General features: G+C 45.4%; 85 protein-coding genes and 1 other RNA gene (1 of these 86 running past the window's edge). 43 read left to right on the forward strand and 43 right to left on the reverse strand.

Annotation, left to right across the window (positions count from 1 at the left end):
• The first annotated feature begins 310 nt into the window (after positions 1 to 310).
• From ACQRBJ_RS02345 to ACQRBJ_RS02385, 9 genes are all read left to right on the forward strand, one after another.
• A complete protein-coding gene (locus tag ACQRBJ_RS02345) occupies positions 311 to 3,637 on the forward strand; it encodes a TonB-dependent receptor (RefSeq protein WP_445302766.1) in 3,327 nt (1,108 codons plus the stop codon).
• Between the two features lie 268 nt (positions 3,638 to 3,905).
• Positions 3,906 to 7,163, forward strand: coding sequence for a TonB-dependent receptor (locus ACQRBJ_RS02350; RefSeq protein ID WP_445302767.1), 3,258 nt, complete (start codon positions 3,906 to 3,908; stop codon positions 7,161 to 7,163).
• A gap of 466 nt (positions 7,164 to 7,629) precedes the next feature.
• Positions 7,630 to 8,199 carry a DUF3575 domain-containing protein gene (locus tag ACQRBJ_RS02355; protein WP_445302834.1) on the forward strand — a complete coding sequence of 190 codons (570 nt, stop codon included), beginning with the start codon at positions 7,630 to 7,632 and terminating at the stop codon, positions 8,197 to 8,199.
• Positions 8,200 to 8,220: 21 nt separating this feature from the next.
• A complete protein-coding gene (locus ACQRBJ_RS02360; protein WP_445302768.1) occupies positions 8,221 to 9,645 on the forward strand; it encodes a DUF3868 domain-containing protein in 1,425 nt (474 codons plus the stop codon).
• 90 nt (positions 9,646 to 9,735) lie between these two features.
• Positions 9,736 to 11,487 carry an Mfa1 family fimbria major subunit gene (locus ACQRBJ_RS02365; RefSeq protein ID WP_445302769.1) on the forward strand — a complete coding sequence of 584 codons (1,752 nt, stop codon included), beginning with the start codon at positions 9,736 to 9,738 and terminating at the stop codon, positions 11,485 to 11,487.
• A 202-nt stretch (positions 11,488 to 11,689) separates the two neighbouring features.
• Positions 11,690 to 12,802: a FimB/Mfa2 family fimbrial subunit gene (locus tag ACQRBJ_RS02370; protein ID WP_445302770.1), complete on the forward strand. Its 1,113-nt coding sequence runs from the start codon at positions 11,690 to 11,692 to the stop codon at positions 12,800 to 12,802.
• Between the two features lie 7 nt (positions 12,803 to 12,809).
• Entirely contained in the window at positions 12,810 to 14,201 is a 1,392-nt protein-coding gene (locus ACQRBJ_RS02375) for a fimbria major subunit (RefSeq protein ID WP_445302771.1), read from the forward strand.
• A 27-nt stretch (positions 14,202 to 14,228) separates the two neighbouring features.
• Positions 14,229 to 15,686, forward strand: coding sequence for a fimbrial protein (locus ACQRBJ_RS02380; RefSeq protein ID WP_445302772.1), 1,458 nt, complete (start codon positions 14,229 to 14,231; stop codon positions 15,684 to 15,686).
• Between the two features lie 993 nt (positions 15,687 to 16,679).
• Positions 16,680 to 23,033, forward strand: coding sequence for a T9SS type A sorting domain-containing protein (locus ACQRBJ_RS02385; protein ID WP_445302773.1), 6,354 nt, complete (start codon positions 16,680 to 16,682; stop codon positions 23,031 to 23,033).
• 241 nt (positions 23,034 to 23,274) lie between these two features.
• On the opposite strand, the gene ACQRBJ_RS02390 is transcribed toward ACQRBJ_RS02385, so the two are convergent.
• The 3 genes from ACQRBJ_RS02390 to ACQRBJ_RS02400 all read right to left on the reverse strand — a co-directional run bounded on the left by ACQRBJ_RS02390 (position 23,275) and on the right by ACQRBJ_RS02400 (position 25,330).
• Complete coding sequence (locus tag ACQRBJ_RS02390) at positions 23,275 to 23,763, reverse strand: DUF6169 family protein (protein WP_264950384.1); 489 nt, start codon at positions 23,761 to 23,763, stop codon at positions 23,275 to 23,277.
• Positions 23,764 to 23,766: 3 nt separating this feature from the next.
• Positions 23,767 to 23,928, reverse strand: a complete 162-nt coding sequence (locus ACQRBJ_RS02395) for a hypothetical protein (RefSeq protein WP_264950383.1) — start codon at positions 23,926 to 23,928, stop codon at positions 23,767 to 23,769.
• Between the two features lie 88 nt (positions 23,929 to 24,016).
• Positions 24,017 to 25,330 (reverse strand): serine hydrolase domain-containing protein, encoded by a 1,314-nt coding sequence (locus ACQRBJ_RS02400; RefSeq protein ID WP_445302774.1) that lies wholly within the window; start codon positions 25,328 to 25,330, stop codon positions 24,017 to 24,019.
• Positions 25,331 to 25,532: 202 nt separating this feature from the next.
• Between ACQRBJ_RS02400 and ACQRBJ_RS02405 the strand changes: the two genes are divergently transcribed.
• Both ACQRBJ_RS02405 and ACQRBJ_RS02410 read left to right on the forward strand, forming a co-directional pair.
• Positions 25,533 to 26,618 carry a metallophosphoesterase gene (locus tag ACQRBJ_RS02405; RefSeq protein ID WP_297158887.1) on the forward strand — a complete coding sequence of 362 codons (1,086 nt, stop codon included), beginning with the start codon at positions 25,533 to 25,535 and terminating at the stop codon, positions 26,616 to 26,618.
• 303 nt (positions 26,619 to 26,921) lie between these two features.
• Positions 26,922 to 27,527 carry an epoxyqueuosine reductase QueH gene (locus ACQRBJ_RS02410; RefSeq protein ID WP_295346844.1) on the forward strand — a complete coding sequence of 202 codons (606 nt, stop codon included), beginning with the start codon at positions 26,922 to 26,924 and terminating at the stop codon, positions 27,525 to 27,527.
• 125 nt (positions 27,528 to 27,652) lie between these two features.
• On the opposite strand, the gene ACQRBJ_RS02415 is transcribed toward ACQRBJ_RS02410, so the two are convergent.
• Entirely contained in the window at positions 27,653 to 29,317 is a 1,665-nt protein-coding gene (locus ACQRBJ_RS02415) for a formate--tetrahydrofolate ligase (RefSeq protein WP_294967952.1), read from the reverse strand.
• 274 nt (positions 29,318 to 29,591) lie between these two features.
• On the reverse strand, positions 29,592 to 31,958 hold the full coding sequence (locus ACQRBJ_RS02420) for a beta-galactosidase (RefSeq protein ID WP_445302775.1): 2,367 nt from the start codon (positions 31,956 to 31,958) through the stop codon (positions 29,592 to 29,594).
• 418 nt (positions 31,959 to 32,376) lie between these two features.
• Between ACQRBJ_RS02420 and pflB the strand changes: the two genes are divergently transcribed.
• From pflB to pflA, 3 genes are all read left to right on the forward strand, one after another.
• Positions 32,377 to 34,623, forward strand: coding sequence for a formate C-acetyltransferase (gene pflB, locus ACQRBJ_RS02425; protein WP_445302835.1), 2,247 nt, complete (start codon positions 32,377 to 32,379; stop codon positions 34,621 to 34,623).
• Positions 34,624 to 34,783: 160 nt separating this feature from the next.
• Complete coding sequence (locus ACQRBJ_RS02430; protein WP_294967957.1) at positions 34,784 to 35,011, forward strand: DUF6722 family protein; 228 nt, start codon at positions 34,784 to 34,786, stop codon at positions 35,009 to 35,011.
• 237 nt (positions 35,012 to 35,248) lie between these two features.
• Positions 35,249 to 35,980 (forward strand): pyruvate formate-lyase-activating protein, encoded by a 732-nt coding sequence (gene pflA, locus ACQRBJ_RS02435; protein WP_294967959.1) that lies wholly within the window; start codon positions 35,249 to 35,251, stop codon positions 35,978 to 35,980.
• On the opposite strand, the gene ACQRBJ_RS02440 is transcribed toward pflA, so the two are convergent.
• The 8 genes from ACQRBJ_RS02440 to ACQRBJ_RS02475 form a co-directional block, all read right to left on the reverse strand.
• Positions 35,977 to 36,360 (reverse strand): response regulator, encoded by a 384-nt coding sequence (locus tag ACQRBJ_RS02440; RefSeq protein ID WP_295346848.1) that lies wholly within the window; start codon positions 36,358 to 36,360, stop codon positions 35,977 to 35,979. The two genes, pflA and ACQRBJ_RS02440, sit on opposite strands and share 4 nt — an antisense overlap.
• A gap of 62 nt (positions 36,361 to 36,422) precedes the next feature.
• Entirely contained in the window at positions 36,423 to 37,682 is a 1,260-nt protein-coding gene (locus ACQRBJ_RS02445; RefSeq protein WP_295346849.1) for a nucleotide sugar dehydrogenase, read from the reverse strand.
• A gap of 41 nt (positions 37,683 to 37,723) precedes the next feature.
• The gene (locus ACQRBJ_RS02450; protein ID WP_294967965.1) at positions 37,724 to 39,040 is read right to left on the reverse strand and encodes a glycosyltransferase family 2 protein; all 1,317 of its coding nucleotides are present in this window, start codon (positions 39,038 to 39,040) and stop codon (positions 37,724 to 37,726) included.
• A gap of 33 nt (positions 39,041 to 39,073) precedes the next feature.
• On the reverse strand, positions 39,074 to 40,681 hold the full coding sequence (locus tag ACQRBJ_RS02455; RefSeq protein WP_445302776.1) for a hypothetical protein: 1,608 nt from the start codon (positions 40,679 to 40,681) through the stop codon (positions 39,074 to 39,076).
• Positions 40,678 to 41,862 (reverse strand): multidrug transporter, encoded by a 1,185-nt coding sequence (locus ACQRBJ_RS02460; RefSeq protein WP_441936133.1) that lies wholly within the window; start codon positions 41,860 to 41,862, stop codon positions 40,678 to 40,680. The genes ACQRBJ_RS02455 and ACQRBJ_RS02460 overlap by 4 nt, the downstream gene beginning before the upstream one ends.
• Entirely contained in the window at positions 41,859 to 43,265 is a 1,407-nt protein-coding gene (locus ACQRBJ_RS02465; protein WP_445302777.1) for a TolC family protein, read from the reverse strand. Before ACQRBJ_RS02465 ends, ACQRBJ_RS02460 begins: the two co-directional genes overlap by 4 nt.
• 124 nt (positions 43,266 to 43,389) lie before the next feature.
• A complete protein-coding gene (locus ACQRBJ_RS02470) occupies positions 43,390 to 45,906 on the reverse strand; it encodes a hypothetical protein (protein ID WP_445302778.1) in 2,517 nt (838 codons plus the stop codon).
• Between the two features lie 160 nt (positions 45,907 to 46,066).
• A complete protein-coding gene (locus ACQRBJ_RS02475) occupies positions 46,067 to 48,484 on the reverse strand; it encodes a hypothetical protein (RefSeq protein ID WP_445302779.1) in 2,418 nt (805 codons plus the stop codon).
• 623 nt (positions 48,485 to 49,107) lie between these two features.
• Here ACQRBJ_RS02475 and ACQRBJ_RS02480 point away from each other — a divergent pair.
• On the forward strand, positions 49,108 to 49,974 hold the full coding sequence (locus ACQRBJ_RS02480; protein WP_445302780.1) for a GIN domain-containing protein: 867 nt from the start codon (positions 49,108 to 49,110) through the stop codon (positions 49,972 to 49,974).
• Between the two features lie 284 nt (positions 49,975 to 50,258).
• On the opposite strand, the gene ACQRBJ_RS02485 is transcribed toward ACQRBJ_RS02480, so the two are convergent.
• The 4 genes from ACQRBJ_RS02485 to pyrB form a co-directional block, all read right to left on the reverse strand.
• Positions 50,259 to 51,056: a DUF5020 family protein gene (locus ACQRBJ_RS02485; RefSeq protein WP_294967980.1), complete on the reverse strand. Its 798-nt coding sequence runs from the start codon at positions 51,054 to 51,056 to the stop codon at positions 50,259 to 50,261.
• 100 nt (positions 51,057 to 51,156) lie between these two features.
• A complete protein-coding gene (glyA, locus tag ACQRBJ_RS02490) occupies positions 51,157 to 52,437 on the reverse strand; it encodes a serine hydroxymethyltransferase (protein ID WP_445302781.1) in 1,281 nt (426 codons plus the stop codon).
• Positions 52,438 to 52,567: 130 nt separating this feature from the next.
• On the reverse strand, positions 52,568 to 53,032 hold the full coding sequence (gene pyrI / locus ACQRBJ_RS02495; protein WP_295346884.1) for an aspartate carbamoyltransferase regulatory subunit: 465 nt from the start codon (positions 53,030 to 53,032) through the stop codon (positions 52,568 to 52,570).
• 30 nt (positions 53,033 to 53,062) lie between these two features.
• Entirely contained in the window at positions 53,063 to 54,010 is a 948-nt protein-coding gene (gene pyrB / locus ACQRBJ_RS02500; RefSeq protein WP_153122139.1) for an aspartate carbamoyltransferase, read from the reverse strand.
• A 116-nt stretch (positions 54,011 to 54,126) separates the two neighbouring features.
• On the opposite strand from pyrB, the gene ACQRBJ_RS02505 reads away from it, so the two are divergent.
• From ACQRBJ_RS02505 to ACQRBJ_RS02520, 4 genes are all read left to right on the forward strand, one after another.
• Entirely contained in the window at positions 54,127 to 56,451 is a 2,325-nt protein-coding gene (locus tag ACQRBJ_RS02505) for a transglycosylase domain-containing protein (protein WP_445302782.1), read from the forward strand.
• 179 nt (positions 56,452 to 56,630) lie between these two features.
• Complete coding sequence (gene pheT / locus ACQRBJ_RS02510) at positions 56,631 to 59,099, forward strand: phenylalanine--tRNA ligase subunit beta (protein ID WP_441936146.1); 2,469 nt, start codon at positions 56,631 to 56,633, stop codon at positions 59,097 to 59,099.
• A 74-nt stretch (positions 59,100 to 59,173) separates the two neighbouring features.
• Positions 59,174 to 59,917, forward strand: a complete 744-nt coding sequence (locus tag ACQRBJ_RS02515) for a YebC/PmpR family DNA-binding transcriptional regulator (protein WP_235390180.1) — start codon at positions 59,174 to 59,176, stop codon at positions 59,915 to 59,917.
• Between the two features lie 173 nt (positions 59,918 to 60,090).
• Positions 60,091 to 60,375: a TIGR03905 family TSCPD domain-containing protein gene (locus tag ACQRBJ_RS02520; RefSeq protein ID WP_295346881.1), complete on the forward strand. Its 285-nt coding sequence runs from the start codon at positions 60,091 to 60,093 to the stop codon at positions 60,373 to 60,375.
• 151 nt (positions 60,376 to 60,526) lie between these two features.
• Here the strand turns inward: ACQRBJ_RS02520 and ACQRBJ_RS02525 are convergent, their stop codons facing one another.
• Entirely contained in the window at positions 60,527 to 60,913 is a 387-nt protein-coding gene (locus tag ACQRBJ_RS02525) for a hypothetical protein (RefSeq protein WP_217760106.1), read from the reverse strand.
• A 101-nt stretch (positions 60,914 to 61,014) separates the two neighbouring features.
• Here ACQRBJ_RS02525 and lepA point away from each other — a divergent pair, with 101 nt between their 5' ends.
• Both lepA and ACQRBJ_RS02535 read left to right on the forward strand, forming a co-directional pair.
• Complete coding sequence (gene lepA / locus ACQRBJ_RS02530; protein WP_294967992.1) at positions 61,015 to 62,808, forward strand: translation elongation factor 4; 1,794 nt, start codon at positions 61,015 to 61,017, stop codon at positions 62,806 to 62,808.
• Positions 62,809 to 62,850: 42 nt separating this feature from the next.
• Positions 62,851 to 63,453, forward strand: a complete 603-nt coding sequence (locus ACQRBJ_RS02535; protein WP_228117608.1) for a Crp/Fnr family transcriptional regulator — start codon at positions 62,851 to 62,853, stop codon at positions 63,451 to 63,453.
• 91 nt (positions 63,454 to 63,544) lie between these two features.
• On the opposite strand, the gene ACQRBJ_RS02540 is transcribed toward ACQRBJ_RS02535, so the two are convergent.
• Genes ACQRBJ_RS02540 through ACQRBJ_RS02550 form a run of 3 tightly spaced genes read right to left on the reverse strand, consistent with a single transcriptional unit; the run spans position 63,545 to position 65,197 of the window.
• Positions 63,545 to 63,967, reverse strand: a complete 423-nt coding sequence (locus tag ACQRBJ_RS02540) for an RNA-binding S4 domain-containing protein (protein WP_153122132.1) — start codon at positions 63,965 to 63,967, stop codon at positions 63,545 to 63,547.
• A gap of 2 nt (positions 63,968 to 63,969) precedes the next feature.
• Complete coding sequence (gene pth, locus ACQRBJ_RS02545) at positions 63,970 to 64,542, reverse strand: aminoacyl-tRNA hydrolase (RefSeq protein ID WP_218415853.1); 573 nt, start codon at positions 64,540 to 64,542, stop codon at positions 63,970 to 63,972.
• A 49-nt stretch (positions 64,543 to 64,591) separates the two neighbouring features.
• Positions 64,592 to 65,197, reverse strand: coding sequence for a 50S ribosomal protein L25/general stress protein Ctc (locus ACQRBJ_RS02550; protein WP_294967998.1), 606 nt, complete (start codon positions 65,195 to 65,197; stop codon positions 64,592 to 64,594).
• A 291-nt stretch (positions 65,198 to 65,488) separates the two neighbouring features.
• On the opposite strand from ACQRBJ_RS02550, the gene nusB reads away from it, so the two are divergent.
• The 5 genes from nusB to ACQRBJ_RS02575 are packed head-to-tail and all read left to right on the forward strand — an operon-like array spanning position 65,489 to position 68,928.
• The gene (gene nusB, locus ACQRBJ_RS02555) at positions 65,489 to 66,475 is read left to right on the forward strand and encodes a transcription antitermination factor NusB (RefSeq protein WP_295346880.1); all 987 of its coding nucleotides are present in this window, start codon (positions 65,489 to 65,491) and stop codon (positions 66,473 to 66,475) included.
• Positions 66,476 to 66,530: 55 nt separating this feature from the next.
• On the forward strand, positions 66,531 to 66,845 hold the full coding sequence (gene yajC / locus ACQRBJ_RS02560; RefSeq protein ID WP_153122128.1) for a preprotein translocase subunit YajC: 315 nt from the start codon (positions 66,531 to 66,533) through the stop codon (positions 66,843 to 66,845).
• Positions 66,838 to 67,818: a CdaR family protein gene (locus tag ACQRBJ_RS02565; RefSeq protein ID WP_294968002.1), complete on the forward strand. Its 981-nt coding sequence runs from the start codon at positions 66,838 to 66,840 to the stop codon at positions 67,816 to 67,818. The genes yajC and ACQRBJ_RS02565 overlap by 8 nt, the downstream gene beginning before the upstream one ends.
• A 47-nt stretch (positions 67,819 to 67,865) precedes the next feature.
• Complete coding sequence (gene coaE / locus ACQRBJ_RS02570) at positions 67,866 to 68,429, forward strand: dephospho-CoA kinase (protein ID WP_445302783.1); 564 nt, start codon at positions 67,866 to 67,868, stop codon at positions 68,427 to 68,429.
• Positions 68,430 to 68,484: 55 nt separating this feature from the next.
• Complete coding sequence (locus ACQRBJ_RS02575) at positions 68,485 to 68,928, forward strand: DUF5606 family protein (RefSeq protein WP_153122125.1); 444 nt, start codon at positions 68,485 to 68,487, stop codon at positions 68,926 to 68,928.
• Between the two features lie 105 nt (positions 68,929 to 69,033).
• Here the strand turns inward: ACQRBJ_RS02575 and ACQRBJ_RS02580 are convergent, their stop codons facing one another.
• The 4 genes from ACQRBJ_RS02580 to ACQRBJ_RS02595 all read right to left on the reverse strand — a co-directional run bounded on the left by ACQRBJ_RS02580 (position 69,034) and on the right by ACQRBJ_RS02595 (position 75,140).
• Entirely contained in the window at positions 69,034 to 70,701 is a 1,668-nt protein-coding gene (locus ACQRBJ_RS02580) for an AMP-binding protein (RefSeq protein ID WP_445302784.1), read from the reverse strand.
• 28 nt (positions 70,702 to 70,729) lie between these two features.
• Positions 70,730 to 72,397 (reverse strand): AMP-binding protein, encoded by a 1,668-nt coding sequence (locus tag ACQRBJ_RS02585; protein ID WP_294968006.1) that lies wholly within the window; start codon positions 72,395 to 72,397, stop codon positions 70,730 to 70,732.
• Between the two features lie 169 nt (positions 72,398 to 72,566).
• Complete coding sequence (locus ACQRBJ_RS02590) at positions 72,567 to 73,814, reverse strand: ABC transporter permease (protein ID WP_445302785.1); 1,248 nt, start codon at positions 73,812 to 73,814, stop codon at positions 72,567 to 72,569.
• Between the two features lie 114 nt (positions 73,815 to 73,928).
• Complete coding sequence (locus ACQRBJ_RS02595) at positions 73,929 to 75,140, reverse strand: pyridoxal phosphate-dependent aminotransferase (protein WP_294702872.1); 1,212 nt, start codon at positions 75,138 to 75,140, stop codon at positions 73,929 to 73,931.
• Positions 75,141 to 75,443: 303 nt separating this feature from the next.
• Between ACQRBJ_RS02595 and ACQRBJ_RS02600 the strand changes: the two genes are divergently transcribed.
• Positions 75,444 to 75,959, forward strand: a complete 516-nt coding sequence (locus ACQRBJ_RS02600; protein WP_445302786.1) for a DUF4494 domain-containing protein — start codon at positions 75,444 to 75,446, stop codon at positions 75,957 to 75,959.
• 86 nt (positions 75,960 to 76,045) lie between these two features.
• The gene (locus ACQRBJ_RS02605; RefSeq protein ID WP_295346877.1) at positions 76,046 to 76,717 is read left to right on the forward strand and encodes a YggS family pyridoxal phosphate-dependent enzyme; all 672 of its coding nucleotides are present in this window, start codon (positions 76,046 to 76,048) and stop codon (positions 76,715 to 76,717) included.
• Between the two features lie 112 nt (positions 76,718 to 76,829).
• Here ACQRBJ_RS02605 and ACQRBJ_RS02610 read toward each other — a convergent pair whose 3' ends face one another.
• From ACQRBJ_RS02610 to ACQRBJ_RS02635, 6 genes are all read right to left on the reverse strand, one after another.
• Positions 76,830 to 78,674 (reverse strand): M6 family metalloprotease domain-containing protein, encoded by a 1,845-nt coding sequence (locus ACQRBJ_RS02610; protein WP_445302787.1) that lies wholly within the window; start codon positions 78,672 to 78,674, stop codon positions 76,830 to 76,832.
• A gap of 70 nt (positions 78,675 to 78,744) precedes the next feature.
• The gene (locus tag ACQRBJ_RS02615) at positions 78,745 to 79,590 is read right to left on the reverse strand and encodes an EFR1 family ferrodoxin (RefSeq protein ID WP_445302788.1); all 846 of its coding nucleotides are present in this window, start codon (positions 79,588 to 79,590) and stop codon (positions 78,745 to 78,747) included.
• A gap of 2 nt (positions 79,591 to 79,592) precedes the next feature.
• Positions 79,593 to 79,982, reverse strand: a complete 390-nt coding sequence (locus ACQRBJ_RS02620; protein ID WP_294968014.1) for a DUF1573 domain-containing protein — start codon at positions 79,980 to 79,982, stop codon at positions 79,593 to 79,595.
• A 140-nt stretch (positions 79,983 to 80,122) separates the two neighbouring features.
• Positions 80,123 to 83,029: an excinuclease ABC subunit UvrA gene (gene uvrA, locus ACQRBJ_RS02625; protein ID WP_445302789.1), complete on the reverse strand. Its 2,907-nt coding sequence runs from the start codon at positions 83,027 to 83,029 to the stop codon at positions 80,123 to 80,125.
• A 40-nt stretch (positions 83,030 to 83,069) separates the two neighbouring features.
• Positions 83,070 to 83,540 (reverse strand): 23S rRNA (pseudouridine(1915)-N(3))-methyltransferase RlmH, encoded by a 471-nt coding sequence (gene rlmH, locus ACQRBJ_RS02630; protein ID WP_217760127.1) that lies wholly within the window; start codon positions 83,538 to 83,540, stop codon positions 83,070 to 83,072.
• 42 nt (positions 83,541 to 83,582) lie between these two features.
• Positions 83,583 to 83,912 (reverse strand): DUF4491 family protein, encoded by a 330-nt coding sequence (locus ACQRBJ_RS02635; protein ID WP_295346874.1) that lies wholly within the window; start codon positions 83,910 to 83,912, stop codon positions 83,583 to 83,585.
• 176 nt (positions 83,913 to 84,088) lie between these two features.
• On the opposite strand from ACQRBJ_RS02635, the gene ACQRBJ_RS02640 reads away from it, so the two are divergent.
• The gene (locus tag ACQRBJ_RS02640) at positions 84,089 to 85,840 is read left to right on the forward strand and encodes a phospho-sugar mutase (RefSeq protein WP_153084021.1); all 1,752 of its coding nucleotides are present in this window, start codon (positions 84,089 to 84,091) and stop codon (positions 85,838 to 85,840) included.
• Positions 85,841 to 85,904: 64 nt separating this feature from the next.
• Here the strand turns inward: ACQRBJ_RS02640 and ACQRBJ_RS02645 are convergent, their stop codons facing one another.
• Positions 85,905 to 87,173: a ComEC/Rec2 family competence protein gene (locus ACQRBJ_RS02645; protein WP_445302790.1), complete on the reverse strand. Its 1,269-nt coding sequence runs from the start codon at positions 87,171 to 87,173 to the stop codon at positions 85,905 to 85,907.
• Between the two features lie 134 nt (positions 87,174 to 87,307).
• Here ACQRBJ_RS02645 and ACQRBJ_RS02650 point away from each other — a divergent pair, with 134 nt between their 5' ends.
• Positions 87,308 to 88,747 carry an amidophosphoribosyltransferase gene (locus ACQRBJ_RS02650; protein WP_294968027.1) on the forward strand — a complete coding sequence of 480 codons (1,440 nt, stop codon included), beginning with the start codon at positions 87,308 to 87,310 and terminating at the stop codon, positions 88,745 to 88,747.
• Between the two features lie 78 nt (positions 88,748 to 88,825).
• On the opposite strand, the gene ACQRBJ_RS02655 is transcribed toward ACQRBJ_RS02650, so the two are convergent.
• From ACQRBJ_RS02655 to proS, 4 genes are all read right to left on the reverse strand, one after another.
• On the reverse strand, positions 88,826 to 89,536 hold the full coding sequence (locus ACQRBJ_RS02655; protein WP_445302836.1) for a carcinine hydrolase/isopenicillin-N N-acyltransferase family protein: 711 nt from the start codon (positions 89,534 to 89,536) through the stop codon (positions 88,826 to 88,828).
• Between the two features lie 849 nt (positions 89,537 to 90,385).
• A complete protein-coding gene (locus ACQRBJ_RS02660; RefSeq protein ID WP_445302791.1) occupies positions 90,386 to 90,781 on the reverse strand; it encodes a hypothetical protein in 396 nt (131 codons plus the stop codon).
• A 147-nt stretch (positions 90,782 to 90,928) separates the two neighbouring features.
• Positions 90,929 to 91,333, reverse strand: a complete 405-nt coding sequence (locus ACQRBJ_RS02665) for a hypothetical protein (RefSeq protein ID WP_218415877.1) — start codon at positions 91,331 to 91,333, stop codon at positions 90,929 to 90,931.
• A gap of 47 nt (positions 91,334 to 91,380) precedes the next feature.
• A complete protein-coding gene (gene proS / locus ACQRBJ_RS02670) occupies positions 91,381 to 92,862 on the reverse strand; it encodes a proline--tRNA ligase (protein WP_445302792.1) in 1,482 nt (493 codons plus the stop codon).
• Between the two features lie 231 nt (positions 92,863 to 93,093).
• Between proS and ACQRBJ_RS02675 the strand changes: the two genes are divergently transcribed.
• The 3 genes from ACQRBJ_RS02675 to ACQRBJ_RS02685 are packed head-to-tail and all read left to right on the forward strand — an operon-like array spanning position 93,094 to position 97,053.
• Positions 93,094 to 93,789 (forward strand): OmpA family protein, encoded by a 696-nt coding sequence (locus ACQRBJ_RS02675; RefSeq protein ID WP_294970857.1) that lies wholly within the window; start codon positions 93,094 to 93,096, stop codon positions 93,787 to 93,789.
• Positions 93,789 to 94,523 (forward strand): monofunctional biosynthetic peptidoglycan transglycosylase, encoded by a 735-nt coding sequence (gene mtgA, locus ACQRBJ_RS02680; RefSeq protein WP_295346179.1) that lies wholly within the window; start codon positions 93,789 to 93,791, stop codon positions 94,521 to 94,523. The genes ACQRBJ_RS02675 and mtgA overlap by 1 nt, the downstream gene beginning before the upstream one ends.
• Before the next feature lie 43 nt (positions 94,524 to 94,566).
• A complete protein-coding gene (locus ACQRBJ_RS02685) occupies positions 94,567 to 97,053 on the forward strand; it encodes an ATP-dependent helicase (protein ID WP_445302793.1) in 2,487 nt (828 codons plus the stop codon).
• 58 nt (positions 97,054 to 97,111) lie between these two features.
• On the opposite strand, the gene ACQRBJ_RS02690 is transcribed toward ACQRBJ_RS02685, so the two are convergent.
• A complete protein-coding gene (locus tag ACQRBJ_RS02690; protein ID WP_293629581.1) occupies positions 97,112 to 98,284 on the reverse strand; it encodes an MFS transporter in 1,173 nt (390 codons plus the stop codon).
• Positions 98,285 to 98,813: 529 nt separating this feature from the next.
• Here ACQRBJ_RS02690 and ACQRBJ_RS02695 point away from each other — a divergent pair.
• The 7 genes from ACQRBJ_RS02695 (at position 98,814) to ACQRBJ_RS02725 (ending at position 107,026) form a co-directional block, all read left to right on the forward strand.
• Positions 98,814 to 98,984 carry a PG1828 family lipoprotein gene (locus ACQRBJ_RS02695; RefSeq protein WP_194256806.1) on the forward strand — a complete coding sequence of 57 codons (171 nt, stop codon included), beginning with the start codon at positions 98,814 to 98,816 and terminating at the stop codon, positions 98,982 to 98,984.
• Positions 98,985 to 99,219: 235 nt separating this feature from the next.
• A complete protein-coding gene (gene mtaB, locus ACQRBJ_RS02700; RefSeq protein WP_217760142.1) occupies positions 99,220 to 100,614 on the forward strand; it encodes a tRNA (N(6)-L-threonylcarbamoyladenosine(37)-C(2))-methylthiotransferase MtaB in 1,395 nt (464 codons plus the stop codon).
• Positions 100,615 to 100,660: 46 nt separating this feature from the next.
• Entirely contained in the window at positions 100,661 to 101,545 is an 885-nt protein-coding gene (locus tag ACQRBJ_RS02705) for a TIGR01212 family radical SAM protein (RefSeq protein WP_445302794.1), read from the forward strand.
• Positions 101,546 to 101,548: 3 nt separating this feature from the next.
• Complete coding sequence (locus tag ACQRBJ_RS02710; protein WP_445302795.1) at positions 101,549 to 102,565, forward strand: glycosyltransferase family 2 protein; 1,017 nt, start codon at positions 101,549 to 101,551, stop codon at positions 102,563 to 102,565.
• A gap of 33 nt (positions 102,566 to 102,598) precedes the next feature.
• Positions 102,599 to 103,861 carry a DUF4861 domain-containing protein gene (locus ACQRBJ_RS02715; protein WP_445302796.1) on the forward strand — a complete coding sequence of 421 codons (1,263 nt, stop codon included), beginning with the start codon at positions 102,599 to 102,601 and terminating at the stop codon, positions 103,859 to 103,861.
• Positions 103,862 to 104,013: 152 nt separating this feature from the next.
• Positions 104,014 to 104,832, forward strand: a complete 819-nt coding sequence (locus ACQRBJ_RS02720) for a gliding motility protein GldB-related protein (RefSeq protein ID WP_294970872.1) — start codon at positions 104,014 to 104,016, stop codon at positions 104,830 to 104,832.
• A 1-nt stretch (position 104,833) separates the two neighbouring features.
• Complete coding sequence (locus tag ACQRBJ_RS02725) at positions 104,834 to 107,026, forward strand: S9 family peptidase (protein ID WP_294970874.1); 2,193 nt, start codon at positions 104,834 to 104,836, stop codon at positions 107,024 to 107,026.
• 77 nt (positions 107,027 to 107,103) lie between these two features.
• Here ACQRBJ_RS02725 and ACQRBJ_RS02730 read toward each other — a convergent pair whose 3' ends face one another.
• The 3 genes from ACQRBJ_RS02730 to ACQRBJ_RS02740 all read right to left on the reverse strand — a co-directional run bounded on the left by ACQRBJ_RS02730 (position 107,104) and on the right by ACQRBJ_RS02740 (position 110,291).
• Complete coding sequence (locus ACQRBJ_RS02730) at positions 107,104 to 107,760, reverse strand: hypothetical protein (RefSeq protein ID WP_295346190.1); 657 nt, start codon at positions 107,758 to 107,760, stop codon at positions 107,104 to 107,106.
• A 48-nt stretch (positions 107,761 to 107,808) separates the two neighbouring features.
• Complete coding sequence (locus tag ACQRBJ_RS02735; RefSeq protein ID WP_264950333.1) at positions 107,809 to 108,669, reverse strand: sigma-70 family RNA polymerase sigma factor; 861 nt, start codon at positions 108,667 to 108,669, stop codon at positions 107,809 to 107,811.
• 158 nt (positions 108,670 to 108,827) lie between these two features.
• On the reverse strand, positions 108,828 to 110,291 hold the full coding sequence (locus ACQRBJ_RS02740; RefSeq protein ID WP_294970879.1) for a trypsin-like peptidase domain-containing protein: 1,464 nt from the start codon (positions 110,289 to 110,291) through the stop codon (positions 108,828 to 108,830).
• A gap of 441 nt (positions 110,292 to 110,732) precedes the next feature.
• Here ACQRBJ_RS02740 and rnpB point away from each other — a divergent pair.
• The 3 genes from rnpB to ACQRBJ_RS02755 all read left to right on the forward strand — a co-directional run bounded on the left by rnpB (position 110,733) and on the right by ACQRBJ_RS02755 (position 112,176).
• Positions 110,733 to 111,173, forward strand: an RNA gene (gene rnpB, locus ACQRBJ_RS02745) — RNase P RNA component class A.
• Between the two features lie 113 nt (positions 111,174 to 111,286).
• Positions 111,287 to 111,724, forward strand: coding sequence for a hypothetical protein (locus ACQRBJ_RS02750; RefSeq protein WP_295346194.1), 438 nt, complete (start codon positions 111,287 to 111,289; stop codon positions 111,722 to 111,724).
• Positions 111,725 to 111,768: 44 nt separating this feature from the next.
• Entirely contained in the window at positions 111,769 to 112,176 is a 408-nt protein-coding gene (locus ACQRBJ_RS02755) for a YkvA family protein (RefSeq protein ID WP_445302797.1), read from the forward strand.
• Positions 112,177 to 112,349: 173 nt separating this feature from the next.
• Here the strand turns inward: ACQRBJ_RS02755 and ACQRBJ_RS02760 are convergent, their stop codons facing one another.
• From ACQRBJ_RS02760 to ACQRBJ_RS02770, 3 genes are all read right to left on the reverse strand, one after another.
• Positions 112,350 to 113,684 carry an NADP-specific glutamate dehydrogenase gene (locus tag ACQRBJ_RS02760; RefSeq protein ID WP_294970885.1) on the reverse strand — a complete coding sequence of 445 codons (1,335 nt, stop codon included), beginning with the start codon at positions 113,682 to 113,684 and terminating at the stop codon, positions 112,350 to 112,352.
• Between the two features lie 328 nt (positions 113,685 to 114,012).
• A complete protein-coding gene (locus ACQRBJ_RS02765; RefSeq protein ID WP_153121841.1) occupies positions 114,013 to 114,144 on the reverse strand; it encodes a dehydrogenase in 132 nt (43 codons plus the stop codon).
• Between the two features lie 9 nt (positions 114,145 to 114,153).
• Positions 114,154 to 115,343: the 3' portion of a DUF4270 domain-containing protein gene (locus ACQRBJ_RS02770; RefSeq protein WP_294970887.1), read on the reverse strand. It continues 247 nt past the right edge of the window; only the last 1,190 of its 1,437 coding nucleotides appear in the window; the start codon falls outside the window, past its right edge; the stop codon is at positions 114,154 to 114,156.

Raw genomic sequence — 115,343 nt, forward strand, 5'->3', positions numbered from 1 at the left:
CTCTTTAGGTCCCCTCTCAGGGAGTCTAGCCCCCGTTCCAGGCGATTCCATCGCCTGGTATAGAAGGTCAGTCCCCCGAGGCAGCCCTCCGCCTCGAGCTCCTCGAAAAATTATAACCAAACCCCCGTTATAAATAATAATTTAAAGAAAATCTGCGTTATTTCCTTAACGCAGATTTTTTTTATGTTATAAAACACAATTTTTCATGTAGATGTAACACTTATATCGAATTTTTTGTTTAATTTTGCACCCGTAATAGATATTTGGGGGCTATTCCCCCGTATTATTAATTAATTTTATAAAAAAAGGTATGCAGAAAAGATTGCATTTATTAGTGGCTTTGCTGGCCTTTATGGTTTCAACCGCTATGGCGCAGATTACTACATCTGGCATTAGTGGTAAAGTGACTGCCAATGGTGAGGACATCATTGGTGCAACAATCAAGGCTGTTCACCAACCTTCTGGTACAGTCTATCGCGCAGTGACCAACATTGATGGTCGTTATTCTATTCAGGGTATGCGCCCAGGTGGTCCTTATGTCTTGGAAGTTTCTTATGTAGGTTACAAGACTAAGGAAGTTAAGAATTTTAATCTCTCTCTCGGTCAGAACACCATTCTGAACGAAAGTCTCTCTGAAAACGCAGAGATGTTGCAGGATGTTGTTGTTACTGCTGATCGCAACAACAACATGCGTACTGACCGCGCTGGTGCTACAACAAGTATCAATGCCGACCAGATTGAGGCTGTTCCTACCGTATCACGTAGCATGAACGACCTCTTGAAGTTGACTCCTCAGGGTGCTAACGTAGGTAGCGGATTCTCTGTTGGTGGTGGTAACTACCGTCAGTCTTACGTTACTGTCGATGGTGCTGCTTTCAACAACGCCTTCGGTATTGGTGGTAACCTCCCTGGCAACGGATCTCCAATCTCTCTTGATGCTTTGGATCAGATTTCTGTATCTTCATCTCCATACGATGTTCGTTTGAGTGGATTTACAGGTGGTGCTATCAGCGCCGTAACCAAGAGCGGTACCAATCAATTCAAGGGTACAGCTTATATGTACACTACCAACTCTCACTTGCGTGGTAATAAGGTAAGTGATTATGAGTTGAACCGTCTCCAGTCTCATTCTACTACATGGGGTGCAAGTTTCGGTGGTCCTATCATCAAGGATAAGTTGTTCTTCTTTGCCAATGGTGAATATCAGAACAATATCTCTGCTGGTCCTTCTGGTACAGCTCGTGTAAATGCTTCTGATGAGTGGTCTCCATCATCAGGTACTGTTCATCGCCCATTGCAGAGCGACATGGACAATATGCTCAGCTTCCTCAGCAAGAACTATGGTTACAACCCAGGTCGTTATCAGGGATATTCTCTTGATACTCCATCATACAAGTTCCTGGCTCGTATCGACTGGAACATCAACGAGAACAACAAGTTGAACATCCGTTTCTCTAAGAGTCACGACAAGGATTCTTCAGCTCCATCAAGCTCTACAACTCCATTCAAGGATTCTGTCATCTATCCTGGTGGTGAGGATGCTACGGGTGGTAAGTCTCAGTCTGGTCGTACAGCTAACGCTGGTCTCTACTTCGAGAGTGCACGCTACTATCAGGAGAAGAACTTTACTTCTTTCGCTGCTGAGTGGAACTCTAAGTGGGGTGGTGTAAACAATGTTCTCCGTGCTACTTACTCTTATCAGGATGAGCCACGTACTTATGTGGGTGGTATGTTCCCAACAGTGGATATCCTGAAGAATGGTTCTTACTATATGGGATTCGGTCCTGATCCATTTACTGAGGGTAACCTCCGTCAGGTGAAGACTTTCGTTGCTACTGATGAGGCTACATGGTCTATGGGCATCCAGAACTTCACCGCTGGTCTCCAGTTTGAGACCAACAAGGCTACCAACGGCTTCGGTGCAGCTTCTGCCGGTTACTATGTATTCGAGTCTATGGACGACTTCATGAACGGCAAGGCTCCTAGAAGCTATGGCGTTACCTTCCCAATGGACGGTTCTGGCCAGTTCCTGGCTACCATGAAGTACAACCAGTTCTCTGCTTACGTTCAGGATCAGGTTAACTTCTCTGACCGTTTCCGCCTGACAGCTGGTTTGCGTTTCGAGTTGCCTATCTACCCAGAGTTGGAGAACAACTATAACAAGGCTTTCGCTGCCATGAAGTGGAAGAACGATGCTGGCGTTGAGTCTCAGTATTCTACCGATCAGCTCCCTGATGCTCCATTGACAGTTTCTCCTCGTGTAGGTTTCAACTGGGATATCCTCGGCAACCACAAGTTGGTTCTCCGTGGTGGTACAGGTTACTTCATCGGTCGTCTGCCATTCGTATGGCTCGTATCTGCAGTAGGTAACGCTGGTTGTGGTCAGTACACCTATTATTATAATACTCCATCTGACAAGGGTGCTACCTATAAGATGGATAAGTTCTATCAGAGCCGTGAGGATCAGTTGAAGGTATTGCAGCAGCAGGGCTTGGCTGTGAACCGTGAGGATGCAGCTGCGCCTTCTACTCCTACCATCATCGACAAGGACTTGAAGATGAACGCTACATGGAAGACTTCTCTGGCTTTGGATGCCAAGTTGCCATACGATATCGACTTCTCTTTGGAGGGTATCTATAGCCGTGAGTTCAATCCTGCTACTGTCATCAACCTCGACCGCTACTGGGATGGTAAGTCATACACAGAGCTGGCTCCTGGTGACAAGCGTAAGTGGTATTCACGCAACTCATACAGCAACCCTTACATGATCACAAATGCTGGTCATAAGGCATACTACTACTCAATCACTGCATCTTTGGCTAAGAAGTTTGCATTCGGTTTGAACCTCTCTGCTTCTTACACCTACTCTAAGGCTAAGTCTTACGGTGATGGTGTGGGCGACCAGGTTTCTTCTGCATACTACAACAACCGTTACTCTGTAAACGGTAACAACGATATGGAGTTGGGTTATGGTACCTACGTGGCTCCTAACCGCTTGCTCATCTCTGCTTCTTACAAGAAGGACTACGGCAAGAACTTCGGTTCTGAGGTCGGTTTGATTTACGAGGGTATGAACATGGGTTATGCTGATGGTTACAGCTGCACACGTTACACTTACCAGTTGACTGGCAATGTAGTTAACGACTACGGTTCTAACGGTTTGGTTTACATCCCAGCTTCTCGCGAGGCTTTGGATAAGTGGAACTTCAAGGACAATGGTAAATATACTGCTGAGCAGCAGAAGGATGACTTCTGGGCTTACATCAACCAGGATGATTATCTGAAGAATCACAAGGGTGAGTATGCTGAGCGTGGTGGTGCTGTAATGCCTTGGCATCATCAGTTGGACTTCAAGTTCAACCAGAACTTCTACCTCAACGTAGCTGGTCAGAAGAACACTCTCCAGTTTGGTGTTGACATCAAGAACCTCGCTAACCTGCTGAACAACAGCTGGGGTCTCTACAAGACTGTTAACAACACCAAGTTGTTGAAGTATACTGCTGGTAAGGATGGTGCTGCTGGTTCATTCCAGTTCCAGAAGAACGGTAAGGATGTATTGTCAAAGACATACACTAACTTGACAAGCTTCAACTCTACCTATTCTATCCAGTTCTCTATCCGTTATATCTTCAACTAATAGAGATTTCGAATACGAATCATCAATAAGCGCCCTGAAAGGGAAAGCATTGTATATAGAATGCTTTTGCTCTTTCAGGGCGCTTTCTTTTTGTCCCTTTTCTCCATACTTACTGATATTTTTTATTTGTAACACGTTTTTCTCACGCTAATTTCTTGTTATTTCAAATATTTTAGTTATATTTGCACCATATTGTATAAAATGGGTGAAAAACTTGCCTGTTGGCGGGGGTGAAACCTAAATTATTAACGAAATAATCTAAAGAAATATGCTGAAAAGATTGCATTTACTTCTGGCTTTGTTCATCCTGACGGTGAACGCTGCCATGGCACAGATTACTACCTCTGGAATCAGCGGTAAGATTACATCTGATGGCGAGAACGTCATCGGAGCTACTGTTACTGCTACTCACCAACCTTCCGGTACCGTATATCGTGCCGTTACTAATATCGATGGACGATATACCATCCAGGGTATGCGACCAGGTGGTCCTTACAAGGTAGACATCTCCTATATCGGCTACAAGGACAAGGTGATCAAAAACCTCAACCTGAGCCTCGGTGAAACAGAGAATATCTCATGCTCGCTCCAGGAGGATGCCCACCAGCTCCAGGAAGTGGTGGTTTCCGGTAAGGCGGGTCTTGCTGCTTCCCGTACAGGTGCTGCTACCAGTATGACGGCAGAGCAGATCAACAACATGCCTAGCATTACTCACGGTATTGCTGACGTGGCTCGATTGAACCCACAGCTCACTGTTACCAATTCCGGCAATATGTCGTTCGCTGGTGTCAACAACCGATACAACAACTTCATGATTGATGGTGCGGCAAACAATGACGTCTTCGGTCTGGCATCCAGTGGTAACAACGGTGGTCAGGCTGGTGCTCAGCCGGTATCTATGGAGACTATTGAGCAGATTCAGGTTTCCGTGGCTCCTTTCGATGTGCGCCAGAGCGGATTCACCGGAGGTGCCATCAACGCCATTACCAAGAGCGGTACCAACCAGTTCCACGGTTCGGCTTACTACTATGGCTACAACCAGGACCTCATCGGTACCAAGTATCCTTACCTTGATGGAACGGGTTATGCACCAAAGTATCAGAAGCAGACCCAGTATAACATGGGTGTCACCCTCGGTGGACCAATCATCAAGAACAAGCTCTTCTTCTTCGCCAACTATGAGCGCACCAACAAGGAATATCCTAATCTCTATGGTGTAGACTCCGGCAATTCCAAGGTGAATACCGAGCAGGCAAAGGATATTCTGACCATGCTCCAGAAGATAGCTGAAAAGCAGGGAGTCAACTTCAACGATTACTACAGTAACCAGGACATCTACACCAAGAGCGATAAGGCTGGATTGAAACTCGACTGGAACATCAACGAGTTCAATAAGTTTGCCATCCGCTGGAGCCTGGTCAAGGCTGAGCAGTTGAGTGGTGGCGGCAGTGCCAGCAGCTTGAACTCCTACGGCTACAGCTATCCGTTCAAGAGCAATACCAACTCGTTCATCGCTGAGCTTCAGAGCCGATTCTCTCCAAGTGTGAGCAATGAGGCACGTGTCAGCTTCGTAAGAGTGCGCGATAGCCGTGACATCAAGGCTCATCTACCGATGATTTCCATCACGGGCGTTGGTAGCGGTACTGTCAATATCGGTACTGAGCGAAACTCCCAGGCTAACTACCTGGATCAGGACATCTGGACCATAGAGGATAACCTGACTTGGCTTCGTGGCAACCATACCTTCATCTTCGGTACCCACAACGAGTTCTACCATTTCAAGAATATGTTCATCTCGGATAAGTTCGGCTCCTATACCTTCAAGGGATACGACAGCTTCAAGGCTTATTACGATGACTACATGGCTGGACAGCTGGACCCTAACAAGGCTTACATGAACCAGTACCGTTATGGTCAGGCTAACACCGATGTTACCGGCGACCCTAACTGGGCTTCAGAGTTCTCATCTGGTCAGTTCGGTTTCTATGCACAGGACAAGTGGAATGCAAGCAACAACTTCACCTTGACCTACGGTCTGCGTCTGGATATTCCTGTATTCTTCGATACTCCAGTGGAGAATCCGGAGTTCAACGCCTTGTCAGAGAAGATGGGGTGGGGATTGAAGACCAACGATAAGCTTAGCTTCTCGCCAATGCTCTCGCCTCGTGTAGGTTTCCGCTGGGACATCAACAACGACCGTAAGTTCATCCTCCGTGGTGGAGCGGGTGTCTTTACCGGTAGAATCCCATTCGTTTGGGTAAGCAACAACTACTCGGGTACAGGTCTGCAGCTTTCTTCTTACGATAGCAACAACTCTTCTACCAAGGGATTGGAACTCATCCTTGACCCAACCAAGCAGAATGCCAATGCTGACAAGATGAAGGCGAGTGCAGGCAACCAGGATGTGGCTGTATGCGACAAGAACTTCAAGTTCGCTCAGAACCTCCGTCTCAACCTCGGTTTCGACTTCGAGGCTTTGGGTATCGACTGGACTGCTGAGGCTATCTACTCCAAGACTTTGAACGATATCATCTATAAGAATCTCGCTCAGGAGCAGAGTGGTCAGACCTTCTCACAGAAGTACGGATATGAGTGGGACAACCGTCCGCTCTATCAGAGTATGGTGAAGGGTACTCCTATCGCCGGTGTCTATGCCCTCGGAAATACATCCAAGGGTTATACCGTAAACCTCTCGCTCAAGGCTGAGAAGCATTTTAACTTCGGTCTCGACCTGATGGCAAGCTATACCTGGACCCGTTCACGCAGTGCTGCCAACGGTGGTTCTTCTGTAGCAAAGAGTAGCTGGACCTACCAGTATACCCATCGTGACTGCAACGATCTGGAGGTGGGCAACTCTGCCTACAATGTGCCTCATCGCATCCAGGCTTCTGCTTACTACCACATCAAGTACGGTCATCAGAAGCAGTGGCAGACCACTCTCGGTGTCATCTACCAGGGTAAGAGCGGTTCTCCTTATACCTATTATTATTATGGAGACGTAAACGAAGACGGATCTAAGGGTAATGACCTCTTCTACATCCCAACCGATGCACAGATTGACAAGATGCGTTTCGAGGAGACCAAGTACAACAAGAATACCTTCACTAACCGTATGTTTGGCGACAATCATGGTGATAAGCTTACCGAGGAAATGCAGCGCGAGATGCTGAAGAAGTGGATTGCTGACGATTCTTATCTCAGCAAGCATCGTGGAGAATACTACGAGCGTTATGCTGACAATCTGGCTTTCGAGCATCATTTCGATGTTCACTTCGGTCAGAAGTTCAGCTTCAAGGTGGCTGGTCAGATCAATTCCATCGAGCTGACCTTCGATATCCTCAATGTAGGCAACCTCCTGAACAAGGATTGGGGTCATACCTACGGTGACGGTTTCGGTACCTATTTCTCACCTGTCAACTATCAGGGTGGTGGTGTTTACCAGTTCACCGGTGCCTATGCCTACAAGAGCTATAGCGATTACTACAGCCGTTGGCGTGGTCAGGTAGGTTTGAAGTACACCTTCTAATCTCTGCCATTTTATTCAAACTCCATAGAGTCCCTAGTGTCGCCAAATGCGATACTAGGGCTTTTCGTTAATATAAGTTGCTTTACGCCCTAAAAGAACAATAAATATTAAAATTATCGCCTTCTAAGGGTACAAAATGTTGCCAAATTGTGGGTTTTTTAGTATAAAATATTGCTGTTCACATAAATTAACAAAATTACCCCCCCCCATTTTCACAAATTCTTCATATATTTGCAGCAGCTAATTAATAAAGTTCTAGAAAAAGCAAATGATAAAGTAAGAACTTCAAAGCAAATGATAAAGTAAGAACTTCAAAGCAAATGATGAATTGTAAGTAAAAGTATACCCAGATGAAGTAGAGTTACAACCACTTGTATACTCAAAATGGAACTAGATATACTAACAAAAATATATAAACCGAAATTACATAGTAAAACCATTATTAATTATGTGTAAAACGATGGTAATGAAAATGTCTTTAGCTACCATGCTACTGATGTTGATCTCGATGAACGGCTTTTCGCAGAACATTGGAGTAAAGAGCAATTTGCTGTATTGGGCTACAACAACACCCAATGTCGGACTTGAAACTTCCGTGGGGAAAAAGCATACCGCTCAGGTATTCGTAGGCTTCAATCCTTGGAAGCAGTCGGGAGGTGACCAGTCCAGCCTCCGCCACTGGCTTGTGATGCCGGAATACCGCTATTGGTTCTGCCAGAACTTCAATGGCTGGTTCCTCGGTGCTCATGCTATGGGTGGACAGTTTAATGCCGGAGGCGTCAAGCTACCTTTCGGTATGTTTAAGGACTTGCGCGACCATCGCTATGAGGGATGGTACGTAGGTGGTGGTGTTACCGCTGGTTATCAGTGGCCACTTTCCAAGCACTGGAACCTGGAAACATCCATTGGCATTGGCTACGACTACATCCAGTACGACAAGTTCAAGTGTGGCAACTGTGGGGAGAAGTTAAAATCCTCTCACGATAACTATGTGGGCCCTACCAAGGCTGCCCTCTCCCTCATTTATATGTTATAACCCCTTTTAACATTAATGATCATGAAACTTTCAAGAAATACCACCTATTTATTATATGCTGCCTTATTGATGGCTCCTGCAACTGTTATGGCACAGAACTGCCATGAAGTAAAGCTGGCTGCCAACAAGATTCAGGTTAGCAATGTGCAGGTGGCGCAGCAGAATAACGCTTTGACGGTATCGATGGATCTCAACCTCGATTCGCTTAACCTTCCTACCAATACCCAGCTGGTATATACTCCTATCTTCAAGAGTCAGAAGTTGGAATATAAGTTGCCTGAGATTGTCATCAACGGAAAACGCCAGCAGATTATGTATGAACGTGGGGTAGGGAACAAACATCTGAACCTTTCGCCAAAGGCGATGGTGGTTCGCCGTAACAACAAGCAGGCACAGACCCTTAAGTATACCGCTTCCATTCCTGTGGCGGGAGTCATGAAGAACTACGATCTCAATATGCATGAAGATCTTTGTGGATGTGGCAACCTGGAGGAGGGAAATGATTTCCATCTCCGCCATCGCCGTCAGCCGCTGGCTGTCTTTGTACGTCCTGCCGTTGAGGCAATCAAGGTTCGTCATCTCGATAAACGAGCTTATATCGACTTCCCTGTCAACAAGATAGAGCTTCATGCCGACTACCGTCGCAATCCGGCTCAGTTGGACAGCATCGTAAGAACCATCAATGCCCTGAAAGATGATAAAAACCTGGAGGTGAGCGGAATCAACATTCATGGTTATGCTTCTCCAGAGAGTCCTTACAGTCATAATGACTATCTGGCAAAGAACCGTGCCAAGACCCTTACCGATTATGTTCGCCGTATGGTAGCCCTGCCAACCCAGCTCTTCACCGTTTCTTCTACGGCAGAGGATTGGGATGGTCTCCGCAACTATCTCAAGGACAGCAACCTGGAACATAAGGCTGAGATTCTGGCAATCGCCAATGATGAGAAGATGGATCCGGATGCCCGTGAGCAGAAAATCAAGAAGCTGTATCCGTCAGAGTATCGCTTCATGCTTGATACCTGGTATCCTGCCCTCCGCCATTCCGACTACCATATCACGTATAAGGTAAAGCCATTCGATGTGGCTGAGGCAAAGGAGATTATCAAGACCAAGCCACAGCAGCTCAGTCAGGAAGAGATGTTCCTGGTGGCTCAGACCTATGAGCCTGGCAGTAAGGAGTTTAATGATGTGATGGAGATAGCCGTCCGCATGTTCCCAGAGAACGAAACAGCCAATCTCAATGCAGCCAATACCCGCTTGAATGCCGGTGATGCCGATGGTGCCAAGGCCTATCTTGACAAGGCTGGCAACAGTCCTGCGGCTCAGAATGCCCGTGGTGTATACGAGGCATTGAAAGGCAATGACCAGCAGGCTCGCCATTACTTTGGCTTGGCAGCCAAGGCAGGCGTCAAGGCTGCCCAGGAGAATCTGGAAAACCTCTAAAAAGCAAGTGCTATATACTAAATTTAGAAAAAGCAAAATATTGATTGTGTAAATATAGAATTAATAATAAATTATCAAATTATATCAAGTATGAAAAAATCGTTATTGTTTTCCGCAGTATTGGCAGGTCTGATGCTCGGTTCTTGTTCTTCTAGCGATGATATCGCTGGAACATCAGAAAAATTTAGTGCTGATGGTAAGGGGTATGTAAATGTAACATTGAATTTGCCTACTCAGCCTCAGTCAACTTCTCGTGCAGCAAATGATGATTTTGATCATGGTGATGCAGATGAGTACAATGTTAAGGATGCCACTCTTATCCTTTTTGCGGGAGCAGATGAAGCAACAGCAAAAATCAAGGCTGCTTATAATTTGAGTGGCTGGAAGAAGGATATTACGCCTAGTGCTCAAATCTCTACCACTTTATCAAAGGTTCAGAAAATCAACGTGATTTCTGCATCGTCTACAGATAAAATATATGCTTTTGTTGTATTGAACCATAATAATGCATTAAAAGTAACTCCTACTAATACTTTACAGGTACATGGCACTGACTTTACTGGTACCTTTGCGGACTTGTCAAAGGAGAATATAAATACATCTTTGACAAAGGATAATCTGATGATGTCAAATGCTGTTATCATTAGCAAGTCAGGTTCTGCTGATTTTAGTACTGAGAAAGCTACAACATTGACAGATGTTACAGATAAAATTTATGCAACAGAGTCAGAGGCAACTTCTCATCCTGCTGCTAATATTTATGTTGAGCGTTTGGCTGCTAAGGTAACTTTGGGAAATGCTACAGGTACTTCTACAAATACAGTTAGTGTAGGTAGCGGTGGTGCAGCAAAAACTTTTGCATATTCTTTGGAGGGTTGGAGATTGGCTAATGTAAATACCTCTTCTTATTTGACTCGCCAGTATGATAATACTTGGAATGGTTATAAGTCTGATGCTACAGATTTTACAACTGCATCCCATGTAGACTATGACAATAATTCTTACCGTTTTGCAGGTATTTTTGCAATTGCTACTGGTGAGGGTTACAGAACTTATTGGGGCAAAGATGCTAACTATGATGTAGATTTTTCTTTCACTGATGGAAATGCCGAACCAACATTGGCAGGTGGCGCAAGCACTTATTGTTATGAGAACACATTTAATGTAGCTCACCAGAATGTAAAGGAGACAACTTGTGCAATTGTAAAGATGAAGATTACCCCTGATGGTTACACTGCAGGTACTTTCTTCACAATTGACGACAACAAGGGTGTGGTATATTCTAAAAATGACGTCAAGACTGAAATCGGTAATAGATTCTTGGCAGAAATAGGTGTTACTAATGTAAAAGCTAATTATTATCCTGCTACATCAGCGACTATTAATGTGAAGGATGTTGAATTTGCCGATGCTGCAGGAGAAGTGACTATCACAAAGATGACTTTAACTGATGGTACAACAGATAAGGAAGTCACTGCAGCCGACTTAACAACATTCAAGCCAACTATTAAGGTTAATGAGTTTAAGGATGGTTATGCATACTATACCATTTTGATTAAGCACTTTGGTGATGAGTTGACTCCTTGGAATCCTTCAACCAAGACAAACGCATCTTATCCTGATTCAAATAGTGAGCAGAATTGGTTGGGTCGTTATGGTGTTCTCCGTAACAACTGGTATAAACTTGAGGTTACTGGCGTAGCAGCAATTGGTGCTTCAACACCAGGTGAACTTAATGTAAACAATGACGATACTCCTGATGATAACTTGAAGCGTTATATCTCTTGCAAGATTAATGCTCTCTCTTGGGCTGTTCGTAAGCAGAATACAATCCTTCAGTAAAATAATCATGCCCCCACCCACCTTTTCCAAGTGGGGGCATAAATAATAAAACAAAGAACTACATCTGAAATAATCTGATAAACAAGCTTGTTGAACAGCAAGGCATCGCATCGCCAGATGCAAAGAGATGGCGATACTCGGATTCTGTCCGACACTTCATCTGATAATAATTAGATTCAATATATATAAAACGAAGAAATATATGAAAGCGCAGATTTTTAGCTTGGTGAAAAGGGGAGTGCTGGCGGTTGCTACACTCTTGATGGTTGCCTCTTGTGATATGTGGCATACCGACACCGACGATTGTCCTATAGGGATTTATGTCAAGTTTAAGTATGACTATAACTTGCAGCGTGCTGACATGTTCAATGATCATGTTGGGGCGGTAACCCTTTATGTCTATGATGAAAATGGAAATTTTGTGAAGAAATTCGAAGAGGCAAACTCTTTTTCTGCGCTGCCTTTGAAAAATGTAGACTATAAAATGCATATTACCGATCTTCAACCAGGCAAGTATCAGTTCATAGCTTTGGCTGGACAGAATGCTTATACCGAGCAGTTGAATACCCAGCGTGCAAAGTTTGTTCGTACAGAACCTGCTGTGGGCGACAAGATGGATAAATTGGAGGTAAACCTTGATAAGGTTCAGCGTAATGGTTATTATATCATAGATAACCACAACTTGCCACTCGATACCCTGTGGCATGGTAAGACAGATGCGCTGGTAGAGTATTCCGCTACCCGTCCTAACTATACCACCGTTTCGCTGGTACGTGATACCAAGAAGATTAATGTTACCTTGCGTGAACTCAATGATCCAACCACAATGGATGTAAACGATTATACTTTTATCATTCAAGACCATAACTCCCGCATCCTCTGTGACAATTCACTCGATGAGACTAATCAAGTTATCTATACTCCACATGCAGTTTGGAATACAGAAGACCGCGAAGGTTCTACCGCTGGTGATGTTAATGGTAATGAATTGGAAGGAGTGGGCAAGATAGCTCATGCCGACTTTATGACCTCCCGTCTGATTTATCACGATAAGGCGAAGGACGACGGCAAATTGATTATTGCCAACAAGGAAACAGGTAAGACCGTGGTAGATGTAGATTTACCTGACCTGTTGAGCCGAGTTCGCACCAGTGAGGAATATATGTATACTCCACAAGAGTTCTTGGATAGAGCTTATGACTATAAGTTACAGTTCTTCCTTCAAGATGGTAAGTTGAAATACGCTTACATTACTATCAGCGTGAATGCACTTAGCTGGAGTCAGAGAATACAGTTTGAAGTACTTAACAACTAAGAGGATTATGAAGAAATTGAAATCAATATATCTGCTTCTGCTTTCAGTTCTTGTCATCGGTGCATTCGCATCCTGCGCTGGCAGCACCGATGATGATGACGGCAAGCCCGACGTCTTCAAGGGAGAGGCTTACTTTACTGTGCAGGTAGCTGTGGCTGGTGATACCCAAGCCACGTCTCGCGCAGCTGGTCCTCAAGGAGGTGAAGACGGTGATGGTAGAGAAACGGCTTTTGAAAACGAATATAAGGTGAACAATGTCTGTGTATTTCTTTACTCTAGCACTAAAGGCATAAGCGATGACGATGCACAGATAGAGCAGGCTTTCTACTTTAAGAAACCAACAGAGAAGCCAGGTGATACAAGATATGATAAGGTATATACGTTCGAGAAAAAGCAATGTTTACCAATCGTCGTTTCCAAGGCATATCATGTTTTGGTGGTAGCGAATGCCGGTGACATTACTTATACCTACTTGAACAAGAAATTGAGTGAACTTAGAGATGCTTATCTTCAGGCATTTGATGCTGCTTCGAATAACTTTATCATGACTTCAGAGAAGGATGCTACTACCGAGGGTAATGCTACTGGTGATGGAACCGAGGCTAATCCGCTTACAGTAAATGTTGATATAGAGCGCCTTGCTGCTCGTATTGATATTGATCCAGGTGATGGTAAGTATGTTGATTCTTCAACAAATCCTGGTACCGGAACTTATGCTTTTGATGTAAAGGATGTTTCAAACAATATAGTGGGTGGCTTTGTTTTGGAGTCTATTCTCCCTTACAACAAGCTTACTTCCGGTGAGTTTTGCATTAAGCGTGTGGGGGATAAAGCGGGAACATCTCTGACCTATTTGGGAAATGAGAATACTGTTTCAGAAACCGACAAGACTGCTACAAACTATGTGATAGATCCATGGACTTCCGGTAAGAATACTGGTTCTACTCCAAGTGGTCTTACATATAATGTTCGTAAGTTAAATGATGCAGGTTGGCCATCAGCTACAAAATACCTTCCTGTCAGGAATGTTTTAGGTCCAACAAGCTCTTCTTTCTTCGTTCTTGATTATGCGATGGAGAATACTACTTTTGATAATTCAGAAGAGTATGCAACAGGACTGGTGTTTAAAGGCAAGTATTATGAGCTTTCTGATTGGGATACAACCAACAAGCAGCCTAAGGCGGGTATATCTGGTACAGATAGATACTATACCTATACCATTCGCCATAGTGATCCAACAGGTACAGGTTCTATAAACGATCCTATGTATTATGGCATTGTCCGCAATAATATCTATCGTATCAAGATAGAAGGAGTAGTGGGTGAGAAGAAGGGTATGGTTCTCACGATTGCTGTCAAGAAGTGGGCAAAGTATACCCATACAGAGACTTCCATGTAATAAGACGGATAATAATGAGTAATAGATATGAATAAGATAAAAACGATAATGGCGCTGTTGGTACTGACGATGCTTGCCACCTTTACGGCTTGCTCGCCAGACGACAGTTCTATGTCTGATAATTCTGATGGAGGAAGCAAAAATGGTTATACCATTCATCTCAAGCTCTCTACTTCTGCGGCTGGCTCTATAGGTCAGGCTGCACATCATAGCCGTTCTCTTACTCCAGATTGGGAGTCAGGTTCCGATGCAGAGAATATGAAGAGCTGGTTTGTTGTTCTTACTCAAGATGGTAATGTGGTGCAGACTATAGAGAAAACTAAAGTTGATGCTCAGCATGCTAAGGAAGACGAGGTTACTTTGGAGAATGTAAAACCAGGAACCTATCAGGTCTATTCTTTTGCCAATATTGATAAAACGCAGTTGGGTACGTTGACCAACGGCTCTGCTGTTGATTTTAAGAACATGAAATATAAGATGTATGGCAATGGCTTCAATGCAACTTCAGGTATTCCTATGAGTAATGAGCAGACGCTTACTGTAAAACAAGATGGGACAACTGATAAGAATAAGCTTTGGGTAGTAAGAATGCTGGCAAAGGTTACTCTTCAATTTAAGAATCCAAGTACTACTGCTTTGGAAATCAAAGAAATTACGTTGAGTGATGTAACCTCAAATCCTTCAACTACCGTCAATACAGATGGTAATATCATGTTGTTGCCAAAGCATTCTGATGCAGATAATGATCAAGTTGTATGCATTCCAAATCTGGTAAGGCAGGCAGCTACGCAGAATTATACTTATACGTTGCCTTCTGCAAAGACGATACCTGCAAGTACTGATGCTTATACATCAGAGAATGAGGTTTCATTCTATGTGAATGAAAGCGCAGCGGGCAATACTTCCAAGTATTTCATCATCAATCTGAATACATCAGCAGGAGTCAAGCGTTACGCCTTGTTCAAGGATTGGACAACGATAGCTCGCAACGACCATCACATTCTCCCAATCTCATTAGATGATTACAAGTTGAAGTTTGATGTTCAGTCCTTCACAGCCATCGGCCTCTATCCATCCATAAGAGATAACGGAACCACTCTTTCCTACACCTGTTATTACCCGGAAGAGGAATTCCATATCCAGCCAAAGGTGGTAAAGGCAAGTGATGACACAGAGGTAACTGGTATCGATAATACCAAAGTAGAGTGGCAGTTAATCAAAGAAGAAGGTATGGCTGATGAAACAGCTAATGCCCAGTTGGTGTTTAAAACTATTCCATCATGGAATAGTTCCACCGGCTATTTCGAAGGTATCTTCAATGATGATGCTGCCGATAAGCAGAGTGCCCTCTACAAGGTCACCGTCCCTGTGCCAGGTGCCTCAGGAAAAGAGCTTATATATAAGATACTTTTCACCAAGGATTTAAGCAGCTATGCTGCTCGTAAATATACGAGACAGAGTTACTATTTCGGAACAAAACAATAATACTAATATTAAAAAACATTGAAGCTTATGTTTAAGTCTAAGATTTTTAATAGTGTAATGAGATATATGTTGGTAGCAATGCTTGCATTGCTGCCAAATGCTATATGGGGATTAACGGAACAAAGTTCTGTGAGCTTGACTAACGGTGCTTCTGTAACGATTAATGGCTTTAATAAATATTTAACCATGAATGATTATTCTGCTTGGTTTGTATACGATGCAGCTGGCAAGCCTGTAGATATATCTTCATGGACTAATACAAATGGCATTTTTTCTTCATGTACAAATGAAACAACCTATTTTAAAACAGGTAAACCTGCATGGGATATAGACGATTATCGTTCATTTACTATTAATGCTACGGCAGGTGACGATATATCCAAGTATACACTAGTTCTTTTGGTGTCTTCCAGCGATGCGTTTTTTAACGCACCTTCTGAAGCAACTGCAGAAAAGAAAATCACTTTTAAGTTGGTGTCACAGAATGATATTCCTTTGCTGAAAGAATATACAGGTACAAACAAAATGTCTGTAACAGATTTTGTGGCAGATGGTAGTACATCTTATGACATCAGTGGTTTGGCCTCTTCAATAGAATCATTGTTAGCTTTACCTTCTTCTTCAGATGGTAATAGTTTCGACTTGTCTTCAAAGAAACTCTATCTTCGTTTGAATTTAGTAAATAAAACAACGAATAAAGTTGTTGAAGCAGCAAATTATACAGTAAAACGAAATGGTATGGAGATTAATACTCCCACAATGACAAATTGGCCTTATGTAGATTGTAAGACTAATAAAGGTACATTCTTTTATTTGACCAATAATGGGAGCAATATAACTAAGGACAATATTAAATATACCTTTTCTGTTCCTGATGGTCAAAAAATCTCAGATTACAAAATAGACGTCTATCTTTCCGATGAAACTGCAGATGTTAGTAATAATACTCTTCTCCAAGAACCAACTCTTAAGGCGAAGATTACTTATAATTTGATGCCTCAATCAGAGAAGGATAAGTTGACTTTTGATGCAACCGATGATTCTTCATTGGATGCTTCTAAGGTTTTCAACTTCCGCCAGGCATTCACTTCGAAGACAGCAAAGGTTCAACTGCTTACTAAGGAAAATAAGCAGCGACTTTGCGAGGCTCTTGATGTAACCGACTTGAGTAAAGTAACTGACCTCTATGTGCGATGGATGATTACAGATAAGAGCGGTAAAGCTATACCTGGCATTACTGCATCTGGCTTGACTCTACGTAAAGATAAGACAACAGAAAAAGAAATATATTATACATGGTTCTCTGAGAATGCAGCCAGTACTTTGTCTGCAGCGTTGAATCCTACCTTCACTTTTCCTACCACAATGTCATGGGATGATTTGAAGGTATCTTGTGTCGTATCCAATACTAAACTGGTAGAAGGTACGAATGTAAAGTATGGTGTCATGATTAAGGAACCTGATGCGTTCAACATCAAGTTTGACGTCAGCTTAGAGGAAGCTCCGCTCCTTAATGATTTGGATGCTGCGTATTCTCATAACTCAAAGACAATACCTCTTTATCTTAAGGAATCAACAATTGGCAACAAGCAACTTGTAATTACCGATATTGCTTCACAAATAAAGGATTTTAGTCTCTATACGAAGGATGCTAGTGGTAATTACGAAGTATCAGCTGCTAAGCCAATATACTATCGTGTAAGTATTATTGATAAGAAAACGAACAAGCCGATGAGTGCCATTTCTTATAATGAAGTGTCTGAAGCTGGAGGTATTAGTGGTGGATTGAATTCATCTAGCTTCCAATGGAAGGATAAATACAATAATTCAAAAGGATTATTCTATTATTCAAAAGATAAGACTTCTGTTCCCGAGTCAGATTTTTATATTGCGTTTGGCTTTAATAATGAAACAGATTTTAAGAATAGTCGTATAGAAATATATTTTTCAGATGGAGCTCCAGTGCTTGAAAATTATCTTGTTGTCACAGAACCAACAATTAAAGGTAAGTTGGTTTATGATATCAAGAGTGCCACAGATGCGCCTTTCAAGCATTACAAGGGTTACGCCAATGCTGATAACGATTATGAGGTAATTGATGCTTCGAAGAATCAGTTGCGCCAGAAGGTGTCTACATGGGAGTATACCTATGTTGTTGATAATACTGACCATAAGACTGTGTCTCTTATGTTGCCTATACAGAATTTCGAATCCTCTGGTGACCAATTGGAGCCTTTAGGTTATTTCAGATGGTATAATTATGATACAGATAATGCATCAGCAAACTTATCTGTAGAGGGATCTTCTTCTCTATTGAATTCTGTAAAAGATGCAGATAATGTAGATAAGGGATTGATGGCTTTCAATTTGATGCAGCATGCTATACAGTCAACAGTTGGTGTAAAGTATACTCGTCCTAGTGACCCAAATTGGAAGGGTGAAACTATTGCTTGTGACGTAAGCCGCTACATTGATGGAATAGATGCTACTGGAACCTATATGGAACATGAACCAACCTTATCCATCAGATACATTTTCCATATTATTCCGTCTACGCAAATGGCTGAAATTCTCAAGGAAAATCTTGTAAATGATAGCAAGGACCTTACGTTTGAGGATAATAAGAATGTTACGGTAGGATTTAAGGATGATAACTCGACGATGACTTTGCGATTGGATTTTGTAGATCCTAAAATGTATTATTTCTATCCAGTTACCAATACTAAAAAGCATGTATATTATCCTGCCGGTTCAACTGAAGCAGAGACAAATGCAATTATCGCTGAACGTAAGATTAAGGAAGAAGACTTTTCTTCTGATATCAAGAAGGCTGTCACGATAGAATGGCGAGCATATAATGGTACCAGAGACAAGATGTGTATTCTTGGAGCAGGTAACGTTCCTGATTTCCCACGTTTCTTTGATTTGAGCATAAGTCTTCTGAATGGTGTAACTTGGACCGATTTGGATGGTGGTACTGCTACCACACCAACCTTTAATCCAGGTGATCACTTTTACGTAGTGGCTTATGTTAAGGATGAGACTGGATATTTTAGTAGCCCGATAGCCAATTTCAGTATACGATACTTCCGTTTCTATCCAAAGACTTTCGAAGAAATGGGTGCTGATGATGTGACTCGCCAAATATCTTATCTTGACGAGAACTATAACAATATGGCTGTTGTCTCTTTTGATAATGATAGTCCAGAACAAACATTGTCTGCGCCTACAAGTCCTGATGATAATCAAAGTAAGAATCCGTCATCATGGAACAAGCGCAGTTATGGTTTCGTTTATAAGGATTTGATAGATAAAAGTGCAAATAAGAATGGCGACAGTAATGTATATTATAATACCAAACATTCTCCTCAGCATGGTGAATATGGTATTTATAAGACGGCCAATGTTAATGGTATTTCTGGTGATGGTAGAATTGCCTCTGGTACAGATGGCTACATGTGGTATTCGGGGAAAGAACTGCATGATAGAACTTACGCGCTTACAGGAAAATCTCAGTCGGGTTCCTTCCTTTATGTAGATGCTTCTGATGAAAGCCGTACCATCGCTTCTGCTGAGTTTACTGCAAGTCTTTGTACTGGTCAGCAGATGGCATTTAGTGCCTGTATTGCTGATATGACAACGCAAACCGTTAAACCACAGATTATGTTTAGGTTATTTGGTTTGGAGAAAGATGAGTTTGGCAACATAAAGAACAAGAAGTTGTTACATTCTTTTTCTTCCGGTGCATTTAGCACAAACCGTCTTAGTTCTGAAGAGGCAAAATGGTATCAGGTGTATGGTAAGATTACGATTCAGCAAGATGAACAAGTAGAAAAGTATTCTGACTTCCGTATCGAAATAGATAACTATAGTAAGGGTACCATAGGTGCTGACTATGCCGTTGATGATATCCGTATATATTTAAAGCCAGCTAAGGTTGAAATCTATCAGGACCGACCAGCCTGCGGTGAAACGAGTACAGGTAGCATCAAGTTGAAGATACGTGCCATTCACGAAACTTTGAATGCTATACTTAACCATAAGGATACGAAGATTCATTACCGTTTAGTGAACGAAGATGGTTCGCCTGTTACAGGAGAAGGTCTTTACAACTATTCGTTAAAAGGACCTGGTGAAGCTACAGCTAAAGAAATTACGACGACCAAGAGCTATGCATCTGTTGATGTCTTTGATTCAGAGGAAAACTGTGCAAAGTATGAAATTGATGGTGTCAACATGATAGAAAAAGATGCTGATGGTGAAACCTATATCATCCTGGCTAATCATCCTTTCAAACTCACAAAGGGTAAGAAGTATTATGTCTCCGTATGTGCTGATAGTAATCCAGATGCACCAGATGCCAATTGGGGTAAACCTTCTGATGTCTGCTCTATCTATAGTGCTATATTTGAGATGATTGGGCAGACACCAATGATTACTGATACAGATGGTAAAGTCATTACAGAGTATCGTGTGAATTGTACTGATTCTGACCCTAAGGTTACGCTAAAGGGAAGTCTTACAACTATTGACCCTAATACTGGCGAGAAGATTACGCTTACTGGTGTGCCATTCTTGTGGTATATTGATGACAGCAGTACGCCTGTCGATGCAACACCATTAACAACCATTGAGATACCTGTTAGCAAAATAGGATATGGTGCTCATAAAATTTATATGAACCCAAACACGGCTGAAACAAATGCTGATGGGGAAATGGTATTTACTGTTGGTAGCGTCAAATATCTGATGTGTACAGAGAAAATTGCTGTGCCTCTGCGTATTGCTAAAGATGGTCCGCAGCTAAACTTCGGATTCAATGATGTGGATTATCCATTTAAAGATAACAGCTACGAAGCTTCATTGCGTATCGGATTGCCACAGATAAAGAAGTTATTGGAAAAAACTTCCCAGGGTTATCTCCAGGTACCATTGCATAGCGCAAGCTATAAGACTGGTGTCGAAGATAAGACTTTGACATTCATTGATGATAGTAAGACTGGTGCAGGTAAGACTTCTGCAGATGTCTATGTTGCTACAACCAATGACCCTCTATGGGAAGCTTCTTTATTGAATAAATCTGTTGCAACATTGAGTTCTAGCACTCTTTCTGAAATCGTGCCAGGTGTGCAGTCTACCCTCGACCTCAAGTTCTCTGACGCTGCCGTAGAGAATTTCCATGAGGGATACTACTACGAGCTTAGATTCGCCTTCGAGCAGAAAGCAGTAGCAACAGGTGGAACAAGCTGCCCGGGCGAGTCTTATCTCAAGCTGAAGATTGTACCGGAGTTCATTACCTGGTATCCTACTGCCGATGGTGGTATGAATGCCAACTGGAATAATGATGATAACTGGCATCGCTCTTCATCTACAGAATTGTATGATAATGAGTATACTGATTATCAGACTTATGGCAGTACAACATCTGCGGCAGCAAGTTCTTCGAAGATAGAGATTCCTACGCTGAACAGCTATGTGCCAATGAAGTTTACCAAGGTTACTATTGATAACTTGAAGGGTTTGCCTTTCCCTGACCTCGGTAATGTCGTTTATAGTAAAAGCAATAAGATTGCTACCAAGCTGACCAATGGTAAGGGTAACGAGGCTACAAAGTATATCCAGTATGACATCATGGCGTTCTGGAATGAGGCGGATGCTGATAAGGGATTGGAAGCAGGTAATCTGAAGTGTGAGAAGTTCTATGGCAATACCTGCCATCAGATTTACTTCAAGCCTCAGGGCGAGCTTCGCGACCAGTGCTATCTGATATATGACAAGGCTTGGGTAGAAAAGGAACTGGAGCCTAACAAGTGGTACACCATGGCTTCACCTCTGCAGTATATCTACGCAGGTGATATGTATGTGCCAGCAAGTAATGGACGACAGGAAACTAAGGCATTTACGGGTATTAAGTATAATGATAAGGTGGCATATTCTAGTACTTTAGATGCGTATAGCCGAAGCAAGTATCCGGTTTATCAGAGAGCCTGGATGAAGAGTGATGTGAAGGAAATCACAGCTAAGGGTGATTATCCTGCATCTCATTATCCTGAAGGTGCTAAGACTGATGATATGAATCTCAATCTCGGCTATTGGAGCCACGTATATAATAAGGTGGACGAGAGCTATGCCGCAGATGGAACATTCGGTGGCTTCGCTATCAAGGCGGGTAATGCGCTCTTGCCAAAGAATCAGACTAAGAATGCGCTCCTCCGTTTGCCAAAGGAAGATACAAGCTATCAGTACTTCGATTATGATGGATCAACAACTTCTGGTGGTAAATCTGTAACTGTTGGTAAGAACAATGGTCATGGCAAACTTCTCGTAGCTTTCAATAACGATGAGAAGCATCTCGCAGAGATGACTCAGAACTTGGGAACTGATAACAACAGCGGTTTCTATCTCGTGGCTAATCCATATACCTGTTCTATCTCTCTGAAGAAATTCTTTGAGGTAAATACGGGATTGCAGAAAGCTGTATGGGTGGTTGATGGAGGTGATGTAAGTAGTGTTTCTGCTACAAATTTGGCAGATAAAGACTTCTTCGTTCAGCCTACTCAGTCGTTCTTTGTGAAGAAGGATGGAACTGCTTCTGTTGATGCAGTGAAGTTTACTTCTGCGATGTATGTAGACCGTCTTATCTCGCAAGGCTTCATCATTGCTTCTGATTATCTCAAAGACGTGAATGTCTCGGCTCAGAATGCAAAGGGACAGAGTTCGATGGCGCGTATTGCCGTAAGAAATGAGGCTTCTGATGATTATGATGAGCAGGAGGATGTGGATCTTCTGTGCGATCAGAACCTGAGTGGTATTCCGCAGGTTTATACCGTGGCTGGTTCTCAGGCTGTGGCTGTAAATGCTACTCCTAAGATTGAATGGATGCCAATGGGTGTCATCATGGAGAATGGGGAGAAGAACGAAAGGGTAAACCTTGACTTCAAGGGCGTTGCCAAGCTCGATGCTCCGCTTTATCTCTATGATGCTGCCAACGGACAGTATACCGAACTGCAGGATGGCAATGAGGTGAGCATTCAGGCGAACGAGCATGGCAGATACTTCCTGACACAGACTCGTGGTACTACCGGTATCCAGCAGATTGAGGCTGAGGCTGAAAGTAATCAGTTGAAGGTTTATTCACCTGCTGCGGGCATGATTGTTGTATCTGCCCTGAATGGTGAGAAGTTGGGTAGGGTAGAGGTATTTACATTGGATGGCAAGATGGTTCACAGTTATCAGTTACCTGATAAGCAGAGAATGATTCTCCGTGTTCCATCCGGAGTATATATCGTAAAGGCATCCACCCAGTCCTGTGCTCAGGCTAAGGGACAGAAGATTGCCGTAAGATAGGAGAAGCTTGGTTTGACAAGTTTATAATAGTAGATAAAAAACGAAAAGAGGGTGTATCATGAATTTATGATGCACCCTCTTTTATTCGTATATTAAAGATATATTGTCGGAAAAGACAGGATATATTTCTGAGTTATTTTGTATCTCCGGCCGCACAACAGCTGTTGTGCGCTTGCATAACAGCTGATATGCGCTCGCACATCAAGTGTTGTGCATGCGGTGACCAACTGTTATGCTCTTTTTATTTGTTGTTTTGAAACATGGCTATTTCACGTTCAAATGTAGAAATAATCATTTCTAATTGAGGGTGTAAAATAGGTACAATTATTGATACGTAATTTGGACAGCCTTCATCTATAACTGTTGCTGTTCTAATTGCATATTTCTTTTTCTGTTCATAGCCATTAAACCAGCGTAAAAACAATCTGTCTCGTTGAGCCTGTTGTTCATTGGCTGTGTCACAAATATATAGAAGGATATCTGGATTTTTTCTGAAAAATTCTTCTATAACAAGGATAACCGTTTGTTGAATCTTTTTGTCATTGGGAGATTTTTTCCTACTTCTGTTTGTTATGCGAAACCAATAGGCTTTTAGATTGAGCATATCATCTAATTCAAAAGCTATTGAATAGAGGATATTATAGTCTGTTTTAAACATAATCTCCCCTTCTTCATACCAAACAGGATATGGAGCAAGAATATTGATTTGGCTTAAATCTAAGGTTTTCATAGTTTAAGCCAAATCATAAAGATGTGAGTCATTTACAAGTTTTATCTGTTCTTGTAAATCATCTAATTTCTTGTTCATTTTATCTTCCCATTCTTGTTTGCGCTTTTTCTCCCGACGCATAGCTGCCAAGAAGGTTTCTCTTGTAAATAAAACATTGTCTGTCATAATCTTTGTCTTTAAACGTAAATCTGCTTGCAAATATACGCTGTTTTTTTGTAATCTCCAAACTTTTCCTGACTTTTTTCTTCCTTCTCTATATGAACAAATCCTTCTTCGGCATATCTGCCATGAACTGCTTGCGGAGCTTCTCAAAGAATGCCATGGTGTCGTTGCTGAAGCCGTGACCCTTCCAGGTGGAGGTGTTGGTGATGAGAATCCAGCACTGACCATCGGGGTACTTCAGGACTATGGCAGAGGTGCCGGCAAGAGAACCGGTACGAATCCACGGACGATAGCTCTTTGGGGTGTAGTTCCAACCGATGGAATACTGATGGTCGGGCTGCTCGGTGGTCATAAACTGGATGCTCTTCTGGCTGAGAATGTCCTTGACATGAGGCAGACCGTCGATGCTGGCGATGAGACGGCTCAGTTCGGCTGCTGAACCACACCATGCTCCGGCACCAGAGAGGCGAGGAAGGTCGGTATCGCCATAACACTTTTCTACCATTCTGCCACTGTTGTTGTATTCATATACCGGGATGCTGCCCTGGTGCATGTAATATTTCGTCTCGTTAGGAAGGCGGTCCTTGTAGTAGGTGCCGGCAATATGCATGTCGTAGCATCCGGCAGGCTGGAGCACGTACTTCTGCATGAAGTTCTCGTACTTCATTCTGCTCTTCTTCTCGATAATCATCGAGAGAATCATGTAGCCCAGATTGCTGTAGCATTTGCCCTCGCCCGGCGTATAACCCAGATGGCGCTTCAGGAGAATCTTGAGCAGGGTCTTATGGTCTGGAGGCGTGGTGAGGTGGTTCTGCATCATGATGTAGCGGGTAGAGGATACCGGGTCGCCGGCATAGTTGTTGAAACCTGCCTGATGGCGCAGCAGCTGTTCTACGGTGATGTTGTAGTAGCGCTGGTCCTTGATACTGTTATTGTAGGTGGTATCGTTCAGGATTCCCTTCGGTCCGAATACCTTCTCGTTCATCTTGAGCTTCTTCATCTCCTGCAGTTTCATGATGCCTACAGCAGTGATGAGCTTGGAAATGGAAGCGAAGCGCATCAGCATGTTCGGTTCCATTCGGATGCCCCTCTCCTTGTCTGCCCATCCGAAACCGCGGGCATAGAGCAGGGAGTCGTTGCGGGTGATGACGAGCTGTGCACCGTTGATTTCCCATCGCTTGAGGTATCTCTCCACGAGCGAATCCATCTTGTGATATTCCTTTCCCTCGGTGAGGGCATTGCTGATGGAATCGTTGATATGCACCTTGGGGAGCGTATCCTTTGCCTTCTCCTTATCCGAAGATGAGGTGCAGCGCGATACGCAACTATGTGTAGACCATGCGACGATGGCCGTGAATGTGAGCAATATGATAGCTATTCTTTTCTTTCTGAGTCTTCTTGCCATATTTATTGATGATGTTTTTTACAGTTTACGGCTTGCAAAGATACTGCAATCTGATGAAACGGCAAAAAAAATAAAGTTAAACATCTACAAACATGAACGGTTAAGCAGATTTTTATGTATCTTTGCACCGTAGAAATACTTGAACAGGTAAATGAAAAAGATTATTAAAAGGATATTCAGATCCTTCTTATATATAATAGGTATGGCAGGGCTTGCTCTCTTGCCCGACATCTGGCTCTGGCATCTGGGAGTGAGCGGGTGGCCTTTGGCGCTAGCCATTCTATGGTGGGTGCCTTCCTTGCTGCTTCTACTAGCAGAGGTAGGGCTGCAGATGGGCTTCTTTCATAAGCTCTCCGTCCGCATCCTCTTCACTACGATTCTGTTTTCGGTGATGCCCAAGGTGGTGTTCATCCTCTTCGATTTCATGATGCCGTGGTTCTTTGCCCTCCTTCCGGCGCTGGCGCTGATGGGATGGTTTGCCTTCGGATTCATTGAGGGCTGGAAGCGGTTGGAGATACGGTACGTAACCTATGAATCGCCCGACCTTCCACCTTACTTTGACGGTTACCGTCTGTTGCATTTCACTGATTTTCATCTGGGTTCTTTCCCGAAGGATAGTGACTTCGTACAGAAGGTAGTGGATGCAGCCAATAATGAGGAACCGGACATGATGCTCTTTACGGGCGATCTGGTGAACAATGATGCCAGGGAGGTGGAGCCTTATCTGGAAACGCTGAAACAGCTGCATGCCCACGATGGCATCTTCTCGGTATGGGGAAACCATGATTACTGCGAGTATGGCAACAATCATACGATAGCAGGACTGAGAAACAACTGGAAGCTGCTCTATAACTATCAATGCCAGTTGGGGTGGCATCAGTTGATGAACGACCATTTCACCGTGAGTCATGGTATGGCTTCCATCGATATCATCGGTGTGGAGAATGCGGGGCAGCCTCCTTTCAGTAACCGCAGCAAGTTGCCGAAGGCGATGAAGGGACTGAAGAAGGAAGGGTTCAAGATTCTGCTGACCCATGATCCGCATCACTGGCGCAGAGAGGTATGGGACAGACCTATCCAGCTGACACTGGCAGGGCATACACATGCGGGACAGTTGCAGATAGGCAAGTGGACACCAGCCCGCATGGCATTCAAGGAGTGGGGTGGTGTTTATCGCAAAGGCAGTCAGATGCTGAACGTTTCATCGGGTATTGGCGGCTCCTTCCCGTTCCGATTGGGAGCATGGCCAGAAATGACTGTAATAACGTTAAAAAGAACTTTAAAATGACGTGTATACGTTAATAAAATACAAATACTCTCTTAAAACACAAAGATTGTGGTAAATATTTGCCGAAACTTTTGTGAATACGAATAAAAATCGTATCTTTGCACTAGTTTTCGCATATATTTGGGCAAATGGGGGGTGTCGAGACGACTGTACTCCATTTGTTTTTTTATGCCTCCCCAAATATCCCTTTTCTCCTCTCTTTATTTCCAGTGAAATGGAAGAGTATTCAGCATGAATACTAATCATAAAGTTCCAAGTTTCAAGTTCAAAGTAAAAAGTTCCAAGTTCAAAGTTCCAAGTAAAATGAAGATTCCAGTAGAAGAACAATATAAATTCGTGAAGTTATCGCTTCCTGATGGTAGCAAGGCTGAAGGTCATGATGTGTTGCTGCATGCCTGCTGTGCGCCTTGTTCGTCAGCGATTGTAGAGTGTATGCTTCGCAACGGCATGAAGCCGACGGTATATTTCAGCAACAGTAACATTTATCCCTTACAGGAGTTTGAAATTCGCAAGCACGAGCTGATGCGCTTCCTGGAAGCGCAGGGGGTTCCGTATGTGGAGGATGAGTATGATCATGAGGAATGGTTGGCTACCATCAAGGGTTTGGAGCTGGAGCCTGAAAGGGGAAGCCGTTGCTCGATGTGTTTCCGGTATCGTTTGACGCATGCGGCTAGGTATGCTCAGGAGCATGGCTTTCATCTGCTTACTACTACCTTGGCTTCTTCCCGGTGGAAGAATATCCAGCAGATAGATGCAGCCGGACATCTCGCCGTAGAAGGTTGTCCGGATGTAGAGTGGTGGGATATGAATTGGAGAAAGGGCGGTTTGCAGAATCGCCGTGGAGAATTATTGAAAGAGAATGAATTCTACAACCAATTGTATTGCGGTTGTGAATTCAGCATGAGATAAAGTGTTTTTCTGCGCAGGGATTTTAGGCACGGACTACACAGATTACACGGATTAATGACATTCATGATAAATCCGTGTAATCTGTGTAATCCGTGCCTTTTCTATATTCTAGGCTAGATGCCTATTTAAGAAAGGCCAGTGATTTCACCGTTAACCACATCGATACGCTCAGCCTGTGGGCTCTTTGGCAAACCTGGCATACGCATGATAGGACCGGCGATGACTACGATCATCTCAGCACCCATGTTCAGGGTGATGTCGCGAACGTGGAGTTCGAAGCCTTCTGTTGGACCGTAAGCCTTAGCATCGGTAGAGAAGCTGTATTGGGTCTTGGCAATACAGATAGGGAACTTCTCTGCACCCAACTTCTTGATCTCGTCAATCATAGCCTTTGCAGAATCGCTCATGGTTACGCTGCCGGCACCATAGAGATTGAACGCAACCTTCTCAATCTTCTCTTCTACAGAATCTTCGTCAGCATAAGTGAAATAGAGAGGAGCAGATGGACGCTCATCGATGGTCTTTACTACGAGCTCTGCCAATTCCATCGCACCCTTGCCACCTTCGGCGAAGGCACTGTTGACAGCGAATCCGCAACCCATCTCCTCACAGTGCTTGCGCAATACCTCAATCTCCTCGTCGGTATCAGTAGCAAACTTGTTGAAGGCGATGACAACGGTCTGACCAAAGCTCTGAAGGTTCTTCACGTGCTTGTCGAGGTTCCAGTAACCAGCTTCCATTCCTGCAACGTTAGGCTGCTTGATATCTTCCAGAGCTACGCCACCGTGCATCTTCAATGCCTGGAGAGTAACAACAAGAACGGTAAGGTCTGGCTGCAAACCAGTCTTGCGGCACTTGATGTTGTAGAACTTCTCTGCGCCGAGATCTGCACCGAATCCTGCCTCAGTGATGGCATAGTCGCCATACTCGAGAGCTGCTGCTGTAGCCATCACAGAGTTACAGCCATGAGCGATGTTGGCGAAAGGACCGCAGTGAACGAAAGCAGGAGTTCCCTCTGTGGTCTGAACCAGGTTTGGCTTCAGGGCATCGAGGAGGAGGGCAACAATACTGCCACCTACACCCATATCCTTGACGGTGAATGGTTTGTCATCCTCAGTGATGCCGAGGAGAATATTGTCGATGCGACGGCGGAGATCGTCTACACTTGTTGCGAAACACATGATAGCCATGATTTCAGAAGCAGGAGTGATATCGAATCCTGCCTCTGTCTCGATGCCGTTCTTATCGCCGATACCGGTGATGATGCGACGGAGACCACGGTCGTTGACGTCCATTACTCGGCGCCAGAGAATCTTCTTGAGCTTGAATCCCTCTGCCTCGTGCTGGAAACGGTAGTTGTCCAGGAGGGCAGCAATCATGTTGTTGGCCTCTGTGATGGCATGGAAGTCGCCAGTGAAATGGAGGTTGATCTTATCCATAGGCAATACCTGTGCATAACCGCCACCGGCAGCACCACCCTTCATGCCGAAGCAAGGACCGAGAGAAGGCTCGCGCAATGCAACAACTGCCTTCTTTCCAATCTTCTGCATACCGAGGGCGAGACCCACGGATACGGTGGTCTTTCCATTACCAGCCTTGGTAGGACTGATAGCGGTAACGAGGATAAGATGATGGTTCTTAAACTTGTTTCTGTCAATTTTGTCCGTAGTAATCTTAGCGATGTAACGGCCGTAGTTTTCTACTTGGTCTTCATGGATTCCAAGTTCAGCTGCAACCTCATTGATGGGGCGCAGTTTTACTGATTTAGCTATTTCAATATCTGTCAACATAAAAAATGTATTTGTATTTTGCTGCAAAGGTACGCAAAAGTATTCACATAATGGCAAATCAATGTATAAAAAAACAAAAAGTGGGGGAGAAGGAGTTTATTATATACTAAAAAAGGAGTTTTAATATAAACGAAAAAAGAGGCAGATTCACATCTACCTCTTTTTTGCAATCTAACTAACTTTCTATTCTCCAATAGAAATACTACATTTTAAACTATATGTGTTAATTTTCCACAGTCAGCCTGTGGCTGACCAAACCTATGAACTTATCTTTTTATTTTCTAACGTAGAGCTTAAAGCCCTTGACGCTGCCCGGTGCACCCTGCTCGGCACGTGGCAAGTACTCGAAAGCTGAAATGGTAACCTCCTTACCCATATCCACGATTCCCAGATGTGGGAAGTTGGCTCCCTTCTCGGTCTGCCAATAGGTGCTCTCCTGGAGGTCGAACATCTTGTCGAGAGTTGAGTTACCCTTCTCGCTGTCGGCATAGAAGGCTACCCAGTTGTTGCGGTCGATGCGGTTGCCGCTGGCATCCTGGAGATAAACCTCGGCGATGGCAATCTGGCTGTCACCACTCTGGCTGCTCTCTGCCTGGATGGCGAAGTAGCGACCGGTTACAGGCTTGTCGAGCTTGATGGTCTGCCAGCCGTTACCAGCCTTGAACTCGCCCTTCAATACTGGAGTCTCTGAATTGAGATCCATGCGATGACCAGGCTCGTTGTGCTTGTTGCTCTTTTCGAGATTCAGCTTGTCGAGCTCCGGATGATCCTGGCAGAAGGCGGTAGGAGCCACGGTAGAACCTGGCTTGCCTGCTTCACCCTTAGGACCTACAACGTCGAGAACAATCACCTCGTTCTTGCCCTTCTTCAACCAGCAACCTGGGAGATAGAGGGTCTGCTGAGGACCAATCTGCCAGAAGCGGCCGAGGGCATGACCGTTTACGTAAACCTGACCCTTGCCGAATGCCTCCATATTAATAAAGGTGTCGCCCACCTTCTTCAGGTTGAAGTAGCCGCGATAGTAACCAGCCTTGGTCTGAAGACCACGCATCTTGTTGGTTGGCATGGCGAGTGCCTTCACTGCCGTCTGGTAATCATCAGCGATGCTGCTGTTGTTCCATCGGGTAGGGGTGAGGGCAAGTTCGCAATCCTCCTTCTGAGTAGTGAGGGTTACGTTGCCGATGATACCCTTGTAGTCTTTGATGGCACGACCGAAGTTGATTCTTCCCATACCTTCTACCACGATGGTGAGCTGAGCACCCTGTGGCATGGCTGGCAATTCGAGTGATTTCTCGTTCTTTACACGGTCTATCTTGCCAACATATTTTCCGTTCACATATACCTGGGCAAAGTCGTGGAACTCGCCGGTCAGGGTTGATGTACTTTCGATGGCTGGAACGGTAGTCTCGTAAACCATGGTGCCCCATCCCATGTCCATATCCTCGAAGCATTGAGGAGCATGGGTTTCCTTCGCCTTTCCGATACCGTAGCTCAGAGGCTTGTACTCGGTAAACTTGAATTCTGGCACCTTGATGATCTGCATCGGAGCCTTAGGCACGGCTGGCAACTTCTTGCCGTCGTTGTATTTCGCCATCATCTTCTGCAGTTCGTAGAACTTAGGAGTAGCCAATCCCCATTCGTTGATAGGGGCATCGTAATCGTAGCTGGTTACGTCTGGCTGGAAACCAGGCGAGTTGGCACCTGCCCAATGGCCGAAGCTGGTTCCGCCGTGGGTCATATAGAGAGAGAAGCTGATGCCTTTGCTCAGCATCTCGTCCATTCCTTCTACCATATCCTTGGCAGGACGGGTTTCGTGGCGTGCTCCCCACTTGTCGAACCAGCCGCTCCAGAACTCAGAGCACATCTTTGGGGCGTTAGGACGAACCTCGCCGAGACGCTTAAACTGCTGGTCGATGTTGGCACCTGTACCGAAGTTCATGGTCCAGGTAAGGTCATCGAGACCATTGTTCAGGAAGTTGGATGACCAGTCGCACTGGAAGAGGCTCACCTTGTCGAAGCCACTCTTGCGAACGATGTCACGGATAGCACTTACGTATGGCTTGTCCTTTCCGTAAGAACCATACTCATTCTCCACCTGAACCATGATGATAGGACCACCATTCTGGATAGTGAGTGGAGCCAGCTGCTTGCCTACTTCCTTCTCGAATATTTCTACACGCTGCATGAAGTAAGGGTCCTGCTCACGAAGCCGGATGTCCTTCTTCTTGAGGAGCCACCAAGGCAGACCGCCCATTTCCCATTCAGCACAAACGTATGGACCCGGGCGAACGATGACATACATGCCGTTCTTCTGGGCGAGGCGGCAAAAAGCAGCCACATCGTTGTTGCCTGTGAAGTCGAATTTGCCTTCCTCCTGCTCATGGATATTCCAGAACACATAGAGGCAGACGGTGTTCATGCCAAGAGCCTTGCACATCTTGATGCGATGCTCCCAGTAGGCACGAGGAATACGAGGGTAGTGCAACTCGGCAGCCTTAACCACGAAAGGTTTGCCATTGAGAAGGAATGTCTTGTCGCCGGTAGTGAAGGTGCCACCTTTCTGTGCAGCCATCATCTGAGCCGGTGCCAGTGCCAATAGCGAGGCAAAGGCTAATGTCTTGATTGTATGATTCCAATTCATGTTCATGTATTGTTATTCTATGATGATCTTTACATTGTTATTTGTTTCATTTCGACTGCAAAGGTATGCATTATTTATCAAACAGAAGGGTATAAAATATTATTTAATGGGGACAAATCGATAAAACCCCCTTATTTGCTCATTTTTCCCAGTCATTTGAATGAACATTTGTTACTTTTGCACATTCAATATCTTTTGTGCAAAAAAAACTGTACTCATAAATGATGATTTTAGGGTATAGAGAAGAAAATCTTTGTGATTTCTGCTTGGATATCGTTTTTTTGTAGTACCTTTGCATCGAAATTATCGATAGCAGGATTTTATATAATATATAAAGGTATAAGGATTCAGCTGATAACAGGAAACAGTGTGTACAAAATATATAATTAATTATTAACTTATTAAGGATATCAAAATGATGAAAACAGAATGGAGAGGTTTCAAGGGAAACCAGTGGCAGAGTGAAGTGAATCTTCGTGACTTCGTTCAGAACAACTACACTAGCTACGACGGCGATGAGTCGTTCCTGGCAGAACCTACTCAGGCTACCAATACCCTTTGGGGTATGTTGAAGGAGCTCCAGAAGGAAGAGCGTGCCAAGGGTGGTGTGCTCGATATGGAGACCGAGGTGGTTTCAGGATTGACAGCTTATGGTGCTGCTTACATCGGCGAGGGTACTAAGGAGTTGGAGAAGGTGGTTGGTCTGCAGACCGACAAGCCTTTGAAGCGTGCCTTCATGCCATACGGTGGTATCAAGATGGCAGAGCAGGCTTGTACTACATACGGCTACCAGCCATCAGAGAAGCTGCACGAGATTTTCCACAAGTATTGCAAAACTCATAATGACGGCGTGTTTGATGCTTATACTCCTGAGATGAAACTCGTGCGCCATAACCACATTCTTACTGGTCTGCCTGATACATACGGTCGTGGCCGTATCGTGGGTGACTACCGTCGTGTTGCTCTTTATGGTATCGATTTCCTTATCAAGGAGAAGCAGAACGACCTCGCTAACATGGGCGACCGTGAGATGATCGACGACGTTATCCGTCTTCGTGAAGAGGTTGCTATGCAGATCAAGGCGCTCAAGGGCTTGAAGGAGATGGCTCAGTTGTATGGTTACGACATCTCTCAGCCTGCAAAGAACGCTCGTGAGGCTGTTCAGTGGTTGTACTTCGGTTACCTCGGAGCAGTGAAGACTCAGAATGGTGCTGCGATGTCTGTAGGTCGTATCTCTACCTTCCTCGATATCTATATCCAGCGCGACTTGAACGAGGGTACTCTTACTGAGGATGAGGCTCAGGAGCTCATCGACCACTTGGTCATGAAGTTCCGTATGGTGAAGTTCGCCCGTATCCCTTCTTACAACGAGCTCTTCACTGGTGACCCTGTATGGGCTACTCTCGAAGTAGGTGGTATGGGTCAGGATGGCCGCTCAATGGTTACCAAGAACGACTTCCGTTTCCTCCACACATTGGAGAACATGGGTCCTTCACCAGAGCCAAACTTGACCGTACTCTATAGCTCTCGCTTGCCAAAGGCATTCAAGCACTACGCTTCTCTGATTTCTGTCAAGACAAGCTCTATCCAGTATGAGAACGACGATGTAATGCGCCCAGTTTGGGGTGACGACTATAGCATCTGCTGCTGTGTATCTGCTACACAGACAGGTAAGGAGATGCAGTTCTTCGGAGCCCGTGCCAACTTGGCTAAGTGCTTGACCTACGCTGTTTCTGGCGGTGTTGACTCAAAGACACGCGAGCAGTGCGGTCCTAAGTATCGCGCCGTAGAGGGTGATGTATTGACATACGAGGAGTTCATGCCACGTTTCATGGATATGATGGACTGGTTGGCTGGCGTTTATGTGAAGACATTGAACCTCATCCACTACATGCACGACAAGTACTTCTACGAGGCAGCAGAGTTGGCGCTCATCGACACAGATGTTCGTCGTACTTTCGCTACAGGTATCGCGGGTTTCAGCCACGTAGTTGACTCTATCTCTGCTATCAAGTATGCCAAGGTTAACATCATCCGTGATGAGACCGGTTTCCCTCTCAGCTTCAAGACCGAGGGCGACTTCCCACGTTATGGTAACGATGATGAGCGTGCTGATGAGATTGCAGTATGGTTGCTCAAGACCTTCATGAACATGATCAAGAAGCACCACACATACCGCAATTCAGAGCCTACTACATCTATCCTGACTATCACATCAAATGTCGTATATGGTAAGTACACCAGCAACATGCCTGATGGTCGTCCAGCCGGTGCTCCTTTGGCTCCAGGCGCCAACCCATCTTACGGTGCAGAGAAGAACGGTCTTTTGGCTTCATTGAACTCTGTAGCTAAGTTGCCATACGAGTATGCCCTCGATGGTATCTCTAATACTCAGACCATCAGTCCAGGTGCTCTCGGTCACAACGATGAGGAGCGTGCCCAGACATTGGTAGGTGTATTGGATGGCTACTTCAACCAGGGGTCTCACCACCTGAACGTGAACGTATTCGGTATCGACAAGCTCAAGGATGCGATGGAGCACCCAGAGAAGGAAGAATACCAGAACTTCACCATCCGTGTAAGTGGTTACGCTGTTAAGTTCATCGACTTGACACGCGAGCAGCAGCTCGACGTAATCGCTCGTCAGGCTCACGAGAGACTCTAAGGAAGTGAAGAATGAAGAGGGAAGATTGAAGAATCCTCTTCTCTCTTCGTAACATATAGATTGCCCGCTAGATTTTCTTTCCGAGGATATTTAGCGGGCAATTTAGCTTATTTAACTGCAAAATAGAGCTTTGTATTGAATATTTTGCTATCTTTGCAGTATGAAATTGAATATAGAACAAAAAACAACTCTTTGGAGTGAAGGAGGAAAGTTTTGCCTGGATTTAGCCAAACTGATATTTGGTGGTATCATCTTGGCAAGTATTATGAAAAAGGATATAGATACAGGGAAACTTTTAGTATTTGGTGCTCTAATAACAATGTTTCTAGCTGTATGTGGATTCTTTTTAATATTAATGTCTAAAGATAAAAATAAGAAAGGAAAATAAATATGGAACTATTGGTATTTATGGGATTTTTTGCTTTGCTTGCAGGTGGGTTTACCCTATGGGCATATATTGATTATCGTAAAATGCAGGCTTAAGTGGGCTTCTTGTTTTTAATCATTTCTAAAAAGATAAAATAATTATGGATTTAGTTGATTTTTTGGGTGTCGTCACTGCTCTTATAGTCGTTCCTGGGCTTGCTTTTATTCTTTGGGATAATTACCAAGAGAGGAAAGCTGCATGAAAGGTTTTGTTCACAGCATAGAGAGCTTTGGTTCTGTTGATGGACCAGGCATCAGATTTTTGATCTTTCTGCAGGGTTGTCCCATGCGCTGCCAGTTCTGCCACAATCCGGATTCCTGGAAGACGGGGGTAGGAGAAGAGTGGACTGCCGATGACCTGCTGGACAAGGCAGAGCGATTCAAGAGTTATTGGGGAGATAATGGAGGAATTACCGTGAGCGGTGGCGAGGCATTGATGCAGATAGACTTTCTCATCGAACTCTTCGAGAAAGCCCATCAGCGTGGCATCAATACCTGTCTTGATACCTCGGCTCAACCCTTTCATAGAGAAGGGAAAAACTTCGAGAAATTTGAGCGTCTGATGACCGTCACTGATACTGTTCTTCTTGATATCAAGCATATCAATGATGAAGAGCATCGTAAACTCACGCTTCATTCCAATAAGAATATACTGGATTGTGCCCGCTATCTGAGCGAGATCCACAAGCCGGTATGGATTCGTCACGTCCTCATTCCAGGTATCACCGACAAGGATGAATACCTGGAAGAATTGCGCGACTTCCTCTCTACGCTCTCTAATATAGAGCGTATTGATGTATTGCCTTATCATACGATGGGCATCTACAAGTATGAAAAATTGGGTATACCTTACCCGTTGTCAGGGATAGAACCTCCTACAAGTGACCGTGTGGCTCATGCCAACGACATCTTGCAGAAGGCTATATCTTAATTTCTGCTGAGATTCCTGAGATGAGATTCTATTGAACTGGTGAGTCGGGCTTTGATCACCGGTTTGGTGATATAGTCGTTGACTCCCAGTTCATAGCATTCATCGATGTTGTCCTTGTTGTTTAACAGGGAGACAACGATGATGACCATCTCGTTCTTACTATATTTTTTTCTGACGTGATCTATCACGTCCCATCCATTCACACGAGGCATCATCAAGTCTAGCAAGATGATGTCTGGTGTGCATGAATCAATGATGTCGATGGCTTCCTGACCACCTTCTGCAATTTTCACATCCAGATCAAAATCCTTGATCATTTCTCCGAGAGTCTGGATATTCTCAGGGATATCGTCAACGATCAGCACTTTATATTTGTTCATAATCATTTACTTTTTCTTTGGATTTTCTTTTATTGTACAGTTAGGTCTTGGACGTCGCTGCTCTAAGCTTTTCTTGCCTTGTGTACTCCGTATATGTCGCACATGAAGCCTTTGGCTGAGAGCAACTTGTTCATATTGATGTTATCGAATATCTTGTGATGTGTACCTATCACCACGATATCGTAGACTTTATCCAGTACTTTAGCGTCATCCTCTACATGGATGCCGTATTCATTCTTCACTTCCTCTTTGTCTACCAGCGGGTCGTAAAGGGTAGTTTTGTATCCTGTTCCCACCAGGTTGATGTAGAGGTCAGCCACCTTGGTGTTTCTGATGTCATCGCTGTCAGGCTTGAACGAGAAGCCCAGGATGAGCACCTTGGTCTCTGGAGCCTTGAACTTTCTGAAGTCGCATGCACTCTTGATCTTGCCTGCCATCCAGACCGCCATCTGCTCGTTCACTTCGCGTGCCGTAGAGAGGAGCGAAGGAACCACGTCCACCTCCTGTGCCTTGTTGATGAGATAGTACGGATCTACAGCGATACAGTGACCGCCAACAAGTCCTGGGATAGCAGGAACGAAGTTCCATTTTGTGCTGGCTGCTTCCGTCACATCCTTGATGCTGATGTTCATCTTGTCGAAGATTTTTTCCATCTCGTTGAAGAATGCTATCTGAACATCTCGCTGGCAGTTCTCCATCAGCTTGCAGGCTTCGGCTATTTTGATGCTCTTCGCCTTGTGAGTGCCATGTGTGAGAACCGAGCTGTAGAGGTTGTCGATGATTTCTGCCGCTTCGGGTGTAGAACCACTGGTCACCTTTACGATGTTCTCTATGGTGTGGACGGTATCTCCCGGGTTGATTCTTTCAGGTGAGAAACCTACGAAGAAGTTATCGTTCAGCTTGAGTCCCGATGTTGATGCCAGCAACGGAGCGCATACTTCTTCTGTCAGTCCGGGATAGACTGTTGATTCATATACCACGATGTCTCCCGGTTTCAGGATTTTGCCTACTGCTGTAGTTGCATTTCTGACACAGCTGATATCAGGTTTGTTCGACTTGTTTACCGGTGTCGGTACAGCTATGATGTATACATTGCAGCCTTTCAAGTCGCTGATGTCACAGGTCAGCTTTAGTCCCCTTTCGAGAGCTTTAGAAAGCATTCTGTCTTCCGCTCCCTGTTTCCTGGCTAATTTAGCTACCTTGGCAGCATTGATGTCGTAACCCCAAGTATCGTATTTCTTTGAGAATAAGCATGCAAGCGGTGTACCTACATAGCCTAGTCCAATCACGCCTATCTTAAACTCAAAAGATTTGTTATTCATATACTATATATATTAAATTTGTATTATTGTTTATTCATTCTTTACATTCCCTCCAGCTGAGCGTATCGGGAAGTTTTCTCCGGATTCCATGCATCGGCATACGAGCGATGGAAGAAGAGTTCCTGCAGATGGGCTGAAAGTCGTGCGATACGCAGGAAGTAACCTGTATACGGCGACATCAGCGGCAAGAATCGGTAGAGGAACATTTCCTCTTTTCTTCTCTCTGTCACCATCATCACCAGCAGGAAGGCGAATTGGGAGAAGCATACTCGGATGAAGTAGCCCAGCGCCAATATCTCTACGATGTGGTTATTGAAGGTGATGGCGAGTTTCACGATATACCACAACCACAGGAAGTTGAGGAAGCAGTCGTACGTTACGCTCTCCATGTTGGAGATCCAGTTCAATATAGACCAGTTCTTGGTTGGCAGCAGGATGTCGCGGTGTTTGCGCAAGCGGAATCTTACGAGCGAACGCGACCATCTGATACGCTGGTGATACAGTTTATACCATTGCGTCGGCACGTTGGTCATGCAGATGGCATCTTCTGCGAATTTCACCTTGTATCCTGCCTTTCTTATCTTTTGTGTGAGGTCACCATCCAGTCCTGGTCCGATGTCCCAGAATCCTACCTCTTTCAGTGTTGCTCTATCAAAGGCGCCGAAGGCACCCGATATGATGTGGTAGATGCCCAGCTCGCTCGTCACGATTCGTCCCACCTGTATGCGTTTCAGGTATTCGAACGCCTGCAGCGATGAGCAGATAGTGTCCTTGTTGTTGCGTACCTTCACGCATCCGCCCACACCCTTTACCATACCGTCGATGTAGAAGGGGAGGAGAATCTTCTCCAGCGCATCACGGTCCAGTGATGAGTCGGCATCCAGGCAGACGATGTATTTTCCTTTAGCCATCTGTGCACCATAGTTGCTTGCCGCAGCCTTACCTCCTCGGTCTTCCAGTCTCAGATAATGGGTGATGTAACCAGCCCGATAGAGGTCGGTGCATATCAGTTTGGTGTAGTCATCGCTGCCGTCGTCTACCACTATGATTTCATAGTTTCTGTAGGTCTGTTCGGCGAGCGAGTTCACCATCTTGAATATATGGCTTCCCTCATTCTTTCCCGGTACGAGTATCGAAACGAGCGGATTCTCTCTGTAGAGATAGAATCTTGCCACTTCCTTTTCCTTTTCTATCTTGTTCTTATTGGTCAGTCGGTTGAATATTACCAGATATTCCAGCAGGTAATATCTCGGCATCTCAATGAAGAACAGAAACCAGTAGGTACTCAGGATGCTGCTCAGTGAGAGTGTACTCAACCAGTCCATGAAGTGGTTCAGAGTTTCTACGATTTCAAACATACCTGCTCATCTCCTTTCTTTACTAGTTGTTTCTTATCTCAATATCGTGAGCGCCAGCACGGCTAGCAGTATCAGTATACCGGCAATGGTAATCAGCACGGCTACCAGCTGCTTGTATAGCTTGACGCGCTTCATGATCTTGTCGCTCTCATCTTCCTTAGGCTTTATTTCCAGTGGGGTCTCTGTGGTCTTGTTTTCTTCTTCGGTCATTTTTTCCTCCGAATAACCGCAGTAGTCGTCTGGAGTCAGCTCTACGTAGTTCATCTTGTTGAAGAATTCCTCGTAGTTGCCGGTCACCTCCTTGGTCTTGGTATCGAGAACGCAGCATATCAGCTCGTCCGGTTCTATTTTGTCGGCCACCTTTCTGATAGCCTTTGACATCTGCTTGCTCAGTTCATGCTGTGCATCCTCTACGGTAATGTCGCTGAATACGGAATACGTGATGTAGAAGATGTTGTTGTTGTACGACACCTTGTGGTTGGAGAAGAGGCGGCAGAAGCTGGCTTGCAGACTGTCCTTAATCTTCACCGTGTCCTGTTCGGCATTCAGTATCCATATCTTTCCTACCAGTACTGATACCTGTTCCTTGCGGAAGGTCTCTATCAGGAGTCGGCGCAGGCGGTTTACCAGCAGCTGATAATCCATGAAGTTGTCATAGAGGTTGGTCATGTTGTTGAATATGAGGCTGTCCTGTGTCAGGGCGCGCACACCTTCCTCTGTTATCTCATAGTCTTCTACGTCTCGTGGCACCAGTGCATTCACCGGGAAGGTACTCTCGCAGTAGCAGCAGGTAGCCTTGGTCAGTGGCGTTGTGAACGAGTTCTCACAGTCGTTGCAGGTATATACCACTGCAGGTCGGTCATAGTCTACACCGATGTGGCGCAGTTTCTTATGACATTTCGGACAGATCAGCACACCGCCTACGTTGTACGTATTCTCCGGTGAGACGTTGGCGCAGCTGAAGTGGTGGATGATGTTCTGAATCTTCAGGTTGGAACTTCCACACTTCGGGCAGCACTCTGTATACAACAGGTGCGAGTGGTTGCACTTCGGGCAGAGGTGTTCCTTGATGAGGAAGCGGTGCATCTTGAGTACACCATATTCCACCATTGTATCCTTGAACATGAACATCTCGTTGAGATGGAACAGACCCATACTGTGATAGTGCTCAAAAATAGGGTTGATGTATCCCAGCGATGATTTCTCCAGAAGTCGGTGTCCCATGATTCTCTGGTCGCGTGATAGGAGATATCGCAGAATGTTGGCAAAGAGCTGGTTCGGCTGTGTAGGTCTTGCAGTTTCCTGCTTGATGCCGTACTTCTTTTTTGCCATCTTGATTCGGTCGATAATCTCGTAAACTTTCTCATTGCTCATGTCGCTGACGTATGCGTCTACGATATAGTCAGTGATCTGTTCCTTTCCCGATACCGCCGTATTGACGAATAACGGCTTATAGCTACATTTATACGATAGGATAGGACTGGCTCCAAACAGGATTGCATGGAACGCACGTTCACTCGTCGTATTGATGTATATGCAGTCGAAGTAGTCAGACTGGATATCTGGTGTTGAGTCGATATCGATGTAGGTATCGATGGTCAGCACCATGTCTCCTCTTTTGTTTCTTCTTAGTCCAATCATTTCTTCACGTTGTCTTTGTTTTGGTCAGGTGTGACGAGCTTTGAACTTCTCATCACATTTTGATTCTTCTCCACTGGGATGGTATACATCGGCAGTGGCTTAGGGTCTAACATCGCACTGATCTTGTTCACCCTGATTCTCACCGGCAGTTTGTTGCTCATCACCCAAGCCGGCACTTGCTGGTTGGGTTTGAAGGTGAATACTGCCACTACGGCATTTGCATCGTGCGAGAAGTTGCTCTGCAGGTGCTTTGGAATTTCCTCCACTCTCAGACCCACCATCTGCAGCTTAGCCTTCAGTACCAGGTCCTTGTTCACGATGACGTCAGCATCGTCAGGACTTTCCATATACTTGATTTTCTCACTAGGCACGTATGTGATGATGCCCAGGTGGCATGCTGCATAGTCGGTATGCTGGATGGTGAGCACTTCATCGCTCTTGAACACCAGTGTCTTGTCGCTCACGTTCACCTTTGTGACGTAGGCATCGGCAGGCGCACAGCAGTAGTGTATCAGACCGTGGTTGTAGATGCTGGAATTGCTGGAGTATGGCATGTCAGCACCCGCCATGCCTGCACCTCTTCTGCTCATGAAGTTATAGGTGGTGTTCTTGGCTTGTGAGTAGATGGTCACCTTGTTCATCTGCTTTCTTATTTCTTCCTCCACCTCGGCAATCTCAGCATCCAGCTGGTTGCGCTTGGTATTGTTGGTCAGTCCGTAGTAGATGTCCGAGCTTTCCGAAGCTTTCTGTTTCTTCAGTTCAGCCAGTCGGGTGCGCAGTACCGGAATCTCTTCTCTAGCCAGTTTTGCCTGTACCTCCATATCGTGGGTTTCCTTTACCGCCGACGGAATGATGTTGGGGTCGTATTGGGTTACGATATTTCCCAGCAGTACGTAAGAGTAGAGCGTATCACCTTTGTGTACTATTTCTCCCACCTCCTTGTTTACCTTCAGAATGTAGATGTCGTCAACCGCACAGATATGGTTTTCATCGAGTGTTACATATCCGTCATAGATGGCCCAGATCATTCGGGTAACGATATAGTATGCTGTCAGTACGATGATGAGGAGGAAGATCAGCGCGAATATAATCTGCTGTCTAGCCAAGCGGTGGCTTTGCGATTTCAGCAAGTCGGCCATCGCCTGTTCCTGTGGCGTGCTGTCATATTGAAACTCATTCATAGTTCGATCTCGTTGAATATATTGTTGTTGTTATAGATGCTTACTGCCTTCTCTATATTGATGATGGCGAGTCCGCGGTTCAACATCAGCTTGTACATTCTTTCCATGCTTTCCAGGAGTCCGGTATATTCTTCCATTCTCATCAGGTAGTTGTACCCGTTTTTCTGGTTTTTATATGCGAACCGTCGCATGTCGATGTATTTTCCTGTCTGCTGTATGTGGTAAGCCTCAGTGGCTATAGCCTGGTTGAGGTTTTCTATCTTTTTCAGCAGGATTTTTACCGACTGTCTGATTTCCTTCACGTCGGTGCTTCTGCTGTTCATGATAATCTCTTTCTGTGTCTCCAGTGCCTTTCTCTTTCTTGGGTTTTCGTTGTAGATTGGCACGGTGAATCTGATTCCTACATCACCATTGTGCGAGAACTTGTCGTTGCTCTGCCAGTAGGTTGACCATCTGGCGAATGGGGTGAGTCGGGTAGTGCTGAGATAGTTGTTCAGCTTGCTTTCGTTGTTGGCTATCTCCAGCTTTGTCATTACGATTCTTGCATCCAGGCTTTCCTTGTCTACGTGTTCCCAGAGGGCTGTGGTGTCTACCACCACGCGGGTAGGCTTGATGCGGTAAATCGGTTTGTTGGTGATGTCTCTGTCGGAGCAGAGGATGGAGATGTCGTATTCCGCCTCCAGCTTGTCGTTCATCACCTTGAGCATCTTGTCGTTGCTTATTCGGTCTTTCTCCAGCATATACTGGTAAGCCTCGTTCATGATGTCGAGGTTGTCCAGCTTGTGTGCTATGACGGTACCGATATAGAAGTTATATTGTTCGGTCAGCTCATCTGCTGCCTTTTCATAGATGTCTGCAGTCTGTCTCTTTTTGTCTTGTAGACGTGAGAGTTCGTTAGCTAGGGCCACTTTGTTTCTCTTTTCCTTTCCCTGGTAGAACTTGCTGTTGATGATGTTCCATCCCAGTTCGGCCTGTACTTTGGCTTTGTACTTGGAGACCTGTTCTGCATCGTCGTTGTCGGCATCGAAGTATGCGTCTGGTCTGGCGTATATCTGACCGGTTACTTCCAGTCCGTTATGTCTGTTGATAGCCAACTGTTCGTATGCAGTTTTAGCCCAGTATAATGAGTCAGTGGTTTTAATGTCAGCAGTATGTTGTTTGTTGAGTCCCAGTTCGATGACTGGTGATTTCACCCAGATTGGGTTATTGATGAGTGTGTCGAGTTGTGCAAAGCGTTGGTTGAAGTGTCTCAATACGTTTTCGTTCTTCAGATTTTCGTAGACGAGCATTTTAGGGCTGAAACTCTTCTGCTGTTTTTTGCCTTGAGTTTGTGCCCATCCTTGCTGTCCTCCGATCATCGTCAGAAGAACCGTTGTTGTATATAGTATAAATTTACGCTTCATCTTTTTTCTTATTTAAACACGATGAATGCAGCTGCAAGCTGTTGCAGCTGCATTCACTATGTTCTTAGTTTATTAAAATATCTATATCAATCTGTATGCTAGTTTTTTATGCTAGCTTTTAAGATTAATTTTCTACGAGTTGATAAACTTGCAATCTCTTCTGTCCGTATGCTACATAGATGTAACCATTGTAAACAGTGATATAGTTGGCAGACTTGCCTTCTTCTCTATGAGCAATGGTTTCAGGACTTCCTGATTCAAGAGTACCAGCTTTGAGAACAACGACACCGTATGAACCATATGCAATGTATACCTTGCCGTCGTCACCAACGAAGCAACCGTTAGCATAAGCCTTATAGGAACCGTTCTTACCCTGCTTGCTATCCTTGATGATAGGATTTGGCATCTGGTAGTGTCCGAGTTCAGCTCCTGTATTCAGGTCGTAGCAGTAGAGACCTGCAGCACCGAGGCAAGCATAAATCTTACCGTTCTTCACAGCGATAGTATTTTTACCGTAGTGAGGTAAAATGGCAGGTGTTGTGATTGTAACATCCGGTGTAGATTTCATACTTGCCGATATGTCTCTCACTTCTATCTGAGCATTAATCCATTCCTTGGCTGCTTCTGCAGGGTCCTTGGATGGATTGTATTGTGCTTGTTCTGTGAATACCAATGTAACAACCTTACCGTCTCCAATAGCAACATGCTTTGCTTTACCAGGTTTTTCTACAGTCTCAATTTCATTTAATGTTGCAGGATCGTATGTTGTGTATCCCTTTGTTGTTGCAACGATAAAACGGTTAGAGTTGCTGTCGTATACGATGCAGTTTTCATCTGTTCCCTTTTCTTTTGCATTCAGAGGAAGAATATTCAGCGGTTTGATTTCCTTCTTTTCTCCTTCTTCAGTTACGATAGTTTTTGGATCTGCATTTAGCAATCCACTACTTGTGATATCAATGTAGCCTAATGCACCGGCTTTCTTGTAGTGACTACCAACTGCGTATACTTGTTTTGCATTATTTGCATTGTATATCATCAAGTGGTTCCAGTCTAACATACCTTCACTGTCGTAAATGTACTGAAGCAGTTTCACTTCGTTGTTAGCATCAACTGGGTCGAAAACTTCCAAACAAGAACCATGTCCGTCACCACGAGTATGATATGACATATACATCTTTCCTTCGAAAGGCTGAACACATGTTGCAGAAATATCATGTGTATGATCAGGCTCAATCACGCTGATTGGTACAATAGGTGATGGTTTTGGAGTTGGAGTAGGGGTTGGATCTGGTTCTGGATCAGGATCTTTTCCTGGGTTCCAGCCTGTCTGTCCATTACACTCTGTCTTGCTGATGATTACATCAGAGATATTGTCAGTCTGGTCAATTCTGTAAATATGAGTTCCTGGGAAGAACGGAATGATTTCCGTTGTTAAATCCTGCTGATAGAATTTACCGTCAAGAACAATCTTCGATGTTGCTGATGGAGTTCTGAACATGAAACAGTCAAATTTCATTGTTCCATTCTCTGTTGGAGCTCCTGTATTGAAAGCAAATTTCTTGGCTTTGATGACAGCTACTGCGTTGTCGCCTTCAATGAGTGAACCGGCATTTGAAACATTATTGTTTATGTTCCAGTCATCACTTGCGTTGTTGTCTGTATATGTGTTACATTCAATCAGACTTTGGTCTTTCAGAATAAACTTGCAGCCTGAACTCTGAATGATATCTCCTGCCTTCAAATAGGATATATGGAGTTCAGATCCACTATTAACATTTACAGTTCCTGCAACTTTGGTTGCGCAACTGCTATATAGTTTAGCATCTGAGTTGAGTTCTAAAGAACCGCAGGTGAATGTTCCATCCACATTCATGATACCTTTGGGACCATTCCATGTGCTACCATTTAAGATAAACTTACTATTTCCCAAGTTACAATTTCCTTTTACATTAAGACACATGCCGCTATTCGTCAGCTCCTTAGCTGTAAGATTACCTCCAACATAGCAACTACCTTCAATGTTTAACTTATCTCCAGGGAAGTTTAAGTCGCTATCAGTTAAGTATGTACCTTTAATGGTGAATTGGTTATTTGTAGCCTCCAGCGTTCCATAATTGTAAACAGTAGCGTTGCCGTTGAGTAATTCTTGGTTGTTTGTCTTCCATTTTCCTCCTTTCAAGATATATATCTTGGTTTTCTCATCGGCATTCATTCCGTTCTGGATGAATGTTCCTGCCACATAGAGTGTCACGCCAGAGTATGGATGGTTGCATTCTACTGTTTCGCCTGCTGGTACATAATATGTTCCTGCAGGTAAATCCCAACCCGTATAGTCTTTCAGATTCTTGGCATCAGCAGGAATCGAAGCTGGTGCCTCTGGCATGCTGAGAATATTTGTAAAATATGATGAGTTGCTTTCATCTATAGTTCTAGACTTAGTTGCAATTTTGCTCTTGTAATTAAAAACACGGCTAGCCAATTCCTGGGCATTCGTGTTTTGCATCAAGTCGCTTCCTATAATCTTGGAATTCATGCTGGCGATAGGCACATTTGTAGTACCATCGCTATTGCTATCACTACAAGATGCGAGAAGCAATGCTGCAAAGCTGAATGTTGCAAGTTTGATATTTAATGCTTTCATTTTAGCTTTCTTTTAAATGTTATTTATTGATTGATATTTAGCGGATAACCTTAAAGTTAGCTTTAGCTGGCTTTTTTGATTTGCTAGTTAAGCTGTGAATAAGGTTTGCTCTCCCTCACTCCATCGTGAGAGTGGGGGAGAACAAGAGTGTCTTATTATTTTATTTAGCTGTCAGCTTGAATACCTGGATACGGCTCTGACCGTATGCTACATAGATATTCTCGCCATCAACTGCTACATAGTTGGCTGACTTACCGTTAGGAGCCTTGCGGTGGCAGATTTCGATACCTTTATCCTTGTCAAGAACAACGAGACCATAGCTACCGCATGCCAAATATACGTAGTTGGCATCAACTGCGATACCGTTGGCACGACCCTTCACCTGACCTACATGAGTAGCAGAGCTAGAGAAGGTAGGGCACTTGTAGTAGGTCTGATTTACAGAACCATCAGAAGAAACCTTAGCTACACCATTGTCACCCTTGCAGACGTAGATGTCACCGTTTGTATCTACTGCAACAACAGCCTTGGTTCCCTTAGGATAAACTTCGCCAACAGCGTATGTTGTACCATCAGTCATTTGGGCGTCATTGTATACTGTCAAATTACCTTTCTCTTCCAAAGCATAGAGCTTGTTACCTGATGTAACAACGTGCTTACCAACAGTTTCTTTAACAGGGTTAGTATAGCTATTGTCCTTGTCAAATACAAAGAATCCGTTGGTTGTAGCCAAAACATGATCTTCTCCGAATGTAGCTACGCAGTTGGCATCGTAACCCTTGGTTGCTTTGTCAATAGAGTAGGCTTTCAAATTAGTACCTAAGTTACTTCCATTCAACTCAACAATACCCATGATAGCACCTGTTTCTGCATCGCTGTTGCTTGCATCTTTCTTTTGGTTGCTTCCTGCGAGATAGAGCTTACTGCCGTTAACAATCAAGTGGTTGTAGTCGCAGTTTGCTGCAGCCTTACTGTCTTCAAGGGTCAATTTGTTGCCGCTCAAGCTAGCTACTTCAATGTTGCCACCTACTGCCTTGTCGCCATAAGTATGATATGAAACATAGAGTTTGCCGTTAGCAGGCTGGATACATGTTGCAGACTCACCGTCCTTAGGATCTTCTGAAGAAGCAATCAGGTCGAGCTTCTGGCTAGCAACTAACAGTGATGCATCACCCTTCCATTCATAACCATAGTTTCTGTTGTTCTCATCCTTGTATTCAACCAAGTTGTTCTGAGTTGTCTTGTCATAGTCGAGGTATGTTGCCTGGATAGAAAGACCCTCGAATGAACTCAACTCAGTAGAGCCATTGAAACTCTTGGTGAACTGGAACAGGAATGAAGCGTTTTGACCGCTTGTCAGGAAAGAGAGAATTCTGTCCTCGCCGTTGTTGACGAACTTGTCTGCCTTGATGACTGCAACAGCATTGTCATCTGCCAACTCAACCTGTCCCTGGTTGCTGTTGTCTGTTACAAGGTTATTGACGTTCATGACATTCTTGTTGCCTAAGAGAATGTGGCAATTTCCATTCAAGTTCAGAGTTGCATTGCCAGGGATGGTTTTGCCGTTCTCGTCTTTCTGCTGTGAACCATCAGTATTCTTAGGGTTGTTTGTAACGTTGATGTAGTTAGCAGAAATATTTGCACCGCCATTTACATTCATTGTGCCTTCTACCTTGATGGCAGAGTTTGCACCTGCAACCAAATAACCATCTACGTTGAGGTTCTGAGCCTTCAGGAAACCCTCGATGCCCAAGTCACCCTTGATGTTGACTGTGCCATTATTAAAGACATTAGCAGTGGTGTAAATATTTGCACCCTTCTCTATGTTCAACTCTGTAGCACGGATAGAACCTATGATGTGAGCTACTGCTGTAGGACCGAAAGTAATCTTCTGTGTAGGAGTGATAGACTTTTTCTTTTCTTCAGCTGTAGTTTCGGCAATGGCTCCAAGACCAGTTGACAAATCCGTACCAGTTGTAGAGGTACCTCTGAAGTCTGCGTAGAAATTTCCGTAGATTTTGATGTCTTCTCCTGTAGCAACAAAATTATTCTTTGGACTTGTGCAATAAACTGTGTTGCCAGCTGGTATCATATCGCCATTACCTGTATACTTCAGTGTTGCGCTATTCTGCAATACGATGGTAGTGTTAGTCATGCTTGTAGTCTCATCATACTCTAAAGTAGAACCACTGTGGATGAAGATAGTAGCACCGTCAATGGTCTTGCCTGCAAAATTAAGAGTCTTCTTGCCGGCAATGAGATAGTTGCTATTTGTGAGGTCGGCAGCGTTGTTGAGCTGCTTTGTGTTTTCCTCAGTAGGAGCTTGTCCTGCTTGTGGGAAATTAGTTACACCGTTAGCTCTTGTTCCGAAGAACTTTCTAGCCTTAGCTGTACTGTTCTTGTAGTTTACAACACGGCTGTTGTCAATCTGCTGTGATGTGAGCATAATTGTAGTGATGTCAGCAGGCTTGAGGGCCGGTGCTTCTGGAGTGGCAGGATCCGAAGAGCTGTCGCTACATGATGCGAAAACGAATGCTGCCAAACCTATAGCAGCAAGTTTAGAATTGAATACTTTCATATCTATTTAAGTTTAAATTGTAATTTCTTACTTTATGATTCTTTTTGTTCAATTAATCTTTATCATTTTGCTTAAATTCTTTATCATTTTGCCTAAAATCTTTTACTAAATTTGCCTAGCAAAGTTATTTTTGCTTACTTTTAGGAGTTAACTAGTTAGCTCTTCGGGCTTTAGCCATCAATTAGACGGTGCAAATATAGTGTAATTATTTCAAACGAAGCAGATTTTTCTGTTAAAGATGTTTAATATTGGCAAAGTTTAATAAACGGATAGCTGTTCGTATGGCTGTGAGCGATAATAATGGTTGCTCTACGCCAATCTGTTCTAAAACTCTATCGCAAAGATACGGCTTTATTCCCAAACCTGCAAGCTTTTTCCGGGATTTTTTAAAGAATAGATTTGGAATAAGGCTTACGTAAGGTTTGTTTAAGCCAAACGTAACAGTTAAATGAGCCTTAAACCAACTCCGTTTAAGGCTTAAATGAAACCGGAAAGAGGCTTCTTTAAAATTGAATTAGGGCTTTTTTGAAGTCTGGGGAATTATTTTTGAAATTTCCTGCAACCTTTTGCTCCTTTCTTTCGTCTAAATGCCAGAAATACGAACAATTTAAAATAGAAGGATTATGAAAAGTATTGGTTTGAGGGTAGCTGGTGCCGCAATGTTCTTGGCTGCTGCCGGGCTTACTGCCTGCAGCTTTGATTCGACGGGTTCTACCGTGAAGGGAGAGTTGAGTTACGTGCAGGATGACTTGCGCCAGAAGCCTTTTAAGGCGATTGATGTGGAGGCTGTGGCTGACGTCTATTATACCCAGAATGATGGCGATAAATGCGATGTCCGACTGGACTACTCTGCCATCAAGGACGCAAAGTTCCTGCAGCAGATGAAGGAGAAACTAAAGGTGGTGTATCGCAACGACGAGGTGCTTATCGGATACAACGGCAGACTGACCGTGCCTGCGTCCTGCAACTCTGAAAACAAGCGACTGAAGATTTATATCACCAGTCCAGACCTGTTGAAGGTGACACAGGAGGGTACGGGATGCTTCCATGCCAAGACCATCAACAGCGACCGTTTCGCCATTGATAACGAAGGCGTAGGCTCTGTCTATATCGGAAAGATTCTTGCCAACAAGGTGACTGTAGCCAACGAGGGTGTAGGCTCCGTGAATATCGATGACGTGGCTGGAGATAACATGACGGTTGATAATGAAGGCGTAGGCTCTGTGAAGATCACGAACGTTTCCATGGGAAGTCTGAAGGTGGACAACGAGGGCGTAGGCTCTGTGAACCTGGGATTCTTCAAGGGCGGCAGCCTGAATATCCTGAACGAAGGTGTAGGAAGCGTGAAAGCCAAGGTTGATTGCCAGTCTGTCAAAGCAACATCAGAAGGAGTAGGCGGAATCAATCTGAGTGGCGTCACCCGTCAATACAGCAAGAAGAAAGACGGAGTTGGAGGAATTTCGGATAACGGACTGACGGTAAGAAAATAACGTAAGTTGTTGAAAATCAAAATAAAAAACGGAAGAGGAAAATGCCGAAGCCAAATTGCGAAAATTTGAGCAATTCGGCTTCGGCTAAACCCTCTTATTTTTTTCTATTTTTTCTTTTATTTATTTTCTTTTTTCTCTTTTCTTCTTGCTACTTCTTCTTGTCGCTTTTTTCTTTTCTTTTTTTCTTGTTTTCTTTTTTTCTTCTCACAAGAATACCGAATTTACGGTATTTAACATTTGAAAAGCATCAGAAGCGCCCTCGGAAAAGGTTCAAAAGAGAACGGTTAGAAGTCCCATTTTACACCGAGGCAAGGACGGACCATCCAGCCGGCATTGCTGCCGAAGTTGTGGCTGATCTCTACCTCGCTGCCTACGCTGAGGTTCTCGCAGCCGAAGTGCTGGCCAACGTTGTACCAGAGCTGTGGCTCTGTGGTGAAGACGGTGTGCTCAGGAGTGAAGGCTACGTTGCCGTCCTTGTCAAACTTCAGGTCGCCATCCTTGTCCTTGAACGAACTGTGGGTCTCCCACCAGTAATCAGCGAAACCGCTAAAGTTCAAACCCTTTAATCCAAAGATGTCCTTGCATCCCCATACAGCAGTAAGCTGCATTGGCACATTCTGGTCGGTCTTGCGGATAGTCTTGTAGAGTGCCTGGAACGTCAAGGTGTTCTTGAAACTCTTGTCATGCATGAAATACTCCACACCGAAGAGCCAGGCATTGTTGATAGGGTAGTCCTTGTAGATACCGCCGTTGTACTCTACGTGGAGGCTCAGATTCTTCAACTTCGTGTTCTGCCAGAAGTTGAGGGCGCGCGAGATCTCGGTATAGGTTCCACCCTGTGACATGTTGTGCTCGTACTTCTTGCCTGTATCAGTGTTTGTCATCTGATCGAGGTTGAAGTCGTGGTCTACAAAGAAATAAGTGTTACCCCATTTGTCCTGCTTGAACATTTCGAGGGTGAGGGTAACAAACTTGCGGTCACTGCCGAAATCATAGAAGACTTGGGCATTGGTCTGTGCTAAAGTTTTGCTCGCAGGGAGCAACGCAAGTGCCATGAGCAGTAGGCTTTTCATCTTTTTCATAAATCTTTTCTTTTCTTAATTATTTATTTAGTGAAACAAAAAACTGCGGACGGTAAGCCCGCAGTTTGTAATAATAACATCTTTATTTTGTAAATATCTTTTAGTATGCGAACAAAGGATAGTCCTTCATGGTCTCATTCACCTTCTCACGAACGCGTGCGATCACCTTCTTGTCCTCAGGAGTATTCAACACTTCCTCGATGAGTTCAGCTATGAGGTGCATCATGTCTTCCTTGGCGCCACGGGTTGTCATGGCTGCTGTACCAAGGCGGATACCTGATGTCTGGAAAGCAGAACGACTGTCGAATGGAACCATGTTCTTGTTGACTGTAATGTCGGCTGCAACGAGCGCATTCTCAGCTACTTTACCTGTAAGGTCTGGATATTTACTTCGGAGGTCAACGAGCATGGAATGGTTGTCTGTACCACCGCTCACGATGCTGAATCCACGGCCGATGAGGTCATCAGCAAGAACAGCTGCGTTCTTCTTCACCTGAGCAGCATACTCCTTCCATGAAGGCTGCAGGTTCTCGTTGAAGGCAACAGCCTTGGCAGCGATGACGTGCTCCAAAGGACCGCCCTGCTGACCAGGGAATACGGCAGAATTCAAGATCATGCTCATCTTCTTGACCTCGCCCTTCTTGGTAGTCAATCCCCATGGATTGTCAAAATCCTTGCCCATGAGGATGATACCGCCACGAGGACCACGGAGAGTCTTGTGGGTAGTAGAAGTAACGATGTGGGCATACTTCAATGGGTTGTCCAGCAGACCAGCTGCAATCAGACCAGCAGGGTGAGCCATATCAATCATGAGGAGCGCACCTACCTCGTCGGCAATCTTGCGCATACGTGCATAATCCCACTCACGGCTGTAGGCACTACCACCACCGATAATCAGCTTAGGCTTGTTCTCCAGCGCCAGCTTCTCCATCTCGTCGTAGTCCACGCGACCGGTCTCCTTGTTGAGGTTGTAACCGATAGGGTGGTAGAGGATACCGGAAGTATTGACGAGGCTACCATGAGAAAGGTGACCACCGTGATCGAGGTTCAGGCCCATAAAAGTATCGCCAGGCTTCAATACTGCGAGCAATACAGCTGCGTTAGCCTGTGCGCCAGAGTGAGGCTGTACATTAGCGTACTCAGCACCAAAGAGTTTCTTGACGCGTTCGATAGCCAGGTTCTCAACAATATCCACCACTTGGCAGCCACCGTAGTAGCGCTTTCCTGGCAGACCTTCTGCATACTTGTTAGTAAGGTAAGAACCCATAGCGTTCATCACCTCGTCACTCACGAAATTCTCAGAAGCAATCAGCTCCATACCTTTCAGCTGACGCTGATGTTCTCTTTCGATTAAGTCGAAAATCTCTTGATCTTTTACCATTCTCTTTACTTTTTATGGTTGATGTTTAATGAAATCGGGTACAAAAATAAGCAATATCTCTCAAACTACCAAATAAATCGTAATATTTTGAGTGATATTGCTTACTTTTTGTTATTTTATTGCCTTTAAATTACTTGCAAAGCTCTACTGTGCCCAGTTGCTGCTCCTTGTCGCAGTAGTGGCAACGCACGATGCCGAGCACCTTGTCTACGGTGTGGAAGAGGGTCTGCATAGGCTCGTTGTTGGTGATGCACTTAGGGTTGTTGCACTTCACGATGCCCTTCAGCGTATCCGGAGTCTCTACGGTCTTCTTCTCTACGATTTCGTAGTCCTTGATGATACTCAGTCCGATGTTAGGAGCCACCACGGAGAGACGGTTGATTTCTTCGTCGGTGAAATACTTGTTGGCAACCTTGATGATGCCCTTCTTGCCAATCTTCTTGGATGGCAGGTTGTAGCCGATAGTAACAGGAGTGTCCATCTTTTCCAACTGGAGCAGATTCACTACCTGATAGGTCTTTTCAGCTGGTATATGGTCGATTACGGTACCGTTCTCGATAGCCGCAACCACTAATTGACTTTTATTGTTTCCCATAATTATTAATTGTTAATTATTAATTATCAATTACTCAATAATGGTCTTATCGTTCTTTACGTCCTCAAGCGAGATGCCGAGGCAGTGGCAGAAGATAGCCTCACGTGCATAGAGACCGTTCTGAGCCTGCTGGATATAGTATGCATGTGGATCATCATCCACATCGTATGCAATCTCGTTCACACGTGGCAGCGGGTGCATGATCTTCATGTTCTCCTTTGCCTTGCAGAGCATGTCGCGCTTCAGGATGTATACGTTCTTCACGCGCTCATATTCCATGAGGTCGGAAAAGCGCTCCTTCTGAACACGGGTCATGTAGAGAATGTCGGCATCGGCAATCACGTCCTCGTTGAAGTCTTCATGCTCCACGTACTTGATGTTATGCTCCTTGCAGTAGAGTTTATACTCCTCAGGCATAGCAAGTTCCTTAGGTGCGATGAAGTGGAAGGTAGGATTGAAATGGCGCATGGCAGTGATAAGTGAGTGAACGGTGCGGCCATACTTGAGGTCACCCACGAGATAGATGTTCAAGTTCTCCAAGGTACCTTGGGTCTTGTAGATAGAGTAGAGGTCGAGCAGGCACTGTGAAGGATGCATGTGTGCACCGTCGCCTGCATTGACGATAGGCACAGGAGCCACCTCGCTTGCATACTGTGCGGCACCCTCGATGAAATGGCGCATGGCAATCACGTCAGCGTAATTGCTTACCATGAGGATGGTGTCTTTGAGCGTTTCGCCCTTGGTGGTGCTGGAAGTCTTGGCATCGGAGAAACCGATGACGCGAGCGCCAAGGCGATTGGCTGCTGTTTGGAAACTGAGCTGTGTACGAGTAGAAGGCTCGAAGAAAAGGGTCGCTACAACCTTTCCCTTCAACAGCTCCCTGTTAGGATGCTTTTCAAACTCCTGTGCCATCTCCAAGAGATAGGTAATCTTCTCTTTAGAGAGGTCTGCAATCGTTACAAAATTATGTTTTTCCATTTGTTTTTGATTGTAATGTTCTAAAATCGCCCCCAAAGTTACAAATAATTTTCGATTTATGTGCGAAAAGTCAAAACTTTTATGTAATTTTGCACAAAATAAATGAAGAAATAGAGATGAGAAAACATTTTATCTATACATTATGGGGCATTTTTGCCACCTTTGTCGTGTCGGCTATGCTGGCCTTCTTTGCCATCTGGAACGGATGGATCGGTTACATGCCGGACATCGAGGACCTGCAGAATCCTATCAGCAGATTCGCCACTCAGGTGTATTCGGCAGACGGAAAGGTGCTGGGTACATGGAACCTGAACAAGGAGAACCGTATCGTGATACCTTACAAGAAGATGTCACCTTATTTAATAAAGGCGCTGGTGGCTACCGAGGATGCCCGTTTCTATGAGCATTCGGGTATCGACTACCGTGCCCTGGGACGTGCCATCATCAAGCGTGGAATCCTGGGACAAACCAATGCCGGCGGTGGCAGTACCATTACCCAGCAGCTTGCCAAGCAGCTCTATTCCGAGAAGGCAGGGAGTACGCTGGAGCGATTGCTGCAGAAACCGATAGAGTGGGTGATTGCCATCAGGCTGGAGCGATACTATACCAAGCAGGAGATTATCGCCCTCTATCTCAACTACTTCGATTTCCTGCATAATGCCGTGGGTATCAAGACGGCGGCTAATACCTATTTTAATAAGGAGCCGAAGGACCTGACGCTCTGCGAGGCGGCTACCCTGATAGGACTGTGCAAGAACCCGTCGCTCTTCAATCCGGTACGCTATCCGGACCGTGCACGCGACAGACGCAATGTGGTGCTCGCTCAGATGGTGAAGGCAGGTTATCTCAGCCGGGGTGAGTATAGCCGGTATGCTGCCGACCCGCTGACGCTGAACTTCCACCGTACAGACCATAAGGACGGTACTGCCACTTATCTGCGTGAATACCTGCGCCATTACATGATGGCAAAGCGTCCGGAACGTGGCAATTATCCATCCTGGAACTATGCGCAGTTCGTGACCGATTCCATCCTGTGGAACACCGATCCGCTCTACGGATGGTGCAACAAGAACTATAAGAAAGACGGTTCGCCATACAATGTATACAGTGACGGTCTGAAGGTGTTCACTACCATCGACAGCCGCATGCAGCGATATGCCGAAGAGGCTGTATATCAGCACGTGGCACGCTATCTGCAGCCTATCTTCAGCAAGGAGACTGCACGCAAGCCAAGTTCGCCATACAGCGACAAGCTGACGCCTAAGCAGATCAAGGTAATCCTGAACCGCAGCATTACGCAGAGCGAGCGCTATCAGACGATGAAGGCAGCAGGATGTTCTGAACAGGAGATTCATGATGCCTTCCGCAAGAAGATAGATATGACCGTGTTCACCTATCATGGTGACGTGGATACGCTGATGAGTCCATTGGATTCCATCCGCTATTACAAGACCTACCTGCGCAGCGGATTCATGAGTATGGATCCGAAGACAGGTGCCGTGAAGGCATACGTGGGAGGACTGGACTATTCTCACTTCATGTACGACATGGTGAGTCTGGGACGCCGACAGGTAGGTTCTACCATCAAGCCTTTCCTCTACAGTCTGGCGATGGAAAACGGCTTCTCGCCATGCGATCTGGCTCCAAACCGCCAGCATACCTATATGGTAGCCGGAAGGCCTTGGACGCCACGTAACGCCAACCATTCGCGCTATGGACAGATGGTGACGCTGAAGTGGGGATTGCAGCAGAGTAACAACTGGATCAGTGCTTATCTGATGAGTAAGCTGAATCCGCAGCAGTTTGTTCAGATGCTGCGCGATTTCGGTATCAACAGTCCTGATATCCATGCCTCTATGAGCTTGTGTCTGGGTCCTTGTGAGGTGAGTGTGAGCGAGATGGTAAGTGCCTATACGGCCTTTGCCAACCACGGCATCCGTACGTCTCCGATGTTCGTGAGCCGCATTGAGGACAATGAGGGCAATACCTTAGCCACCTTCCAGCCACGCATGAACGAGGTGATTGGTGCGGAGAACGCCATGAAGATGCTCACCATGCTGATGGGAGTAGTGGATGGCGGTACGGCTGGAAGACTGCGCTACCGCTATAACCTGGAAGGACAGATTGGTGCCAAGACGGGTACCACCAACAATAACAGTGACGGATGGTTTATCGGATTCACTCCGCAGCTGGTCAGCGGCTGCTGGGTAGGCGGTGAAGAGCGTGATATCCACTTCGATTCGATGAGTATGGGACAGGGAGCCACCATGGCGCTTCCTATCTGGGCGATATTCATGAAGAAGGTTTATGCCGATCCGACGCTGGGCATCAGACCGGACGTAAAATTTGATTTACCAGACGGTTATAATCCATGCTATAAGCCGAAATCTGACCAGGATGATTTCGAGCAGGTAGACGGCATCGATGAGGTGTTTGAGTAGGCATTCGCCATTTTTGCATAGTTTTACTTTTAAATTGTGCAAAAATGGCGAATGTTTTTTGCTTATATGCGTTTTTTTTTGTATTTTTGCAAAGTTTTAGGGCTATTATGACTGATAAGGCTATGCCGGTGGTCGGGCTCTTTGCTTGAATCAAGGAAATAAAATAAAAAATCATTATAATGAACGTTTCATATAAATGGCTTAAAGAATACGTCGATTTCGACTTGACACCACAGGAGACAGCTGATGTGCTGACCTCTTGCGGACTCGAAGTGGACGCTTTGGAAGAAGTACAGTCTATCAAGGGTGGACTGAAGGGACTCTATGTAGGTAAAGTGTTGACATGCGAGGCGCATCCTAACAGCGATCACCTCCACGTAACAACCGTTGACCTGGGCAAGGGCGAGCCACAGCAGATTGTCTGCGGTGCGCCTAACGTGGCTGCCGGTCAGAAGGTAATCGTTGCCGACCTGGGCTGCGTGCTCTACGACGGCGACCAGAGTTTTACCATCAAGAAGAGCAAGCTGCGCGGTGTAGAGAGCTTGGGTATGATCTGCGCTGAGGATGAAATCGGTGTGGGTACTTCTCACGACGGTATCATCGTGCTCCCAGAGGATGCACCTGTTGGTCAGCCTGCTGCCGAGTACTATCACCTGGAGAGCGACTGGCTCATCGAGATTGATATCACTGCCAACCGTGCCGATGCACTCGGCCACTGGGGTGTGGCCCGCGACCTCTATGCCTGGTTGAAGCAGAACGGCTACGAAACCAGTCTGCATCGCCCATCTTGCGATGAGTTCGTAGTAGACAACGAGGATCTTCCTATCGATGTAGAGATTGAGAACACCGAGGCTTGCAAGCGCTATGCCTGCGTAAGCATCACCGACTGCGAGGTGAAGGAGAGCCCTAAGTGGTTGCAGGATAAGCTGAATATCATCGGCTTGCGTCCAATCAACAATATCGTGGATATCACCAACTACATCATGATGGCATATGGTCAGCCATTGCACTGCTTCGATGCCGACATGGTTACCGGTCATAAGATTGTAGTCCGCACCCAGCCAGAGGGTACCAAGTTCATCACTCTTGATGGCGAGGAGCACACCCTGGGTGAGCACGACCTGAGCATCTGCAATGCTGAGGAGCCAATGTGTATCGCCGGTATCTTCGGCGGTAAGGGTTCCGGTACTTACGAGACCACCAAGAGCGTGGTTCTGGAGAGTGCTTACTTCCACCCGACATGGATTCGCAAGAGCGCTCGCCGTCATGGTTTGAGCACAGATGCCAGCTACCGTTTTGAGCGTGGCGTAGATCCAAACGGACAGATTTATGCATTGAAGCAGGCTGCTATCCTCTGCAAGCAGTTGGCTGGCGGCAAGATTTCCATGCAGATCAAGGATGTATATCCAGAGCCAATGCCGGATTTCCCAGTTCGCCTGAACTATGAGTATGCGCATCGCCTTATCGGTAAGGAGATTGGTGCTGAGACCATCAAGAATATCGCCACATCTCTCGAGATGAAGATCGTGAAGGAGGATGCTGAGGGCATCGACCTTTTGGTTCCTGCTTATCGCGTGGATGTCCAGCGTCCTTGCGACGTGGTAGAGGATATCCTCCGTATCTACGGATATAATAATGTAGAGATTCCAACCCAGCTGAAGAGTTCTTTGACTGTTCAGGGTGATGAGGACAAGGCTTATCACAGCCAGAACCTCGTGGCAGAGCAGTTGGTAGGCGAGGGCTTCATGGAGATTCTCAACAACTCTCTGAGCAAGACCAGCTACTATACAGACCTGGAGCTGAACAAGTATCCTTTGGAGAATGTAGTGAAGGTGATGAACCCATTGAGTGCTGATCTCGGCGTGATGCGTCAGACCATGCTCTTCGGCGGTTTGGAGAGCGTAGCCCGCAACATCAACCACAAGAGCCAGAACCTGAAGTTCTTCGAGGTGGGTAACACCTATTTATATAATAAGGAGAAGTGGAGCGAGGAGAGTCCTATCAAGGCTTACTCTCAGGAGGCTCACATGTCACTCTTGATCACCGGAAAGCGCGTAGAGGGCAGTTGGGCTCATGCAGATGAGCAGAGCAGCATCTACGAGTTGAAGGCTGTTGTAGAGAATATCCTACGCCGTGTAGGTATGCCACAGAACAACCTGGTTATCAAGCACAGCGACAACAACATCTTCTCAAAGGGCGTAAGCTATGAGACCCGTGCCGGCAAGGTATTGGTAGAGATGGGTATTCTGAGCAACAAGCTGAAGAAGGCATTCGACATTGAGCAGGATGTATTCTATGCTGATGTTCACTGGGATAACCTGGTGAAGACCGTGAAGAAGGTGAACCTTACTTACACAGATATCTGCAAGTATCCATCTGTGAGCCGCGACCTTGCACTGCTCGTTGACAAGAACGTAGAGTTTGCACAGATTGAGCAGATTGCCCGTCAGACCGAGAAGAAGCTCCTGAAGAGTGTGGTACTCTTCGACGTATATGAGGGTAAGAACCTGCCAGAGGGCAAGAAGAGCTATGCCGTAAACTTCATCCTGCAGGATGAGGAGAAGACATTGAATGACAAGCAGATTGATGCTATCATGAAGAAGCTCATTGCCAACCTTACAGGCAAGCTCAATGCAGAACTGAGATAATGCAGAATGCGATTGACGCAGAACTGAGATAATATTATAAACAAAAAACGATAAACATTTAAAAATTTATTCCAATGGGAAGAGCATTTGAATATCGTAAAGCTACAAAGCTGAAAAGATGGGGCCACATGGCCAAGACATTTACTAAGTTGGGTAAGCAGATTGCTATTGCAGTAAAGGCAGGCGGTCCAGAGCCAGAGAACAACCCAACATTGCGTGCTATCATCGCTAACTGTAAGCGTGAGAACATGCCTAAGGATAACATCGTTCGTGCCATCAAGAACGCTTGTGGCAAGGATACCAGCGATTACAAGGAGGTAACATACGAGGGATATGGCCCTCACGGAGTTGCTGTCTTCGTTGATACATTGACAGACAACACTACCCGTACTGTGGCTGACGTTCGTTCTATCTTCAACAAGTTCAGCGGTAACCTGGGTACAACAGGTTCTTTGTCTTTCCTCTTCGACCACAAGGCAGTGTTCACATTCAAGAAGAAGGATGGTCTGGATATGGACGAGATGATTCTCGACCTGATCGACTACGGCGTAGAAGATGAGTTTGATGAGGATGAGGAGAACAACGAAATCACTATCTACGGTGCTCCTACAAGCTTCGGCGAGATTCAGAAGCATCTGGAGGCTGAGGGTTTCGAGGTAACTGGTGCCGAGTTCACTTACATCCCTAACGATTTGAAGGATGTAACTCCTGAGGAGCGTGAAACTATCGACAAGATGGTTGAGAAGTTGGAAGAGTTTGACGATGTTCAGACTGTTTATACCAACATGAAGCCAGAAATTCCTGCAGACGCAGAATAATATTACGCCCTGATAGGCGCTACTTTTTACAGGCACGCCCTGAACCAACGGTCACCGGCCGAAGGGAAAGGTAAAGGGCAGAAGCACATAGCCCAGGGCACCGCCCTGGGTTTTGTGTTTATTTCAGCACGCGCCCTGTAAGAGCAAAAGCTTTAAAATAAGGAGAAAACATTATGATTAATTCTAACAATGAAAATCAGGAAAAGTTGCAGAAGGTAACTTATCAGACTCATGGTACCTGCTCAAAATACATCTGCATCAGTATAGATAAAGATGGAAAAGTGCAGGATGCCCAGTTCATCGGCGGCTGCGATGGCAATACCAAGGGCGTCTGTGCCTTGATTCAGGGCATGAAGGCCAAGGAAGTCATTGCCCGATTGAAGGGCATCACTTGTGGCAACAAGCCTACAAGCTGTCCAGACCAGCTGGCTACAGCCTTGCAGGAAATGGGATATTAAGAGTGTTTTAGGCACGGATATATATTAGGCACGGATTACACGGAATTATAAATGAGCTCTATTGATTAGCGCCATAAATCCGTGTAATCCGTGTAATCCGTGCCTTATCTGTAATCCGTGCCTTTTCTAATACTAGTAATCTGTGCCTTATCTAATACTTGAACAAATCATCCAGCAGAACCTCCTTCGGATTCTTTGCCGAATGATAAACGAAACGGAAGCTGAAATGCTTCTCCTTGTATTTCTGCAAGCCGGGATTGTTGTCAAGGGCATCTTTCTGGAGCTTATGCAGTTTGTCCTTGTTGGCATCTATGACCTGCTTGTTGTCTGCCTTGTTGCGCAAGGTGACATAATAAGTGTAAACCCTGGTGTTCTTATCAAAGGTTGCACTATCTGTTCTGCTGTCATTCACGAAAGGTGTAGGACAGTTTTTCTCCGTATACTCCTTAGCTTCTCTTTCAGCCTTTTCTTCCAGACTTTCGGTGCAAGATGCTAATAAAGAGACCAAAACAGCGATGTAAATCAACTTTTTCTTCATGATTTTTCTATATTTTACCTAAAAATCTCTATAATTTCTGATATTTTGTGCAAAGATACGAAAAAAATAACTATCTTTGCACTCTAAAGAGAGAAAATTATATGGAGAATATAAATAAGATAAGAAATTTCTGCATTATTGCACATATAGACCATGGTAAAAGTACCTTGGCAGACCGATTGTTAGAGAAGACTCAGACCATCAAGATTACTGAAGGACAGATGCTTGATGACATGGACTTGGAGAGAGAGCGTGGTATTACTATCAAGAGCCATGCCATACAGATGGAGTATAAGGCAAAGGATGGTGATACATACATTCTCAATCTGATTGATACTCCGGGACACGTAGACTTCTCTTATGAGGTTTCACGTTCCATCGCTGCCTGCGAGGGAGCGCTCCTGGTCGTTGATGCCACACAGGGCGTGCAGGCTCAGACAATCTCTAACCTCTATATGGCTATTGAGCATGACCTGGAAATCATTCCGGTCATCAACAAGATAGATATGCCTTCGGCTATGCCGGAGGAGGTGGAAGACGAAATCGTAGACCTGATTGGTTGCAAGCATGAGGATATCCTCCGCGCTTCCGGTAAGACCGGTGAGGGCGTTGAAGAGGTGTTGGAGGCGGTTGTAAAACGTGTGCCTGCTCCTACAGGCGATGACAAGGCTCCATTGCAGGCTTTGATTTTCGACTCTGTGTTCAACTCTTTCCGTGGTATCATCGCTTATTTCAAGATAGAAAACGGCGTGATCAGCAAGGGTGACAAGGTGAAGTTCTTCAATACCGGCATGGAATATGATGCTGATGAGATTGGTGTGCTGAAGATGGACATGATTCCTCGCAAGGAATTGGGTACCGGTGAGGTAGGTTATATCATCTCGGGTATCAAGAATGCTACCGAAGTAAAGGTGGGTGACACCATCACTCATATCGCCCGTCCTTGTGACAAGGCGATTGCCGGTTTCCAGGAAGTGAAGCCGATGGTCTTTGCCGGCGTTTATCCTATCGATCCTAGCGATTACGAGAATCTGCGTGCCTCATTGGAGAAACTGCAGCTCAATGATGCTTCGCTTACCTTCTCGCCAGAGAGTTCCGTGGCATTGGGCTTCGGTTTCCGTTGCGGATTCCTCGGATTGCTCCACATGGAGATTGTGCAGGAACGTCTGGACCGTGAGTTCAACATGGATGTCATCACCACCGTGCCTAACGTATCCTATATGGTATACGACAAGCAGGGAGGCGAGAAAGAGGTCCACAATCCTTCCGGATTGCCTGACCCAACCATGATTGACCATATCGAGGAACCATACATCCGAGCTACCATCATCACTGCTGCCGATTACATCGGTCCGATCATGAAGCTCTGTCTGGATAAGCGTGGCGAATTGATTAACCAGGAATACGTGAGCGGCAATCGTGTGGAGTTGCACTTCATGTTGCCATTGGGCGAGATTGTCATCGATTTCTACGATAAGCTGAAGAGTATTTCCAAGGGTTATGCTTCGTTCGACTATCATATCGATTCATTCCGTCACTCTGACCTGGTGAAGCTCGATATCCTCCTGAATGGAGAACCGGTGGATGCGCTGAGCACCTTGACCCATCGTGACAATGCCGTGAGCTTCGGACGCAGAATGTGCGAGAAGTTGAAGGACCTGATTCCACGTCAGCAGTTTGATATTGCCATCCAGGCAGCTATCGGTGCAAAGATTGTGGCACGTGAGACCGTGAAGCAGGTGCGTAAGGATGTTACTGCCAAGTGTTATGGTGGTGACGTGAGCCGTAAGCGTAAGCTGCTGGAGAAGCAGAAGAAGGGTAAGAAGCGCATGAAGCAGATTGGTAATGTGGAGGTTCCACAGAAGGCCTTCCTTGCTGTGCTGAAACTCGATTAATATTGAAATAACATTAACTAAATTATAGGAGTTTTTTTTATTATGGCTGACTTGATGAAGGTTATAGTACCTAAGCGCGACATAGCCAGAGAGCTTGCACGTAAGTATAGTACGATGACTCACGACGAGCTGGATGTCCTGGAAGATTTGCTTGTGCCGGTGAAGTATGGCAAGGGCGAGAGAATCTTGTCCGAGGGAGAAGTATGTACGGGTATTTCGTATATAGAGAAGGGCTTGGTGCGACAGTATTACATCAAGAATGGCAAGGAGGTGACCGAGCACCTGGGTGTGGATCACTCTATCTTCATGTGTATTGAAAGTCTCTTTAAAGAGGAACCTTCTCATCTACAAGTGGAAGCATTGGAACCTACATTGGTTTACATCTTGCCAAAGGCGAAGCTCGAGGCGGCTGCGATGCGTAATGTCAATATTCAGATGCTGTATCGTAAGATTCTGGAAGAGAGTTTGATACAGTCGCAAGTGCATGCCGACCTGATGCGCTTTGAGACAGCGCCAAACAAGTATAAGCGCCTTTGCGAGATGAATCCACAGGTAGTATTAAGAGCTCCGCTCACCTATATTGCTAATTATCTGCAGATGACGCCGGAAACATTGTCTCGTATCCGTTCTAATGTACTCATGTAATAAGCATTGGAATATAAACACAAAAAACGCCCTGTAAAGGTAAAGCTTCCATGTCGGAATGCTTTTGCCTTTACAGGGCGTCTCTTTTTTATTATTGATCTTCTTCGTCCCAATCCTCATCTTCGAATCCGAACAGGGCTGGATCAACGAAGGCATCGAGCGCACGGCGCTCTTTTTTGGTAGGGCGTCCGGTACCTCTTGCACGGTCTACGAATCCGCTGATGCGGCTCATTTCCAGAAGTTCGTACTGCTTAGGATCGGTAACGTTCTTGTAAACGCCAAACAGCATCTTGGCACCTACGCGCTGCTCAATGCAGTCGAGTACCTCGAAAGAATAGGTGATAGGAGCCTTCTTCACGCTCACCACATCGCCACGCTTGATGATAAAGGATGGCTTTCTGTTTACGCCTCCCACCGTCACACGACCATTCTTGCAGGCATCTGCTGCAATGCTGCGCGTCTTGTAAATGCGGGCTGCCCAGAGCCACTTGTCTATTCTTGCTGATTCTTTCATGATTACTTTTTCCCAAGCTTGTTGTACTGGTTCATCGTATTGTTGATGCCAGCCAATACAAAACTCTTGATAATCTCTACGCCCAGGTCGATAGCAGGCTGAAGTTCCTTCATGTCTTCCTCGGTGTATTTACCAAGTACCCAGTCTATCTGTCCACCGCGCGGATAATCGTTGCCGATACCCATGCGCAGGCGAGCATAGTTTTGTCCGATAAGTTGCTGGATATGTCCCAAACCGTTGTGCCCGCCATTGCTGCCATTGGCTTTCAGACGGAAAGCACCGAGGGGTAGGGCAAGCTCATCACTGATTACCAGAAGTCTGCTCTGATCAATCTTTTCCTGATTCAGCCAATATCTCACTGCATTACCGCTGAGGTTCATGAAGGTGGTAGGTTTCAGGAGAATGATCTTTCTGCCCTTGAGTGTGGTTTCAGCGACGAATCCATATCGCTTATCCTCAAAATGAATATTGGACGCTTTAGCAAAAGCGTCCAATACCATAAATCCTGTGTTGTGCCTGGTTCCTGCGTATTCATCGCCAGGGTTACCAAGCCCACAAATCAAATATTTATCCAATGTTTGATAATGCTTTACTCAGGTTCGTAAAATCTCGATGACTTATCAATTAAGCCTCCTCTTCAGCTGCAGCCTGTGCAGCGAGCTGAGCGTTACGTGTCATCTTGATAGAGCAAACTACAACAGCCTTGCTTGTTGCCAGCTCGAGACCCTCGTATGAAAGGTCGCCAACCTTGATGCTCTTACCGATCTTCAACTCAGTAACGTCTACATCGAGGTGCTCAGGAATAACCTGGTAAGGAGCTGTAACGTTGATCTTACGGATAGAGAGGTTCATACGACCACCATCACGTACACCCTGTGCAAGACCTACCAACTTAACTGGGATACCGATAGTGATAGGCTTCTGATCGTTCACCTCGTAGAAGTCAACGTGCAAAGGAGCGTCTGTTGTTGGGTGGAACTGAATCTCCTTCATGATAGCTGTGTGGCTCTCACCGTCGATGATGAGGTTGATTACATATACATGAGGAGTGTAGATAATCTTACGCAACTCTGTGAATGGAACTGCGAATGACATAGCCTCAGGAGCACCGTTAGCATCCTTCTTCTCACCATAAAGGTTACATGGGATGAAACCTTCCTTACGCAATGACTTAGAAGCTTTCTTACCAAGGTCTGTACGCTTCTGACCTGTTACATTAATCTCTTTCATTTGTGTTACTCTAAATTAAGTTGTTAAAAATTTAATAATGTGCCTTAACTCGCCATCACACGGATTAGCTTTGAAAAAGCGTGTCTGCGAATCTTTTCCGCAAAGCGGCTGCAAAATTACTCATTTTATTTGGAATATGCAAATATTTTGGAAGAAAATATCAAAAATAATGCCTTTATCCTTAAAAAAGTAGAAAATATTCCTCGTTTTCTTGCTCATATTATATAAAATATGTATATTTGCACTCGTAATTGGTAAACATATAAATAAATCTTTTAAAAACATTAGAGAATGATTAATAGGGATTTGATAAGACGTAAGATTGTGCAGTTAACCTACGCATACTATCAAAACAGCAATTACAACATGGATAATGCTGAGAAGGAGTTGATGTTCAGTCTCTCCAAGTCGTACGATCTGTACAACTACATGTTGCAGCTCATCGTTGCTATTACAGGGGAAGCCCGTAAGCGTTACGATGTTGAGGTGGTTCGTGCGCAGCGTGAGGGCCTTCAGGAGCCTTCTGCTCGTTTGGCGTTCAATGAATTTGCTGTACAGTTGGAGGAGAATAAGATGTTGCTCGACTGGATTGATGTGAAGCATTCTAATTGGGATGAGAACATTGAGGTGGTTCGTAGCTTGTACAATACTATTACTTCTAGTGATCTCTATGCCGATTATGTCAGTGGTGCTTTCGATGCAGAACTCCCTGATATGGATGATTACGACCGTGACCGTGAGTGGTGGCGTCGTGTATATAAGAAGTTTATCCAGAACAATGATGAGATGGATGCTTTCCTCGAGGAGAAGAGCCTGTACTGGAATGATGACAAGGATATCGTTGATACCTTCGTGCTGAAGACCATCAAGCGCTTTGACAAGGCTAACAAGAGCAAGCAGGAACTCCTTCCTGAGTACAAGGACATGGAGGATAGAGAATTTGCTAGAAAGCTCTTCCGTGCTACCATCCTCAATGCAGATTCTTATCAGCGCTATATGAGTACTGCTTCACGCAACTGGGACTTCTCACGTCTGGCTTACATGGATGTGGTTATCATGCAGATTGCCATCGCTGAGTTGACTACCTTCCCTGGTATTCCTGCTACAGTAACCATCAATGAGTATGTGGAAATGGCTAAGGTTTACAGTACTCCTCGCAGTGGTGGCTATGTGAACGGTATGCTTGACAATATCGCCCGTTACCTGAATGAGCAGGGTATCATTGCCAAGGATTTGCCAGAGCGCAAGTCTAAGTATAGAGATCATCACGAGAACTAAATCGCGTGATATATAAAAAAGAATCAATAATTATAAAGAAATATATAACAAGACTATGACAAATTTAGTATTACAGGCACAGCAGGGTGGAAGCAGCATGACCTTCCTCATTATGATGGTGGCTATCTTCGTTATCATGTGGTTTTTCATGATTCGCCCTCAGCAGAAGAAGCAGAAGGAAATCCGTAAGTTCCAGAATTCTCTTCAGGAGGGTTCTAAGGTGGTTACTGGTGGTGGCGTCTATGGTACCGTAAAGCGCGTGAATGTAGAGGCTAACACTATCGATGTTGAGATAGCTCGTGGCGTGGTAATCACTGTGGCTAAGGGCTACGTGTTTGCTGATGCTACAAGTCAGACTCCTAATGCATAGTATCAAGAACATATTGCTTGCTGTCAGAAACTTCCTGTTCAGTGGTATGAATAAGGAGTTTCTGATTTTTTTGTTCTTTTTGGCGCTCAGTGGCGGCTTCTGGTTGATGATGTCGCTCAACGAAACGCTGGAGAGGGAATTTGCTATTCCCGTACAGCTGGTTGGCATGCCACGTAATGCGATCATTACTGGTGAATTACCTGATACGGTTAAGATTACGGTGAGAGATAAGGGATTTACGCTGGCTACTTATGCCTATGGAAGGAAATTCCACCCTATCTCTTTCAAATTCTCAACTTATGCTGATGATGATGCTGGCGCAGGAGTAATACCACTGGCTGATGTGCAGAAACAGGTGCAGGCGCAGTTGTATGGCTCCAGCAAGTTGCTCTCTGTCAAACCAGGAAAGTTTGATTTCTACTTCACCTATGGCTCTTCCAAGAAGGTGCCGGTGGTCTTCAAGGGTAGGATTACTACCAGCAGGCGTTATTATCTGGCTCATACTGAGTTTTTCCCGACAATGGTTACGGTCTATGCCAACAAGCGACAGCTCGATCAGCTGGAATCGGTAGAAATCGTTCCGTTCAATCAGCGCAACCTGCAAGATACGATTCAGCAGGACGTGAAGATCAAGCAGATTCGGGGTGTGAAAATCGTGCCTAAGCAGGTGAGACTTTCCGTTTACCCGGATATCTTGACAGAGGAATCTGTTGAAGTTCCGGTAAAGGCAATCAATATGCCTGATAATATGGTGCTTCGTACATTCCCGGCAAGGGTTGCGGTGAGATTCACTGTGGGAGCCAGTCTCTTCCGTACCATTACTCCTGAACAGTTCAAGGTGGTAGTGGATTACAATGAGTTGGCTAACAATCCGTCTGACAAGTGTACTTTGCAGCTGAGGAGTGTGCCTCGTTCTGTCAGCAAGGCGCATCTGGAAAACGAAACTGTAGATTATCTGTTGGAACAGCAATGATAATTAATAATTTTTAATTTACAATTAATAATTTATAATTCATTGTGATGAAGATAGCTATAACGGGGGGCATTGGTAGCGGAAAAAGCTATGTATGCCGCATCTTGGAAAAACAGGGCATCAAGGTATATGACTGTGATGCTGAAGCCAAACGGTTGATGCGCTATGATGTCGACTTGCAGGAAAGCTTGAAGCAGCTGGTGGGCGAGGAGGTATATAGTGCAGAGGGAATCTTGCAGAAACCTGTGCTTGCCCAGTTTCTCCTGGCTAGTGAGGCAAACAAGCAGGCGGTCAATGATGTGGTGCATCCTGCTGTGGCAAGAGATTTTGAGCAGAGCGATTACCAATGGTTGGAGAGTGCTATTCTCTTTGACAGTGGTTTCGACCGCCGTACTCATTTCGACTTCGTGGTCTGTGTTACAGCTCCTGTTCCAGTACGTCTGAAGCGTATCATGCTGCGGGATCATATTTCGGAGCAGAAAGCACAGGAATGGATAGATGCCGTGATGCCGCAGGAAGAACTTGCTGCCCGTTCTGATTTTGAAATCGTGAATGATGGAGTGAGGGATGTGGAAGAGCAGGTTCAGCAATTGCTCAGGCGATTGCTTTAGAGAGATAATTAAAATAAAAATATAAAAGGATAAATCAATAATTGAATTAAAAACAATGGAAACAATTCTTTCAATTGCAGGTAAGCCAGGCCTTTACAAACTGGTATCTAGAGGTAATAGAAACTTAATCGTTGAAATGCTCGACGAGTCACATAAGCGTATGCCTGCTTTCGCTACAGATCGCGTAACAAGCCTTGGCGACATCGCTATGTATACAGATGCTGATGAGGTGCCATTGTGGGAAGTTCTCGACAGCGTAAGCAAGAAGGAAGAGGGTAAGGTTAGTTCTTTCAACTACAAGAAGGCTTCTGCTGAGGAGTTGCACAGCTATTTCGCAGAGGTTCTTCCTAGCTACGACCGTGACCGTGTACGTGACAGCGACATCAAGAAGTTGCTCCAGTGGTACAACATCATGGCTAAGTACGGTATTACCGACTTCAAGGCTACCCTTTCTCCTACAGAGGGTGACAATGTAGATGATCGTGCTGAGCAGGAGTAAATCTCTCAGGCGTTGATTGGATATCATCAACATTTACATAAAACAAAAAAGTGAGCTTCTTCTTCCGAAGACAGCTCACTTTTTTTATATCTTGACGAGATTCGTTTAATCATTGATGGTATACAGGAATCGCTTGATACTCTTCTTAGGAGTCTTCTCAAATTCCTCTTCGTGGATTCTGATTTCTGATACTTTGCTGTATGCTGGTATCATGGAATTGAGTTCCTGACGGTTCTGCTCCATGATGTCGGCAAGTTCTTTGTTGCCGAGGTTGAGCGTCTGAGCCTCGTCATAATCCGGGTGAACCAGTGCGATGAGCTTATCACCCTTCTGTACTACTACGCTTTCAGCCACAAGAGCCAGGGAATTGAGCTTGTCTTCAATTTCCTCCGGATAGATATTCTGACCGCTTGCTCCGAGAAGCATGTTCTTGCTGCGTCCCTTGATGAATACGTTGCCGTCACCATCCATGGTGCCGAGGTCGCCGGTATGATACCATCCGTTCTTATCGATGGTCTGCTTGGTTGCTTCCTCGTTCTTGTAATAGCCCAACATCACGTTAGGACCCTTAGCCAGAATCTCTCCTGGTACATTCTCTGGGTCTGGACTGTCGATGCGAACCATCATGTGGAGAGCTGCCTTGCCGCAGGAACCCGGTACGAAATGCTTGTAATCCTCGTAGCAGATGATAGGCGCACACTCGGTAGCACCATATCCTACAGTATATCTGAAGCCTACGCTATGGAGGAAGCTTTCTACTTCCTGATTGAAGGCTGCACCACCGATAATCACCTCATAGAAGTTTCCACCGAAGGCATTGCTTACCTGGTCGCAGATCTTCTCCTTCACCTTCTTGCTGATGACAGGCATGTGGAGGAGCATGCGCATGCGGTTGTTCTGTATCTTAGGGAATACTTTCTTGCGGATAATCTTCTCGATAACCAATGGTACTGCAATGATGACGGCTGGCTTGAGGCGTCCGAAAGCCTCAGCGATGATGGCTGGGCTAGGGATGCGGGTGAGATAGAAGATGTGGCAACCCTTGATGAATTCGAAGATGAATTCGAATGCCATGCCATACATGTGGGCCATCGGCAGGATACTGATGATAGAATCTCCCGGCTTGATTTTCTTGCCCAATACATTCTCGGCAAAGTCGGCATTGCCCCAAAGCGCACGGTATGGTATCATCACACCCTTGGAGAAACCTGTGGTTCCACTGGTATAGTTAATCATAGCCAGCTCTTCAGGATTCTCTTCTTTGTAATAGCTGACGTGATTTTTGCGGAAATATTTAGGATATTTGATACCAAACATCTCATTGAGGTGCTCACGAGCGTAAGTCAGCTTATCTGTACGAGATACAACAAGCGAGTAATCCGGTATGTAGATGATGCCTTCGAGTCCCGGCATCTTGGTAGCATCTACCTGGGTAGCTACTACATCACCAACGAAGAGCAACTTGGCATCGCTGTGATTCACGATGTTATGTATCTGATCTGGCATGAACTCATGCAGAATAGGCACAGCGATGGCGCCATAGGTGAGGGTAGCAAGGAAAGCTACAGCCCAGTTGGCGCTATTGCGACCGCAAAGAGCAATCTTGTCACCCTTTACCACGCCTGAATTCTCGAACATGATGTGTAGTTTCTCTATTTTACGTGCTACATCATGGAACTGCAAGGTGGCTCCCTTGTAGTCGGTAAGAGCATCCATATCCCAATGGTCTATGATACTCTTCTCTATTAGTGCGTTAAAGCTTGGTATCTCCATATTTATTGTGTTTTGATGCAATTGTCTGTTATATTACGTCTTGATACAAATATCTTTTAATAGACTTCTTGGCAGTCTTCTCGAATTCTGTATCGTGCAACTGGATGCGTGAGATATGAGCGAAGCTTGGCATCTGCTGGTTCAGTTCCTTTCGGTTTTCTTCCATGATGTTGGCAAGGTCTTCGTCTGTGAATCCGAGATTGCTTACTTCATCCATGTCCGGGTGAACCAGCGCTACGAGCTTGTCATTGCTTTGCAGTACGATGCTCTCGTTTACCATTGCCAGGGAATTGAGTTTGTCCTCTATTTCTTCCGGATAGATATTCTGACCGTTAGGACCGAGAAGCATGTTCTTGCTGCGTCCTCTTACGAAGAAATGTCCGTCGGCACTCATGGTAGCCAAATCGCCAGTATGGAACCATCCGTCTTCGTCGAGTACAGCATCTGTAGCCTCCTGATTCTTGTAATATCCCTTCATCACGTTGATGCCGCGGCAAACCAGTTCTCCTGCTACATTCTCAGGGTCATCGCTCAATACCTTTACCTCCATGTGCTTCACGGCAACACCGCAGCTTCCTGCCACGTAGTTGTCCTGATGGGCGAAGGTGATGAGCGGTGCAGTCTCTGTGGTACCGTATCCCATGGCGATAGGGAATCCGATGCTGATAAAGAAGTTCTCTATCTCCTTGTTGAGCGGAGCTCCACCGACAACTACCTCGTATGGGTGCTCACCAAACTTACGCAGCACGAACTCGCGAACCTTCTCCTTGATGCGCTTGCTGATGACAGGCATGCTCATCAGAAGCTTTGCGCGGTTGGTCTGGATATGTGGGAACACTTCCTTTCTTACGATCTTATCCACCACGAGCGGTACAGCGAAGAGAATGTCGGGCTTGATTTCTGCCAGCGCCTCTGAGATGAGCGTAGGACTCGGGAGACGGGTGAGGAAGAAGATGTGGTTACCTTCTACGATATTGTAGAGAAACTCTGTCATCAGTCCGTACATGTGCGCCATCGGCAGGGTAGAGAGAATGTTGCAATTCTTTCCTATCTTAGGACTTACCGAGTCGATGAGATAATCAAGATTACCCCAAAGCGCTCTATATGGCAGCATCACGCCCTTAGAGAAACCTGTTGTTCCGCTGGTGTAATTAATCATCGCCAACTCCTCCGGGGCGTCTACGTGATATTTTACATGTTCTGCTCTGAAGTATTTCGGATACTTGTGACCAAACATCTTGTTGAGGTGTTCACGGGCATAGGTTAGTTTTTCAGAGCGAGATATGACGAGTGAATTGTCAGGTAGGTGGATAATTCCTTCCAGAGAGGGCATCTCTTCAGGGGTTATCTCTGTAGCTACCACATCGCCTACGAACAGAAGTTTGCTCTCGCTGTGATTCACGATATTGTGAATCTGCTCAGGCTTGAATTCGTTCTGTATAGGTACGACGATGGCTCCGTATGTGATAATGGCCAGAAAGGCTACTGCCCACTGACTACTATTTCTTCCGCACACGGCTATCTTGTCACCCTTCTTGACATCGCTGTTCTCGAACAGGATGTGAAGTTTTTCTATCTTTCTTGCAACATCATGATACTGGAGTGTAGCTCCCTTATAATCGGTGAGCGCATCCAGGTTCCAGTTCTTGATGATGCTTCTCTCAATATATGAGTTAAAACTTGGTATTGAATCCATTGCACAATTTACAAAATTTTGTGCAAAGATACAGAAAATACTGCACATCGCAAAAAAAAATGTGCATTATTTTCGTGCTAAGGGCAAAATAATGCAAAAACTAGGTAAAATAGTAAAGTTTTTATCCCATTATTGCTATAAATGGATAGCAATAATGGGATAAAGAGATTTATTCATATCTCATCGACTTAGCTGGATGGATGTGAGAGATGAGATAACTTGGTGCTACAAGCATGAATACGCTGATGAGCAGGGTGGCTACATTCAATGCCAGAATGAAGAGCCAGTTAAACTCTATTGGGACGTTACTTACGTAGTAAGTCTGCGCATCAAGCTTCACGATGCCTGTTAGATTCTGAATGGCTAACAGTCCCAGACCGATGATGTTACCCAATATCATTCCCTTGCCGATGATGAATACGGCAAACCAGAGGAAGGTGTGGCGAATGATATTGTTGCGGGCTCCCAATGCCTTCATCACTCCAATCATTGAAGTGCGCTCCAGGATGATGATGAGCAGGCCGCTTATCATCGTTACGCCGGCTACTATTATCATCAAGCCGAGAATAATCCATACATTCATGTCCATCAGGCTGAGCCACTGGAAGATGTTAGGGTTCAAATCCTTGATGGTTGCACTGCTGTAGGTCTCTCCATAATGGTCTACGGTACGGTTCACCTTATTTATAATATAGTCTTCCGTTTCGTTGAGCTTCCCGAAGTCATTGACGGTGAGCTCCGCTCCGCTGGCTTGGTCATCTTCCCAGCCATTCAGCTTCACGGCTGTATAGAGATCTGTATAAGCTATAATCTCGTCGTACTTCTTCAGATTGGTCTCGTAGATTCCCTTGATGGTGAATCTGCGCATTCTTACTCCGCTGTCATCGATGAAGTAGGCGAAGATTCGCTCTCCGTTCTTCAATTTCAGCTTGTCTGCCATCAACTTGGATATGAGAATCTGGTTATGGCTCGCTTTGTCGTCAAACTTGGGAATGCTTCCTTCAACCATGTTCTGATGGATAAAGGTTGAATCAAAATCTGGTCCTACACCTTTGAGAACAACTCCCAGGAAGTCATTGTCAGTCTTGAGAATGCCTTCCTTCATGGCGAATCGCTGTACATGCTTGACGCCTGGCATCTTCTTCAGGACGTTTACCATCGAGTCGTTCACCACCACCGGGTATTGGTTCTGCTGTTGCAGGGTCAGGAAGTCGGCTACCTGTATATGGCTTCCGAATCCTATCACCTTGTCACGGATGGTATGTTTGAATCCCAGCACCACGCATACCGACATGATCATGATAGCGAGACCGATGGCAACACCCGCAGTGGCTATATGAATAGCAGGGCGAGAAACTTTACGTTTGTCGCCCTGATCGCTATATAATCTCTTTGCTATAAATAGAGGAAAATTCATTCTAATGAATAATTTATAATGTAGAATTTATAATGTAGAATTAATAATTACTAATTGCCTTGCGGATGATGGTATGTACCCAATTATAAATTATCAATTATACATTATTAATTATTATAGTCCTTCATCCTCCACTCTTCCCGGATAGGCTTCCAGTGCCTTGGCAAGAACTGTCAATGCACGGTTCAGGTCATCCTTCTTCAAAACGTAAGCCATACGTACCTGATTACGACCTGCACCAGGAGTGGTATAGAAACCAGAAGCTGGAGCCATCATCACGGTTTCGCCCTCATATTCGAATTCTTCCAGACACCAGCGGCAGAACTTATCCGAATCATCGATAGGCAATTTGGCTACGGTATAGAAGGCACCCATAGGAATAGGAGAGTATACGCCAGGAATACGGTTGAGTCCGTCAATCAGGCATTTACGGCGCTCCACGTACTCATCATATACGTCACGGTAGTACTCTTCAGGTGCATCGAGAGAAGCCTCGGCTACTATCTGACCAATCAGTGGAGGAGAAAGACGAGCCTGACAGAACTTCATCACAGCCTTGCGGATTTCTGCATTCTTGGTAATCAGGGCTCCCACACGGATACCACACTCGCTGTATCGCTTGGATACAGAGTCGATAAGCACTGTGTTCTGTTCAATACCCTCCAGGTGCATCGCACTGATATAAGGGCTACCCGTATAGATATACTCACGGTAAACCTCATCAGAGAAGAGATAGAGATCGTACTTCTTCACCAAGTCACGAATCTGGTTCATCTCACGGCGTGTATAGAGGTAACCTGTTGGGTTGTTAGGGTTGCAGATCAGGATGGCACGTGTGCGCTCATTGATCAGCTCCTCAAACTTCTCTACCTTAGGCAATGAGAAACCTTCCTCGATGGTGGTAGCGATGGTACGGATCTTGGCACCTGCAGAAATGGCGAAAGCCATATAGTTGGCGTAAGCAGGTTCTGGTACAATAATCTCATCTCCTGGGTTCAAGCAACTCATAAAAGAGAAGAGTACAGCCTCGGAACCTCCCGATGTGATAATGATATCATCGGCAGTTACGTTGATATTGAATTTCTTGTAATAGTCTACTAGCTTCTCACGATAACTGAGATAGCCCTGGCTTGGAGAATACTCCAGGATGGTGCGGTCAATATGCTTCAAGGCATCGAGACCACACTGAGGAGTAGGCAGGTCTGGCTGACCGATGTTGAGGTGATATACCTTTACTCCACGTTTCTTTGCTGCGGCAGCCAAAGGAGCCAACTTTCTGATTGGTGACTCTGGCATCTCAAGACCGCGTACAGATATTTCTGGCATCTTTTTCTTTCTTTCTATTAATTATCCAAGTCGAGAAGATAATTTACGGCCATTAAAAAGAGCCCACTTCTCGCTAATCGTGTGCAAAGTTAAGAAAATTAGCTGAAAATACGGAAAAGATTTTAATTTAATTTTATATTTTAATAAAAATCTTGTGTTTCTGTTGCTTTTCTGCATTCTTTTTTATAACTTTGCATCTCCAAACAGTGATTTAGAATTACAAAACTGGGTAGAGCGGCTTGTTCGTCCTATCCTCAAATAAATGATTATAAAACTAAATATTTAAAATAAAAAAGGTAAAAAATGAGAAGTAGATCAAATGTTACTTGGTTTTCAACCAAAGTGAGATATCAGAAAACAATGGAGGATGGTTCTGAGAAGGTGGTTACAGAGAATTATCTCGTAGATGCTTTAAGCTTTACAGAGGCTGAGAGCGCTATCACCGATGAAATGTCTGTTTATGTCAGCGGAGAATTTCAGGTTAGTGGTATTGCAAAGGCTGCCTACCATGAGGTTTTCTTCAGCGATGTAGACGATGATGACAAGTGGTACAAGGCTAAGTTGCAGTTTATCACCCTTGATGATAAGACTGAGAAGGAGAAGCGTTCTACTGTAAACTATCTCGTTCAGGCTAAGTCTCTGGCCCGTGCACTCCGTTATGTTGACGAGGAAATGGGTAAGACCATGATCGACTATGACACAATAGGTCTTAACGAGACCAACCTGATGGATGTATTCGAGCATCAGGCTCCTAATCAGGAGGAGAAGAACGATGTGCCTGAGTATGAGCAAGGCAATGCAGAACAGCCAGCTGAGTAATTAGGTATACCTTATGTCATACTTCCAGCAAAGCAAATGGCTAAGGAATCATTATTAATTATAAATTCTTAATTATTAATTGAACTATGTATGATGTAAAAGGAAATCTTCGGGAAGTGTTGGGCAACTTGCCTGCGGGAGTCAATCTCGTAGCCATCAGTAAGTTTCATCCCAACGAATATATCGAGGCTGCATACGCTGAGGGGCAACGTATCTTTGGTGAAAGCCATGAACAGGAACTTGCCAGGAAGGTAGAGTCCTTGCCTAAGGATATCGTGTGGCATTTCATCGGTCATCTTCAGACCAATAAGGTGAAGTATATCGCTCCGTATATCTCTATGATAGAATCGGTGGATAGCCTGAAACTCCTGAAGGAAATCAACAAGCAGGCTGCCAAGCACGACCGTGTGGTAAAGGTTCTTCTGGAATTGCATATTGCAGAGGAAGAAACCAAGTCGGGTTTCTCGTTTGATGATTGCCGTGAACTCCTGGAGGCGGGCGAATGGAGAACGATGGATCATGTGCAGATTTGCGGTATCATGATGATGGCATCCAATACGGATGATGAGCAGCAGATAGCTCAGGAGTTTGATGCTGCCTATGCTTTCTTCAAGGAAGTGAAGGAGAAGTATTTTGCCGATGATGATGCTTTCTGTGAAAGAAGTTGGGGTATGAGTCACGATTACCGGATTGCCGTAAAGCACGGTAGTAATATGGTGCGTGTGGGTACTACCATCTTTGGTCCTAGAATCTATTGATTATAGTGTCTTTGAGTTTATCAGACTTAAGAATATCTCTAATATGAAAAAAGGAGGATGTGATGATGAAAAGTCACATCCTCCTTATTTTATATGTATATTTCTGTTTTCTCTAGAATATCATCTTATATCCCTTGTTGGTGCTATAGAGATGTCCCTTGATAGGATTCTTCACCTTACGGCCTTCCATATCGTAGTATTCTGTAGGTCGCTTGTCGGTAATGTTGATGATTGTCTTGCTGATGCCTGTAGAAGCGAAGTCCTTGAGGTAATCAAAGGTAACCATACCCGTAGCTTCATCCTTCTTGATGTTGTAGAGAGGACGGGAGGTAAGGGTACTCCAGTTGAATTTCACCTCGGTCAGACTGTTCACATCGCTGCCATCCTTACCGATGCCATAAGCTGGGAATGGGTCGTTTTGGTTGCTGGTGTCATAATCGCTCCAGGTATATGTGTTGTTGTCTCCACAGTTCATCTGGTTGATGACGAGACCATCTGCCGGTACTACCATCACTCTGGATATTCCCTTGATATCGTTGGGATAATCGTAGAGTGATACGCAATCCTTGTCAGCATAATCTATGCGCCAAACCAGCAATCCATATCCCGGCAGGCTCTTATACCAGCCTTCGTTTCTGATATTCTGCAGCAGCAGGAATTCTCCCTGTGCTCTCTTCTTGAGGTTCTGTCTGGTTGCCTCGCTGATGATGCCGGCAGAGTAGTTCTCGTTGATGAAAAAGTTGCTGTCGTCAACATCTGCCATAATCTTATAGGCTTTCGATGCCATATCGTATGGTTCCAGCGTCAGCTGTTCTGCCTGGGTTGAAGATAGAGTGACAGGATCTATCCAACCCATCATCATCTTTTCCCATGGAGTATATGGAGTAGGGCAATAGCCGTCTTGGGTATATTCTCCTGCGTCCATCAGGTCCCAGTATTCCGGACTCTGATTGTCTGCATAGGTTGATGAGCCGGATACCGGATAATGATCCGGCAGACCCATGGTATGTGAGAATTCATGACAGAAGAGGCCGATGCCATTCAGCAGATACTTGCCGTCTTGGGTATCCTTCGGGGTACCGTTCAGTTCGTTGTTGATGCCATAGCGGGAGAAGCTCATTCCGTCGCACTCCAGGTTGCCTGCCGGATTTCCATTCTGGTCGTATCGGTAGAATAGGGTAGCTCCTGATTTTGGCCAGAGGCAGTCATCTGAATTGCCGCTGATACTTTCCGAATAACCGGCATAGATGACGTAAACCAGGTCTACACAGCCATCGCCATCTGCATCGTATTGGGAGAAATCCACCTGATCGTCAACCAAGCTGCAGGCTTCACCCAGCATCTGGTCGCAATGAATGTCAATGTCGTCTTCGCTTCTGTTCTTTCCATAATAGGCAAAGTTCTGACTGAGTGTAACCGGTCCCACCACATCAAATTGTGGAACAAACTTGCCCAGGCTGCAGTGCTTGAAGTATTCTCTTACCGAACCGTAGTTGGTTGTTTCTTCCTTTGTCGAGAAAACCTTGGCATCGGCAACTGGTGCTGCTTCTCCCACTTCTGCGTTGAGATAATGGTTGAAGGTGGTTGCCGGCGAGGTGCTCTTGAATTTAACGTCTTGAAATTCTACCAGGATAACCAGTGCTTTTGGAGTTCCGAGATGTGGAAAATACTGCTGGTTTCCGATACTGCTGGCTCTCGTTTTGCGTGCCATGCTAGCCTGTAATCTAGCTTGCAATGCCTGGGTTGATGATATCTCGTATGTCCCGTTGGTCATCTTCTGTAAGGGAGTACCGTCCAGGAGGGTATAGTAATGGAAGTTTTCATCTCCCTTGAGGGTAGCAGAAACGTAGCTTCCGTCAGTCATCATCAGTCGGCATACGCCAGGCTTTGCTTTGGCAGCAAACAAAGAACTTGCTGCCATCCATGAAAAGGCCAGGCTTAGTAAGATTTTCTTCATATAGTTAAACTGTTTAGGATGGGTTATTATTAAATGAAATACTTTCCGTTCTATCATGGAATACAGTTCTCTACTTAAAGAAATACTGTCCCTTCTTCCGGGTTTGTTTTCCAAACTCAATGGCATGATGCGGACAATGGTGGTAGCATGTGAAGCAGGTGAGGCAATTCTTGTGATGCAGCCATTCCGGGTAAGCACCATGACCGCCCTTGATATCACCTACCGGACAGACGTTGGCACAGATGCCACACTTCACGCAGCGGTCTTTCTCAACATGAAATCGCTTGTCGGTGATGAGCACTTTCTCAAAGAATCCTCCTACTACCTTTGTGAAGAACCAGGGAATGGGACCTTTTACGAGCCTGTTTACGCCCTGCTTGCGATTGAATATCTCCTCGCATACCACCTCCAGTTCCTGTGCAGCCTCTTCCTTCTTCCGGATTTCACGCTCCTTTGGGTCTACATCCATAAAAGGAAGTCCCACGTATGATTCCGGCATAATCAGGGAGTAGGACGAATCTACGGCTGTAATGCCCAGATCTGCAAGAGAAGGATTGGATGAGATGACCTCATTGAGGTTCTCGATGGTGAGTCCGATGCTGTCACCAGCCGTGCATACACAGTAGACGAAAGAACGTCTTGTCTCTTCTTTCTTTCCATCTTCTGTGTTTTCTGCTCTCTGAATCTTGAGATTTGCGATAAACTCTCTCACCAGTCTCGGTACTCTCCAGCCATGTACCGGAAAAACGAAACCAAGCCGTTCATCCTCCTGGAGGGTAAACGGCTCGGTCATATCATACTTGGTATCATCGGCTCTCATATAAGGGGCGATGGATATCAAGCTGTCATGTGTGGCAGCCGCCAGTTTGGAAGCTGCCCACTTGGTATTTCCTGTTCCTGAAAAATAGAATATCATGATTATTTCTTTTCAGACATCACGCCTTCGATATAGATGCGTGACATTTCTACATTGCCATTGGTACGAACAGTGATGCTCTTTTTGAAATGTCCAGGGAACATGCCCTTGCCATTATAAGTCACACTGATCTGTCCCTTCTGACCTGGAGCAATAGGCTTCTTGGTATATGAAGGTACTGTACATCCACAACTAGCAATAGCCTGGTTGATGATAAGAGGTTTGTCGCCCACGTTGGTGAAAGTAAATGTTGCTTTCTGCACAGGGTTGCTCTCTTCGAAGGTTCCGAAGTTATGAACGAGCTTTTCAAACTTTATCTCTGCCTGGGCAGAGGCTGTCGCTGTGATAGCTACAAGCATAGTCAATGCCAATATGATTCTTTTCTTTTTCATTTCCTTTCTTATTTTATTATTATTTCTTTTCTTTTTTATATAATTCGATGCAAAAGTACACATAAAGTTTAGTATAACGTTAATTTTTTACATTATTTATATTAATAGTTACTTCGCTTGCCTGTCTTTTGCTTCATTACCTATAGATATTTCTGCAGGAATTTGCCCGTCAGACTCTCTGGGCAGGCTACCACTTCTTCCGGTGTTCCTGCCACAACCAGACTGCCGCCCTTATCTCCGCCTTCCGGTCCCAGGTCGATTATGTAGTCGGCACACTTGATGACATCGAGGTTGTGCTCGATGACTACCAGCGAATGTCCTCTTTCTATCAGGGCATCAAAGGCATGGAGCAGTCGCTTGATGTCGTGAAAGTGAAGTCCCGTGGTTGGCTCATCGAAGATGAAAAGCGTTGGCGACTGTTCTTCCTTGCCGATGAAATATGCCAGCTTTACACGCTGGTTTTCACCACCGGAGAGGGTACTGGAGTTCTGTCCCAGCTTGATATAGCCGAGTCCTACTTCCTGTAATGGCTTCAGGCGGCTCACGATGATGCGGCAGGTTGCAAAGTCTTCTTCATTGTGCTGCAGCTTCTCGTTGCTGAAGAACTCGATAGCCTCGTTTACGGTCATGTTGAGTACGTCGTTCACGTCCTTTCCTCCGTATCTCACTTCCAGGATGTCGTGCTTGAACCGTTTGCCCTTGCAGGCTTCGCAGGTCAGGGTAAGGTCAGCCATAAACTGCATTTCGATGGTTACATAGCCCGCTCCCTTACATTCCTCGCATCGTCCTCCCTCGGTATTGAAGGAGAAGTATTGTGCGGTGAAACCCATCTGCTTGGCAAGTGGCTGGTTGGCAAAGAGCGTACGGATGGCATCGTATGCCTTCAGATAGGTGGCAGGATTGCTTCGCGTACTCTTGCCGATAGGGTTCTGGTCTACGAATTCTACGTGGTTGATGGCATTCAGGTCGCCTTCTATCGAGGTATATTCGCCTGGTGCATCGGCTACCAGATCCAGCTTGCGGCGCATGGCAGGGTAGAGGATGCCCTTGATGAGTGAACTCTTTCCTGAACCGGATACTCCGGTTACTACGGTGAACACGTTGAGCGGAATCTTTACGTCGATGCCACGCAGGTTGTTCATGCGTGCTCCCTTGATTTCCAACGCCATGTTCCAGGCACGATGACTGGTTGGACGTTCTATCTTCTCGGCATGGGTGAGATATTTGATGGTATAACTCTCCGGATATTTCGCCAGAAGCTTTTCCTGTTCTTTCTGGTCTGTTACGGAATATTCTGATGCAGGTCCGGAATAGACCATTCTTCCGCCAAGGCGTCCAGCATCCGGACCGATATCTATCAGATAGTCGGCAGCTCTCATGATTTCTTCATCGTGCTCTACTACTACTACCGTATTGCCCAGTTCCTGCAGTTCTCTTAAAACCTTGATGAGGCGATCGGTATCACGGCTGTGCAGACCGATACTTGGCTCATCGAGGATGTAGACACTGCCTACAAGCGATGAACCGAGATTGGTGGTCAGGTTGATGCGCTGGCTCTCACCGCCAGAAAGACTGTTGGAGAGGCGGTTGAGTGTAAGATAACCAAGTCCCACATCCAGAAGGAATTGCAGACGATGGGTTATCTCTGTGAGTAGTCGCTTGCTGATCTCTTTCTCGTGATCGGTCAACTCCAGCTTCTTGAACCATGCACTCAGATTGGTAACCGACATGTCTACCAGTTCCGTAATGCTCTTGCCACCTATTTTTACATAGTTGGCTTCCTTCTTGAGTCGGGTTCCGTGACAGTCCGGACAGATGGTCTTTCCGCGGAATCGGCTCAGCATCACACGGTATTGTATCTTGTACTGGTTCTCCTTCACCATTCTGAAGAATTCATCGATGCTCACACGGTCGTGCGGATCCCGGTCTTTCTCTGTAGGCAGACCATGCCAGAGCCAGTCTTTTTCCTTCTGGGTCAACTCATAGTATGGCTTGAAGATAGGGAAGTGGAATGGTTCAGCACGGCGGATAAACTCTTTGAGCCACATGCCCATCTTCTCTCCACGCCAGCAAACCACGCAGCCGTCGTAAAGACTTAGCGAGGTGTTGGGAATCACGAGTTTCTCATCGATGCCTATCACGCTTCCGAATCCCTCGCAGGTAGGGCAGGCGCCCAGTGGAGAGTTGAAGGCAAACATGTTGTCTGTCGGTTCTTCAAAGGTGATGCCGTCTGCCTCGAAACGGGTAGAGAAATCGTAGCTGATATTGCTAGGCAGGAAGAGAATTCGGCAGGCACCGTCTCCTTCATAGAAGGCTGTCTCGGCAGAATCGAAGAGACGGCTGATGTCGTCCTTCTCATCACTTACCGACGCACGGTCGATGACGAGATAAATCTCTTTTCCCTGTTGTTCTATAATTTTCTTGAGGTCATCTCCGCTGGCTTCCAGCAGTTCCTTGTCTGCAGATTCCAGGAAGTCTTCGATGCGTATAAACTCATTCTTTTCCATGATGCGGGCATAGCCTTCCTGCATGTACATCTCCAGCTGCTTGCTGAGGCTTCTGCCTTCGATGACATGGATAGGTGCAAGGATGACATACTTGGTACCCTTTGAATACTGGCGGGTACAGGCTAAGACATCCTCTGCGGTATGGCGCTTCACTTCCTGTCCGCTGATAGGCGAATAGGTTTTGCCGATGCGGGCATAGAGCAGTCGGAGATATTCGTAAATCTCCGTATTCGTTCCCACGGTAGAACGGGGATTGCGTGAAATCACCTTCTGTTCGATGGCGATGGCAGGTGGTAATCCCTTGATGAAATCGCATTCCGGTTTACTCATTCTGCCCAGAAACTGGCGGGCATACGAAGACAGCGACTCCACATAGCGTCGCTGACCTTCTGCATATAAGGTATCAAAAGCCAAAGAAGACTTTCCCGACCCGGAGACCCCCGTAATGGCAACAAACTTGCCCTGCGGTATCTTCACGTCGATATTCTTCAGGTTGTTGGCTCTCGCCCCTTTAATCTCTATATATTTCTCTTTTGACATTGAACTTTGAACTTTGAGCTTTATGATTAGTGATCCTCTTTTACTCGTGATGATAAGGCTCACCTTTTATAATAGTGCATGCGCGATAGAGTGCCTCGGTAAAGATAAGGCGTACCATCTGATGCGAGAAGGTCATCTTGGAAAGCGAGATCTTCTCGTTGGCGCGGTCATATACTGCCTGCGAGAATCCGTAAGGACCTCCGATGATAAACACAAGCCTTCTAGCCGTAGCCTGCTTGCGTTCTATCCACTTCGCAAACTCTATGCTTCGGAATTCCAGTCCATGCTCATCCATCAATACCACGGTATCAGAAGGCTGCAGAAGCTTCAGAATCAGTTCTCCCTCCCGTTCCTTCTGCTGCTGTTCGCTGAGGCTCTTGGTATTCTTGAGCTCAGGAATCGTGGTTATATTGAACGGCATGTAGTGCGTGATGCGCTCGGCATAATCCTTGATGCCCGCAATGAAATGCTTGTTCACGGTCTTTCCGACCAGTATGAGTTCTGTTTTCATTTCGTTGAATTTTTCTTCCTATACACTTGAATTCTTCACTCTTCACACTTCACTCTTCACTTCGTCCCTATAGTATCCTTTCTTTTCCAGTTTCGGGTTCTTCGGGAACCATCCCTTCTCGCATCTTTCCTTTTGTTCAAAGAGTTCACCGATGCTCCAGAGACACGAAGCTCCTACTACGCCCAGAAGAGCAGAGCCGAGGACATTGGCAACCAGAAAGGCTGCTCCTACGCAGATGATACCCGTCACGAGAAACACCCACCAGAATCGGGTGCCGGTATGATATTCTGTCTTGATAACAATAGGGTGAAAGATACCTATTATTAAAAAGGTGGAAATGGCGATGATGACGCCCGTATAATATAATTCCATATACCTAACTTTTTATTTTATTTCTTTTTCAATGTGCAAAAATACAAAAAAAACTTCAATCTTGTTTGGTTTATCAAAATTTTTATATAACTTTGTACGCAAAAAGAGATATATTGTGCTGTTTTCGAGCACAACCCTCTATATGAACATTATTAATAACAAAATAGAATCAAACTATGGCTAATAACGCAGAATTAATCAAGCAGTGTGAAGAAAGAGCACAGCAGTGGCTCACACCTGCTTTTGACGAAGAAACCCGTAAGGAAGTAAAGGCAATGCTCGACGCAGAGGACAAGTCTGCTCTCGTTGATGCATTCTATCAGAATTTGGAGTTCGGTACTGGTGGCTTGCGCGGTATCATGGGCGCAGGTACCAACCGTATGAACAAGTATATCGTTGGTATGGCTACCCAGGGCTTTGCTAACTACATTCTCAAGGCTTTCCCAGGTGAGGAGAACCTTTCTGTAGTGGTAGGTCACGACTGCCGTAACAACTCCCGTCTCTTCGCTGAGACCGTAGCTGCCATCTTCTCTGCCAATGGCATCAAGGCTTATCTCTTCGAGAGCCTCCGTCCTACACCAGAGATTTCTTTCGCTATCCGTGAGCTCGGTGCCAAGGCTGGTGTCAACGTAACAGCTTCTCACAACCCTAAGGAGTACAACGGTTACAAGGCTTACTGGAGCGACGGTGCTCAGGTTCTGGCTCCTCATGATACAGGTATCATCGAGGAGGTGAACAAGGTTACTATCGACCAGGTGAAGTTTGAGGCTAACTGGGATAAAATCAAGATTATCGGTGGTGAGATGGATTACGACTACATGACAGCCGTTCATTCTGCTATGATTGACCAGGATGTCATCAACCGTCAGAAAGACCTCAACATCGTTTATTCTGCTATGCACGGTACAGGTCGTGTCATCGTTCCTCTCTGTCTGCGTTCTTGGGGCTTCCAGAACATCAATGTTGTTCCTGAGCAGATGGTTGTAGATGGTAACTTCCCAACAGTGGTTTCTCCTAACCCAGAGAATGCAGAGGCTATGACCCTCGGTATGAAGCTCGGTACTAAGTTGAACGCTGACCTCGTGGTAGCTACTGACCCAGATGCTGACCGCCTGGCTATCGTTTGCCGTGATGACAAGGGTGAGTGGATGATCATCAATGGTAACCAGACAGCCATGATGTTCTGCTACTATATCATCGAGAACAAGAAGAAGTTGGGCAAGTTGAAGCCAACAGACTTCCTCGTAAAGACCATCGTAACAACAGAAGTTATTGCTGAGATTGCCAAGAAGAACAACGTAGAGTTGCGCGACTGCTACACCGGTTTCAAGTGGATTGCACGCGAGATTGCCATCTCTGAGGGCAAGCAGCAGTACATCGGTGGTGGTGAGGAGAGCTTCGGCTTCTTGCCATACGATAAGGTACGTGATAAGGATGCTCCTGCTTCTATCTGCCTCATCTGCGAGATTGCAGCATGGGCTAAGGATCAGGGCAAGACTCTCTACGACCTCCTGATGCAGATTTATGCAGAGTATGGCTTCAGCAAGGAGTTTACTGTAAACGTAGTTCGCCCAGGTAAGACCGGTGCTGACGAGATTAAGCAGATGATGGCAGACTTCCGTGCCAACCCTCCACAGGAGTTGGGTGGCAGCAAGGTGGTAACCTGGAAGGACTACCAGTCTTTGGAGGCTAAGCATGCTGACGGCAGCGTAGAGAAGCTCGATATGCCTGCTACAAGCAATGTACTCCAGTGGTTCTGCGATGACAACACCAAGGTAAGTGTCCGTCCATCAGGTACAGAGCCTAAGATCAAGTTCTATATTGAGGTTAAGGATCCTTCATTCAAGTGCGCTGGCTGCTACAACCGTTGCACAGCTGCTGCAATGGATAAGATCGAGGCTATCAAGAAGAGCCTGAAGTTGGATTAATGAATGTAAATGATTGGGAGATGCCTTCTGTGGTTTCTCCCGACAACCCTATTTTTTTTGAGCATTATCTATGATTCATAAATAATGCATTCTCCGGCGAGAAGTCTTCCTGACTTCTCGCCATTTTGTTTCTTATCCTTTTTATTCTTACCCATCCGGCATACACTAACCCTATGACGGCATAGATGCAGAATAGGGCAGGGAGGGGAAGGTGGATTCCATCAATGCTGGCACCGGGAGCCAAGGAGATGAGATGGAAGGCGGTATTGGCAAAATGAGTGATGGATACCAATGCCTTGGCAATCCAGCTTGTCAGCCAGGAGGCGGGAGCGACTGTCGGCGACAGAAGCAGGAAGGGACTCAGCAACATCAGCATGCAACAGAGGTAAAGAATGCCCGTGGCGGCAGGAATTGCAATGAATGTGGTAAGAAGGGAATAGCACGAGATGCGCCCGAAGTAATAAGTGATGAGCGGAAGAGTTCCAATCTGGGCAGCTGCCGATACGCAAAGCATACTCCATATCCATTGTGATAGGCGATGAGCAGGATGGTAAAGAGAACTGAGCAACGGCATAAACACGATGATGGAACCAACTGCCGCAAACGACATCTGGAAACTGAGGTCGAAGAGATAAAGTGGATTCCACAATAGCATGAAGGTTAAAGCGGTGGAGAGCAAATGGAGCGATTCTCCTTTTCGCCGGGTCATCATTACAAATCCATAAACACTCAGCATGGTGGCAGAGCGGACGGCACTCGCAGGCACGCCAATGAACAGAACATACATCCAGATGGCTAGAAGGGCAGAAAAAATGACGAAGATATGGCGGCGATTGCCACCTAACAGCATGATGAGCAGCTGGAAGATGATGCTGATATGCAGTCCGCTTACGGCTAATACATGGTTTGCTCCAGCTACGGAATAAACCTCTTTCGTGTCCTTGTCCAGCGCCGTCTTGTCGCCCAGTGCCATTGCTGCAATGATCCCAAAGTCTTCATTCTCAATGCCCAATCCCTTCATCTTCTGTTCTGTTTCCGCTCTCCGTTCTTGCGCAGTTATCTGAAACCGGTCCAGTTCCGAAAGTTCATCTATCGTAAAATAGGTATCAGGCTTTCGCTCCCGATATTCCTGATAGGAAGTGAGAAGACCACCCAGAAGAAACATACAGATATATAAAAGGATGTGCTGGCTTAGTATCCATTTCCGCAGGATGATAGCCATGCCAGTCATGACCAGCAGGAGAATGAGCCAAAGGACCGGAGGCATCTGGTCATAGCCATATTTGGCTATGATAATACCCGCGCTCAGTATGATGTTCATTCTGATATTCATGTGCAAAGTCACCTTATGTTGAGCGCAAAGATACATTAAAATTCTGAAAATCGACTGTTTTTTCTTGCATAATTTACATCTTTTTATTACCTTTGCACCCAATATTACAAACAATAACATAGAATTATACTCTTATGGGAGGTATTTTCGGAACTATTTCCAAGAAAAGTTGTGTCGCAGACCTGTTCTACGGCACTGATTACAACTCACATCTCGGCACACGTCGAGGCGGTTTGGCAACCTACAGTAGTGAGAAAGGCTTCGTGCGCTCAATTCACAACCTTGAAAGTTCTTATTTCAGAACGAAGTTTGAGCCTACACTCAACAAGTTTGAGGGAGCAACATCTGGTATCGGCGTAATCAGCGATACGGATGCGCAGCCATTAATCATGAACTCACATCTTGGCCGTTTCGCCATTTGTACTGTAGCTAAGATTGTAAACAAGGATGAACTAACCCAGTACCTGCTAGACAAGAACATGCACTTTGCAGAGATGTCTTCAGGCAGCACCAACCCAACCGAGTTGGTTGCATTACTCATTATTCAGGGTAAGACATTCCGCGAAGGTATCGAGAATGTATTCCACCACATCAAGGGCTCCTGTACCATGATGATTCTAACCGAGGATGGTATTATCTGCGCTCGCGACAGTTGGGGACGTACACCTATAATTATAGGTAAGAAGGATAGTGCCTATGCTGCTTCCAGCGAAACCACCTCGTTCCCTAACCTCAATTATGAAACAGAATATGAGCTGGGGCCGGGAGAAATCGTCAAGATTACTGCCGACAAGATGGAGCAGCTTCGTCCTGCCAACAAGAAGATGCAGGTTTGTTCTTTCCTCTGGGTTTACTATGGTTTCCCTACATCTACCTATGAGGGCAAGAATGTAGAGGAGGCTCGTTTTACCAACGGTTTCAATCTCGCCAAGAGTGATGATGTTGAGGTAGACTGCTGCAGCGGTATTCCGGATTCTGGTACTGGTATGGCGATGGGATATGCTGCCGGCAAGGGTGTGCCTTATCAGCGTTGTATTGCCAAGTATACTCCTACATGGCCTCGTAGCTTTACTCCAAGCAACCAGAGCATGCGTTCATTGGTAGCCAAGATGAAGCTGATTCCTAACAAGGCGATGCTCAAGGGCAAGCGTGTGTTGTTCTGTGATGACAGTATCGTTCGTGGTACCCAGCTTCGCGACAACGTGAAGGTGCTTTTCGACCAGGCAGGCTTGAAGGAGTGCCATATGCGTATTGCATGTCCTCCATTGGTATATGGTTGTCCGTTCATCAACTTCACTTCTTCAAAGAGTGATATGGAGCTGATTACCCGTCGCATCATCGAGAAGTTTGAGGGTGATGCCAACAAGAATCTTGATAAATACGCTACCACTGGTTCTCCTGAGTATCAGAAGATGGTAGATGAGATTGCCAACCAGTTGGGCTTGACTACATTGAAGTTCAATACCATCGAGCAGCTGGTAGAGGCTATCGGTCTTCCAAAGTGCCAGGTATGTACCCATTGTTTCGATGGCAGCAGCGCATATACTCTTGATGAGTTTGCTGATGAAGACTAAAATAAGAATATAAGTTCTTGATAGATTAGAAGATAGGTCTAGCAACACCGCGCTTTGCGGGGGTCGCTAGACCTATTTTTATATTATTTCTCGGCAAAATCTTCTTTTGCATAAAATGTATTCTTTTGCATAGAACGTAAACTTGTTCTTGTAATCTCTGTTCACGCAGACGGTTGCCTTGCGCTGGGAGAGATTGTATATCACCGACCACTGGGTATGGCTCGTTGGATTGCCTGGAGTTTCTGCCTGACTCACACCATTGAGCAGATTCATGGCTCCTTCCTCTGACAACTGGTTGCTGTTCTGTTTCAGAACGAATTCTATAATATCGTAGCGGGTCTTGCCGTGGTTCGAGAGTTTCGGACCTTTATCTGAACATGCCATGGTTTCAGATACATAGAAGTTGCTGGCATAGCGCTTTTCTATCACCTCGCGGGTGTTTGGCAATACGTCAGGATGTTTGAAATGAGTCTTTCCGTCTTCACCCGTATATTCATCGTCGATGTAAATCTTGCTTTGGTGATCCTTGTCATATACGAATTCTACGATGGCATAACGGCCCGTGGCATCTGCCATATAGAAATGATAGTTACCGTCATTATCTGGTATCCAGAGGTCATATCCGTCCAGAATCTTGAGAGCTTCATCTACCGTCTTGGCATGATCCAGCATCATGCGTAAGTCCAGGGTTGTAGTCAGTTTCTTGCCCGTGCTTGCCTGCTGGGTTGGCTTGCCGTCGAGATGGAGTACGGATACGGCAAAGCCGGCCTCGTTCATGCCGTCCATCAGAAGATATGGAAATGCCTGCTTGGTATAACTCCATAAGTATGATACTTAGCTGTCGTAACCATGATACTTAGCAATCGTAACCATGATACTTAGCAATCGTAACCATGATACTTAGCAATCGTAACCATGATACTTAGCAATCGTAACTATCTTGTTTACGCCTTACTTACCCTACCCTTCCCTGGAAGGGCAGGTCGGGGCGGTATCCTGCAGGCAATAGTCGTTCTCTAAATAAGAGTGGGGGTGAACACTTGACAATGAAGTCGGTGAAGGGTGAACCCCGATGCCAACCTTTAGCGTTAATAATGTGTTAAAAACACTATATAACCCATTATAATATAGACTCTTATATTTCTAGCATGCGCTGTATATACAAAGTTCTTTTTACTAGGGTTCACCCCGGAGCCGAAAAGGTGAATGCTTGGGGCTAGTGTTCACCCCGCTGTTCACCATTCGGTAAATTAAGATTGATAGTACTTCTTTGCTCCATGTCTCATGAGACTGAACATCAGGCTGAATACTGAACTCTGAACACTGAAAATGGGGTAAAAACTGCGTTTAAGGGATGTTTAAATTCTATATAACCTATTGATACATATTTCTTTATATTCTTTAGCATGCGCTGCTTATAAAAAGAGTGAAACGCTAAAGTTCAGCTTCAGCCTTCGTTCTTGAAAGCTGCTGCGAAGTTATGAAAAAAGGTTGAGACCGCCTTGCTTATAAAGATGACTGTAATGAATCTAAAATGCTCCACTTGCGGGGAGCAAAGTGGAGCACATGAAACACATGAAATAAAGTCCTCTTCCATCTATGAAGAGGGTGAACCTATCTGATAGTTATCTATCGTTACTATGCGAACAGTCTGGAGAATACTTCGGCGGTTCTACCGGTATAAACCTTCATCTCGGTAACAGGCTTGTAGCCGAAATCCTTGTAGGCGAGGAGTTGGAGGGCAGCAAACTGAGAATCGTCAGAAAGACATGCCTGCAACTTGAAGTTGCCCATGCTGATGGCTGAAACCGGAAACTTGCTGATGGCAGTTTCCACTTCTGCTGGAGCAGCAGTGAGGATGTTCTCAAGCTTCTTTCCGTCCTCAGCAGTATATTCCTTCTCCTTGATCTGGATCTTGCTCTGTGTTGGCTTGTAGATGAGCTTGACGCTCCAACCCATGAAACCCTTCTTTACCTGTACGTCATTGAGTGCCATTACGTCTTCACCCATTTCTATATGATTGATCTTTGCCATAATCTTATTACTTGTTTTTATCTTAAATGAATATATATATTGTACTGTTTTTTTGTTATGCTAGGGGTGTGATAATCCTTATCGCATCTTGAAGAGATGATGCGACAAACGATATGATATATTATGTATATAAGAGAAAAACAAGTGCTAACAGAGGAGACGCCGCAGGCAAATGATATAATATTTGCTGGCGACATCAAAGTGGATAGGGGCGGTCTCCTGGCGGAAAGGCTCCATCGCACCATCTATAGCGGATAAAAGGGTGAATAATAAATGAATTCTATTTGAAAGCAATCTACTTGCTGATTGATTTCCGTGCATATTACCACTAGGCAATAAGCGCTGCGGACGACTGCTGCAAATGCGATAGGCGAGCTCGGAAGCATTCTCCAGCTGGGCATCACCCTGATGCTGGTCGTACTCTACCTTAGCCAGCTTATCCTTCTTTGGAAGAGCGTCGGAGGTATAAGAAACGGAGGCAGCAGATACCTCTCCATAGCCTGCGAAGACCATGGACATCAGAAAAATGATGTAAAGTATCAACTGCCTCATGTTAAATATATTATGGTGTCAGGATGAACTCCCGACACCGGGGATGATTAATAGCTTTTTGCGATGATGACACGGGCTACGGCTGGCTTGCCGCTTACCATATCTACACCTGGAGTCTGCTCGTAAGCGAAAGGCACGCAGCGGATGGTAGCCTGAGTCTCCTCCTTGATCTTTGCCTCGGTCTCGGCTGTACCGTCCCAATGGCAGAGGAAGAAACCACCGTCCTTCACACGCTCCTTGAACTCCTCGTAGTTGTCGCACTCGTAAACGTGAGCATCACGATAAGAACGAGCCTTCTCGAAGATATTCTTCTGGATGTCTTCCAACATATCCTTTACGCGCTCTACGATGCCGTCGAAGCTAACGTTCTCCTTCTCCAATGTATCACGACGCATGATTTCGATGGTGTTGTTCTCCAAGTCACGTCCACCCATAGCCAGACGAACAGGAACACCCTTCAACTCGTAGTCAGCAAACTTGAACCCAGGACGCTTAGCTGTATTGTCATCATATTTCATAGTGATGCCGAGCTCACGGAACTGGTCGATGACTGGCTGCAACTTGGCTGTGATCTGAGCCAACTGCTCGTCGCCCTTGTTGATAGGGATGATAACCACCTGGATAGGAGCCAGCTTTGGAGGCAATACGAGACCGTTGTCATCGCTGTGAACCATGATGAGGGCACCCATCAGTCGGGTAGAAACACCCCATGAAGTAGCCCATACATACTCAGGCTTGTTCTCCTTGTTCAAGTATGTTACGTCGAAACTCTTGGCGAAGTTCTGACCCAGGAAGTGAGAAGTACCGCTCTGGAGAGCCTTACCATCCTGCATCATTGCCTCGATGGTATAAGTGTTCAGGGCACCGGCGAAGCGCTCAGTCTCACTCTTCACACCCTGCAAAACAGGAACGCCCATGTAGTTCTCTGCAAAATCAGCGTAAACCTTCAGCATCTCCTGAGCCTTTGCCTCAGCCTCTTCCTTGGTAGCATGAGCGGTATGACCCTCCTGCCAGAGGAACTCAGAAGTACGGAGGAATGGACGGGTACGCATCTCCCAACGCATTACGTTGCACCACTGGTTGCAGAGGATAGGGAGATCACGCCATGAATGGATCCAGTTCTTATATGTGTTCCAGATGATGGTCTCTGAAGTAGGGCGGATGATGAGCTCCTCATCGAGCTTTGCGTTAGGATCTACCTCAACTTCTGTGCCATCCTCTGTAGAACGGAGGCGATAGTGGGTAACTACTGCACACTCCTTGGCGAAACCTGCCACGTGCTCTGCCTCACGAGAGAAGAAACTCTTCGGGATGAGGAGAGGGAAGTATGCGTTCTGTACACCTGTCTGCTTAAACATCTTGTCGAGCTGCTGCTGCATCTTCTCCCAGATAGCGTAACCGTATGGTTTGATGATCATACAACCACGAACAGGAGACAACTCTGCGAGGTCAGCCTTCACTACCAAGTCGTTGTACCACTGACTGTAGTTGTCAGCGCGCTTGGTCAAATTCTTAAGTTCTTTAGCCATATTACTATTTTATATTTTATTTTTATTCTTCTATATTATATAATAAGGTATCATCTTTTTTGTCATATATAGGGATTTTCCACCCTAAAATAGGAGATTTCCTTACCCTGTTTGGACAAATACCTTTAATTTTGCATGCAAAAATACAAAAAAATATTAGAAATCTCTCCTTATTGGAGAAAAAATACGTATCTTTGCATTTAAATAACATAAAATATAGGAGAATAAGTAATGAAAAAGATGAATTTTACAGTAGTAGCACTTTCAGCGCTGCTCGTTTTGGGAAGTTGTGGAACAAGTCAGAAGACAGGTACAGCTGCTGGTGCAGGTGCAGGTGCTGCCTTGGGCGCAATCGTTGGTGGTTTGTTGAATAATAGCCATCGTGGAACTGGTGCTGCTGTAGGAGCTGCTATCGGTGCAGCTGTTGGTGGTACTGCAGGTAATCTGATTGGCAAGCACATGGATAAGGTAAAGGCTGAGGCTGAGGCTGTGAAGAATGCACAGGTTGAGACTGTGACTGATGCCAACGGTTTGGCTGCAGTAAAAGTTACTTTCGATTCTGGTATCCTCTTCCAGACCAACAAGTATGTTCTCAATGCCAATGCTAAGAACGATTTGGCTAGCTTTGCTACCGTATTGAAGAATAATACAGACTGCGAGGTTTCTATCCAGGGTTATACTGACAGCACCGGTAACGATGGTATCAACTTGCCTTTGAGCGAGAACCGTGCTAAGTCTGTATACAACTACCTGATGTCTTGTGGTGTGCAGAATTCACAGATCAAATCTGTTCAGGGCTTCGGTTCTTCTAATCCTGTTGCAGACAACTCAACAGCAGCTGGCCGTCAGGCTAACCGTCGTGTAGAGGTATACATGTATGCTTCTCAGGCAATGGTTAACGCTGCTAATAACGGTACATTGAAATAATGATACTCAAGAAGATTAGAAATATAGTAAGATGGGTGGTGGTGCTGTTTTTCAGTACCACCATTCTTGCTGTTGTAGCCTATCGTTTCATTCCGGTGTATTTCACTCCCTTGATGCTTATCCGCAGCTTTCAGCAAGTAGCTGATGGTGAGAGTATTACATTGCATCATCATTGGGTTTCGATGGACAAGATTTCTCCCCATATGCCTGTGGCTGTGATGGCGAGTGAGGATGCCCGGTTCCTGAAGCATCACGGTTTTGACTTCAATGCCATCGAGAGTGCAGCCAAGAATAATGCCCGTGGCGGAAAGGTGCATGGAGCCAGTACCATCAGTCAGCAGACAGCAAAGAATGTATTCCTCTGGCCGGGAAGATCATGGACCCGCAAGGGCTTCGAGGTGTATTTCACCTTTCTCATCGAAATGATGTGGAGCAAGCAGCGCATCATGGAGGTTTATCTCAACAGTATCGAGATGGGACCTGGAATCTATGGTGTGGATGCTGTGGCTGAGTATCATTTCGACAAGAAAGCGCAGGATCTTTTCCGTGACCAGTGCGCCCTGATTGCTGCAACACTGCCTAATCCCCGCAAATTCAGTTCTCTTCATCCGAGTGCCTATATGAAGAAGCGTCAGCGCCAGATAGAGCATCAGATGAGATTCATCCCTTCCTTCCCGAGAGAAGGTGAGGATTATGACCCAAGTACAGCTGTGGGAGGATATAGGGGAAAGTAATGAGTGAAGAATGAAGAGTGAAAAATCTGGTAAATATTGATTAATGGATTTACTGAACGACTTGAATGAAGCGCAGCGAGCTGCGGTTGAATATATTGACGGACCGTCGCTGGTGATTGCCGGTGCCGGTTCGGGTAAGACGCGTGTGCTTACCTATAAGATTGCTTATCTCCTGAACCAGGGGATGAAGCCTTGGAGCATCATGGCTCTTACCTTTACCAATAAGGCGGCAAGGGAGATGAAGGAACGTATCGGCAGACTGGTGGGCGACGACTTGGCCCAGCATCTCTATATGGGTACCTTCCACAGCATCTTCTCACGCATTCTCCGTGCTGAAGCTGAGCATATCGGATTCAACAACAACTTTACCATATATGATGAAGCCGACTCACGCTCGCTGATTAAGGCAATCGTGAAGGAGATGGGACTGGATGATAAATCATACAAGCCTGCTGCTGTTCATGCCAAGATATCGATGGCTAAGAACAATCTGGTGAGTGCCGAATCCTATGCCAGTGATGCTGCCATCTATGAGCAGAACAAGCGTGCACAGATGCCGGAAGTGGGAAAGATATTCTTGGCTTACGTGCAGCGTTGCAAACAAGCCAACGCCATGGATTTTGATGATTTGCTGGTGTTGACCCATCAGTTGTTCAGAGAACATGAAGAAATCAGACAGAAATATGCAGCCCGCTTCGATTATATCCTGGTAGATGAGTATCAGGACACCAACCATGTGCAGATGTCTATCGTGATGCAGCTGTGCAAGGAGAAACTTCGGGTATGTGCCGTGGGTGATGATTCGCAGAGTATCTACAGCTTCCGTGGTGCCAATATTGACAATATCCTGAATTATCAGAAGCAGCTGAAGGGTACACGGCTCTTCAAACTGGAGCAGAACTACCGTTCTACCCAGACTATCGTGAAGGCAGCCAACAGTCTGATTAAGAATAATCGCAATCAGATCAAGAAGGATGTATATAGCGAGAATACGGTAGGCGAGAAGTTGCAGTACAAACCGGCTTACAGCGACAAGGAAGAGGCGGTAATCGTGGCTAAGGACATCAAGCGCATCAAGCGTCAGGATAATTGCGAATATCATGATTTCGCCATTCTGTATCGTACCAACGCCCAGAGCCGCAGCTTCGAGGAGGAGTTCAGAAGGCAGGGCATTCCTTATCGCATCTATGGAGGATTGAGCTTCTATCAGCGCAAGGAAATCAAGGATATCATTGCCTATTTCCGACTGGTGGCTAATCCGGATGATGAGGAAGCCATCAAGCGTATCATCAACTATCCGGCTCGCGGTATCGGCGCAACAACGGTGATGAAGATTGCTGACTGTGCGCATCAGAACCAGGTGAGTTTCTGGGAAGTGATAGGCGAGCCTGCACATTATGGACTCAATGTAAACAAGGGTACATTGACGAAACTGGATAATTTCCGACTGCTCATTTCTTCGTTTATCGAGCGTTCTCATACTACGGATGTATATGAACTGGGTGATGCTATCATCAAGGAGAGTGGCATCAGTCAGGATATCATGAGTGGCAGAGATGCCGATGACCTGGCAAGACAGGAGAACCTGGAGGAATTCCTGAGCGGTATGTCTGCCTTCGTCGAGGAGCGCAGGGAAGAGGGTAGGATGAATGAAGCCTTTCTTACGGATTATCTGCAGGATGTGGCATTGCTTACAGATGCGGATAGTGAGGGAGCCAAGGATGAACCTCGTGTGTCCCTGATGACCGTTCATGCGGCTAAGGGTCTGGAATTTGCTACTGTCTTCATTGTAGGATTGGAGGAGAATATCTTCCCGAGTCCGCTGGCTGCCATGTCTGTCAGGGAACTGGAGGAAGAGCGCCGTCTGCTTTATGTGGCAATCACCCGTGCCGAGAAACATTGTATTCTGACAAATGCCAAGAACCGTTTCCGTTATGGCAAGATGGAGTTTGATAATCCTAGCCGGTTTATTGATGAGATTGATGACAGTCTGATAGAGGCACAGGATGAAATGGGTGGTTCTTACTTTGGTGGTGGCTCTTCTTATGATAGAAGTGCTTCTTATGGTGAACGTTCTTCTTTTGGCGGTGGATATGGCAAACGGATGCCTTGGGACCAGAAGCGCAGAATAAGCGATAGAGATGAGGATGTTCCGGAATGGAAGCGTGTGACATCGCAGTTCCGTCCGGATCCTAAACCGGCATCGGATACCTCATCGTCATCATCTTTTTCCCGAGAGTCATTATCTTCCGGTAATTTCAAGTCGGTAAGAGCTTTGGATGCTGCTCGTCGCATATTGGGGAATAACAGAAGTTCATCGGTTTCTTCAACCTCTTCGGTGTCTTCTTCTGCCGGTTCTTCTTTCGGTGCTTTGAAGGAAGGTTGCAAGATAGAGCATCAGCGTTTCGGGGTAGGCATTGTCCGGAAGATTGAAGGTCAGGGCGAGAATGCGAAGGCTACTGTAGAATTTCAGAATTCCGGTGTCAAGCAGTTGCTCCTGAAATATGCGAAGTATACCATTCTTAATTAAACTTCTTTGTTTGCAATAGCAGATAGACAGAATTTTTCTATCTGCTATTGCATTTTTTTTATTTTCTGTTGCAGACGGAGATGCAGAGTGAGATGATGGCAAAGACCATTCCTACTGTACAGACTCCCAGCCATCCTATCTGGGTCCAGGCAATGCCGGCACAGTAGGTTCCTAATGATCCACCAATGAAATAGGTGGTCATGAAGATGGTGTTGGCTCTGTTGGCTGCTTCGGGGATTTCCTGGATGCAGCCACTCTGATTGCTGAGTTGCTGACATTGCAGACCGATGTCTACCAGAATAATGGCGATGATGAGACCTGCGTATGTATCTCCGTAGAGATTGGCAATACTCCATGCGACAATCTGGAGTACTGCTCCGTAAAGACTCAGTTTTCTGATGCCGTATCGCGGAACCAGTTTGCCGATACCGCTGGCAGCAAGGGCTCCGGCGATACCGCAGGCACCTAAAGTTCCTACCATCTCACTACCTGAAAAGAAAGGTGCCTGAGCCAGATGGAAAGCCAGACAGGACCAGATAGCCATCATGCTGCCGAAACCAAAGGCGGCACGGATGGAGTAGAGACGGATGCGGGGATGATAGGCAAAGATTTCGAAGACGGTAACCATCAATCCCTTGTAACTTCCGATATAGTTGCGTTTCATCTCTGGAATAATCTTGAGGGTGAGTGCCATGCAGATCAGCATCACGACAGCTGCGATGAGAAACATTTCTCTCCAGCCTAGCCAGTCGCCTACATATCCGCTGATGACTCGTGAAGCCAGGATGCCGGTGAGGAGTCCGGATAGTACGATTCCCATATTCCTGCTTTTGTTCTTGGGCGCAGAATACTGTCCGGCGATAGGGATGAAGAATTGCGGAATCACCGAACAGGCTCCCAGGAAGAGGGAAGCCCCCCAGAGGAGCCATACGTTATGTGCCAAGGCTATGATGATGGCCATGATGGCTGCCACCGTCATGTTGGTAACGATGATGCGGCGACGCGAGTAGAGATCGCCCATGGGAATGAGGAAACATAGGCCCAGGGCGTAACCTATCTGTGTGGCTACGGTGATGAGGTTGGCACTATGCTGGCTGATGCCCAGGTCATGGCGTATCATTTCCAGTAGGGGCTGATTATAGTAGCAGTTGGCTACAGTTAGTCCTGCTATCACAGCCATCGTCAGTAAGAGACTGCGAGGTATTCCATTGTTTTCTTTCAGTTGTATCATTTTTCTTTCAGTTATTTCTTCTGTTCTGTTCCGCAATCTGTTTGTATTCAGGGAAAATTCCTCTGAAACATAGTGCAAAGTTACGAAAACTTTTTCTTTTCTCAAAAATCTGCTGACTGTTTATGCCATTTCTTTTGTATATTCTTCTATGCGTTCTTCCCGCTTTCCCTCGCGCGTACCTTATTATATATGTAGAATTTTTCGATAGTCAAGAGCCTGGACAGGAAAAAATCGATGTTCGGGCACACATTTTACGATTTTGGGGCTTCAGGAGGATGGGAGTATGGCATCTTGAAAATGCACTTAAAATGCATGAAAAGTGTTAAAATCTTGGTGTTTCCGAGCACACCAAAAACTTTAACCTTTGTTAGCACTTTGTAAGTTACTGATTATTAGATGATTGTGATTTTGTTACAAAACACCCCTAAAAAAAGTCGCAAAAAAAAGAACAACATATCAAAAAAATGCTTACCTTTGCATCAGTTTTAATAAACGAATGATTGTTTTACAGATTTAAAAAGCAAAGAAAATGAAGAAATTAGTTTTTATGTTCGTAGCTATCGCAGCTATCTCTTTCGCATCATGTGGTAACAAAACAGCTCAGAACACAGCTTCTGCTGATTCTGACACAGCTCAGGTAGACACAACTGTTGCTGATACAACTGTTGCTGATACAGCTGCTGCTGATTCTGCTAAGTAATTTAGAATTACTGACGAACAGAAATGAGAGAAACAACCGCTGGACCTTGGTCTAGCGGCTTTTTTCGTTTTATAGACCTGGAGTCTTGGGGGAGGTGAACGCCTTTTCTGCTAGCTACACTCCCTAAACCAATGGTCGCTGCTCGAAGGGTAAGGTAAAGACCAGTAGCAACTGTATCCCCTATACGCCCTGTAAGGGCAGAAACTTTTAAGAAACCAAAGAATAAGATAAATATATGATAGATTCAAGTGCCTTCCAAGGCAAAAAGGCAGCCTATTACACTTTAGGCTGCAAACTCAACTTCTCTGAAACTTCCACTTTTGGCAAGATGCTCGAAGATATGGGCGTGATTACTGCCAAAAAGGGGGAGAATGCTGACATTTGTCTCATCAATACTTGCTCCGTTACTGAGGTTGCCGATCATAAGTGCCGACAGGCCATTCATCGCATGGTGCGACAGAATCCTGGTGCCTTTGTCATCGTCACCGGTTGCTATGCACAGCTGGAGTCAGAAAACGTGAGTAAAATAGAGGGAGTAGACCTGGTGTTGGGTGCCAATGAGAAGGCGAACTTGATTCAATATCTCAGTGATGCCTGGGCGCAGAAGTTTGCTGCTGAGAATGGTTTGCCTACAAATGGCGAAGCTCAGGAGCTGTCGGATTCTGCCCTTCATCAGCATCATAGCGTGAAGACGAAGGAAATCAGAACCTTCCAGCCTTCATGTTCCCGCGGCAACCGTACCCGCTATTTCCTGAAGGTACAGGATGGCTGCAACTATTACTGCACCTATTGTACCATTCCTTTCGCCCGTGGAAATTCCCGTAATCCTAGTATCGAGTCTTTGGTGGCTCAGTGTGAGCAGGCTGCAGCTGAGGGAGGTAAGGAGATTGTCATCACCGGTGTGAACATCGGTGATTTCGGTCAGACTACCCATGAGCGATTCCTGGATCTTGTGAAGGCGATGGACAAGGTGGAGGGTATCAAGCGTTATCGTATCTCCAGTCTGGAACCGGATCTTTGTGATGATGATCTCATTGCCTATTGCGCAGAGAGTCGTGCCTTCATGCCTCATTTCCACATTCCGTTGCAGAGTGGAAGCGATGAGGTTCTGAAGCTGATGCATCGCCGTTATGACAAGGCGCTCTTTGCCCATAAGGTGAATCTCATCAAGGAGAAGATGCCGGATGCCTTCATCGGTGTAGACGTAATGGTGGGCTGTCGCGGTGAAACTCCAGAGTGTTTTGAGGAATGTTATGAGTTCCTGAAGAGTCTGCCTGTTACCCAACTCCATGTCTTCCCATATTCAGAGCGTCCGGGAACAGCTGCATTGAAGATTCCATACGTAGTAGACGAGAAGGAGAAGAAGATGCGCTCTAAGCGTCTGCTGGAGTTGAGTGACCAGAAGACACAGGAATTCTATGCCCAGTATATCGGTACTGAGGCTGAGGTGCTTTTCGAAAAGGCGCCAAGAGGCAAGGCTATGCACGGCTTTACCAAGAACTATGTGCGCGTGGAGCTTTCGCCAGCTTTCGCCAAGGAAGAATATGACAATCAGCTCATCAAGGTTCGTCTGGGTGATTTCAATCACGACAAGACGGCATTGAAAGCAGAGCTTGTTGATAGTTTATAGTTAATAGGGCTAATCATAAAGTTCAAAGCTCAAACTTCAAAGTTCAATGTATTACAACGATTTTGGTTCCTGGATCCGGAAGCAGTTTCCTGACTTCCGGGTTCAGAAGATTTCGATAGATGCAGGATTCTCCTGTCCTAACAGGGATGGAAAAATCTCGAGCGGTGGATGTACGTATTGTGACAACCGTACGTTCAATCCCAGCTATTGCGACCGTAGGAAGTCGATAACGGAACAGTTGGAGGAGGGCAAGGCCTTCTTCAGTAGAAAATATCCTGATATGAAGTATCTGGCTTATTTTCAGGCTTATACCAATACCTATGCCAAGGTGGAACTTCTGCGGGAAATGTATGAGGAGGCGCTGCGGGTAAAGGATGTGGTAGGCATTGTGATTGGTACCCGTCCTGACTGTGTGAGCGATGAACTCCTGGATTATCTGGAGGAACTGAACAGGCATACCTTCGTACTTGTGGAATATGGCATCGAAAGTGCCAATGATGAGACCTTGAAGCGAATCAATCGCGGTCATGATTTCGCCTGCTGCCGTGATGCGGTAGAGCGGACTCATGCGAGAGGTATTCTGACGGGCGGGCATATCATCATCGGACTGCCCGGAGAGGATGCGGAGGAAAGTCTCAGACAGGCACCTGTCATTTCTTCTCTGCCTCTTGATATCCTGAAGATTCATCAGATGCAGATTATCAAGGGTACCCGATTGGCGCAGGAGTATGCCGTGCATCCTTTCCATGTATATACGGTGGAGGAGTACATTGATGTCATCGTCAGGTACATCCGACTCTTGAAGAAGGATCTGGTATTGGAACGCTTTGTCAGTCAATCGCCTAAAGACCTGCTTATCGCTCCCAAATGGGGACTCAAGAACTATGAGTTCACCAATCTCCTGAATAATAAGTTAAAGAGTTTACAATAAAATATGGCAAAGGTAGCAATCGTTATATTAAATTGGAATGGGCAGAAGATGCTGGCTAAGTATCTGCCTAATGTCGTGGAGTATTCGCGGCAGGATGCTGAGATATGGGTAGCCGACAACTGTTCTTCAGACCAATCCATGCATCTCCTGGAGACTCAGTTTCCTCATGTTAAGACCATCGTCCTGGAGCAGAATTTCGGCTTTGCCGAGGGATATAACCGTGCCTTGAAAGAGATAGAGGCTGATTATTATGTTCTCTTGAACAGTGATGTAGAGGTATCGCATCATTGGCTTACTCCGCTCATCGAGTTTATGGATGCCCATCCTCTGGTGGCTGCTTGCCAGCCTAAGTTGCTGGCTGAATATGATAAGGATATGTTTGAGTATGCCGGTGCATGTGGTGGCTATCTCGATAAGTTGGGTTATCCTTTCTGTAGGGGTAGAATCTTTGATACCGTAGAGCGTGATAACGGACAGTATGATTATCAGCAGGAGATACTCTGGGCTACGGGAGCCTGCATGATGATCCGTTCGGAAGATTACTGGAATGCAGGTGGACTGGATGGCAGATTCTTTGCTCATAACGAGGAGATTGATCTCTGCTGGAGATTGCGCCTGATGGGCCGAAAGATATACTGTATTCCTGAGAGCGAGGTGTATCATGTAGGTGGTGGAACCTTGCCTAAAAGCAATCCGATGAAGACCTATCTGAATTTCAGAAATAATTTAACGATGCTTTATAAGAACCTGAGTGATAGGGAATTGAAGACTGTAATGCGCAAGCGCTGGTTCCTGGATTATCTCGCTGCATTCCAGACGCTTATCCTGAATCGTAACCTGGGTGACTGCAAGGCAATCTTCAAGGCGCGAAAGGCTTTCCAGGCATGGAAGCACGACTTTGACCAGGACCGAAAGAAGATTCAGGAGAGCAGGGTGGAGGAGAATATTCCTCAGATTCTGGACTGTTCTATTCTGTGGCAATACTATGCAAGGGGTAAGAAGTTCTTCTCGCAGTTATAAACGGAATTATAAACAAACTTAAAATAAGAATCTATGATGAAGAAACAAACAATGAAGAAACAAATGATTCTGGCGCTGGTATCGCTCTTTGCCTTATCTGTCCAGGCGCAGGCGAATTTTGAAGTGTCTGTATCCAATCCTTCCAAGTCGGCTAAGACCGATGCTCCGGTGGTTATCGACCTCAGTAAGTTGGGAGCTATTGGTGATATTCAGCGCGCCGTGGTAACCGTTGACGGTAAGGAGATTCCTTCTCAGCTCGATGACACCAACCGTGATTGTACCAACGATGAACTCTGTTTCCTGGTTGATCTTGGCAAGAAAGAGACTAAGACCTATCAGGTGCAGCTCTTCCAGGAGGGTGTGCAGACGAAGTATCCAGCCCGTACCTTTGCAGAACTCTGTCTGCCTAGCAAGAACAAGAAGCTTGCCAAGAACAAGCAGGACATCTATCTGCGTAGTATCTCCTTCGACAAGAAAACCAAGGATTGCTATCACTATGTTCATTCTCATGGTGTCTGCTTTGAGAGCGATCTGGTGGCTATGCGCGTTTATTTCGATAACCGCCAGACTATCGACCTCTATGGAAAGATCAATAAGGGCTTGGTTGTTTATGATACCCAGTTCTATCCAAGCGATGAACAGTTGGCTGCCGGTTCGGGTGATGACTGTCTCTGGGTTGGTAATACCTACGGACTCGGTGCCTTGCGTGGTTGGGATGGAACCAATCAGGTATTGCTGAACGATGTGAAATATCAGGAGCAGCGTGTCATCTCCGAGGGTCCGCTTCGTGCCATCGTAGAGGTGGTAGATAATGGATGGGTTCCGGCTCCGGGATTGAAGCCGGTGAATGCAACCATCCGATATACTATCTATGCGGGTCATCGCGATTTCGATGTGGATGTATTCTTCAATAAGGATGCCTCTGATTATCTCTTTGCTACGGGCCTTATCAATGTGAAGGGTTCTAGCGAGTTTTCTGACAATAAGGGGTTGCGAGGATGCTATGGCAGCGACTGGCCAACAGGCAAGGACGATGGCAAGCATAAGTTGGAAACGGTAGGCTTGGGCATCTATGTTCCTCAGACAGCTTTGGTCAGTCAGGAGCCTGCCAACAAGGATGTTTATACCCAGGTAGTAAAGCCTGCAGGCAACCGCCTGAGCTATAAGCTAGCCTATACCAGTGCCAATGAAACCTATGGTTTCAAGGGTGAAAAGGAATGGTATCAGTGGTTGAAAGACTGGAAGAAGCAGATAGAAGAACCTGTTAAGGTTTCTGTATCTTGCACTATCCGATAGCCGGAATGTTGCACAAATAGCCAATAATGGGTAAAAATGTAAGCGTTTTGCCCATTATTGGCTTTTCTTTTTATTTTTTTAGCTAAAACGCTTGGTTTTTATCATTTTTTTTTAGTATTTTTGCAGACGTAATCAGAAGACAGTGAATTTAAGTGAAAAGATTTTTTTATTATATTGTCATATTAGCAATTTTGCTTCTGCATTCGGCTTGTGAATATAAGTTCAAGTCGAACGAGGGGGGTGACGCTGCACCGCTCACGGTGCACCGCTATGACCGTTTGCAAAGCCGATATCTGACTACTGGTGATTTCTCTGCACTCCAGCAGATGAATACCGACTATCCGATAGAAACCCGTACCCTTATAGAGAAGATGTTGCAGCTAGGTACCATTACCGATGCCAATATCAGCAACCGTTTCCTGATGTTTTATCAGGATTCCACCCTTCAGTCGCTGATAGCTGATGCCGAGGCAGCCTATGCCAATATGGATGATATCAACAAGCAGCTGGTTTCCTCTTTCGAGCGTCTGCGACATTGGATTCCCGAATTACATCCGCCTATCTTCTATTCACAGATAGGTGCGTTGGACCAGAGCATCGTCGTGGGTGAGCATTCGGTTGGAATCTCGCTCGATAAGTATATGGGAAGTGACTATCCGCTTTATAAGAAATACTATACTGTGCAGCAGCGCAGTACGATGACAAGAGAATATATCGTGCCCGACTGTCTGACGTTCTATCTGCTCAGTCTGTATCCGATGGCAAACTTTGATAACCGTCCGCAGCTTGACCGTGACTTGCATATGGGCAAGATCATGTGGGTAGTGAATAAGGCAATGGGTAAGACGGTATTTCAGTCAAAATACGTAAGAACGATCAATTCATTTACAAAACGTTATCCAAAGGTAACCGTGAAACAGTTGCTCGAAGACGAGGATTACTCGCCTATCGAGGCTTTACATAAAGATTAAAATGAAGAAAATAACAACATTTATCGCAACAATCATGATGGTATCTGCCCTGCAGGCAGCCGAGAAATTGGATTTGAAGTCAATTACTTCCGGCGCATTTAATCCTGCTTATGTATCAGGTATCAACCCTATTGAGGGCACCGACTTGTATGCTAATATCAGCAGTAATGGCAAGCAGGTGGTAAGTTATTCATTCAAGACTGGTAAGCAGGTAGCTGTATTGCTCGATCTGGATGCTTCCAATGCTCCTTTCAATTATATCGACGGCTACGTGATGAGCCCAGACAGCAAGAAAATCCTGGTGATGACAAACCGAAAGGCGGTATATCGCCGTTCTTTCAAGGCTGAATATTTCATTTATGACGTGGCTGCCAAGAGCTTTAAGAAACTCTCAGAAGGTGCTGAACAGCAGGTAGCTACATGGTCGCCTGATTCACGCCATATCGCTTTCGTCAAGGATAACAACATCTTTATCTCGGATGGAGAGAAGGAAGTTCAGGTTACCAAGGACGGTAAGTTTAACGAGGTAATCAATGGTATTCCTGATTGGGTTTACGAAGAGGAGTTTGCCTTCAACCGTGCTTTTGCATGGAATGCTGACGGTACTTCTATCGGATGGATCCGCTTTGATGAGAGCCATGTGAAGACTTATTCCCTGCAGCTCTTCGAGGGCAGTCATCCTACCAACAGCCAGTATCATGTCTATCCTGGTGAGTATTCCTACAAGTATCCTAAGGCTGGTCAGGACAATTCCAAGGTGAGTCTCTGGAGCTATAATCTGAAGAGCGGTAAGGTGATTTCGCTCGATGTTCCTGTTGATTCAGACGGCTATTATCCACGTATCAAGACATCTCCTGATGCCAACAGTCTGATTGTCTACACCATGAACCGTCATCAGGACGATATGCGTCTCTATTCCGTGAATCCTTTCACAGGCAAGAGTAAGCAGCTGATTAAGGAAAGCGTGCCTAAGTTTGTCAAGGAAGAAGTGGTAGAGAACAGTATTGTGGGCAAGAAGAATATTCTGCTTCCTAGCGACCGCGATGGATATATGCACCTCTATCTCTATGATATGAACGGTAAGTTGATTCGTCAGGTAGAGAAGGGTAACTACGATGTAACCAGTATCTATGGTATGAACGAGAAGACTGGCGATGTCTATTTCCAGGCAGCCAAGTTGAACGCTCACGACCGTCAGGTTTATGTGGCTCATAAGAATGGCAAGGTTGAGCGCCTTACTGATGCAGAGGGTTCCAATGCCGCTATCTTCTCTGGTGATTACCGTTACTTCGTGAACACATGGAGCTCTTATGCCCATCCTTATGTCTTCACGGTTCGCAGCAACAAGGGTAAGGTCATCAAGATGTTGGAAGATAACAAGAAACTCCTCGAAAAGACCAAGCAGTATAACTGGGGTAAGCGTGAGACTTTCTCTTTCACCACTTCCGAGGGCGTGAAGCTCGATGGATGGATGGTTAAGCCTGTAGATTTTGATGCCAGCAAGAAGTATCCTGTTATCCTCTTCCAGTATTCTGGTCCGGGCAGTCAGCAGGTTCTTGATGCTTGGAGCACCGGCAGTATGGGTAGCGGTGGCGCCTTCGATTATTACCTGGCTCAGGAGGGCTTCATCGTAGCATGTGTTGACGGTCGTGGTACCGGTGGCCGTGGTGCTGAATTTGAAAAGTGTACTTATCTCCGTTTGGGTGATTTGGAGTCAAAGGACCAGGTTGAGACAGCTCTCTATATGGGCAGTCTGCCATACGTAGACAAGGATAATATCGGTATCTGGGGTTGGAGTTATGGTGGTTTCAATACCTTGATGAGTATGAGTGAAGGTCGTCCTGTATTCAAGGCAGGTGTGGCTGTAGCGCCTCCTACCTGTTACCGTTACTATGACAGTGTTTATACCGAGCGTTATATGCGCACTCCTCAGGAGAATGAGGATGGCTATAAGGTGAATCCGATAGAGCGTGCTGCCCAGCAGCATGGAGCCTTGTTGATTTGTCATGGTCTGGCAGATGATAATGTTCATCCACAGAATACCTTCGAGTATGCCGAGTCATTGGTTCAGGCAGACAAGGACTTCAAGGAAATCTGGTATACCAACCGTAACCATGGTATCTCTGGTGGCAATACCCGCAATCATCTGTTGCGCCAGATTTGCAATTGGTTTAAGCAACATATGCAGAAGTAAGCGCGCCTCGAATGGGGTAAAACAAAATAGCCCAGGGTAAAGAACCCTGGGCTTTTCATTTTCCTATATTGTTATTATTATTTCTTTTCTTTCTGCATTTTCTTCTGCATTTTCTTTTCCAGTTTTGCCTCAGCTTTGGCTTTCTTCAGTTCAGCATTAGCCTGTTTGATTTTCTGCTTCTGCTTCTTCATGTCAGCCTTGTGCTTCTTAGCTTCAGCCTTTGCCTGCAGCTTTTCTGCCTTGATTTCAGCCTTGGTCTTAGGCTCTTCAAAGGAAGTAGGGGCAATACCTACGAAATGGAAATTCTCCTTTTCGATGGTCTTAACCAACCATGGAGTAGGTAGATCCTTTGGCTTCTCACCGCTCTTCAGGCGCTGAGCCTTTGGCTTGCGAGTATATTTACTGTAAAGTTTCAGCCATTTCTTCTCCGCTTTCTTCTTGTTGATGTCATAGATGACAGCGCAGGTTCTGTATCCAGCACCCTGCTGCTCCAGATAGTCTCTCAACTGGAAAGAATAGTTGTCTCTGCTTACCAGGAAATTTGCTCTTCCTACGAAGTAGGCTGAGTCTACTTGCTGAACTCCAGTAATGTATACTGTAGAATCATTGAATGATGATGCGAAACCGAAGATATATGCGGTTTTCGGATCATTTTTTGCAGCGTTGGCCATGGACGAAAACCCCACAGCCATTACCATTGCTGCTAAAGCTAATTTTCTAATATTCATTTTCATATTCCTATTTCAGATGCTGTCTTCTATAGGATTCAGCCTTTCTCATGCTTATCCCAAGTAAGATTTCAGCAGTTTATTTTTCGTATTATGACGTATTCGGCGAATGGCCTTCTCCTTGATTTGGCGCACGCGCTCTCGGGTCAGGTTATATTTTACGCCTATTTCTTCCAGTGTCAGTTCGGGTTCACCGATACCAAAGAAGGCCTTTATGACTTTCTGCTCCCTATCACCGAGAAGCTTGATCATTCGCTCCACTTCCGTTCTGAGTGATTCCTTGACCAGCTCATTGTCCGTTGTAGGATAGTCTGGGTTTGTCATGGAGTCAACAATACTGCCTTCTTCGCCATTGACGAAAGGAGCATCCACGCTGACTTCGTGGCTGTTGGCATTCATGGCATCCGCAATCTTATCTTCCGGCATGTCGATGCGTTCAGCCATCTCGTTGATGCTAGGTTTGCGTTCGTATTCCTGTTCAAATTTATATGCTTCTTTCATGATTCTGGTTACGCTTCCCACCTGATTGAGGGGCAGGCGCACCAATCTGCTCTGCTCGGCGATAGCCTGCAGAATACTCTGTCTGATCCACCATACAGCATAAGAAATGAACTTAAAGCCACGGGTGTCATCAAATTTTTCGGCAGCCTTAATGAGGCCAAGGTTACCTTCGTTGATAAGGTCTGGCAAACTCAAGCCCTGGTTTTGATATTGCTTAGCTACGGAAACCACGAATCTCAGATTAGCTTTGCATAGTCTTTCCAACGCTTTTTTATCACCTTTCCTTATTTTTTGAGCCAATTCTACTTCTTGTTCCGTAGTAAGAAGCTCTTCATGACCAATCTCTTGGAGATATTTTTCTAACGATGCGCTTTCACGATTCGTTATAGATTTTGTTATTTTAAGCTGTCTCATGGTAGAGTTTAATTTTATGTTATTGCAAAAGTACGCTTTTTGTTTGAAATAACAAAAAAAATAGCAGATATTTTTGAAAATACCTGCTATTTTGTCATTTTTTATCATTTCAGAAGAGGTAATTTCTTTTCTCTTCTCCTAAAAGCTGTTTGCAATATTTAGTCTTTCTGCAATGGAACTGCAAAGTATGCTTTCTTGCCTGTTGGCCAGATGCCCTGGATATAGAGCACAGGATCCTTGCTGGTTGAAGCACTCTTCACTGCCTTCTGCAGGTCGTCGAGTGAACTGATATTGCTGTCGTTGATGCGCTGGATGATGAATCCGCGTGAAATGCCGGCATCCTTCAGAGCACCGTTGCTCACCTTCATTATCTCTACGCCATACTTGATGTTGAGCTGATCCTTCATGCTCTGTGTGACAGGACGGAAGGTTCCACCGAGAACATCGAGGTCTGCGCTCTTGATGACTGAAGTATTGCCCTGGGCATTCTTCAAGGTAATGGTCTTGGTGATGGTCTTCTTGTTGCGCAGGTAGGTGATGCTCATCTTGTCGCCAGGACGCTTGCCGTTGAGAGCCTCCTGCAGCTCAGCCATCTTGGTTACCTTCTTGCCGTCTACCTTGGTGATGACATCGCCTTCCTTCAAGTCGGCAGCTGCACCGTTGCCGTCCTCGTCTACCTTGGCAATATATACACCCTCGTTGGTTCCGAGATCCACTTCCTTGCCATTCTCCTTCTGTGCATTGATGTAATTGAGGACATCGCTGCCCTGGATGCTCAGCATGACGCGCTGTACGCTGCCATACTTCTTGATATCATCAACCACCTTGTTCATGATAGAGGTTGGGATGGCAAAACCGTAACCTGCGTATGAACCGGTCTGGGAATAGAGCATGGCATTGATACCTACCAGTTCGCCCTTAGTGTTAACCAAAGCACCACCAGAGTTACCTGCGTTGATGGCAGCATCGGTCTGGATGAAGCTCTCCACGCCGTTGGCACCGAGTGTACGTGCCTTGGCAGAGATGATACCTGCTGTTACAGTATTGTTGAGGCCGAATGGATTGCCCACTGCTATAACCCACTCACCAACCTTTACGTTATCGCTGTTGGCGATAGGAAGAGTAGGGAGGTTCTTGCCTTCAATCTTGATCAGGGCAAGGTCGGTAGTCTTGTCGGTTCCGATGATGCGGGCAGAGAACTCACGGTTGTCGTTCAATGTTACTGTCAATTCGTCAGCACCTTCTACAACGTGGTTGTTGGTCACGATATAGCCGTCAGTACTGATGATGACACCCGAACCGGTAGCTTCGCGCTTAGGGGTCTGAACCTGCTGCTTGCGTGTGCCTCCCTGACCTGGATTTCCGAAGAAGCCGAATGGGTCGAAGAATCCTCCGAACGGATCGCTTTCAACTTCTACGGTCTTTACCTTAGAGTTCTGTACGTATTTGATATGTACCACGGCAGGCAGAGCCTTTTCTGCTGCGAATGTCAAGTCAACTGGCTGACCAGGAGTTGTTGCTGTAGCTGATGTTGCTGCGTTAACCTTCATGAATGAACCTGCAGAGAATGCGAGTGAACCTACGCACAATGCAGCGATTACGTAATTTGTTACTTTTTTCATATCTCTTATTTTTTTTTATTTTCTATTCTTTGTTTTAAGCAGTAGCTAAAAGTGTGCCAATCTGTTTCTGTGGCAATAGCTGTTGCTTTTCGGTTGCAAATATAGAGTCATTTTCTGATATACGTTCATTTCTGCTTCGTTTTTTATTCGGTTTTAACATTTAAAATTAACACTTTAACGGCTGTTAAACAAGGAATGCCCTATTTTTACAAATATTCAGTACTTCTGTAGTTTTTCTTACTTCTGCATACGAAACTAAAAAACAGAAATACTTTAATATTTGCAAATTAAAACCCGCAGAAATCTCTGTTTATTTGAGCTTCTTTCCCCTTCCTTCCGTTCTCTTTGTTCGAAAAGAGAGGCAAAAAAGGCAAAAGAGATAAAAAAAATGGAGATAAATTTTCCTTTCTTCTTTTTTTTTCTTACCTTTGCATATCGAAAGCAGTGCTCCGGCTTGTCGCTGGCATTCCGTTATTGGCGTGCGAGAGGAAAGTCCGGGCAGCATAGGGCATCCCACTTCCGAAACTAGAAGCTATTGGTGACAGTAGGTGTCGGTAGAAGAAAAGAACCGCCCGAAACTTATTCCGTAGCGGTGAAGCTTGCTTCATCGTGGTTTAGTGTCGGGTAAGGGTGAGAAGGTGGTGTAAGAGACCACCAGCTGGCGGGTAATCGTCAGGCTGTACCATCTGGGAGCTGTAAGCTCATGTATACCGCAGATTGAGGGCGGCTCGTCCGATTGTTCCTTCGGGAACTGCTGTGGAGGGTAGAGTGCTTGAGCCCAGGGGTGACTCTGGGACTAGATAAATGACAAGCGCCTGCATTTCTTTGTTCTCTTACCATTTATTGCAGGTACAGAACTCGGCTTATAGGGGCACTGCTTTCTTTATTTTAGTTCTTTTGCATCATTACCTGTTTATATCTGAAGGTGTAATACCTTATTATATAATAACAAGCATGATGTTGTATTTCAAACAATTTAAAACACAAACAAGATTATGGAACTCAAAGAACCGGAGAAGCAGATATTAGATGATTTTGAACACAAGGTGACTGGAAAGATTGACAAGTATGGCGATGAGCCTGATTTCCCTAAGTTGGAGAATTACGGCATCACCCGCATGGATCTTGACGATTACCTTTTTGATAAGCAGGCGATATTGGATATGGGTGGCTCCAAGCGTACCCAGCTCACTGTGGGTGGTTTCATCACCGTGATTCCTGTATTGATATTGTCATGTTTCCCTGATAAGTCGCCTATCTATGAGAATGGCAAGGCGCTTACCACCGTCATTGCCATCATCATCGGCTTGCTGCTGGCTTGCTTTGCCAAGTCGCTTCTCCAGATGATCATCCTTTTCCGTGTCAACAAGCACAAGGATGCAAAGATGGAAACTTACATCAAGGCTGTACTCTTCTACGAGCCGAAAGCATAGCCTTGTAAAAACTATAAATTGTTAATTAATAATTATAAATTAATATGACATTACCAGATTTTATGGATTACAAGGACAAGTTCACTCAGAGTGCATTTGTCGAGAAGATTTCGCATATCGCTAAGCGTGCGGGTGCCAAGATGGTATATGCCGCACTCATTCTGTATTATACATTGGAGAGCGATAAGGTGGCTTTTAAGGATAAGGCAATTATTATTGCAGCCTTGGGTTATCTGATTAGTCCGTTGGACGTGATTCCTGATGCCATTCCTATCGCTGGTTTGGGCGATGATCTGGCTGTATTGCTCTATGTGCTCCATAAGGTTTGGGGCGATGTGTCAGAGGATGCCAAGAAGAAAGCACAGGAAAAGCTTTCCAGATGGTTTGATGAGGATGAAATCCCTACCATCGATGAGCTCTTCAAGGATAATCCTGAGGATACTCCGGTATAATAGGAAACTTCTATTGCTAAATAATAAAAGCTCCATCTGCACATTGCAGATGGAGCTTTTATCGTAAGATAGTAAGTCTTGCGACTTACTATCCTTTTTTTTCTATCTAGTTATTTATTGACCAACTGTTTTATGTTGATGATTTGACCTTAATCTCTCTTATGTATTCTATTTTATACGATACCCTGAGCCATCATAGCCTTAGCCACCTTCAGGAAGCCTGCTACGTTAGCACCCTTTACATAGTTGATGTAACCATCAGGCTCTGTACCATACTTCACGCAGTTAGCGTGGATATCGTTCATGATATCGTGGAGCTTGGCATCAACCTCCTCACGAGACCACTTCAAGCGCTCAGAGTTCTGGCTCATCTCAAGACCTGATACTGCAACACCACCAGCGTTGGCAGCCTTACCTGGAGAGTAGAGAATCTTAGCATCCTGGAATACCTTGATAGCCTCTGGAGTAGTTGGCATGTTAGCACCCTCGCTTACAGCGATAACGCCGTTGGCAACCAATGCCTTAGCAGCCTCCTCGTTGATTTCGTTCTGAGTAGCTGATGGGAGAGCGATGTCTGCCTTCTCAAACCAAGGCTTAGCACCCTCTACATACTTAACGCCGTATTTCTCAGCATATTCCTTGATACGTCCACGCTCTACGTTCTTGAGCTCCATGATGTAGTCGAGCTTCTCGCGGTCGATACCGTCTGGATCGTAGATGTAACCGTCAGAGTCAGAACATGTAACAGGCTTAGCACCCAACTGGAGCAACTTCTCCATGGTGTACTGAGCTACGTTACCAGAACCTGAAACCAAGACTGTCTTGCCCTTGATGTCGATGTTCTTTGTAGCGAGCATGTTGCAGAGGAAGTAAACGTTACCGTAACCTGTAGCCTCAGGACGGATGAGAGAACCACCGAACTCCTGACCCTTACCGGTCAAGACACCCTGGAACTGGTGAGTCAACTTCTTGTACATACCGAAGAGATAACCAACCTCACGGCCACCAACACCGATGTCTCCAGCAGGAACGTCCTCGTCTGGACCCATGTGACGGTAAAGCTCAGTCATGAAAGCCTGGCAGAAACGCATCACCTCGTTGTTGCTCTTGCCACGTGGAGAGAAGTCAGAACCACCCTTTGCACCACCCATAGGGAGAGTAGTAAGAGAGTTTTTGAAAGTCTGCTCGAAAGCAAGGAACTTCAGGATACCCAAGTTTACAGACTTGTGGAAGCGAAGACCTCCCTTGTAAGGGCCGATCACGTTGTTGTGCTGTATGCGGTAACCCATGTTAGTCTGAACGTTGCCCTTGTCGTCTACCCATGATACGCGGAACTCAATCACGCGATCTGGAATGCAAAGGCGCTCGATGAGGTTTGCCTTCTCAAACTCAGGGTGCTTGTTGTACTCTTCCTCGATAGTACCGAGAACCTGACTAACTGCCTGAATGTACTCAGGCTCATTTGGGAATCTTCTTTGGAGATTCGCGATTACTTCAGATGCTTTCATAATCTTTTTATCTTTTATTGTGTTTAAATCTATTTTTCCTATTTCTGTTTGCAAAGATATAGTTTTTTCTTGGAATAACCAACAAAAAGAAAGAAAAAATAAAGAAAAAGTAGAAAAAAGTCACTTTTTTAACTTTTCGTAAAGGTTAATGTCGTATAATTGTGTACGTACACCTTATTATATATAGAAAAACTGATATCATGAATAGGGAAAGAATGACATCTGGGATGGAAGATAAGAACAACAAAAAATCCCAATAAGCAGTTGCGAGCCATAGTCGTAATCGCCTATCGGGATTTCATTTTATTGTTGAATGTGATTTTGTATTTTACAGTGCTTCATCGTCCGGTCGCTGAAGGGCTGGTTGCTTTATCTTGGGAAGGTGCTTCTTCCTTCTGAGCCATGCTGCCTTTCGCTTCTCGTAGTCCTCGCGATGTCGCTCAAGAAAATTGTCTGCCATGTCGTCTGATTATTCTTCCTTAAACTTACTATAGATTACCTTGATCTTGATAGGGCTGTTCTGCTTCGTGCCCTTCTGGAGGCGGGTAGAAGTAAGTGCCATATCATGATTGATCTTGGTGATTACAGTAGCGTTGTTCAGTGTGCTGGTTGTTACCGTTACCGGTACCAGTACCACCTTGTTCCAGTTAGGATGCTCTTTCGCCCAGTTGGCATTCTTCTTTTCGCCCTCAGCCTTGTTCTTGTACATCACAGAGATGAGGTTACTGATGTTGTTGAATGTAAAGGCATTGTTCACGGTAGAACCGGTCTTGCTGTAGCTGGCTGTATACGAGGTACGGTTGTCTGTAATCTTGTTCTTCTCGAAGAAACTGTTCAGACTATCTTTCTGTACCATCAGGATGGTAGAAGGCACATCAAACTGATATTTGTTGTTGTTATCAGTATTGTTGAGTCGTGGGAACGAGATGGTAGCTGTGTTGAGCGTATCTTTTTCATGTCCCTTCATGATTTCCTCTACAGGCAGGGTGACTTCGGTGAAGATTCCTGCAGGTGATTTGATGTAAGTGCACGACTCCTCAGCAGCCAACTGAGCCAGCTTGCTGGCATCATTGGTAATCTTGTTCAGCTGCAATACCTCCTCGGTTCCATCGAAACGATGATAGCCATGACCTACGGCTGTACTGTCAGTAACGCCATCAGAAGCCTTGATCTGCTTACTGCGGGTCCAATAGAACTGAAGCTCGGTGTTCCAGATGTTAGCCACGTTGCCTACACCGCCCACGCTCTTGATGTAGAAGCCTGGGCATACGTTGTGAATGAAGCGGTAGCTGGTCTCGAAATACTCAGGATGCTCATAATAGGTCTGCATGATGTAAGAACCGTAGTTCTTGTAGGTCTTGCCGTCCTTGGTATATGGCTTATTGAGATAAATCTTGAAGTAAGTTACATAATCGCTGAGCCGATAGGTGGCACTAGCCTGGAAATTGTCTTTGTTGACATATCCATCGGCAAAGGCATCAAAGTCTGAGAGATAGTTGGAACTCTCTGGCATCGCCTTGGTCATCTCGTAAGCCGTCACCTTCATAGGGGCGAGGGTATCGCCGTATGTGCTCTTGTAAGAGACGAGCAGGTAGCAGGAGTCTGCTTCTATTCTGCCACCGTTGGCATTCTGGATATACTGCAGGGTGTCGATGTCGA

It is taken from the genome of Prevotella sp. SGI.167 (genome assembly GCF_050313615.1).
Lineage (GTDB): Bacteria > Bacteroidota > Bacteroidia > Bacteroidales > Bacteroidaceae > Prevotella.

Coding starts and splice junctions, on each gene's coding strand:
- ACQRBJ_RS02685 (WP_445302793.1), top strand. CDS start 94,567: ATGGATTTACTGAACGACTTGAATGAAGCGCAGCGAGCTGCGGTTGAA.
- ACQRBJ_RS02715 (WP_445302796.1), top strand. CDS start 102,599: ATGATGAAGAAACAAACAATGAAGAAACAAATGATTCTGGCGCTGGTA.
- ACQRBJ_RS02455 (WP_445302776.1), bottom strand. CDS start 40,681: ATGATTGGACTAAGAAGAAACAAAAGAGGAGACATGGTGCTGACCATC.
- yajC (WP_153122128.1), top strand. CDS start 66,531: ATGACAAATTTAGTATTACAGGCACAGCAGGGTGGAAGCAGCATGACC.
- ACQRBJ_RS02650 (WP_294968027.1), top strand. CDS start 87,308: ATGGGAGGTATTTTCGGAACTATTTCCAAGAAAAGTTGTGTCGCAGAC.
- ACQRBJ_RS02620 (WP_294968014.1), bottom strand. CDS start 79,982: ATGAAAAAGAAAAGAATCATATTGGCATTGACTATGCTTGTAGCTATC.
- ACQRBJ_RS02540 (WP_153122132.1), bottom strand. CDS start 63,967: ATGAAAGAATCAGCAAGAATAGACAAGTGGCTCTGGGCAGCCCGCATT.
- ACQRBJ_RS02735 (WP_264950333.1), bottom strand. CDS start 108,669: ATGAGACAGCTTAAAATAACAAAATCTATAACGAATCGTGAAAGCGCA.
- ACQRBJ_RS02415 (WP_294967952.1), bottom strand. CDS start 29,317: ATGTTGACAGATATTGAAATAGCTAAATCAGTAAAACTGCGCCCCATC.
- pheT (WP_441936146.1), top strand. CDS start 56,631: ATGAACGTTTCATATAAATGGCTTAAAGAATACGTCGATTTCGACTTG.
- ACQRBJ_RS02725 (WP_294970874.1), top strand. CDS start 104,834: ATGAAGAAAATAACAACATTTATCGCAACAATCATGATGGTATCTGCC.
- pflB (WP_445302835.1), top strand. CDS start 32,377: ATGAAAACAGAATGGAGAGGTTTCAAGGGAAACCAGTGGCAGAGTGAA.
- ACQRBJ_RS02660 (WP_445302791.1), bottom strand. CDS start 90,781: ATGGCAAAGATCAATCATATAGAAATGGGTGAAGACGTAATGGCACTC.
- ACQRBJ_RS02430 (WP_294967957.1), top strand. CDS start 34,784: ATGAAATTGAATATAGAACAAAAAACAACTCTTTGGAGTGAAGGAGGA.
- ACQRBJ_RS02470 (WP_445302778.1), bottom strand. CDS start 45,906: ATGAAAGCATTAAATATCAAACTTGCAACATTCAGCTTTGCAGCATTG.
- ACQRBJ_RS02375 (WP_445302771.1), top strand. CDS start 12,810: ATGAAGAAATTGAAATCAATATATCTGCTTCTGCTTTCAGTTCTTGTC.
- ACQRBJ_RS02605 (WP_295346877.1), top strand. CDS start 76,046: ATGTATGATGTAAAAGGAAATCTTCGGGAAGTGTTGGGCAACTTGCCT.
- mtaB (WP_217760142.1), top strand. CDS start 99,220: ATGATAGATTCAAGTGCCTTCCAAGGCAAAAAGGCAGCCTATTACACT.
- nusB (WP_295346880.1), top strand. CDS start 65,489: ATGATTAATAGGGATTTGATAAGACGTAAGATTGTGCAGTTAACCTAC.
- ACQRBJ_RS02370 (WP_445302770.1), top strand. CDS start 11,690: ATGAAAGCGCAGATTTTTAGCTTGGTGAAAAGGGGAGTGCTGGCGGTT.
- ACQRBJ_RS02755 (WP_445302797.1), top strand. CDS start 111,769: ATGACATTACCAGATTTTATGGATTACAAGGACAAGTTCACTCAGAGT.
- ACQRBJ_RS02535 (WP_228117608.1), top strand. CDS start 62,851: ATGGCTGACTTGATGAAGGTTATAGTACCTAAGCGCGACATAGCCAGA.
- ACQRBJ_RS02525 (WP_217760106.1), bottom strand. CDS start 60,913: ATGAAGAAAAAGTTGATTTACATCGCTGTTTTGGTCTCTTTATTAGCA.
- ACQRBJ_RS02400 (WP_445302774.1), bottom strand. CDS start 25,330: ATGGCAAGAAGACTCAGAAAGAAAAGAATAGCTATCATATTGCTCACA.
- rlmH (WP_217760127.1), bottom strand. CDS start 83,540: ATGAAAACAGAACTCATACTGGTCGGAAAGACCGTGAACAAGCATTTC.
- ACQRBJ_RS02485 (WP_294967980.1), bottom strand. CDS start 51,056: ATGAAAAAGATGAAAAGCCTACTGCTCATGGCACTTGCGTTGCTCCCT.
- uvrA (WP_445302789.1), bottom strand. CDS start 83,029: ATGTCAAAAGAGAAATATATAGAGATTAAAGGGGCGAGAGCCAACAAC.
- ACQRBJ_RS02585 (WP_294968006.1), bottom strand. CDS start 72,397: ATGGATTCAATACCAAGTTTTAACTCATATATTGAGAGAAGCATCATC.
- glyA (WP_445302781.1), bottom strand. CDS start 52,437: ATGGTAAAAGATCAAGAGATTTTCGACTTAATCGAAAGAGAACATCAG.
- ACQRBJ_RS02750 (WP_295346194.1), top strand. CDS start 111,287: ATGGAACTCAAAGAACCGGAGAAGCAGATATTAGATGATTTTGAACAC.
- ACQRBJ_RS02345 (WP_445302766.1), top strand. CDS start 311: ATGCAGAAAAGATTGCATTTATTAGTGGCTTTGCTGGCCTTTATGGTT.
- lepA (WP_294967992.1), top strand. CDS start 61,015: ATGGAGAATATAAATAAGATAAGAAATTTCTGCATTATTGCACATATA.
- ACQRBJ_RS02565 (WP_294968002.1), top strand. CDS start 66,838: ATGCATAGTATCAAGAACATATTGCTTGCTGTCAGAAACTTCCTGTTC.
- ACQRBJ_RS02550 (WP_294967998.1), bottom strand. CDS start 65,197: ATGAAAGAGATTAATGTAACAGGTCAGAAGCGTACAGACCTTGGTAAG.
- ACQRBJ_RS02520 (WP_295346881.1), top strand. CDS start 60,091: ATGATTAATTCTAACAATGAAAATCAGGAAAAGTTGCAGAAGGTAACT.
- ACQRBJ_RS02450 (WP_294967965.1), bottom strand. CDS start 39,040: ATGTTTGAAATCGTAGAAACTCTGAACCACTTCATGGACTGGTTGAGT.
- ACQRBJ_RS02445 (WP_295346849.1), bottom strand. CDS start 37,682: ATGAATAACAAATCTTTTGAGTTTAAGATAGGCGTGATTGGACTAGGC.
- ACQRBJ_RS02480 (WP_445302780.1), top strand. CDS start 49,108: ATGAAAAGTATTGGTTTGAGGGTAGCTGGTGCCGCAATGTTCTTGGCT.
- ACQRBJ_RS02580 (WP_445302784.1), bottom strand. CDS start 70,701: ATGGAGATACCAAGCTTTAACGCACTAATAGAGAAGAGTATCATAGAC.
- ACQRBJ_RS02640 (WP_153084021.1), top strand. CDS start 84,089: ATGGCTAATAACGCAGAATTAATCAAGCAGTGTGAAGAAAGAGCACAG.
- ACQRBJ_RS02360 (WP_445302768.1), top strand. CDS start 8,221: ATGAAACTTTCAAGAAATACCACCTATTTATTATATGCTGCCTTATTG.
- ACQRBJ_RS02365 (WP_445302769.1), top strand. CDS start 9,736: ATGAAAAAATCGTTATTGTTTTCCGCAGTATTGGCAGGTCTGATGCTC.
- ACQRBJ_RS02610 (WP_445302787.1), bottom strand. CDS start 78,674: ATGAAGAAAATCTTACTAAGCCTGGCCTTTTCATGGATGGCAGCAAGT.
- ACQRBJ_RS02575 (WP_153122125.1), top strand. CDS start 68,485: ATGGAAACAATTCTTTCAATTGCAGGTAAGCCAGGCCTTTACAAACTG.
- pyrB (WP_153122139.1), bottom strand. CDS start 54,010: ATGGAAAAACATAATTTTGTAACGATTGCAGACCTCTCTAAAGAGAAG.
- ACQRBJ_RS02460 (WP_441936133.1), bottom strand. CDS start 41,862: ATGAATGAGTTTCAATATGACAGCACGCCACAGGAACAGGCGATGGCC.
- ACQRBJ_RS02515 (WP_235390180.1), top strand. CDS start 59,174: ATGGGAAGAGCATTTGAATATCGTAAAGCTACAAAGCTGAAAAGATGG.
- ACQRBJ_RS02695 (WP_194256806.1), top strand. CDS start 98,814: ATGAAGAAATTAGTTTTTATGTTCGTAGCTATCGCAGCTATCTCTTTC.
- mtgA (WP_295346179.1), top strand. CDS start 93,789: ATGATACTCAAGAAGATTAGAAATATAGTAAGATGGGTGGTGGTGCTG.
- ACQRBJ_RS02410 (WP_295346844.1), top strand. CDS start 26,922: ATGAAGATTCCAGTAGAAGAACAATATAAATTCGTGAAGTTATCGCTT.
- ACQRBJ_RS02465 (WP_445302777.1), bottom strand. CDS start 43,265: ATGAAGCGTAAATTTATACTATATACAACAACGGTTCTTCTGACGATG.
- ACQRBJ_RS02645 (WP_445302790.1), bottom strand. CDS start 87,173: ATGAATATCAGAATGAACATCATACTGAGCGCGGGTATTATCATAGCC.
- ACQRBJ_RS02600 (WP_445302786.1), top strand. CDS start 75,444: ATGAGAAGTAGATCAAATGTTACTTGGTTTTCAACCAAAGTGAGATAT.
- proS (WP_445302792.1), bottom strand. CDS start 92,862: ATGGCTAAAGAACTTAAGAATTTGACCAAGCGCGCTGACAACTACAGT.
- ACQRBJ_RS02380 (WP_445302772.1), top strand. CDS start 14,229: ATGAATAAGATAAAAACGATAATGGCGCTGTTGGTACTGACGATGCTT.
- ACQRBJ_RS02475 (WP_445302779.1), bottom strand. CDS start 48,484: ATGAAAGTATTCAATTCTAAACTTGCTGCTATAGGTTTGGCAGCATTC.
- pyrI (WP_295346884.1), bottom strand. CDS start 53,032: ATGGGAAACAATAAAAGTCAATTAGTGGTTGCGGCTATCGAGAACGGT.
- ACQRBJ_RS02390 (WP_264950384.1), bottom strand. CDS start 23,763: ATGAAAACCTTAGATTTAAGCCAAATCAATATTCTTGCTCCATATCCT.
- ACQRBJ_RS02395 (WP_264950383.1), bottom strand. CDS start 23,928: ATGACAGACAATGTTTTATTTACAAGAGAAACCTTCTTGGCAGCTATG.
- ACQRBJ_RS02665 (WP_218415877.1), bottom strand. CDS start 91,333: ATGAGGCAGTTGATACTTTACATCATTTTTCTGATGTCCATGGTCTTC.
- ACQRBJ_RS02690 (WP_293629581.1), bottom strand. CDS start 98,284: ATGATACAACTGAAAGAAAACAATGGAATACCTCGCAGTCTCTTACTG.
- ACQRBJ_RS02595 (WP_294702872.1), bottom strand. CDS start 75,140: ATGCCAGAAATATCTGTACGCGGTCTTGAGATGCCAGAGTCACCAATC.
- ACQRBJ_RS02710 (WP_445302795.1), top strand. CDS start 101,549: ATGGCAAAGGTAGCAATCGTTATATTAAATTGGAATGGGCAGAAGATG.
- ACQRBJ_RS02420 (WP_445302775.1), bottom strand. CDS start 31,958: ATGAATTGGAATCATACAATCAAGACATTAGCCTTTGCCTCGCTATTG.
- pflA (WP_294967959.1), top strand. CDS start 35,249: ATGAAAGGTTTTGTTCACAGCATAGAGAGCTTTGGTTCTGTTGATGGA.
- ACQRBJ_RS02615 (WP_445302788.1), bottom strand. CDS start 79,590: ATGATATTCTATTTTTCAGGAACAGGAAATACCAAGTGGGCAGCTTCC.
- ACQRBJ_RS02635 (WP_295346874.1), bottom strand. CDS start 83,912: ATGGAATTATATTATACGGGCGTCATCATCGCCATTTCCACCTTTTTA.
- ACQRBJ_RS02405 (WP_297158887.1), top strand. CDS start 25,533: ATGGCAGGGCTTGCTCTCTTGCCCGACATCTGGCTCTGGCATCTGGGA.
- ACQRBJ_RS02740 (WP_294970879.1), bottom strand. CDS start 110,291: ATGAAAAAAGTAACAAATTACGTAATCGCTGCATTGTGCGTAGGTTCA.
- ACQRBJ_RS02590 (WP_445302785.1), bottom strand. CDS start 73,814: ATGAATTTTCCTCTATTTATAGCAAAGAGATTATATAGCGATCAGGGC.
- ACQRBJ_RS02760 (WP_294970885.1), bottom strand. CDS start 113,684: ATGAAAGCATCTGAAGTAATCGCGAATCTCCAAAGAAGATTCCCAAAT.
- ACQRBJ_RS02765 (WP_153121841.1), bottom strand. CDS start 114,144: ATGGCAGACAATTTTCTTGAGCGACATCGCGAGGACTACGAGAAGCGA.
- ACQRBJ_RS02385 (WP_445302773.1), top strand. CDS start 16,680: ATGCCTCAATCAGAGAAGGATAAGTTGACTTTTGATGCAACCGATGAT.
- ACQRBJ_RS02730 (WP_295346190.1), bottom strand. CDS start 107,760: ATGAAAATGAATATTAGAAAATTAGCTTTAGCAGCAATGGTAATGGCT.
- coaE (WP_445302783.1), top strand. CDS start 67,866: ATGAAGATAGCTATAACGGGGGGCATTGGTAGCGGAAAAAGCTATGTA.
- ACQRBJ_RS02355 (WP_445302834.1), top strand. CDS start 7,630: ATGAAAATGTCTTTAGCTACCATGCTACTGATGTTGATCTCGATGAAC.
- ACQRBJ_RS02350 (WP_445302767.1), top strand. CDS start 3,906: ATGCTGAAAAGATTGCATTTACTTCTGGCTTTGTTCATCCTGACGGTG.
- ACQRBJ_RS02705 (WP_445302794.1), top strand. CDS start 100,661: ATGTATTACAACGATTTTGGTTCCTGGATCCGGAAGCAGTTTCCTGAC.
- ACQRBJ_RS02505 (WP_445302782.1), top strand. CDS start 54,127: ATGAGAAAACATTTTATCTATACATTATGGGGCATTTTTGCCACCTTT.
- ACQRBJ_RS02675 (WP_294970857.1), top strand. CDS start 93,094: ATGAAAAAGATGAATTTTACAGTAGTAGCACTTTCAGCGCTGCTCGTT.
- ACQRBJ_RS02440 (WP_295346848.1), bottom strand. CDS start 36,360: ATGAACAAATATAAAGTGCTGATCGTTGACGATATCCCTGAGAATATC.